At 42.5% G+C, this 115,343-nt stretch carries 109 protein-coding genes and 2 tRNA genes (1 of these 111 running past the window's edge); 33 read left to right on the top strand and 78 right to left on the bottom strand.

The window, feature by feature from the left end:
* The 31 genes from rpsD to DFP82_RS11815 form a co-directional block, all read right to left on the bottom strand.
* Positions 1-540 carry the 5' portion of a 30S ribosomal protein S4 gene (gene rpsD, locus DFP82_RS11965; protein WP_110923954.1) on the bottom strand. The gene continues 102 nt to the left of window position 1, outside the view, so only the first 540 of its 642 coding nucleotides appear in the window; the start codon lies at positions 538-540; its stop codon lies off the left edge, out of view.
* Between the two features lie 48 nt (positions 541-588).
* Entirely contained in the window at positions 589-978 is a 390-nt protein-coding gene (gene rpsK, locus DFP82_RS11960) for a 30S ribosomal protein S11 (protein WP_058368279.1), read from the bottom strand.
* A gap of 20 nt (positions 979-998) precedes the next feature.
* Positions 999-1,355, bottom strand: a complete 357-nt coding sequence (gene rpsM, locus DFP82_RS11955; protein WP_010196723.1) for a 30S ribosomal protein S13 — start codon at positions 1,353-1,355, stop codon at positions 999-1,001.
* Between the two features lie 253 nt (positions 1,356-1,608).
* Positions 1,609-1,725: a 50S ribosomal protein L36 gene (gene rpmJ, locus DFP82_RS11950; RefSeq protein ID WP_010196721.1), complete on the bottom strand. Its 117-nt coding sequence runs from the start codon at positions 1,723-1,725 to the stop codon at positions 1,609-1,611.
* Positions 1,726-1,756: 31 nt separating this feature from the next.
* Positions 1,757-3,088: a preprotein translocase subunit SecY gene (secY, locus tag DFP82_RS11945; protein WP_181416317.1), complete on the bottom strand. Its 1,332-nt coding sequence runs from the start codon at positions 3,086-3,088 to the stop codon at positions 1,757-1,759.
* Between the two features lie 19 nt (positions 3,089-3,107).
* On the bottom strand, positions 3,108-3,548 hold the full coding sequence (rplO, locus tag DFP82_RS11940) for a 50S ribosomal protein L15 (protein ID WP_110923952.1): 441 nt from the start codon (positions 3,546-3,548) through the stop codon (positions 3,108-3,110).
* Positions 3,548-3,727 (bottom strand): 50S ribosomal protein L30, encoded by a 180-nt coding sequence (gene rpmD / locus DFP82_RS11935; RefSeq protein WP_010196714.1) that lies wholly within the window; start codon positions 3,725-3,727, stop codon positions 3,548-3,550. The genes rplO and rpmD overlap by 1 nt, the downstream gene beginning before the upstream one ends.
* Before the next feature lie 20 nt (positions 3,728-3,747).
* Positions 3,748-4,263, bottom strand: a complete 516-nt coding sequence (rpsE, locus tag DFP82_RS11930) for a 30S ribosomal protein S5 (protein ID WP_010196711.1) — start codon at positions 4,261-4,263, stop codon at positions 3,748-3,750.
* A gap of 2 nt (positions 4,264-4,265) precedes the next feature.
* A complete protein-coding gene (gene rplR, locus DFP82_RS11925) occupies positions 4,266-4,616 on the bottom strand; it encodes a 50S ribosomal protein L18 (RefSeq protein ID WP_110923951.1) in 351 nt (116 codons plus the stop codon).
* An 11-nt stretch (positions 4,617-4,627) separates the two neighbouring features.
* Positions 4,628-5,161: a 50S ribosomal protein L6 gene (gene rplF / locus DFP82_RS11920; RefSeq protein WP_110923950.1), complete on the bottom strand. Its 534-nt coding sequence runs from the start codon at positions 5,159-5,161 to the stop codon at positions 4,628-4,630.
* A gap of 174 nt (positions 5,162-5,335) precedes the next feature.
* On the bottom strand, positions 5,336-5,734 hold the full coding sequence (gene rpsH, locus DFP82_RS11915) for a 30S ribosomal protein S8 (RefSeq protein WP_110923949.1): 399 nt from the start codon (positions 5,732-5,734) through the stop codon (positions 5,336-5,338).
* Positions 5,735-5,745: 11 nt separating this feature from the next.
* Entirely contained in the window at positions 5,746-6,051 is a 306-nt protein-coding gene (gene rpsN / locus DFP82_RS11910) for a 30S ribosomal protein S14 (protein ID WP_021813378.1), read from the bottom strand.
* Between the two features lie 12 nt (positions 6,052-6,063).
* On the bottom strand, positions 6,064-6,600 hold the full coding sequence (gene rplE, locus DFP82_RS11905) for a 50S ribosomal protein L5 (RefSeq protein ID WP_110923948.1): 537 nt from the start codon (positions 6,598-6,600) through the stop codon (positions 6,064-6,066).
* Positions 6,601-6,621: 21 nt separating this feature from the next.
* Complete coding sequence (rplX, locus tag DFP82_RS11900; protein WP_110923947.1) at positions 6,622-6,939, bottom strand: 50S ribosomal protein L24; 318 nt, start codon at positions 6,937-6,939, stop codon at positions 6,622-6,624.
* A gap of 8 nt (positions 6,940-6,947) precedes the next feature.
* Positions 6,948-7,316 (bottom strand): 50S ribosomal protein L14, encoded by a 369-nt coding sequence (rplN, locus tag DFP82_RS11895; protein WP_010196702.1) that lies wholly within the window; start codon positions 7,314-7,316, stop codon positions 6,948-6,950.
* Positions 7,317-7,498: 182 nt separating this feature from the next.
* Complete coding sequence (rpsQ, locus tag DFP82_RS11890) at positions 7,499-7,774, bottom strand: 30S ribosomal protein S17 (RefSeq protein ID WP_021813375.1); 276 nt, start codon at positions 7,772-7,774, stop codon at positions 7,499-7,501.
* Positions 7,771-7,968 (bottom strand): 50S ribosomal protein L29, encoded by a 198-nt coding sequence (rpmC, locus tag DFP82_RS11885; protein ID WP_110923946.1) that lies wholly within the window; start codon positions 7,966-7,968, stop codon positions 7,771-7,773. Before rpmC ends, rpsQ begins: the two co-directional genes overlap by 4 nt.
* A complete protein-coding gene (gene rplP, locus DFP82_RS11880) occupies positions 7,968-8,381 on the bottom strand; it encodes a 50S ribosomal protein L16 (RefSeq protein WP_110923945.1) in 414 nt (137 codons plus the stop codon). Before rplP ends, rpmC begins: the two co-directional genes overlap by 1 nt.
* Before the next feature lie 3 nt (positions 8,382-8,384).
* Positions 8,385-9,113: a 30S ribosomal protein S3 gene (gene rpsC, locus DFP82_RS11875; protein WP_110923944.1), complete on the bottom strand. Its 729-nt coding sequence runs from the start codon at positions 9,111-9,113 to the stop codon at positions 8,385-8,387.
* Between the two features lie 3 nt (positions 9,114-9,116).
* Positions 9,117-9,446 carry a 50S ribosomal protein L22 gene (gene rplV, locus DFP82_RS11870; protein ID WP_010196689.1) on the bottom strand — a complete coding sequence of 110 codons (330 nt, stop codon included), beginning with the start codon at positions 9,444-9,446 and terminating at the stop codon, positions 9,117-9,119.
* A gap of 10 nt (positions 9,447-9,456) precedes the next feature.
* Entirely contained in the window at positions 9,457-9,732 is a 276-nt protein-coding gene (rpsS, locus tag DFP82_RS11865; protein WP_021813372.1) for a 30S ribosomal protein S19, read from the bottom strand.
* Between the two features lie 12 nt (positions 9,733-9,744).
* Positions 9,745-10,572 (bottom strand): 50S ribosomal protein L2, encoded by an 828-nt coding sequence (gene rplB, locus DFP82_RS11860; protein ID WP_110923943.1) that lies wholly within the window; start codon positions 10,570-10,572, stop codon positions 9,745-9,747.
* An 11-nt stretch (positions 10,573-10,583) separates the two neighbouring features.
* Positions 10,584-10,934 carry a 50S ribosomal protein L23 gene (gene rplW, locus DFP82_RS11855; protein WP_011279789.1) on the bottom strand — a complete coding sequence of 117 codons (351 nt, stop codon included), beginning with the start codon at positions 10,932-10,934 and terminating at the stop codon, positions 10,584-10,586.
* Complete coding sequence (gene rplD, locus DFP82_RS11850) at positions 10,931-11,533, bottom strand: 50S ribosomal protein L4 (protein ID WP_110923942.1); 603 nt, start codon at positions 11,531-11,533, stop codon at positions 10,931-10,933. The genes rplW and rplD overlap by 4 nt, the downstream gene beginning before the upstream one ends.
* A 14-nt stretch (positions 11,534-11,547) precedes the next feature.
* On the bottom strand, positions 11,548-12,186 hold the full coding sequence (gene rplC / locus DFP82_RS11845; RefSeq protein WP_110923941.1) for a 50S ribosomal protein L3: 639 nt from the start codon (positions 12,184-12,186) through the stop codon (positions 11,548-11,550).
* Between the two features lie 48 nt (positions 12,187-12,234).
* Positions 12,235-12,546: a 30S ribosomal protein S10 gene (rpsJ, locus tag DFP82_RS11840; RefSeq protein WP_010196670.1), complete on the bottom strand. Its 312-nt coding sequence runs from the start codon at positions 12,544-12,546 to the stop codon at positions 12,235-12,237.
* 407 nt (positions 12,547-12,953) lie between these two features.
* Positions 12,954-14,537 carry a ribonuclease G gene (gene rng, locus DFP82_RS11835; RefSeq protein WP_110923940.1) on the bottom strand — a complete coding sequence of 528 codons (1,584 nt, stop codon included), beginning with the start codon at positions 14,535-14,537 and terminating at the stop codon, positions 12,954-12,956.
* 173 nt (positions 14,538-14,710) lie between these two features.
* The gene (locus tag DFP82_RS11830) at positions 14,711-15,397 is read right to left on the bottom strand and encodes a Maf family protein (protein WP_110923939.1); all 687 of its coding nucleotides are present in this window, start codon (positions 15,395-15,397) and stop codon (positions 14,711-14,713) included.
* Positions 15,398-15,563: 166 nt separating this feature from the next.
* The gene (gene mreD / locus DFP82_RS11825) at positions 15,564-16,049 is read right to left on the bottom strand and encodes a rod shape-determining protein MreD (protein WP_110923938.1); all 486 of its coding nucleotides are present in this window, start codon (positions 16,047-16,049) and stop codon (positions 15,564-15,566) included.
* A gap of 140 nt (positions 16,050-16,189) precedes the next feature.
* On the bottom strand, positions 16,190-17,050 hold the full coding sequence (gene mreC, locus DFP82_RS11820) for a rod shape-determining protein MreC (protein ID WP_110923937.1): 861 nt from the start codon (positions 17,048-17,050) through the stop codon (positions 16,190-16,192).
* Between the two features lie 185 nt (positions 17,051-17,235).
* Positions 17,236-18,273, bottom strand: coding sequence for a rod shape-determining protein (locus DFP82_RS11815; RefSeq protein WP_197102436.1), 1,038 nt, complete (start codon positions 18,271-18,273; stop codon positions 17,236-17,238).
* Between the two features lie 605 nt (positions 18,274-18,878).
* Between DFP82_RS11815 and gatC the strand changes: the two genes are divergently transcribed.
* The 7 genes from gatC (at position 18,879) to DFP82_RS11780 (ending at position 24,914) form a co-directional block, all read left to right on the top strand.
* The gene (gene gatC, locus DFP82_RS11810; RefSeq protein WP_110923936.1) at positions 18,879-19,193 is read left to right on the top strand and encodes an Asp-tRNA(Asn)/Glu-tRNA(Gln) amidotransferase subunit GatC; all 315 of its coding nucleotides are present in this window, start codon (positions 18,879-18,881) and stop codon (positions 19,191-19,193) included.
* A gap of 70 nt (positions 19,194-19,263) precedes the next feature.
* Positions 19,264-20,760 (top strand): Asp-tRNA(Asn)/Glu-tRNA(Gln) amidotransferase subunit GatA, encoded by a 1,497-nt coding sequence (gene gatA / locus DFP82_RS11805; protein ID WP_110923935.1) that lies wholly within the window; start codon positions 19,264-19,266, stop codon positions 20,758-20,760.
* The gene (gene gatB / locus DFP82_RS11800) at positions 20,760-22,289 is read left to right on the top strand and encodes an Asp-tRNA(Asn)/Glu-tRNA(Gln) amidotransferase subunit GatB (protein ID WP_110923934.1); all 1,530 of its coding nucleotides are present in this window, start codon (positions 20,760-20,762) and stop codon (positions 22,287-22,289) included. Before gatA ends, gatB begins: the two co-directional genes overlap by 1 nt.
* A 114-nt stretch (positions 22,290-22,403) precedes the next feature.
* Positions 22,404-22,480, top strand: a tRNA-Pro gene (locus DFP82_RS11795).
* Positions 22,481-22,695: 215 nt separating this feature from the next.
* On the top strand, positions 22,696-23,574 hold the full coding sequence (locus DFP82_RS11790) for a hypothetical protein (protein WP_110923933.1): 879 nt from the start codon (positions 22,696-22,698) through the stop codon (positions 23,572-23,574).
* 102 nt (positions 23,575-23,676) lie between these two features.
* Positions 23,677-23,856, top strand: a complete 180-nt coding sequence (locus tag DFP82_RS11785) for a hypothetical protein (protein WP_110923932.1) — start codon at positions 23,677-23,679, stop codon at positions 23,854-23,856.
* 101 nt (positions 23,857-23,957) lie between these two features.
* On the top strand, positions 23,958-24,914 hold the full coding sequence (locus DFP82_RS11780) for a DUF1853 family protein (RefSeq protein WP_110923931.1): 957 nt from the start codon (positions 23,958-23,960) through the stop codon (positions 24,912-24,914).
* Positions 24,915-24,942: 28 nt separating this feature from the next.
* On the opposite strand, the gene DFP82_RS11775 is transcribed toward DFP82_RS11780, so the two are convergent.
* The 7 genes from DFP82_RS11775 to DFP82_RS11745 form a co-directional block, all read right to left on the bottom strand.
* Positions 24,943-25,473, bottom strand: a complete 531-nt coding sequence (locus DFP82_RS11775) for a DUF2726 domain-containing protein (RefSeq protein ID WP_110923930.1) — start codon at positions 25,471-25,473, stop codon at positions 24,943-24,945.
* 275 nt (positions 25,474-25,748) lie between these two features.
* The gene (locus tag DFP82_RS11770; RefSeq protein WP_110923929.1) at positions 25,749-27,014 is read right to left on the bottom strand and encodes a LysM peptidoglycan-binding domain-containing protein; all 1,266 of its coding nucleotides are present in this window, start codon (positions 27,012-27,014) and stop codon (positions 25,749-25,751) included.
* Between the two features lie 265 nt (positions 27,015-27,279).
* Positions 27,280-28,647: a bifunctional folylpolyglutamate synthase/dihydrofolate synthase gene (locus DFP82_RS11765; protein ID WP_110923928.1), complete on the bottom strand. Its 1,368-nt coding sequence runs from the start codon at positions 28,645-28,647 to the stop codon at positions 27,280-27,282.
* A gap of 241 nt (positions 28,648-28,888) precedes the next feature.
* Positions 28,889-29,797, bottom strand: a complete 909-nt coding sequence (gene accD, locus DFP82_RS11760) for an acetyl-CoA carboxylase, carboxyltransferase subunit beta (protein WP_110923994.1) — start codon at positions 29,795-29,797, stop codon at positions 28,889-28,891.
* A 313-nt stretch (positions 29,798-30,110) separates the two neighbouring features.
* Positions 30,111-30,935 carry a tryptophan synthase subunit alpha gene (gene trpA, locus DFP82_RS11755; protein ID WP_110923927.1) on the bottom strand — a complete coding sequence of 275 codons (825 nt, stop codon included), beginning with the start codon at positions 30,933-30,935 and terminating at the stop codon, positions 30,111-30,113.
* A gap of 119 nt (positions 30,936-31,054) precedes the next feature.
* The gene (gene trpB, locus DFP82_RS11750) at positions 31,055-32,329 is read right to left on the bottom strand and encodes a tryptophan synthase subunit beta (protein WP_227681462.1); all 1,275 of its coding nucleotides are present in this window, start codon (positions 32,327-32,329) and stop codon (positions 31,055-31,057) included.
* 86 nt (positions 32,330-32,415) lie between these two features.
* Positions 32,416-33,099 (bottom strand): phosphoribosylanthranilate isomerase, encoded by a 684-nt coding sequence (locus tag DFP82_RS11745; RefSeq protein WP_110923926.1) that lies wholly within the window; start codon positions 33,097-33,099, stop codon positions 32,416-32,418.
* Between the two features lie 201 nt (positions 33,100-33,300).
* On the opposite strand from DFP82_RS11745, the gene DFP82_RS11740 reads away from it, so the two are divergent.
* Entirely contained in the window at positions 33,301-34,935 is a 1,635-nt protein-coding gene (locus tag DFP82_RS11740; protein ID WP_110923925.1) for a cryptochrome/photolyase family protein, read from the top strand.
* Positions 34,936-34,958: 23 nt separating this feature from the next.
* Here the strand turns inward: DFP82_RS11740 and DFP82_RS11735 are convergent, their stop codons facing one another.
* Complete coding sequence (locus DFP82_RS11735; protein WP_110923924.1) at positions 34,959-35,708, bottom strand: DUF4230 domain-containing protein; 750 nt, start codon at positions 35,706-35,708, stop codon at positions 34,959-34,961.
* 558 nt (positions 35,709-36,266) lie between these two features.
* Here DFP82_RS11735 and DFP82_RS11730 point away from each other — a divergent pair.
* Positions 36,267-37,985: a proline--tRNA ligase gene (locus tag DFP82_RS11730; protein ID WP_110923923.1), complete on the top strand. Its 1,719-nt coding sequence runs from the start codon at positions 36,267-36,269 to the stop codon at positions 37,983-37,985.
* An 88-nt stretch (positions 37,986-38,073) separates the two neighbouring features.
* Here the strand turns inward: DFP82_RS11730 and DFP82_RS11725 are convergent, their stop codons facing one another.
* From DFP82_RS11725 to DFP82_RS11690, 8 genes are all read right to left on the bottom strand, one after another.
* Positions 38,074-38,475 (bottom strand): lysozyme inhibitor LprI family protein, encoded by a 402-nt coding sequence (locus tag DFP82_RS11725; RefSeq protein ID WP_110923922.1) that lies wholly within the window; start codon positions 38,473-38,475, stop codon positions 38,074-38,076.
* A gap of 76 nt (positions 38,476-38,551) precedes the next feature.
* Positions 38,552-39,424 carry an NADPH-dependent 7-cyano-7-deazaguanine reductase QueF gene (gene queF, locus DFP82_RS11720; protein WP_110923921.1) on the bottom strand — a complete coding sequence of 291 codons (873 nt, stop codon included), beginning with the start codon at positions 39,422-39,424 and terminating at the stop codon, positions 38,552-38,554.
* 63 nt (positions 39,425-39,487) lie between these two features.
* Positions 39,488-40,327 (bottom strand): hypothetical protein, encoded by an 840-nt coding sequence (locus DFP82_RS11715; protein ID WP_146221342.1) that lies wholly within the window; start codon positions 40,325-40,327, stop codon positions 39,488-39,490.
* 27 nt (positions 40,328-40,354) lie between these two features.
* On the bottom strand, positions 40,355-41,239 hold the full coding sequence (locus DFP82_RS11710; protein ID WP_146221341.1) for a hypothetical protein: 885 nt from the start codon (positions 41,237-41,239) through the stop codon (positions 40,355-40,357).
* Entirely contained in the window at positions 41,239-42,111 is an 873-nt protein-coding gene (locus tag DFP82_RS11705; protein ID WP_146221340.1) for a hypothetical protein, read from the bottom strand. Before DFP82_RS11705 ends, DFP82_RS11710 begins: the two co-directional genes overlap by 1 nt.
* 120 nt (positions 42,112-42,231) lie before the next feature.
* Positions 42,232-43,005: an ABC transporter permease gene (locus tag DFP82_RS11700; RefSeq protein WP_110923992.1), complete on the bottom strand. Its 774-nt coding sequence runs from the start codon at positions 43,003-43,005 to the stop codon at positions 42,232-42,234.
* 29 nt (positions 43,006-43,034) lie between these two features.
* Positions 43,035-43,997, bottom strand: a complete 963-nt coding sequence (locus DFP82_RS11695) for an ABC transporter ATP-binding protein (protein ID WP_110923917.1) — start codon at positions 43,995-43,997, stop codon at positions 43,035-43,037.
* Between the two features lie 232 nt (positions 43,998-44,229).
* On the bottom strand, positions 44,230-44,895 hold the full coding sequence (locus DFP82_RS11690; protein ID WP_110923916.1) for a c-type cytochrome: 666 nt from the start codon (positions 44,893-44,895) through the stop codon (positions 44,230-44,232).
* A 413-nt stretch (positions 44,896-45,308) separates the two neighbouring features.
* Between DFP82_RS11690 and DFP82_RS11685 the strand changes: the two genes are divergently transcribed.
* The 7 genes from DFP82_RS11685 (at position 45,309) to DFP82_RS11650 (ending at position 51,811) form a co-directional block, all read left to right on the top strand.
* A tRNA-Arg gene (locus DFP82_RS11685) sits at positions 45,309-45,385 on the top strand.
* Between the two features lie 157 nt (positions 45,386-45,542).
* A complete protein-coding gene (locus DFP82_RS11680) occupies positions 45,543-47,006 on the top strand; it encodes a tyrosine-type recombinase/integrase (protein WP_110923915.1) in 1,464 nt (487 codons plus the stop codon).
* Between the two features lie 162 nt (positions 47,007-47,168).
* On the top strand, positions 47,169-48,668 hold the full coding sequence (locus DFP82_RS11675; protein WP_146221339.1) for a hypothetical protein: 1,500 nt from the start codon (positions 47,169-47,171) through the stop codon (positions 48,666-48,668).
* A 211-nt stretch (positions 48,669-48,879) separates the two neighbouring features.
* On the top strand, positions 48,880-49,158 hold the full coding sequence (locus tag DFP82_RS11670; RefSeq protein ID WP_110923913.1) for a helix-turn-helix transcriptional regulator: 279 nt from the start codon (positions 48,880-48,882) through the stop codon (positions 49,156-49,158).
* A gap of 2 nt (positions 49,159-49,160) precedes the next feature.
* Positions 49,161-49,469 carry a helix-turn-helix domain-containing protein gene (locus tag DFP82_RS11665; protein ID WP_110923912.1) on the top strand — a complete coding sequence of 103 codons (309 nt, stop codon included), beginning with the start codon at positions 49,161-49,163 and terminating at the stop codon, positions 49,467-49,469.
* A 441-nt stretch (positions 49,470-49,910) separates the two neighbouring features.
* Positions 49,911-50,915, top strand: coding sequence for a hypothetical protein (locus DFP82_RS11655; RefSeq protein ID WP_110923910.1), 1,005 nt, complete (start codon positions 49,911-49,913; stop codon positions 50,913-50,915).
* 2 nt (positions 50,916-50,917) lie between these two features.
* Positions 50,918-51,811 carry an ATP-binding protein gene (locus tag DFP82_RS11650; RefSeq protein WP_110923909.1) on the top strand — a complete coding sequence of 298 codons (894 nt, stop codon included), beginning with the start codon at positions 50,918-50,920 and terminating at the stop codon, positions 51,809-51,811.
* A gap of 276 nt (positions 51,812-52,087) precedes the next feature.
* Here the strand turns inward: DFP82_RS11650 and DFP82_RS11645 are convergent, their stop codons facing one another.
* Both DFP82_RS11645 and DFP82_RS11640 read right to left on the bottom strand, forming a co-directional pair.
* A complete protein-coding gene (locus tag DFP82_RS11645; RefSeq protein WP_181416314.1) occupies positions 52,088-52,687 on the bottom strand; it encodes a hypothetical protein in 600 nt (199 codons plus the stop codon).
* A gap of 26 nt (positions 52,688-52,713) precedes the next feature.
* Positions 52,714-53,703 (bottom strand): ImmA/IrrE family metallo-endopeptidase, encoded by a 990-nt coding sequence (locus DFP82_RS11640; RefSeq protein WP_110923907.1) that lies wholly within the window; start codon positions 53,701-53,703, stop codon positions 52,714-52,716.
* Positions 53,704-54,048: 345 nt separating this feature from the next.
* Between DFP82_RS11640 and DFP82_RS14735 the strand changes: the two genes are divergently transcribed.
* Positions 54,049-54,222, top strand: coding sequence for a YdcA family protein (locus tag DFP82_RS14735; RefSeq protein ID WP_181416313.1), 174 nt, complete (start codon positions 54,049-54,051; stop codon positions 54,220-54,222).
* A gap of 79 nt (positions 54,223-54,301) precedes the next feature.
* Here DFP82_RS14735 and DFP82_RS11635 read toward each other — a convergent pair whose 3' ends face one another.
* The 5 genes from DFP82_RS11635 to DFP82_RS11615 all read right to left on the bottom strand — a co-directional run bounded on the left by DFP82_RS11635 (position 54,302) and on the right by DFP82_RS11615 (position 58,359).
* On the bottom strand, positions 54,302-55,213 hold the full coding sequence (locus tag DFP82_RS11635; protein ID WP_181416312.1) for a response regulator: 912 nt from the start codon (positions 55,211-55,213) through the stop codon (positions 54,302-54,304).
* Between the two features lie 5 nt (positions 55,214-55,218).
* Entirely contained in the window at positions 55,219-56,049 is an 831-nt protein-coding gene (locus tag DFP82_RS11630) for a sensor histidine kinase (RefSeq protein ID WP_110923905.1), read from the bottom strand.
* A 139-nt stretch (positions 56,050-56,188) separates the two neighbouring features.
* The gene (locus DFP82_RS11625; protein ID WP_110923991.1) at positions 56,189-56,560 is read right to left on the bottom strand and encodes a hypothetical protein; all 372 of its coding nucleotides are present in this window, start codon (positions 56,558-56,560) and stop codon (positions 56,189-56,191) included.
* A complete protein-coding gene (locus DFP82_RS11620) occupies positions 56,545-57,399 on the bottom strand; it encodes a thermonuclease family protein (RefSeq protein WP_181416311.1) in 855 nt (284 codons plus the stop codon). The genes DFP82_RS11625 and DFP82_RS11620 overlap by 16 nt, the downstream gene beginning before the upstream one ends.
* 579 nt (positions 57,400-57,978) lie before the next feature.
* Positions 57,979-58,359 (bottom strand): hypothetical protein, encoded by a 381-nt coding sequence (locus DFP82_RS11615; RefSeq protein ID WP_110923903.1) that lies wholly within the window; start codon positions 58,357-58,359, stop codon positions 57,979-57,981.
* 35 nt (positions 58,360-58,394) lie between these two features.
* Here DFP82_RS11615 and DFP82_RS11610 point away from each other — a divergent pair, with 35 nt between their 5' ends.
* A complete protein-coding gene (locus DFP82_RS11610) occupies positions 58,395-59,195 on the top strand; it encodes an SIR2 family NAD-dependent protein deacylase (protein ID WP_110923902.1) in 801 nt (266 codons plus the stop codon).
* A 160-nt stretch (positions 59,196-59,355) separates the two neighbouring features.
* On the opposite strand, the gene DFP82_RS11605 is transcribed toward DFP82_RS11610, so the two are convergent.
* The 4 genes from DFP82_RS11605 to DFP82_RS11590 all read right to left on the bottom strand — a co-directional run bounded on the left by DFP82_RS11605 (position 59,356) and on the right by DFP82_RS11590 (position 63,185).
* Positions 59,356-60,354 carry an adenosine deaminase gene (locus DFP82_RS11605; RefSeq protein WP_110923901.1) on the bottom strand — a complete coding sequence of 333 codons (999 nt, stop codon included), beginning with the start codon at positions 60,352-60,354 and terminating at the stop codon, positions 59,356-59,358.
* A 192-nt stretch (positions 60,355-60,546) separates the two neighbouring features.
* Positions 60,547-61,071 carry a TPM domain-containing protein gene (locus DFP82_RS11600; RefSeq protein WP_110923900.1) on the bottom strand — a complete coding sequence of 175 codons (525 nt, stop codon included), beginning with the start codon at positions 61,069-61,071 and terminating at the stop codon, positions 60,547-60,549.
* A 74-nt stretch (positions 61,072-61,145) separates the two neighbouring features.
* Positions 61,146-62,303, bottom strand: a complete 1,158-nt coding sequence (locus DFP82_RS11595) for a TPM domain-containing protein (protein ID WP_110923899.1) — start codon at positions 62,301-62,303, stop codon at positions 61,146-61,148.
* A gap of 249 nt (positions 62,304-62,552) precedes the next feature.
* On the bottom strand, positions 62,553-63,185 hold the full coding sequence (locus DFP82_RS11590; RefSeq protein ID WP_110923898.1) for a LemA family protein: 633 nt from the start codon (positions 63,183-63,185) through the stop codon (positions 62,553-62,555).
* A 1,094-nt stretch (positions 63,186-64,279) separates the two neighbouring features.
* Here DFP82_RS11590 and DFP82_RS11585 point away from each other — a divergent pair.
* Complete coding sequence (locus tag DFP82_RS11585; RefSeq protein WP_110923897.1) at positions 64,280-65,839, top strand: alanine/glycine:cation symporter family protein; 1,560 nt, start codon at positions 64,280-64,282, stop codon at positions 65,837-65,839.
* A gap of 521 nt (positions 65,840-66,360) precedes the next feature.
* Here the strand turns inward: DFP82_RS11585 and DFP82_RS11580 are convergent.
* The 3 genes from DFP82_RS11580 to DFP82_RS11570 form a co-directional block, all read right to left on the bottom strand.
* Positions 66,361-66,984: a fasciclin domain-containing protein gene (locus tag DFP82_RS11580; protein ID WP_110923896.1), complete on the bottom strand. Its 624-nt coding sequence runs from the start codon at positions 66,982-66,984 to the stop codon at positions 66,361-66,363.
* A gap of 183 nt (positions 66,985-67,167) precedes the next feature.
* Positions 67,168-67,254 (bottom strand): fasciclin domain-containing protein, encoded by an 87-nt coding sequence (locus DFP82_RS14840; RefSeq protein ID WP_342767478.1) that lies wholly within the window; start codon positions 67,252-67,254, stop codon positions 67,168-67,170.
* A 150-nt stretch (positions 67,255-67,404) separates the two neighbouring features.
* Positions 67,405-67,965, bottom strand: a complete 561-nt coding sequence (locus DFP82_RS11570; RefSeq protein WP_110923895.1) for a fasciclin domain-containing protein — start codon at positions 67,963-67,965, stop codon at positions 67,405-67,407.
* 670 nt (positions 67,966-68,635) lie between these two features.
* Here DFP82_RS11570 and metH point away from each other — a divergent pair.
* Entirely contained in the window at positions 68,636-72,430 is a 3,795-nt protein-coding gene (metH, locus tag DFP82_RS11565; RefSeq protein ID WP_110923894.1) for a methionine synthase, read from the top strand.
* 136 nt (positions 72,431-72,566) lie between these two features.
* Here the strand turns inward: metH and DFP82_RS11560 are convergent, their stop codons facing one another.
* The 12 genes from DFP82_RS11560 to DFP82_RS11505 form a co-directional block, all read right to left on the bottom strand.
* The gene (locus DFP82_RS11560) at positions 72,567-74,324 is read right to left on the bottom strand and encodes a UvrD-helicase domain-containing protein (RefSeq protein ID WP_110923893.1); all 1,758 of its coding nucleotides are present in this window, start codon (positions 74,322-74,324) and stop codon (positions 72,567-72,569) included.
* Entirely contained in the window at positions 74,314-76,449 is a 2,136-nt protein-coding gene (locus DFP82_RS11555; protein WP_110923892.1) for an ATP-dependent nuclease, read from the bottom strand. Before DFP82_RS11555 ends, DFP82_RS11560 begins: the two co-directional genes overlap by 11 nt.
* A gap of 103 nt (positions 76,450-76,552) precedes the next feature.
* Positions 76,553-76,699, bottom strand: a complete 147-nt coding sequence (locus DFP82_RS11550) for a DUF2256 domain-containing protein (RefSeq protein WP_110923891.1) — start codon at positions 76,697-76,699, stop codon at positions 76,553-76,555.
* An 18-nt stretch (positions 76,700-76,717) separates the two neighbouring features.
* A complete protein-coding gene (locus tag DFP82_RS11545) occupies positions 76,718-77,920 on the bottom strand; it encodes a M48 family metallopeptidase (RefSeq protein ID WP_110923890.1) in 1,203 nt (400 codons plus the stop codon).
* Between the two features lie 32 nt (positions 77,921-77,952).
* Complete coding sequence (locus tag DFP82_RS11540; protein WP_110923889.1) at positions 77,953-79,137, bottom strand: YjgN family protein; 1,185 nt, start codon at positions 79,135-79,137, stop codon at positions 77,953-77,955.
* Between the two features lie 355 nt (positions 79,138-79,492).
* Positions 79,493-79,645 carry a DUF2256 domain-containing protein gene (locus tag DFP82_RS11535; RefSeq protein ID WP_010196549.1) on the bottom strand — a complete coding sequence of 51 codons (153 nt, stop codon included), beginning with the start codon at positions 79,643-79,645 and terminating at the stop codon, positions 79,493-79,495.
* A gap of 51 nt (positions 79,646-79,696) precedes the next feature.
* Complete coding sequence (locus tag DFP82_RS11530; protein ID WP_083475743.1) at positions 79,697-79,867, bottom strand: DUF2256 domain-containing protein; 171 nt, start codon at positions 79,865-79,867, stop codon at positions 79,697-79,699.
* A 238-nt stretch (positions 79,868-80,105) separates the two neighbouring features.
* Complete coding sequence (locus DFP82_RS11525) at positions 80,106-86,225, bottom strand: DNA repair ATPase (RefSeq protein WP_110923888.1); 6,120 nt, start codon at positions 86,223-86,225, stop codon at positions 80,106-80,108.
* Between the two features lie 390 nt (positions 86,226-86,615).
* Positions 86,616-88,625: a flotillin family protein gene (locus DFP82_RS11520; protein WP_110923887.1), complete on the bottom strand. Its 2,010-nt coding sequence runs from the start codon at positions 88,623-88,625 to the stop codon at positions 86,616-86,618.
* A 447-nt stretch (positions 88,626-89,072) separates the two neighbouring features.
* Positions 89,073-89,723, bottom strand: a complete 651-nt coding sequence (locus DFP82_RS11515) for a DUF1449 domain-containing protein (RefSeq protein ID WP_110923886.1) — start codon at positions 89,721-89,723, stop codon at positions 89,073-89,075.
* Positions 89,724-89,922: 199 nt separating this feature from the next.
* Positions 89,923-90,924 (bottom strand): PD40 domain-containing protein, encoded by a 1,002-nt coding sequence (locus tag DFP82_RS11510; protein ID WP_110923885.1) that lies wholly within the window; start codon positions 90,922-90,924, stop codon positions 89,923-89,925.
* Positions 90,925-91,255: 331 nt separating this feature from the next.
* A complete protein-coding gene (locus tag DFP82_RS11505; RefSeq protein ID WP_110923884.1) occupies positions 91,256-91,741 on the bottom strand; it encodes an META domain-containing protein in 486 nt (161 codons plus the stop codon).
* Positions 91,742-92,180: 439 nt separating this feature from the next.
* Between DFP82_RS11505 and map the strand changes: the two genes are divergently transcribed.
* Positions 92,181-92,972, top strand: coding sequence for a type I methionyl aminopeptidase (gene map, locus DFP82_RS11500; protein ID WP_425450610.1), 792 nt, complete (start codon positions 92,181-92,183; stop codon positions 92,970-92,972).
* A 313-nt stretch (positions 92,973-93,285) separates the two neighbouring features.
* Positions 93,286-96,030: a [protein-PII] uridylyltransferase gene (gene glnD / locus DFP82_RS11495; protein ID WP_110923882.1), complete on the top strand. Its 2,745-nt coding sequence runs from the start codon at positions 93,286-93,288 to the stop codon at positions 96,028-96,030.
* A gap of 197 nt (positions 96,031-96,227) precedes the next feature.
* Here glnD and DFP82_RS11490 read toward each other — a convergent pair whose 3' ends face one another.
* Positions 96,228-96,899 carry a hypothetical protein gene (locus DFP82_RS11490; protein ID WP_110923881.1) on the bottom strand — a complete coding sequence of 224 codons (672 nt, stop codon included), beginning with the start codon at positions 96,897-96,899 and terminating at the stop codon, positions 96,228-96,230.
* A 258-nt stretch (positions 96,900-97,157) separates the two neighbouring features.
* Between DFP82_RS11490 and dapC the strand changes: the two genes are divergently transcribed.
* The 8 genes from dapC (at position 97,158) to DFP82_RS11450 (ending at position 106,357) form a co-directional block, all read left to right on the top strand.
* Entirely contained in the window at positions 97,158-98,390 is a 1,233-nt protein-coding gene (dapC, locus tag DFP82_RS11485; protein ID WP_110923880.1) for a succinyldiaminopimelate transaminase, read from the top strand.
* Positions 98,391-98,719: 329 nt separating this feature from the next.
* Positions 98,720-100,660: a DUF294 nucleotidyltransferase-like domain-containing protein gene (locus DFP82_RS11480; RefSeq protein WP_110923879.1), complete on the top strand. Its 1,941-nt coding sequence runs from the start codon at positions 98,720-98,722 to the stop codon at positions 100,658-100,660.
* Positions 100,661-100,676: 16 nt separating this feature from the next.
* On the top strand, positions 100,677-101,282 hold the full coding sequence (locus DFP82_RS11475; RefSeq protein WP_110923878.1) for a 3'-5' exonuclease: 606 nt from the start codon (positions 100,677-100,679) through the stop codon (positions 101,280-101,282).
* A gap of 108 nt (positions 101,283-101,390) precedes the next feature.
* Positions 101,391-103,400 carry a D-alanyl-D-alanine carboxypeptidase/D-alanyl-D-alanine-endopeptidase gene (locus tag DFP82_RS11470; RefSeq protein WP_110923877.1) on the top strand — a complete coding sequence of 670 codons (2,010 nt, stop codon included), beginning with the start codon at positions 101,391-101,393 and terminating at the stop codon, positions 103,398-103,400.
* A gap of 83 nt (positions 103,401-103,483) precedes the next feature.
* A complete protein-coding gene (locus DFP82_RS11465; protein WP_110923876.1) occupies positions 103,484-103,999 on the top strand; it encodes an ABZJ_00895 family protein in 516 nt (171 codons plus the stop codon).
* A 154-nt stretch (positions 104,000-104,153) separates the two neighbouring features.
* On the top strand, positions 104,154-104,702 hold the full coding sequence (locus DFP82_RS11460; RefSeq protein ID WP_110923875.1) for a DUF421 domain-containing protein: 549 nt from the start codon (positions 104,154-104,156) through the stop codon (positions 104,700-104,702).
* Positions 104,703-104,860: 158 nt separating this feature from the next.
* Entirely contained in the window at positions 104,861-105,349 is a 489-nt protein-coding gene (gene rlmH / locus DFP82_RS11455; protein ID WP_110923874.1) for a 23S rRNA (pseudouridine(1915)-N(3))-methyltransferase RlmH, read from the top strand.
* Between the two features lie 105 nt (positions 105,350-105,454).
* The gene (locus tag DFP82_RS11450; protein WP_110923873.1) at positions 105,455-106,357 is read left to right on the top strand and encodes a DODA-type extradiol aromatic ring-opening family dioxygenase; all 903 of its coding nucleotides are present in this window, start codon (positions 105,455-105,457) and stop codon (positions 106,355-106,357) included.
* A 30-nt stretch (positions 106,358-106,387) separates the two neighbouring features.
* Here the strand turns inward: DFP82_RS11450 and DFP82_RS11445 are convergent, their stop codons facing one another.
* Together DFP82_RS11445 and DFP82_RS11440 are read right to left on the bottom strand one after the other, a co-directional pair.
* A complete protein-coding gene (locus tag DFP82_RS11445; protein WP_110923872.1) occupies positions 106,388-107,881 on the bottom strand; it encodes an amidase in 1,494 nt (497 codons plus the stop codon).
* Between the two features lie 316 nt (positions 107,882-108,197).
* Positions 108,198-111,590 carry a DNA translocase FtsK 4TM domain-containing protein gene (locus DFP82_RS11440; protein WP_110923871.1) on the bottom strand — a complete coding sequence of 1,131 codons (3,393 nt, stop codon included), beginning with the start codon at positions 111,588-111,590 and terminating at the stop codon, positions 108,198-108,200.
* Positions 111,591-112,242: 652 nt separating this feature from the next.
* Between DFP82_RS11440 and trxB the strand changes: the two genes are divergently transcribed.
* The 3 genes from trxB to DFP82_RS11425 are packed head-to-tail and all read left to right on the top strand — an operon-like array spanning position 112,243 to position 114,516.
* The gene (trxB, locus tag DFP82_RS11435) at positions 112,243-113,265 is read left to right on the top strand and encodes a thioredoxin-disulfide reductase (protein ID WP_110923870.1); all 1,023 of its coding nucleotides are present in this window, start codon (positions 112,243-112,245) and stop codon (positions 113,263-113,265) included.
* A complete protein-coding gene (gene aat / locus DFP82_RS11430; protein ID WP_110923869.1) occupies positions 113,266-114,072 on the top strand; it encodes a leucyl/phenylalanyl-tRNA--protein transferase in 807 nt (268 codons plus the stop codon).
* Positions 114,073-114,126: 54 nt separating this feature from the next.
* A complete protein-coding gene (locus tag DFP82_RS11425) occupies positions 114,127-114,516 on the top strand; it encodes a MerR family transcriptional regulator (RefSeq protein WP_110923868.1) in 390 nt (129 codons plus the stop codon).
* 66 nt (positions 114,517-114,582) lie between these two features.
* Here the strand turns inward: DFP82_RS11425 and rimI are convergent, their stop codons facing one another.
* The gene (rimI, locus tag DFP82_RS11420; protein ID WP_110923867.1) at positions 114,583-115,059 is read right to left on the bottom strand and encodes a ribosomal protein S18-alanine N-acetyltransferase; all 477 of its coding nucleotides are present in this window, start codon (positions 115,057-115,059) and stop codon (positions 114,583-114,585) included.
* Positions 115,060-115,217: 158 nt separating this feature from the next.
* On the bottom strand, positions 115,218-115,343 hold a 126-nt coding region (locus DFP82_RS11415; RefSeq protein WP_484277974.1), incomplete at its 5' end, for an EF-Tu C-terminal domain-related protein.

Here is a 115,343-nt window from a genome sequence, read left to right as displayed (position 1 = left end):
AACATCTAGCCATTCTGGAATACCACGTTGTGTCGCTAGTTCAATAGCGTTTTTAATACGTAGTTGTTCGCGAGACTTCTCTTGGATAGCGATGACATCACCATCTTGAAGCTGAATTGATGGAATGTTCACACGAACAAACTCATCACGGCCAGCTTTTTTTACCATAACAGTACGATGACTGACTAGCTGACGTGCTTCTGCGCGAGTTGAGCCAAAGCCCATGCGATATACAACGTTATCTAGACGGCTCTCAAGCATGGCTAGTAGGTTTTCACCTGTAGCACCGCGCTTACGAGCAGATTCTTTATAGTAATTAGCGAATTGACGCTCTAGTACACCATAAATACGCTTAACTTTCTGCTTTTCACGCAGCTGTAGAGCATATTCAGAGGTCTTGTTACGGCTTACGCCATGTTGACCTGGTGGACGACCAGCTTTTTTCGTTTTTACGTCGTATGGTTTAACGCCAGACTTAAGGCCTAAATCCGTACCTTCACGACGTGATAATTTGAGTTTTGGTCCAATATAGCGGGCCATTGTTATGTCTCCTATAAGCTTTCAATATAAAAAGCTTCGTCTTTAATATTAGACGCGGCGCTTTTTCGGCGCACGGCAACCATTGTGTGGGATTGGGGTTACATCAGAGATGCTGTTGACTTTATAACCCAATGCACCTAGTGCTCTTACCGCAGACTCACGACCCGGTCCTGGTCCTTTGACCAAAACGTCGATATTCTTAACACCATATTCTTGGGCCGCTTTACCAGCGACTTCAGCTGCAACCTGAGCTGCAAATGGTGTAGATTTACGTGAACCACGGAAGCCTTGTCCACCTGAAGTGGCCCAAGCCAATGCATTACCCTGACGATCGGTAATCGTAACAATGGTGTTATTAAAAGACGCATGGATATGGGCTACGCCCTCCGATACTGAACGGCGAGTCACCTTTTTGCGACTGCGAGTGTCTTTTGCCATCTTTTAGCTTCCTAAGTTAATTATCTTTTGAGAGGGCGTGTCGGACCCTTACGAGTACGAGCGTTGTTCTTGGTGTTCTGACCTCTAACTGGTAGGTTACGACGATGGCGGATGCCACGGTAACAACCAAGATCAACTAAACGCTTAATATTCATTGAAACTTCACGACGAAGGTCACCTTCAGTCATGTAATTTGCAATTTGTGCACGGATAGCATCTAACTGTGTATCATCTAACTGACTGACTTTAGTAGTAGGGGCAATGCCAACTGCTTCTAAGATTTTCTGAGCAGTGGTACGACCTACACCAAAGATGTAAGTTAGTGAAATAACAGCATGCTTATTATCCGGAATGTTTACGCCGGCAATACGAGCCATTGATTTCTCTCCATTAAAGAAAAATAAGCGTTATCTAACGATAAGGCATTACTTTTCAGATTTGTTGCTGTCAATACTAAAGCCTTTGTAATCTCAATCTCTGCTTTGGTCTGATAACAGACTTATTCTTCGATAGTATTATAAAAGTTTTTGCATAAACTACGGCAAGTGGCGGATGATATCGCATCCGCCGTTATTTTTCAAGTATTAATTTAAATAGTAACAAAAACCTGAGGCTTTGTGATACTAAGTATTAACCCTGACGTTGCTTGTGGCGAGGTTCTGCTGTACAAATAATATGTACACGGCCTTTACGGCGCACAACTTTACAGCTACCACAAATCTTTTTAACTGATGCTTGAACTTTCATAGCATGCTCCTTGAAATATCGTACCGCTCATTTAAGATTGAGTGGGCGATTGAATTAACGTCTGATCATGATATTGATGGGTCATCAAATGCGCTTGAATCTGCGAGATGAAGTCCATTACCACAACCACCATAATCAGTAAAGACGTACCACCGAGTTGAAACGGCACACCAAACGATGACTGGACGACCATTGGCATTAAACAAATAACCGTCATATACATCGCGCCAATAAAGGTCAATCGGTTTAATACATGATCGAGGTAACGCTGAGTTTGTTGTCCTGGGCGAATACCTGGGATATACGCACCACTACGTTTAAGGTTTTCAGCTACTTCACGTGGGCTAAATACTAGCGCCGTATAAAAATAGCAGAAGAAAATAATCATTGCACCAAACAATACTAAATATAGCGGCTGTCCTGGAGACAATACTAACGCCATATTCTGTAATATTTTTTGTGTAAAGGTAGGATCGGTTGATTGACCAACCCACTGCCCTAAACTTGCTGGAAACAACAATAGAGAACTCGCAAAGATAGCGGGAATAACCCCTGCCATGTTTAGCTTCAACGGCAGATGAGACTGCTGCTGAGCATAAATTTTACGACCCTGTTGCTGCTTTTGTGCGTAGTTTACGGGAACACGGCGTTGAGCACGTTCAATATAAACAATGCCAGCAGTAACCGCTATACCTAGTAACACAAAAATAAATAGTACAATCAAGTTCATCTGACCTTGATTGACCTGTTCGATAGATTGCGAAATCATACCTGGCGTACCAGCCACAATGCTTGCAAAAATGAGCATTGAAATACCGTTACCTACACCACGCTCTGTAATCTGCTCACCAAGCCACATCAAGAACATAGCGCCTGCTACTAAAGAAGTAACAGCTGGAATATAAAAAGTAAGACCAGAAGATAAGGTAAGATTTTGACTGATTAAGCCAGCACACATCCCTAATGACTGTACTAGGGCTAAAGCAAGCGTTCCCTGACGGGTATACTTGTTTAGCTTGCGTCGTCCCGCTTCACCTTCTTTTTTGAGGGCTTCAAGCGATGGCAATACCGCAGACATCATCTGGACAATAATCGATGCTGAGATATATGGCATAATACCAAGTGCCATAATAGACATACGCTCTAGTGCACCACCTGAGAACATATTAAACATGCTCAGGATGGTGTTTTCGTTGCGCGAAAACAGATCAGCCAAGTTAACCGGATTGATACCCGGTACTGGAATATGTGACCCTAAACGATAAACAATCAATGCGCCGATTAAGAATAATAAACGCGTCCATAATTCGTCATACTTGCGTATAAATGCAAATGGATTGAGCGGTATACCAGTCGATGACATTGATTGTTTTGACACGTTATTACTCCTCGATGCTACCACCAGCAGCTTCGATTGCTAGCTTAGCGCCTTTAGTCACTTTGATACCTTTAAAAGTATAAGCTTTAGTGACTTCGCCTGATAACATAACACGGGCACGCTTCATATCATGACGGATAAGGTTAGCAGCTTTAAGTGTTTCAATGCTAACAACATCGCCTTCAATTTGGTTTAGTTCAGACAGACGTACTTCAGCTGTCTTCATTGCCATTTTACTGGTAAAACCAAATTTAGGTAGACGACGATATAAAGGCATTTGACCACCTTCAAATCCTGAGCGTACGCTAGAACCTGAACGAGATTTCTGACCTTTTACACCACGACCACCAGTCTTACCAAGACCTGAACCGATACCACGACCACGACGTTGTGCAGTTTTCTTTGCACCAACACCTGGTGATAATTCATTTAATCTAAGACCCATTACGCTTCCTCCACTTTTACCATGTAGTTAACGCGATTTACCATACCACGAGTTGAAGGAGTATCTTCTACTTCAACAGTATGGTTAATACGGCGTAAACCCAATCCTTTCAAGCTCGCTTTGTGGCTCTTTAGGCGATGGGCACCCGATTTAAATTGAGTGACTTTCATTTTTTTCATCGTAACTCACCTAGTCTAAGTTAACCCAAGATTTCGTCTACAGATTTACCACGTTTAGCTGCCATCTTCTCTGGAGTTGACATATCACGTAAACCGTTAAACGTTGCGCGAACAACGTTAGCAGTATTGGTAGAACCATAACATTTAGTCAAAACATCTTTGACACCAGCAACTTCTAACACAGCACGCATTGCGCCACCAGCGATTACGCCGGTACCTTCAGATGCAGGCTGCATATAAACTTTACTAGCACCATGACGTGCTTTGATCGGATGATACAAAGTTGCATCATTTAGCTCAACAGTAATCATATTACGTTTGGCAGCTTCTAGTGCTTTTTGGATAGCAGCTGGCACTTCACGTGCTTTACCGCGACCAAAACCAACACGACCGTTGCCATCACCCACTACAGTTAGTGCAGTGAAAGAGAAAATACGACCACCTTTAACAACTTTTGCAACACGATCAACGGTAACTAAGCGTTCTACTAGACCGTCAGTCTGTTCATTTTTATCATTTTTATCATTTCTAGCCATGATTAAAACTCCAATCCGTTCTCGCGAGCTGCTTCTGCTAAAGCTTTAACTCGACCATGATATTTGAAACCACTACGGTCAAAGGCAACTTTAGTGATACCAGCTGCTTTTGCGCGTTCTGCGATCAATTGGCCTACAGACGTTGCTGCATCAGCATTACCAGTAGCGCCTGAGCGCAAGCTGACGTCTAAGGTAGATGCCTGAGCAATCACTTCACCACCGTTCGGAGAGATAATCTGGGCATACATATGTTTTGGCGTGCGGTTAACCGTTAAGCGATTAACGCCTAAAAAACGGATATGCGCGCGGGTTTTCTTAGCTCGACGCAGACGAGCTGCTTTTTTATCAAACATTTCAACTCACCTTATTTTTTCTTGGCTTCTTTGCGAATCACATGCTCGTCACTATAACGAATACCTTTGCCTTTATAAGGCTCAGGTGGGCGGAAACCACGGATATTAGCCGCTGCTTGACCAAGCTGCTGCTTATTGTTTGATTTCAAAACAATTTCAGTTTGCGTTGGGGTTTCAGCTGACACACCTTCAGGTAACGTATATTCTACCGGATGAGAGTAACCGACGTTCAAAGTTACTTTGTTGCCAGTAACTTGTGCGCGGTAACCAACACCAATTAACTGAAGACGTTTTACAAAGCCTTCATTTACGCCTGTAACATAGTTGTTAAGCAGAGCGCGCATGGTGCCAGTGTGCATCATAGCTTCTTTTGAATCGACTGTAGGTGAGAAAATGATAACATCATCTTCCTGTTTCAGCTCGACCAATGCATGCAGGCGTAAAGACAAATTGCCGTTCTTGCCTTTAACTTCGACCTGCCGATCGTTCAAAGTAACGCTTACGCCATTTGGCAGCGTCACTGGGGCTTTAGCCACACGAGACATAGGAATATTCCTTAAAAAATTAACTTCTTTATATTAGCGAAAAAACTAACAGGCTAAAAAGCGTGTTAGTTTAGCATAGTTGACCGCGTTAGACACCTAACAATGTTAAATAATTCATCATTACCACATTGATAGAAGCCCAACAGCGTCAAATAGACTTTATCATCGTGTAACTTACGCTACAAATGCGACGATTTCACCACCGATACCAGCAGCGCGTGCAGCACGATCACTCATGATACCTTGGCTAGTTGATACGATAGCAACACCCATACCTTGCTTAACAGTAGGGATAGCGTCTTTGCCACGGAACTGGCGTAAACCAGGACGGCTAAAACGTTGAATAGTTTCGATGACAGCACGGCCTTCGAAGTATTTTAGTTCAATAGTAAGGCTTGCTTTGTTGTTTGCTTCTTCAGTAACAACAGCACTAGCCACATAACCTTCGCTAACTAGCAAATCAGCAATTGATTTACGTAATTTAGAGCTCGGCATTGCTACCGATACTTTGTTAGCCATTTGTGCGTTACGAATACGGGTTAGCATATCCCCAACGGTATCTTGCATACTCATATAGTTACCCCTTACCAGCTTGCTTTACGAACACCAGGCACATCGCCTTGCATGACACGCTCACGCAGCATATTGCGTGATAAGCCAAACTTGCGGAAGTAACCGTGAGGACGACCGGTGATAGCACAACGATTGCGCAGACGTACTGGTGATGAGTTACGTGGAAGAGCTTGTAGCTCTAACATCGCTTCCATACGAGTTTCGTCACTTGCAGTCATATCACTGATAGTTTCTTTTAGCTTGATACGCTTATCAGCGTATTTAGCAACCATTTTTTCGCGCTTCAATTCGCGGTTAATCATGCTCTTCTTTGCCATAACGTCTTTACCTTATTTAAATGGGAAGCCGAATGCTTTAAGCAACGCACGACCTTCTTCATCAGATTGAGCTGACGTGGTGATTGTCACATCCATACCGCGGATACGATCAATCTTGTCAAAATCTACTTCTGGGAATACAATTTGTTCTTTGATACCCAATGAGTAGTTACCACGTCCGTCAAAGGCTTTAGGTGAAAAACCGCGGAAATCACGAATACGAGGAATTGCAATGGCAACGAGACGATCTAAAAATTCGTACATTTGCTCACCGCGTAGCGTTACTTTACAGCCAATTGGCCATTCTTCACGAATCTTAAAGCCAGCAACTGATTTACGCGCTTTGGTGACAACAGGTTTTTGACCAGCAATTGCAGTCATATCAGCTACAGCACCTTCAAGCAATTTCTTGTCTTGAGACGCACCGCCTACACCCATGTTAAGTGTGATTTTAGTGATTTTAGGCACTTGCATCACATTTGCCAAACCAAGTTCTTCTTGGATTTGCTGCTTTAATTTATCGTTATATAAAGATTTTAATCTTGCCATTACCATTACACCCTTAGTGTCTTACGCAGTCGCCACTACTTCACCGTTCGAACGATAGACGCGTTGTTTCTGGCCGTCTTCGCTGAACTGATAAGTAATACGATCAGCTTTTTGGGTTTGCGCATTTAATATTGCGACATTTGAAATATGTAGGAAAGCTTCTTGCTTAAGAATGCCGCCTTCAACGCCAGCTGCCTGATTTGGCTTCTGATGTTTGGTGACAATGTTAATGCCTTCTACTTTAATACGATCATTTTTTACAGCTTGTACAGTACCTTGCTTGCCTTTATCTTTACCAGCAATCACGATAACTGTATCGCCTTTACGTAATTTTGACATGGATTACCTCACAATACTTCTGGTGCTAGTGATACAATTTTCATAAACTGATCACCACGTAGTTCACGAGTTACCGGTCCAAAAATACGAGTTGCAATCGGTGCTTTGTTTTGGTTCAACAATACCGCAGCATTGTCGTCAAAACGTAACACAGAACCATCAGGACGACGAACGCCTTTTTTGGTACGTACAACTACAGCATTCATCACGTCGCCTTTTTTAACACGACCACGCGGAATGGCTTCTTTAACCGTTACTTTAATAATGTCGCCAACTGATGCATAACGACGATGAGAACCACCCAGTACTTTAATGCACTGAACTCGTCTTGCACCGCTATTGTCTGCAACTTCCAGCATTGACTCAACCTGAATCATAGCGTTACTCCACACGTATGAGCAATAAAAACCAGTTGCTGCCGCTAGCACAGTATGAGTAGACGGCATTGTAATATAAATAACCGCGACTTACTCTTAATGTGAGTGATATACGCTCGGCGCAATCAGCATCCTTAAAAAGGCGGATATTTTAACAGCTTCTGGCTTTTAATGCAATTTACTTAGATTTTTTCTACTTTTTCAACCACATCAACCAAAGTCCAAGACTTGGTTTTTGAGATTGGACGCGTTTCTTTGATACGGACAAGGTCGCCTTGTTGGCAAACGTTGTTCTCATCGTGTGCTTTGATTTTCGTAGAACGACGAAGCTGTTTGCCATATAGAGGATGACGAACCAGACGCTCAATCAAAACTGTGATGGACTTGTCCATCTTGTCGCTGACAACTCGTCCTGTCAATACGCTAGCATTGGTAGCTGTTTGATTGTTATCGCTCATGAGTCGCCTCGTTGTTTCTCGTTAATCAAAGTCTGAAGCTGTGCAATCGTACGACGATTGCCACGTACTTCATGGGTATTACCCAACTGACCAGTTGCTTTAGCCATACGAATACGGAAAGCATCAAGTTGCTTTTCATCAAGTAACTGGGTCAGTTCTTCTAATGATTTATCACGTAATTCACTGATCTTCATTACATTATCGTCCGCTTAACAATGGTAGTTTTAAAGGGCAATTTTGCTGCAGCAAGTATAAATGCTTCGCGAGCAAGCTCTTCTGAGACCCCTTCGATTTCATATAACACTTTACCAGGTTTGATTTCGCATACCCAATACTCGACTGGACCTTTACCTTTACCCATACGTACTTCTAATGGCTTGTTGGTAATTGGTTTGTCAGGGAATACACGAATCCAAATCTTACCGCCACGCTTAATTTTGCGAGTGATGGTACGACGTGCTGCTTCAATTTGACGGGCAGTCATACGACCACGAGTCAAAGATTTTAGACCAATTTGTCCGAATGCAACGGTGCTTCCACGATGAGCTAGCCCAGTGTTACGACCTTTGTGCATTTTACGAAACTTGGTACGTTTTGGCTGTAACATAGTTTAACCTCTGTCTGAGTTTCGACGATTTCCGTTTCCACGACCACGGCGTTTTGGCGCACGGGCCTGCTCTTCTTTAACGGGATTATATACACTGTTCATACCGTCAAGGATTTCGCCACGGAAAATCCAAACTTTAACACCGATAGTGCCGTAAGTTGTCTCTGCACGTACTGACGAATAGTCAATATCAGCGCGGAGTGTATGCAGTGGCACACGACCTTCACGGTACCATTCAGTACGAGCAATCTCAGCACCGCCAAGACGGCCAGACAACTCAACTTTAATACCTTTAGCACCAGAACGCATGCTGTTCTGTACAGCACGTTTCATCGCACGACGGAACATAACACGACGCTCAAGCTGGCTACTGATACCGTCTGCTACCAAACGTGCATCAAGATCAGGTGACGTGATTTCTTCAATGTTGACCTGAGCAGGTACGCCCATTATTTTGGTCAATTCTTTTTGAAGTCTTTCGATATCTTCGCCTTTTTTACCGATAACAATACCAGGGCGCGCAGTGGCGATGGTAATCTTAGCAGCGCCAGTAGGACGCTCGATCATGATGTTGCTGATCATAGCGTTGTCTAGCTTTTTGCGTAGATATTCACGAACTCTAATGTCGTTGATTAGGTATTCTGAGTATTGTTTAGGGCTAGCATACCAGTTTGCGTTATGCTTTTTTACAACACCAAGACGAATTCCGATTGGATGTACTTTTTGACCCATAACTTATTCCCCTACCTTAATAGTGATGTGACAGGTACGCTTACTGATACGATCAGCGCGGCCTTTGGCACGTGGTAGGATACGTTTTAGCGTAATGCCTTCATCAACGTAGATAGTTGATACTTTAAGAGTATCGATATCTAGACCGTTGTTGTTTTCGGCATTGGCGATGGCTGAGTTAAGACATTTCTTAACAAACACAGCGCCTTTTTTATTACTATACGTTAGGATATCCAAAGCACGCTCGATAGATTTGCCACGAACTTCATCAGCAACGAGTCTAACTTTTTGTGCCGATATGGCGGCACCGCGTAATTTTGCAGTTACTTCCATGATAAGCACCTTATTTCTTAGCTTTTCTGTCAATGCCATGACCACGATACGTACGAGTCGGGGCAAATTCACCTAGTTTATGACCAACCATCTGTTCGCTCACGATAACCGGTACATGAGTACGGCCGTTGTGAACAGATAAAGTTAGGCCAACCATTTGTGGCAAAATCATCGAGCGGCGCGACCAAGTCTTAATTGGCTTGCGTGAGTTGGTGTCTAATGCATTCTCAACTTTAGCAAACAAATGCGCGTCTATGAATGGACCTTTTTTCAATGAACGAGGCATGAAATTCTTCCTTTATTTCTTCTTGGCGCGACGGCGGATGATCATGTTGTCAGTACGCTTATTGCTACGCGTTTTAAGTCCTTTAGACTTCTGACCCCAAGGGCTAGTTGGATGGCGACCTTTGTTACGACCTTCACCACCACCATGTGGGTGATCAACCGGGTTCATAGCGACACCACGAACTGAAGGACGAACACCACGCCAACGTGAAGCACCGGCTTTACCAAGTGATTTCAAGTTGTTTTCAGTGTTAGAAACTTCACCGATAACAGCACGGCAATTCACGTGTACGCGACGAGTTTCGCCAGAACGCAAACGTAGAATAGCATAAATACCGTCACGACCTAATAACTGAACACTAGCACCCGCTGCGCGAGCCATCTGTGCACCTTTACCGATTTTAAGTTCGATATTGTGAATCACAGTACCCAATGGGATGTTTTTCAGTGGTAAACAGTTACCTGGACGGATTGGTGAAGTTTCACCTGACATTACTGTATCACCAACTGCTTGTTTTTTAGCAGCGATGATGTAACGGCGTTCGCCATCAGCGTACTTAAGTAGTGCAATATGCGCAGTACGGTTAGGATCGTATTCAATACGCTCTACCGTGGCTGGGATATTATCTTTAGTACGTTTGAAATCGATAATACGATAATGCTGCTTGTGACCACCGCCAATGTGACGAGTAGTAATGCGGCCATTATTGTTACGACCACCGGTCTTGCTTTTTGATTCTAGAAGCGCTGCAAACGGACGACCTTTATAAAGGTGTGGATGCACTACTTTTTCAACAAAACGACGGCCTGGTGATGTTGGCTTTGCTCTTACGATAGGCATGAGTGTAATCCTTATTCGTTATTCGCTGTTTCACTAGTAGAAGCAGTCGTGTTCGCGACCTCTTCACCAGCATCAGCCATTTGTACATCTTGACCAGCTTTTAAGGTAACATAGGCTTTTTTGTAGTCATTACGACGGCCAATGCTTTTACCAAAACGCTTTGTCTTACCTTTAACATTCAAAGTGTTTACTTTTAATACTTCAACACCTTCAAACATCATCTCAACTGCTTTTTTAACTTCAAGCTTAGTAGCCTTAGAGTCAATTTTAAATACCTGCACACCAAGTGAGTCGCCAAGCATTTGAGATTTCTCTGAGAATACAGGTCCTCTTAGGATCTGATAAAGTCTTGCGTTATTCATGCTAGTGCTTCCTCAAATTGTTTCGCAGCTTCAACTGACATGATTACTTTGTCAAAAGCAATCAAGCTCACTGGGTCAACTTCACTTGTATCAAGTACGTTGACATGTGGAATGTTGCGAGCGGCTAAGTATAAGTTTTCGTCAACTTCTTTAGTGACGATCAATGCACGAGGTGCACCAAGCTCATTTAACTTTGCGATCAGCTCTTTGGTCTTAGGACCAGAAACGCTCAACTCTTCTACCAAAATCAGACGCTCTTGGCGAATCAATTCGGCTAGGATGCACTGCATCGCACCGCGATACATCTTACGGTTTACTTTCTGTGACCAATCTTGTGGTTTGGCCGCAAATGCACGTCCGCCCCCACGCCAGATTGGGCTACGAATAGAACCCGCACGAGCGCGACCAGTACCTTTCTGGCGCCATGGCTTAATACCACCGCCAGAAACTTCGGCACGGGTTTTTTGTGCGCGTGTACCTTGGCGAGCACCAGCTAAATAAGCGGTGACGACTTGATGCACTAGTGCTTCGTTGAATTCACGACCAAATGCCGTATCAGAAAGCTCAACCGCAGCACCTGTAACTGTTTTTAAATCCACGTTAATCCCCTTGCTTAGGCTTTGACTGACGGACGTACGATAACATCGCCACCGGTGGCACCTGGGATAGCACCCTTGATGACAAGTAACCCTTTTTCGGCATCAACCGAAATCACTTCTAGGCCTTGAACGGTAACGCGTTTGTTACCCATCTGACCCGCCATCTTTTTGCCTTTGAATACTTTACCTGGTGACTGGTTCTGACCAGTTGAACCATGTGCACGATGAGATACTGAGTTACCATGAGTCGCATCTTGCATACTAAAGTTGTGACGCTTTACAGGACCCTGAAAACCTTTACCTTTACTGTTTCCTGTAACATCAACCATCTGACCTTGTTCGAACAAGTCAGCAAGAATCTCACCACCAATCTCACGACCTTCAAGATCGCTTTCGTTGGCACGAAATTCCCAAACACCACGACCAGCGGCAACGCCAGCTTTAGCGAAGTGACCTTTTTGAGCTGCTGTTACGCGGCTGTCACGACGAGTACCTGTGGTGACTTGGATGGCTTGATAGCCATCTACATCAGTATTTTTTACTTGAGTAATGCGGTTAGCACTGATCTCAACCACTGTTACAGGGATAGATGCGCCTGCTTCAGTGAAGACACGGGTCATGCCGCATTTTTTACCGACTAAACCGATCGCCATTTTAGACCTCTTTATATCTTATATTAATGGGTTGGGTGTTTATGTGCATTAACCCAAAGCAATTTGAACGTCAACACCCGCCGCTAAATCAAGCTTCATTAGCGCATCCACAGTTTTATCGGTAGGTTGAACGATGTCAACCATACGCTTATGAGTACGGATTTCGTACTGATCACGAGCGTCTTTGTTTACGTGTGGTGAAGTTAGAACGTTGAAGCGCTCAATGCGAGTCGGCAACGGTACAGGACCACAAACTTGCGCACCGGTGCGCTTTGCAGTATCAACAATCTCTTGTGCAGATTGATCAATCAGACGATGATCAAAAGACTTAAGACGGATACGGATTCTCTGGTTAGCCATGCCAGCAAGCTCCTAATATGTGCTTTTGTCATTCTTGCTTTGCAAAGATATGATCAAAAGCCGTTTGGTTAAATATTTACTTAAAGCTGCCTTCTGTTCTTAACCAGAATGAGTTCTTTATTGGAACTTATAGCCTGCTAAAAGCAAAATAGTTTAAAGCCCCACCAACCCTTCCATTATCGGATGTTAGTAGAGGCATAATGAAATAGTGCTAGAAACGATGCTCTAGCTGTCATAGCGCCAGCTGTTTGATTGGCTGCGCATATATAATTCAGTGGTGTATATTATACATAGTATTTCGTTCATTGCAAGGGCTATATCTATAGCGAATCCAGATATTACGCTTTATAAACAAAGCTATCTATTTCTAATAATTACCTTTATCTCTGTCAGTAGTAGCAAGCGTATCAATCCAAAACGATGTCGTACTGCTCTTGAGTGTAAAGATTTTCTACATCAAAAGTGATGACTCTACCTAATAAATACTCTAGATCTGCGACTGTGTCCGACTCTGAAGTTAGTAACAAGTCAATAACGGCTGCATGTGCCACTACGGTGAATTTTTTGGGAGAATTATAAGTACGGGCACAACGCATAATTTCACGGAATATCTCAAAACAGACCGTTTCGGCAGTTTTTACAAACCCACGACCTTGGCAGGTCGAACATGGCTCACAGAGCTGCTGCCCTAGTGACTCACGTGTGCGTTTACGGGTCATCTCTACCAAGCCAAGCTCACTGACTTGCGTAATCTTAGTTTTGGCATAATCTTGCGTAAGCTGTGATTGTAAGCTCTCGAGCACATCATCTTTATGCTGTTGTTCAAGCATATCAATAAAGTCCAAGATGATAATGCCGCCTAGATTTCGTAAACGTAACTGACGGGCAATAGCATGTGTAGCCTCTAGATTGGTTTTATAAACCGTGTCTTCTAAAGAGCGACCACCAACGAAAGACCCTGTATTGACATCTATCGTTGTCATTGCTTCGGTCTGGTCGATAATGAGATAACCACCCGACTTTAGGTCGACACGGCGCTTCAAAGCATCTTTTAAGTCATCTTCGACACGGTGTACATCAAAGAGTGATTGCTCAGCGGTATAGTGTACGATTCGATCATATACAAAAGGAACAAACTCTTTGGCAAAGTATCTGACTTGCTCATAGATTTGCGCATTATCAATGATAACTTTTTCGGTATCAGCATGTACCAAGTCTCGGATCGAGCGCAATGGTAACGCTAGCTCTTGATAAATCAGCTCTGAGCTTTGATGATGATTGATTTCTTGGCGACGGGCACAGATAGTACGCCAAAGCTGCAATAGGTAGTAAATGTCTTCTTCGAGCTTATCAACAGGAACACGTTCAGCAGCAGTGCGAGCAATCAATCCGCCTTTTAGGTTGACCGTCTGCATCAAGCTAGTCAGCTCAGTCTTTAGACGAGTACGTTCCTCTTCACCATCGATGCGCTGAGATATACCGATATGTTCACTTGATGGCAGATAAACCAAGTAGCGTGACGGTAGTGATACATTGGTGGTTAAACGAGCGCCTTTGCTGCCCAATTGATCTTTTGTCACCTGTACTAAGATACGTTGGCTTTCGTGCAAACGATGCTGAATGAGTGTTTTAGAAGTCGGTATGACTTCCGTATTCTGAGTGTTGACTATCGGTAGTGTGACGTCCAAGTCATCAGTAGCACTTTCTATCGCGCCATTGGTTTGATTTTTGGCAGTGTCAGTCGCTTTCTTTACTGCACGAGGCTCACGCTGCATATCGTTGACATGTAAGAATGCTGTGCGCGACTGCCCGATATCAACGAATGCCGCCTGCATTCCAGGTAAGACACGTACAACTGTACCTAGGTAAATATTACCCACCAACCCCAGTTTATGATGACGTTCAATGTAAATCTCGCCCAAGATACCATTGTCTAATACTGCGACACGGGACTCCATTGGACTAATATTAATCAGCAGCTCTTCGGACATAATGTTTTCTCTTATCTCTCAGCTTTCTTGTTAGACGTTCATCGCCTATTATCTTTATAGTGTAACAAATGCGGCTTGCTCTCGCCCATTACTCTCACGTGTCATTATGTGCAGAGAAGTGGTGACTGATTTCTCGCTAATAAACCCTCTCTACATAGATTTATCTTATCTATTTAATCGAGATTCGCATCGGTAAGCGTTTTAATTAATGCCAGCGTTTGCGAAAGCGGTAAACCAACAACATTGGTATAGCTGCCATTGATACGGCTGACCCATGCCGCACCCAAGCCTTGAATACCATAACCACCTGCTTTATCAGCAGGCTCACCACTATCCCAATAGTTACTCATCATCTGTGGTGTCAGCGGGATAAAGCTCACTTCTGTACGTTCAGTGATTTGCTGCTGCTTGATAATCTGGAAAGCTGGGTGGGTCATTGATGCATTATGTTTTGACACATCGTACTCTGATGTTATGGGCAACAGCTGTATGTGAGTTGCTTGAACCGCGGTCCATACTTCATGAACACTATCAGACATTTGCTGCCACATACTATAAGCATGCTCGCGATCGATTGGTTTGACCAAAACCGTTTTACCGTCTGGCAGTACACCAATGGTGTCAGACGTTAAAATGAGAATCTGCTCAGCAAGGTCGCTCGTAGTTGCATTGCTCGTCTCATTTAGCTTTTGTATCGCAGCCTCGGCTTTGGTGATGACCATACGCTCGATATAGTCTTTTGGCGACTCATTATCATATTGCGTTTCATCAATATCCACGCTTAAGATACTAAAATCCAGTTGCGCTCTTTCTAATAGCTCACGACGACGCGGCGAACCAGATGCTAAAACGATATCCATCGCAACTCTCTTTATATAAATTCATGTGTATTGAATACTAAAAAATTTTATTAATAGGCGTGTCAGAATCGGCCTGAACAATCGCTATCGCTCTATGAGTTATGAACGAGCATTATTATTCATAGGTATTATTGTTCATAAGCACTGTTGTTCAGAAAAGTAGTGATTAACGTGCAAACTTACGTAGCGCGAATAGAACCAGAGGCCAGCTCAGGATGCTCATTAATAATGATAGGGTGGCTTGAGCGACAAAAACATTTTGGATGAACATCTGTAGCATCCACAAGTTCAATTGAAAAATGATCAATCCAAAACTGGCTACTAGCCATGAGCTAGCGGTGTTCATTTGTCTGATATATACACTGGTAATTTTGATAAAGAGAGCGACTACTACTGCGGCAAAGGCCTGCTCTCCCAAGTGGGTATCCATCAGTAGATCAGCAATAATACCGATGGTAAATGCCGTAAAGATGCCGACATAGCGCGGTTGAAACAACAACCAAAAAATCAGCACCATAATCATGACCATAGGACGCAGCGTGGCCATACTAGGGCTCAATGGATATACATTAAGTGATGAAGCAACGACAAAGCTTAGAATAATCGTAACAATGAGTACTACCGTTGCATTCTCAGAATCAGGATACGACATGAGTACTTACCTTAGCGGGTGTTAGCGGCGGCTATTAGAGCATAGCTAGGCATTAATGGGATGAACACTGTGATTGAGAATATACCAATAAATAGGCTATTCGGCGACTATCAACGAATTGTTCGCTAAATGATGCTTATCTAGCGCTCATCGAAAACAATATCATTGCTGGTGGCTCGCTTGTCTTGCAGAATAAGAACATACGCATTGTCAATAAAGTTAGCTGCTGGCGTGACTTCTATGCTTCTAAAGTTGTCCGCTTGTCCATCTTTGACATGAGCAACACGGCCGACACGGTAACCCGCTGGAATACGACCACCGAGCCCTGACGAAACCAACTCATCCCCCACACGCACGTCTGAGGTTTTGAATACGTAATCGAGGCTCAATGACGTTGGTATCCCTTTTCCCGTAACGATAGCACGTTGGCCTGTACGCTTAACAGTAACGGCAACAGATTGCTGTTCGTCAGTAATCAATAGCAAACGACTGGTATTAGGATAAACATTAATGATTTGTCCTAATATACCTTTTTCGTCAATGACCGTTTGTCCAACTTGCACACCATCTTGTGCGCCTTTATTAAGCATCACAATTTGTCTGAGCAAATTGGTATCTGTGCCGATAACTTGTGCAAGAGTGAGATCAAACTGCTCAGGCTCGGTGGTCGACAGAATACCTTGCAGGCGCGCGTTTTGTGCCAGAATATAATCTTGCTGCTGGAGCTTGGCTTGCGCATGTATCAATTGAGACTTCAGCTGTATGTTTTCGCGGCGTAGGGCTTCTTTAGATTGCAAGCTTCCACTCACCCAATGCTTGGCGTAGCTCGGTAATAACGATAACTCATAAATAGGCTGCATAGCGGCATGGCTAGTATTACGTATTGGTTTAAACCAGTCTGAGTTTTTGCTATCGAACCACATCAACACTAAGGCTACTATCAATACGATGGCAGTCTTGCGAAGTGCTAATGGCTGGCGCGCAAAAATACTTGGAATCATAAGTCGTCTAACTCAGAGGTTATAAAATAAGCGGTAGCCAGTACGGAATTCTAGCATTGAATAATGTGATTAAAGGTAGCGCAGCGGGCTACCTTTAATTTTATATCTTTATAACCTGTTACTTCATCGTAGCGATAACTAAGCACTGTGTACTATCAAAAATGACAGGACTTAGTTAATACGTTTTAAACAAAAATCATGTTTAAGCTTTTGTTGTTGATAAAGTCAAGAGCAATACCACCACCACGGCTGACACAAGTCAGTGGATCTTCGGCCACAGTCACAGGCAAACCTGTTTCTCTTGAGATCAACTTGTCTAAATCACGTAATAAAGCGCCGCCACCCGTCAACACAATACCGCGCTCTGCGATATCAGATGACAGCTCAGGTGGTGTTTGCTCGAGCGCTGCTTTTACTGCGCTAACGATACCACTCAATGGGTCACTCAGTGCTTTCTGTACTTCTTCTGAATTGACTGTGAACGTTTTTGGCACGCCTTCTGCCATGCTACGACCACGCACTTCTACTTCTAACTGGCCTTCTTCGTTCAGTGCAGAGCCAACTTCTTTTTTGATACGCTCAGCGGTCGTCTCACCAATGACACAACCGTGCGTACGGCGTACATGGGTAATGATTGCTTCATCAAAAATATCGCCACCGATACGGATAGACTCAGCGTAGACGCAGCCAGATAGAGCGATAACAGCAATCTCAGTCGTGCCGCCACCGATATCAACCACCATAGAACCACTGGCTTCGTGAACTGGCATACCAGCACCAATCGCTGCCGCCATCGGCTCCTCTAGCAACAATACTTTGCTAGCGCCTGCTGATGACACTGCCTCGCGAATCGCTTTACGCTCAACTAGGGTAGACTTACAAGGTACACAAACGACCACGTTAGGCTGCGCCATAAAACGCTTGGCTTTTACCTTCATGATAAAATGCTTAAGCATCTTTTGGGTCACTTCAAAGTCAGCAATCACGCCGTCTTTTAGTGGGCGAATCGCCGTGATATTGGAAGGTGTACGACCAAGCATCTGCTTGGCATCGATACCAACAGCAGCAACAGTAGGGTTTTGCGTACGATTACTTCGTAGCGCCACTACCGTAGGCTCGTCAAGTACGACACCTTTATTAGGAATAAAAATGAGGGTGTTCGCAGTACCGAGGTCGATAGCGATATTATTTGATAAAAATCCAAACAGGTTCATGACTAATATATCCAGCGTCTTACGAATGAGGCGAATGAGATTGACTGAGGTGTTACTCGTCAGTGTTGAGCAGGTCGTCATTAGACATTACCTGAAGCGAAAGCTGAACATCGCAACAAGCCAAACCTAAGCAATAATGATGAAATGAAAAAATCGAGCTAAATTATACCTATTTAGCTCAAAAAAAACACAGGTATTTGCATCAATAAGTAAGGAATTTAGTCTTAAACGCTAAAAGTTGTTTCAAAGTTTGAAATAGCAGTCTCTATCGCTCAATCTAATGAAACACCATTTAATTCAATAACTAACAAGGGTTCTACAGGCAGATGAGGTTTTGCTTAATAGCACAAGTGCATACTGTAACGTATTTCAGAACATAATGGGGAAGCAATTGAAAATCTACCGTGAATTATTCAGTCAATTTTGCAAATCACTTGCTCTTGGTTGATATTGTGCATCAATCAAGCGTCATGCTCTGTAAACTTAGGTCAGATGCTTTATAATAACGTAACTCTATATCAGATTTTATCTTAGTACCTGTTCCGTATCTAATCTATTATCTAAATCTAACTAGTACCTAAATCTAACAAAAACTGTCCTTCACTGGAGAAACTATGTCACAGCAACCAACAACGTCTGACAGCAACGTCAGTCGTGAAGAGATCCTAGAAGTTGCCAGCCTTGCGCGTTTAGGTGTCGATGAGACTACGGCCGATAACTATGCCGACGACATCAGTAAAGTACTAAAGCTTATGCATACGCTTGCTAATGTGGATACCACTGATATCAAACCATTATCGAACATCCATGAAGCCTGCCAAGAGCTGCGTGTCGATGTTGCCAAACATGATATCAACCGCGAACGCAATCAATCGGTCGCGCCAGCCGTTGAAGACGGTTTGTATTTGGTACCACAAGTGATTGAGTAAGCAGTCTGTTATCTCTCTTCCTTTATTCCATTCGATTTTATGTTATTAACATTTTGACGGACGACACCTTATGTCTGAACTTCATTTATTAAGTACCCAGCAGCTTATTACGGGCTTACAAGACAAACAATTTAGTAGCCTTGAACTGACAGAACACTACATCAAACGTATCGATGCGCTAGACAGTAAGATTAACAGCTTTATCACTCATACCTCTGAGACGGCACGCGCGCAAGCAAAAGCGGCAGATGAGATGCGTGCACAGGGCGATCAACGCCCATTACTCGGCGTCCCTATGGCACACAAAGACATCTTTTGTACCCAAGGCGTACTGACGACTTGTGGCTCAAAGATGCTGCACAACTTCATCTCACCTTATAATGCTACTATCGTCTCTAACATCGACAAAGCAGGCATGATTAGCTTAGGCAAGCTCAATATGGATGAGTTTGCGATGGGCTCAGACAATAGCAGCTCATACTACGGCACGGTACAGAATCCTTGGAATCTAGAGCGCGTCCCTGGTGGTTCATCAGGTGGTAGTGCTGCCGCCGTTGCCGCTGGTTTTGTTCCAGTCGCAACTGGTAGTGATACGGGTGGCTCTATTCGTCAGCCTGCCTCATTCTGTGGCCTAACGGGTATCAAGCCTACTTATGGCCGTGTATCACGCTTCGGCATGATTGCCTACGCTTCAAGTCTGGATCAAGCTGGTAGCATGGGACGCAGCGCTAAAGATTGCGCTTACCTGCTACAGCCAATGATTGGTCACGATCCACGCGATGCGACTTCTATCAAATATGACATGCCTGACTATGTACAAGACATCAACGATGCAGAAGCCGCTGCTGGTGACAAACCATTTGCTGGCTTGCGTATTGGTGTGGCCAAAGAATACTTCGGTGCAGGGCTTGATAGCGAAGTTGAACAAGCAGCACGTGCGGCGCTGAAGAAGTACGAAGAGCTGGGCGCAACGATTGTAGAAGTGAACATCACTGATCCTGAAATCACGCTTGCCACTTATTATATGCTAGCCCCTGCCGAGGCATCATCGAACCTATCACGATTCGATGGCGTACGTTTCGGCTATCGCTGTGAAAACCCAACGGATCTGATCGATCTATACACGCGCTCACGCTCTGAAGGCTTTGGCCCTGAAGTACAGCGTCGTATCCTGACCGGCACTTATGCGCTATCTGCTGGTTACTTTGATGCTTACTATACTAAGGCACAGAAAATCCGCCGCTTAATCGTCAAAGACTTCGATGAAGCATTTGCGAGCTGTGATGTGATTGCCAGTCCAACCGCACCAACTGCTGCTTACAAGCTCAGTGACAATCTCGACCCTGCGACCATGTACTTAGGTGACATTTATACCATCGCGGTCAACTTAGCAGGTCTGCCTGCGCTTAGCCAACCAGCTGGTCTGACCTCAGACGGTCTACCAATTGGATTGCAATTAATCGGTAAGCATTGGCAAGAGAGTCAATTACTCACGACAGCGCATCTGTTCCAGCAGCATACGGATCATCATCTACAGCACTCTGCCATCGCAAAGGAGACGGTATAATGAATACAACAACTACTACTGATAACAATGCCGTCCGCGAGCACGCCGTGCGTAAAGAGCTGTTCGTTGATGGTTATGAAGTGGTCATCGGCATCGAAATTCACTGCCAGCTCAATACTGAAAGTAAAATATTCTCAAGTGCACCGACTGACTTCGGTCACGAGCCAAACAGCCAAGCCAGCATCGTAGACTTGGGTCTGCCTGGCGTATTGCCAGTGCTAAATGCTGGCGTGGTCGATCGCGCGCTAAAATTCGGTATCGGCGTCAATGCTGAACTGGGCTTGTTCAATACGTTTGATCGTAAAAACTACTTTTACCCTGACTTGCCGAAAGGCTATCAAATCACCCAGATGGCCAATCCTATCGTTGGCGAAGGTTACATCGATGTCGTGGTCAATGAAGGTGAGAAGAACGAATATCCTAAACGTATGGGTATCACCCGCGCGCATTTAGAAGAAGATGCTGGTAAATCTGTCCATGATGCCGTCGATGGTATGACTGGCGTCGATCTCAACCGTGCTGGTACACCGCTGATTGAAATCGTCTCTGAACCTGATATGCGCTCCGCTCATGAAGCACTTGCCTACATCAAAGCGATTCATCAGTTGGTCACTTGGCTAGGTATCTCTGACGCTATCATGGCAGAAGGGTCGTTCCGCTGTGATTGCAACGTCTCTGTGCGCAGACCAGGTGATGAGCTTGGTACGCGTACTGAGCTGAAAAACTTAAACTCGTTCCGCTTTATCGAACGTGCCATCAATCGTGAAATCGAGCGTCAAATCGATATCATCGAAGAAGGTGGCAAAGTTGTCCAAGCAACGATGCTATATGATCCAGAGCGCGATGAAACTCGCACCATGCGTACCAAAGAAGACGCCAACGACTATCGCTATTTCCCTGATCCTGACCTGCTACCTGTCCGTATCGAGCAGCATACGGTTGATGCGATTAAAGCCGCCATGCCTGAGCTACCTGTAGCCCGTCGTGCACGTTTTGAAGAAGCGCTTGGTCTGTCAGAATATGATGCTCGTATCTTGACTGGTAGTCGTCAAATTGCCGATTACTTCGAAGACGTGGTCGCTGAAGTGGGGCAATCAGATGCCAAAATGGCTGGCAACTGGGTCATGGGTGATTTGCTCGGCGCGCTGAATAAAGACGACAAAGACATCGTCGACTCCCCTATCAGCGCCAAGCAATTGGCGGGTATGCTAAAACGTATCAAAGACGACACGCTATCTGGCAAATTGGCTAAGAAAGTCTTTAGTGCTCTATACGAGCGTGAAGGCGGCGATGCTGATGATGCAGCCGATAAGATCATCGAAGAAAAAGGTCTCAAGCAAGAAACTGATACGGGCGCTATCAAAGCCATCGTTGAAGAAGTCATTGGGAAAAACCAAGCAATGGTCGATGAGTATCGTGGCGGCAAAGAAAAAGCCTTTAACGGTCTGGTCGGTCAAGTCATGAAAGCCAGTCGCGGTAGTGCCAATCCGCAGCAAGTGAACCAAATCTTAAAAGAGTTATTGGGTTAAGGTAAGCTACTGGTTGGTTCAGCTGACTGTAATAGGCAAAATAATGTGATAGATTTTGGCTACTAGAAATAGCCCTTGCAATATGCATAATTTTGCGTAAAATAGTCAGTCACTCGGGGCGTAGCGCAGTCTGGTAGCGCACTACACTGGGGGTGTAGTGGTCGCAGGTTCAAATCCTGCCGTTCCGACCAAACATAGTAGTAAAGAGAAAAGCCAATCATTGTTTTCAATGGTTGGCTTTTTTTTGTGCTAAATTTGGCTAGTAATTGTATGATGTTTTGATTGAGCAAATAATAATAAAAATCTTGCAAGGCATGATGAATAATCTAAAGCTAGTCATCCATATAGTTTTAGGCTGGCTTGTCTTATATCTACTTTGATTTAATGGTGTATAGAGGTGTGAATTGTGAAAGGTTATGTGTCCATAGATGAAATGATTAAAATAGCTGAATCGAAAATTAAAGGTTCTATATTTGAGATTTTAGGAACTGAAAAGTTTTTGCAACGAGCTTTAGACAGTGCAGAAATTGAGCCAGTTTTTCATTTTTCAGGTTATGGCGTTTTGCAGGCATTCGTTGAAAATAAATTTTATCGTGAAAATGAAAACATTCAAAATATGTGGCGTTTTGATGGTTACTTTCGTGACAGACACTCTAATATGTTTCATTTCCCGAAGATTTCTAAAGAAAGGTTAAAATCTTCTTTTAGAAACTTAGAGAACGATAGGTTTATACTACGTTCTAGTGGTGGATATATTATTGATTTGAATTACTTCGAATATGTAGGTAGCCACACGAAAGAAGCTCTTAACGATATTGATGTTAAAGGCGAGGTCACTATATTAAATAAAGGAGCTGCTCTTTTTAATGAAAAACCAGTTTATAAAGGGCATTTTGGTCATGAAGATTTGATAGATACAATTATTATTAAAAGAGATGATGTCTATATTGATATTAGGGAATTAAGCAAAGTTTTAAACCTAGAGCCTTCTGCTTATGATTTGACCCTTAATACGCCAAAGGCTATTGAAGGAATAGATAGGGGTCACAAAGTAACTCAACTAAATACACCGATTGATGACGAGCCAACACACCATAAAAGTGTAGGTTCTATGCAAGCTTTAGTGACTACGCTTATTAAAATGGCTGAATATGATAAAGAACACCTAGCCGATCCTTATGGAGAACTTAATAAGCTTATTCAAGCTAAAGCTGAGGGACTAGGGCTGTCAGTTAAAAAAGATTTTATTGCAAAATGGTTAAAGAAAGCTGATGAGGTTCTATAGAACTTTGACATTTTCTATATAGAACTATCGAATTACTTTATTCCATAAAATACCTTCATACCAGCCGTATCAATCAAGTTACGGTAAATATGGAGCTAAACTATGACTCAGCAAGATCATACCTCACCTAATCTAGAACAACAGCCACCGCATAGCGTACCTAGCAACTTCTCAAAGTGGATACTGCCAATACTAAAAACGGTACTTAGCATTCTATTGCCTTACTTACTATCACCGCCTGATATCAGCATTCATATCCATCACATTAATATCATGTTTTAAAGCTAAAGGACTGAGCACTACCCTAGCCGATACTCGTGTCCTATAGACTTTTATAGAGCGAGCCGTTAGGGTAAATATACACCTTTACACTGGTTCACCTTATGTCAGAGCCTATCGCTCAGCCCACCTCTACCCGCCTCATAGATGATGCCCCTTGGGAGCGTTACCGCCGACCTTATGTGCGTGATTTAGCTTATGCCCTTGCTTGTCCTAACGTCTTAACACAGTGGATAGACTTTGCACCGCATGAAAACACACATGCTATTGCAGTGCATAGCGCTCACTTTTGGCAGTCGCAATTCAAGGCGTATGAGCAGCGGTTAACAGAGCTGGATACCACTAATGACTATCAAGCGCTGACTCGTTATTTACTCAAGCGCCCAAGTCCCAATCGATTGGGTTTTCATTTTGAAGGGTTGCTGTCATTTTGGTTAGAGGATGGATTTGCGCGCAAGCTGCATCCGTACGAGACGCTCGCTAATAACGTACAGTTATTTAACGGCAAGCAAACGACAGGTGAAATAGATTTAATTTTATATAATCATCAAGACAAGCTGGTTGAGCATTGGGAGCTGGCCATCAAGTTTTTTATGGGGTCAGCGCCTTTTGAACCTGTGAACTGGGTTGGCATTAATGCCAATGACAATTTGCAGCGCAAAATGACGCATATGCAGACCAAGCAGTTTCGGGCGGTGTGGGTAGAGACGGAAAATCATGGGCAAGTTAAAATTGATAAACGTTATGGCATTATAAAAGGGCGGTTTTTTCTGCCAATAGATACCAATAACTTTAGCTACCCTGCTTGGCTAGCACCGAGCTTTCCGATGCATGAATGGTGCGATAAGAATGACATAGCCAATCTCGCTACCATCGATACAACACAATTACGAGCCGCGCATTATATCGAATGGTTTACCAAGCGCAGCTTTTATGATGCATATCAAACGCAAACGGTTTGGTCAGATAATGAGCCGCCTGCGACAGGATTATATTTTGTGGGTGATAGACCCATCGTGATTTATCCCAGACAACCAAACCAAATGGATGAAGCGTCTTAGCTAACCTAGATACTTAAAACGGAAAAGCTTAATAACTTTCAATCACCTGCATCAGCTCATATCTAAGCATGTCAGCACTGGGCATACGCTCCGCATGAAAGCGCACCATCGCAATACCTGCACTGGCAAGCGCTTTGTCTTTCTTGTCATCCGCTTTTTGACGAGCTTTACTACTATGTGTCCAGTCATCCAGCTCGATAGCCACCAGCGTGGTCTGAGCATCAACATCCACGATCACATAGTCAACGCTCTGTCGGCAGATACGATTGAACCAGAAGCTACGTTCTGATGTCTCACTACTATTGGCTTCAATGATTCGTGATAGCTGAACTTGGACAAATATGTGATATTCAGGTAAAGCACCTTTTAACTTATTAAAAAATATTACCTCAGTATCCGTCATGATCGGCATCGGTGCAAACGGCCAAATAGCCAACTCATCGCCACGTACAGGCTTTGGATCAGGCTCGACGACTACACGTTTTTCTAACAGCTTTGGTACGGTAATTAGCCCTAAAAATCCAACGGCTAAGATTAAAAATATAACACCAAACGACATGGTTTTACCTTATACATGATTAAAGCGGTCAGATAGTTATGGCGATATTGTAGAAGAGTCGACACATAACTGACCGCGGCAAGGCAGCCCTTATAGACTGACAGGTTATAAGAAGAGAGATAGAGAAAAACGGTGCTTATCGTAACCAAGCTGACCTAAATCAGCAAACGATAAAACAAAAAACACGACAATAGATGTCGTGTTTTCGTGATGATAATATGTTTAATTCAATATACTAGGGCGTGTCCTAGAATACAGGCTTAGTAAACCAGCTATCACCAGTATAAGACCCAAGCACCCGTTGTATTCACTTTAGGATCACTATTAATCTTATCCTTTAGCGCCAAGGCTGCGATTTTACCACGCTCAGGGCCGACGACAACTCGGACACCGCGACTGGTACGGCTGGTTTTAACCTGATAGCCTGCTGCTTGGAATTTTTTGACCAAATCATCCGCTCTATTCTGATCATTCGCCAAAGCCACTTGTACCCCAAAGCTACCCTTCGCATCTGTCTCTTTGACTTCTTTACGAGCTTCGCTGAGTTTCTGCTGTGCTTCACGCTTGGCTTCTGCTGTTTTCTTAGCTAAGGCAGCTTCCTTTTGACGCTTGGCTTCAGCAGCGGCAGCTTCACGTTCTAATCGTTGCACTTGAGCACGTGATGGAATCGTTATATTTTGACCTAATTGTAATGATGCTGACGGAGAAATATCATTAGCTTGTGCCAATACTTCTACCGGCATGTTGTATTGTCTTGCTAGCTTAATTAGGCCATCACCTCTTTTTACTTCATAATCAGAAGGTGATTTTGGTGGCTCTTTTTTAGCGGCTTCAGTAGCCTCTTTCTTTTTCTGCTCTGCTAAAGCTTTGGCTCTAGCTTCGGATTCAGCTTTCTTTTGAGCATCCGCTTGTTTTTTAGCTTCAGCCTGCTTTTTGGCCTCTGCTTGTTTCTTTACTTTCGCTTGCTCGTTTGCTTCAGCTGCTTTTTTACTATCCGCTAATGTTTTAGCAGCGGCTTCTGCTTTAATCGTAGCTTGGCGCTTTGCTTCTTGTTGCGCTTGAGCAGCTTTTTGCTGTTCAGCGTCACTAGACTTCTTATCAGCAGCAGCCGATTCACTATCCGTACGAGGTTGGACGGTTAGGTCTTTAGCGATATCTTTTGCCGCTTCTATATTTTCAGTCTCGTCGACGGCTGGTGCACTATTGGCCACATATTGCTGGCTTTCAGCACGTGCTTTCGCCAATGCTTCTGCTTCGGCGGCTTCTTGTTCGGTCAAAAATTGCTGTGCTCGCTTTTCTTGCTCTGCGACACGGGCAGCACGCTCTTTTTGTTTCTGTGCCAAGATGCGTTTTTCTGTCTCGATATCAGTCGTTAACGGCTGCGCAGCTGCTTGCTCAGTACTTGGCGTATCTACCATCGCTGAGGTTGGCGCAGGCTGTTCATTGCTGCTATCGCCAATCTGTTGCACCATAGCGTATAGCATCACGCTACCGCCTAAAATCATCCCAATGCCCAATAAGGCTTGTCTCGAAAAATTCATCCGTTTACGTCTCTTAGTTGGTAATAAGGTTGATTGAGCGGCGCAGCTGTCGTCTCAAAGTTATATCGTAGAGAGCTATATCATAGAGAGCTTTGATGACTAGCGATTGCCGCAGGTTACATGTATCAATTTTCAGAAGTTATGTCGATCTTTTAATGTCAGTGCTCTTAGTTTCAATGCTCTGAAGCATTTTGATTATAAAGCATATTTTCTATACTGTCTGCCATCACGCTACCGTTAAGATTAACATTAAATAGCGGCTGGTTTAACTTAAATTATCAGCATCCAGTGCAGATAGCGCCTCTCCTATTGTATGGAAAGAGCCGCATACTACGATTAAGTCTTGCGGTTGACTCACCGCTCTGACTGCATAAGTCGCGGATTGCAAACGCTCAAATTCATGTACTTGAGCATCATCGACATGATTTACTAGTATACCCTGCAAATGCTCAGTACTGGCTGCCCGTGGATAGTCGATTTCAGCGATAAACCACTCGCTAATTGGTAATCCTGTCTCGGTCAAACGCTGTACGACTTTTTCAATGTCTTTATCAGCTAACATGGAAAACAGCATTTTAATGGTGGCAGGCGCGCTATCAGCATGTTCAGCGGTATTTTGGTCTGCGACATGCTGCTCCCAAAGCGGTAGTAATTGCGCTAATAAAAACTCAACACCTTGCTCGTTATGCGCCACATCAAATAACCAATAACGATTATCTATCTCGCGATAATCAAAGCGACCTGCTAACTTGACCGTTTGCAACGCTGCCTCGATAGCATCGGTATCGATATTCAACGGACTTGCGAGTACTGCTGATAGTGCATTTGCCGTATTGGTCAACGACAATGCTGGGCGCGGCAGTTGCATAGTGACAGCAGCATTACTGTATTGCCACGTCCCTGCATCAATGTCGCGGTGGCTAAAGTCTTGCCCTACTTGATAACAGTTTGTCTGATGCTTATCAATCGCTTGCTGAACGCTATCCGGCATCTCAATAGCACCATAGATTAGGCTGATATCATCACGCAATATACCTGCTTTTTCTGCGCCGATATCTTCCACATTGTCACCTAACCAGTCGACATGATCGATTGCAATATTGGTAATCACGGCCATATCAGGGTCAATAATATTGACCACATCTAGACGACCACCTAGCCCAACCTCTAACACCCACACATCACAATCTGCTTCAGCAAATATTAACAATGCCGCCAATGTCGTCATCTCAAAAAATGATAGGGTCAACTCACATTGTAGGCGTGCCGCTTCTACTTTGCTAAAGGCAGCAATCAAGACTTGGTCACTGACCATCTCGCCATTGATGCGCACGCGCTCATTAAAGACACTCAAATGCGGTGATTGATATAAGGCTGTTTTATAACCTGCTGCTTGACACATTTGTGCGATGACAGCGGTCGTCGAACCTTTACCATTGGTACCTGCCACCGTAAACACGTAAGTATCATCTTTAGCTGACTGCACTACGCCTAAGGCTTCAGCGACTGGTAACACGCGCGACAACCCCATGTCTATCGCCGACACGTGTATCTGTTGCATGTAATCAAGCCATTCGGTCAAACTGGCATTCTCATTAGGGCTATTCGGGTTAGAAAGTGAAGTGTCAGACATAGATGAAACCTATATTGAAATATTCGAATAGAAAATTGGTGATTAGAAAGCTATCAGTTAGAAAGTCATCGATTAGAAGATAAGCCCTAGTATATAACTACCTGACCAAAACCAAAAATAGCATTTACCGTTGTATGACGATAAATGCTATTAGGGAGTTCTGCATATTTATAGATAGTAGCACTATACTAGGCAGTTATACCAACCACCTGCTTATTTGGAAGGAAGCATCTACAATGTATCAAGCATCAACATTAGGCATGCGGCTTAACTTTGCCAACAAGCGATAGATCGTTTCAATCATCTGATGACGATGTACCACTTCATCCACTACGCCATGCTCTAACAGAAACTCTGCACGCTGGAACGGTTCTTCCAATGTCTCACGTACCGTTTGCTCAATCACGCGCTTGCCTGCAAAGCCAATCATCGCCTTTGGTTCGGCTAAATGAATGTCACCAAGCATAGCAAGTGAAGCAGTCACGCCACCATAGACAGGATTGGTCAAGACAACAATATACGGAATACCTGCAATTCTCAAACGCTCAATCGCAGCAGCCGTGCGTGCCATTTGCATCAATGACAGTAGGCCTTCTTGCATACGTGCACCACCAGAAGCAGCGAAACACACTAAAGGTACTTTATCTTCTAGCGCTTTTTCGGCAGCTTGCACGAAACGATCACCAACGACTGACCCCATAGAGCCACCCATAAAGCGGAAATCAAATGCACAAGTGACCACATCGAGATTTCGCAGCTTGCCATACAGCACAATTAGTGCCTCAGACTCACCTGTTTTTTCTTGTGCTTCAGCCATACGTGCAGGATAAGGCTTACTATCCACAAAACGCAGCGGATCTTTTGCAACGAATTCTTGTCCAAGTTCACCGTTGACCTGATCAAGCAACCAGTTTAGACGCTCACGAGCACTCATCGGTAAGTGATGATCGCAATGCGGGCACACATAACTGTTGAAAATCAGCGATGTATTGGTAATCATCGAATGACAGTTACTGCATTTGGTTGATGGTTCAGTCTCTACCGCACTCAATGGTGCGGTCAATTGCTGCTTAACGCCTGGTATCGGGCGATTAAACCAAGATTGCCCAGCAATGTTATTGTTAGGCTCAGCATTATTAGAAGTAGTCATATCAGGTTTTGTTATCGTATCAGTCATATTATTCGCCATTATCAAAGGCTTATCGACAAGCTGGCTCATTCACTTGTCCCTAAGAGTAAATTTAAAAGTCACATACAGTCATAACATGAGCAGTTATAAGGCACGCCTACGCGAAACTGTAACAATTTATGTGTGATGTTAGTTTACACACGTAAACTAACTTTAGCAAAGTCATTTGACAGTGTCTTTATAAACATTGTTATTTATAAAGACTACTGTTTATAAATAACGCTATTAGCACTATAACGAAAACTTAAATGACGATAATTTAATGTTGCTTAACTCAGGCACTCAAACTATCAAGCGCACCACGTAACTCGTCCATTTTTACCATGATTCGTTGCTGAGCAGCTGCAACAGCATCGGCATCATTAGCATCTATATCAGCAAAGTTCTGTACCAGCGCACTGCCAACAATGACACCATCTGCATGAGTACCAATCGCCTTGGCAGAGGCACCATCACGGATACCAAAACCGACGCATACCGGCAAATCCGTCTCTGCTTTGATGGCTTTGACTTGAGTCGCGACAGCATCAGTATCGAGCGTGGCTGAACCTGTCACACCTTTTAATGACACATAATAGATATAACCGCCACAATGCGTCAATACTTGCTCACGGCGCTCAGGCAAAGTCGTTGGCGATAATAAGAAAATCTCATTCATTGAATGATCAGTCAGATGCTGAGTGAAGCTGCCCGCCTCTGCTGGTGGCAAATCAACCATCAAGATACCGTCAACACCTGACTGCTCACATAGTGCGACGAAGTTATCATAACCAATGATTTCAACTGGATTGAGATAACCCATCAGGATAATTGGCGTCTGCGTGTCTGTTTGACGAAACTCTTCGACCATTTTTAGTGCATCACGAGTGCTCGTACCTGCTGCTAATGCACGCTCACCTGCCAATGCGACGGTTGGGCCATCTGCCATTGGATCAGAGAATGGTAAGCCAACTTCGATCATATCTGCGCCATGCTTCACTAAATCGTGCAACAGACCTACAGTGGTCGCTGGATTGGGATCGCCTGCCATTACATAAGGAATGAGGGCTTTTTTATTTTGTGATTTTAGCGTTTCAAAAGTGCTTTCAATTCTGGTCATAGTGGTCTCTTAATTGTTATCAACCGACTCATTTAACCCCTCACTAAGTAACTTCTATTGAGTAAGGGGCACTGAGCCATTTTTCTTATAAGATGTAGATTAATAGCATATAAAAGCTACTACAACTCAATCCCTTCTGCCTTCATCACTGAATGCAAATCTTTATCACCTCGACCTGACATATTAACGATGATCGTTTGATCAGGCGTCATTGTCTTAGCCAGTTTTAGTGCATAAGCAACGGCATGAGCAGATTCAAGCGCAGGAATGATGCCTTCTTTGCGCGTGACTTCATGGAAGCCTTCCAACGACTCTTTGTCAGTACAGCCCACATATTCAACACGCTTCATGTCTTTTAGGAAGCTATGCTCAGGGCCAACACCAGGATAATCCAGTCCGGCTGAGATAGAGTGAGTTTCTTGAATCTGACCTTCGTCATCTGCCATTAGGTAAGTGCGGTTGCCGTGTAGCACGCCGATACGACCAGCCGCTAGTGGCGCTGAGTGGCGACCGGTTTCGATGCCATCACCGGTTGCTTCGACGCCGTACATTTTGACCTCAGTATCATTTAGGAAGTCAAAGAACAGACCAATCGCGTTTGAACCCCCACCAACACAAGCAACCAATGCATCTGGTAATTTGCCTGTTTTTTCTAGATGCTGGATGCGGGCTTCTTTACCAATGATTGCTTGGAAATCACGCACCAGTAGCGGATAAGGATGCGGGCCTGCAACTGTACCGATGATGTAGTACGTGCTATCGACGTTGGTGACCCAGTCGCGCATGGCTTCGTTCATCGCGTCTTTGAGCGTGCGTGAGCCAGAAGTCACCGGCACAACTGTCGCACCAAGCAAGCGCATACGATAGACGTTCATTTTTTGGCGCTCGACATCGTCCGCACCCATGTAAACGATACATTCAAGACCCAAACGGGCTGCTATCGTCGCCGTTGCCACGCCATGCTGTCCTGCACCAGTCTCAGCGATGATACGTTTCTTGCCACACATTTTGGCAAGCAGTGCTTGTCCGATGGTGTTATTAACTTTGTGTGCGCCAGTATGATTTAAATCTTCACGTTTAAAATAAATCTGCGCACCACCAATCTCATCACTCAAGCGCTTGGCATGATAAAGCGGCGTTGGGCGACCAACATAGTTGACCAAATCATTGTGATACTCTTCCCAGAATGCAGGATCGACTTTTACTTTGGTGTATAGCGCCTCTAGCTCTTCTAGAGCGGCCATCAACGTTTCAGAGACAAAGCGACCGCCGTGTACGCCAAAATGTCCACGGGCATCAGGGTATTGATTGAAATCCTGTACGTCCGTTGGATTGGTAAAGGTATTGATAGCTTGTGCGGTAGCAGATAAATTATTGTTATCGACATGACTCATGGTAATTCCTACTGTAATAAGTGGTATTTTTTAGGATAAATCAGGGAGAAATAGTTTAAGCAGCGAGCTGTTGAGCTGATATTAAGCTAGCTACTTGTGTTCGAAGGTTCGCTAGGCGTCGCGTTTTGCCATCGGTCGCGTTTTACCGCTTTCATAAAGGCGCGCATTTTTGCAGGATCTTTTTTACCTTTATCTATCTCAATACCGCCGCTGACATCGACTGCATAAATGGGCAGCTCTAAAGTCGCAGCGACATTATCAGCAGTCAAACCACCCGCTAAAATAATCGGTAGTGAGCTGTCTTGCGGTACGAGACTCCAATCAAAGCGTGCACCCGTACCACCATATTTATGCTGATGGTAGGCATCTAATAAGATACTGCTCGCTCCTGCTTTGGCAAACTCATCAACCTGAGCGCGTACGCTAACAGCACTATCCGTATCGGCATTGACACGCAACGCTTTAATCCAGCGTTTATTGACTGTGCTCGCCAGCTGTTGGCACTGCTCAGCACTCTCATCGCCGTGGAATTGTATAATATCAAAAGACACATTGTCTGCCAGCTCGACCAACTCATCCTGTTGCATATTGACCACCAACGCCACCACGCTCACAAAAGCAGGTATAGCAGTACTTAATATCTGGGCTTGCGCTAGCGTCACGGCACGCGGACTGGGCGGATAAAACACCAAGCCGACCGCATCAACACCTAACTGTGTCGCAGTCTGTATATCACTAAGCTGAGTAAAACCGCAGAACTTGACGTGCATTTCGTGACCTTGCATTTCATGATATTAAATATGACACCGATTATAACGGCATCAGATAGGTTCAAGCTAAAGGTAAATCGTTATATGTGATGATGTTTTGTTAATCAAACAGCAAAGCCATTGCATCCAAAAACTTATCCTAGCATACTTTTATTCCCAGTTTTGTTTATGATTGCGATTGATTAATACAGGAATACTTGAATGTCTAAGACTGCATCGGCAACGGCCAATCCAACTGACTGCAACGACAGTGATAGTGGTAAGGCAACTAGTGCAAATCCGCCACATTACTTGATGTGGTTTCGTCGTGACCTACGAGTTCATGATAATACCGCCTTGGCTGCGATTTGTGAACGGGCAAACGAAGATAATGCACGAGTCAGTGCCATATTCTTTCTCACACCTAAGCAATGGCAAGCGCATGATACGTCGCTTGTACAAGTCGATCACATCGCCCGTACCTTGCCTATCCTCGCAAAAGCCTTGCAAGAACAATTAAATATCAACTTAATCGTACAGGTCTGTCCAAGTTTCTCTGACTGTAATGAGGCGTTATTAGATATCTGCAGTGCCAATCATATCAGCGCTATCATGGCCAACCATGAATACGAAGGTAATGAGATCGATCGTGATGAACAATTAACTGAGCAGCTGGGGAAAAGCGATATTGAGTTTGTACGCTGGCATGATCAATGTATCTTACCACCGCAAACCATCACAACTAATGATGGCGACAGCATGTATCAAGTGTTTACGCCGTTCTACAAAAAATGGCGACATACATTGGAGGTGAGTGAGATACAAATGCATGAAGCACCCGCTGTTAGTGACAATAATAACGTGACTTTAGAGCCGACAGAAAACGCGGCAAAGACGGTGGCAGAGATAGAAAGTCTCAGCACAAGAGCCCTTGAGGATTATCAAGAGCAATTACAAAGTGATGATAGCTACCAACATCTAGACATGAGTGCCCAACTCGAACATGCTCGTGACGCCTATCCTGCTGGTGAAACAGCGGCTTGCCAGCGTTTAGAAGACTTTATCACTGAGGATATCAACAACTATGATGTGAGTCGTGATGTGCCTAGCTTGCATGCGACCAGTCAGCTATCCGCTTACCTCACTATTGGCGCAATCAGCCCCAGACTGTGCTACCTACAGGCAAATAAAGCTCAAGAAAAATTGCATGGTAACGACAGCGACAACAACGATATCAATCGCTGGATAAGTGAGCTGGCATGGCGCGATTTTTATCGTCATGTCTTGGACTATAAGCCAGAGCTGATTCGCCATCAAGCGTATAAGCATGAGACCGATACTAAGATTAATTGGTCATACAACACTGATGACTTTAATAAATGGTGCAAAGGCATGACAGGTGTACCGTTGGTTGATGCCGCGATGCGCTGTCTAAATGCAACAGGGTTTATGCACAATCGCCTGCGAATGGTGACGGCGATGTTTTTGACCAAAGACCTATTAATTGACTGGCGCTGGGGCGAGCGATACTTTATGCAGCAACTGATAGATGGTGACTTTGCGTCTAACAATGGCGGCTGGCAATGGAGCGCTTCTACGGGCACTGACTCAGCACCCTACTTCCGAATTATGAATCCCTTTAGCCAAGCCAAGACCCATGACACAAAGGGCGAGTTTATTAAGACTTGGCTACCTGAGCTAAAAGACATCCCTGCTACTATCCTGCACTCAGAAGAGAAAATGCGTAAAGCACTCAGTAAAAAAGGAGACTTTGCCGATACGGGCTACCCTGTGCCAATGGTTGAGCATAAAGCAGCACGCCTATTAACAATCGCTGAGTTTAAGAAAGAAGGCTAATTTGAGGGAGAATAAACAGTAGATTAGCCATTAGTCACCGATGGAAACTGACATGCACCTGCACCTTGTGTGGTCACCGTAACGACCGCACCTGTCAGCGCAAACAGTTGCTGCAACTGCGTCTGCGCATTTTGTAGAGCCATCGTCATTACATCACCGCGGCAGGCGCGCTCTAGGACTTCTTTTTTGGCCATGCTTTGCGCTTGGTCAAATATTTTTGGGTCGACTTGCATCATACCAAAAGCACCAGTCTGCCAATCATAAATCTCAATATCATCTAAATACACTGAGAATATCTCTGATGGTGGTAAGGTGATATTGATTTGTGGCATGGTCGATGCCGTCGTGTTAGCTTCCGATGTTTGGTCATCATTTACATCAGAAGCAATAGGCTGAACCACTCGTACCATCTCAGGTGTCAAGGCGCTCAGATCAACCCCTGCCTCGACACGTCCATGCGCGATGAACAGTCCTTTTTGCTCGTCTTGCCACAGCTTTTGCCAACTACCACCACGCTGGCTGGTGATAACGGTATCGACACTAAACGACACCGTTTCTAAACGATTTAGGTTTTGGATTTGAGTAACCACGCCTTCACGAGTGATGGTTTCTATCGGTGCTTCCTTGGTACTGTTTTGAACACTATAAATCGCAAAAACGATAGCTATTAAACCGATAAGCAACACAATCCACGACATCGTTGCGATGGGTTTTTTGCCTTGTGGATTGGTCTTATTAGCATTAACAGAAGATCGATTATCAGGACTATTCATCTAAGTATCCTCAAATTTTTGTCGTATGAAGCACATGGCAGATTGGTATATAAAATATAAATGCTATGTACGCGGAGTAACTTCAAGTAATAGCTACCAATACCCTACATAATTACTGATGCGTTGCTAGTCAAAAAATTCGTCAAGACTTGCTAAAAATAGGCTCAAAACTGGTAAATAATCGAGTTATAACAACCTCATCGCTACCTTTATGCAATGTTCGGTCTTAAAAAACAGAAAGTCATTGCGTCTTGGGCAAACTTTACCTAACATAGTCAGATTGTATGAATAAAATGTCAGTATCAAAGTATTTATCAGGCTTTTAGCCTGAATATTTTGTATTTCAGCATACTGATGCATCAATCAAGATTTCCCCTCTTCTATATTATTAGAGCGGTTTTACTAAGATGCTCTTTATGAGCATTTTTATTCGCTGAATGTTAGTCAATTGCTAAGTTATAAAGGTAAGCTTGCGGCGGCCATGAAACGATTAGCCATACGCTCAACATCCTACTATTTCTTCTTATTTTTTATCGTTGATAAGGTTACGCTTTATTTATGAAAGCCAGTCAATTTTTATTTGCCACACTAAAAGAAACCCCAAGTGATGCCGACATCGCCTCAAGCCAATTGATGGTGCGTGCGGGTCTTATCCGAAAGATTGCTTCTGGGTTATATATTTGGCTGCCCATGGGGCTACGCATCTTGCAAAAAGTCGAGCGCATTGTTCGTGAAGAGATGCAGAATGTCGGTGCACAAGAAGTGCTCATGCCCATGACTCAGCCTGCTGAACTTTGGCAAACGACCGGACGTTTTGACGATTATGGTCCTGAGCTATTACGCTTCAAAGACCGTCATGATCGTGATTTTGTGCTTGGTCCAACGCATGAAGAAGTCATTACCAATCTTGCCCAAGGTGAGCTACGTAGTTATAAACAACTACCGATTACTTTCTTCCAAATTCAAAACAAATTCCGTGACGAGATTCGTCCACGCTTTGGTGTGATGCGCGCGCGCGAATTTACGATGAAAGATGCTTATTCATTCCACGTTGACCAAGCCTCATTGGCCAAAACGTATCATGATATGTATGACGCTTATACACGTATCTTTACCCGTTTGGGTTTAGATTTCCGTGCAGTACAAGCGGATACAGGTTCTATCGGTGGTTTTGCTTCTCATGAGTTCCATGTATTGGCAGACAGTGGTGAAGACGATATCGCGTTCTCAGATTCTTCTGATTATGCGGCTAACGTTGAGCTGGCTGAATCGGTAAGCACTGCTGAGCGTCAACCGCCAAAAATGGAGCGCGAGGACGTCTTAACAGAAGATATGACTAGCTGTAAAATGGTAGCTGAACATCTAGATATGCCGTTAGAGAATACGGTCAAAACGTTAATCGTCCACGGTCATACCGAAGATGATGAGCCACAACTGATTGCTGTCGTGTTGCGCGGTGACCATCAGCTCAATACTATCAAAGCTGAAAAAATTGAAGAGGCCAATGTGCCACTGACATTAGCTTCTGATGAAGAGCTAAAAGCAGCTGGTTTGCACAAAGGTTACATCGGTGTTGACCTAGACATGCCTGTCTTTGTTGATCGTTCAGCTGCAACTTTGTCAGACTTTGTCTGCGGTGCCAATGAAGTCAATAAACACACGATCGGTATGAACTGGGCACGTGATACACGTATCACTCGCATCGTCGATGTTCGCAACGTGCAAGAAGGCGATCCATCTCCTGATGGTAAGGGCACGCTGAAAATCAAACGTGGCATCGAAGTCGGTCACATTTTCCAATTGGGTGATAAATACTCGCAAGCCATGAATTGCCGCGTTTCTGGTGAAGATGGCAAACCAGTCACGCTAATGATGGGTTGCTATGGTATTGGTGTAAGCCGTATCATCGCTGCTGCTATCGAGCAGAACAACGATGAAAACGGTATCATGTGGCCAACCACGCCAACAGTCAATGATTCAATCGCTCCTTTTGAAGTCGCTATCATACCGATGAAGTCAAAAGAAGAGACCGTTATGCAGACGGCAACAGCTCTGTATGAAGAACTAAAAGCGCAAGGCGTTAACGTGCTATTGGACGATCGTAATGAACGTCCAGGCGTTAAGTTTGCTGATCTAGAATTGATTGGTATTCCACATCGTATCGTGGTTTCAGATCGTAACTTGGCTGAAGGCAAGTACGAATACGTCAATCGCCGTGAAGCAGAAAAGCAAATGCTAAGCCGTGAAGAAGTCATGGCGAAAGTAAGCGGTAAATAGTTTTAGTATTAAAAACTGTGCCATAAAAAGCGCCTATTTCATTCAATGAGATAGGCGCTTTTTTCGCGTGTGATTTAGCTGAAAAAAACTACTTAATATTATATCTTTTAGCAATGACCTTGCTACGTTTCTGTGTCTCGTTAGCGGTGCAAACATCAGAATTAATCATGGCATATACCACGGTGTTATTCATGGGGCCATCATGCTCAAAGTCACACTGCTTGCTGCGAGCTTTTAGCCAAGTAATCTGTTCTTTATCAAGCTGCTGCTTTTGAGTAGGTGACAAGGTACGATACGCAGTCATGTATATTTTGTTAAGCCTATTTTTTTCAACTTGGACCGCATCTTTACCACAGTCATAAGCCACTTCCATATAGGCATTTTCACAAGTGTACTCACTTTCGGCGGATGCCGCTTGTGCTGATAACATCGTAGACAGAGATAGCACGGCTACGCCCACTACCGTTACAACATGAGTTCTCACTTTCATACTGGTATCCTTACCTTAGATGAATAAAGTTAATTGATTATAGGACGTAACTGCAACTCATAACATCGATATTTACTTACTGTCGAATTAAACGGCTTGGCTGTGGTAGGAGAGTTATATCGCTCACACGGCAAGGGTTGATATCAATACCACCACGGCGCGTGTACCATGCGCGAACCATCAAGGCGCTTGGTTTATAATATCGACTCAGATCAGCAAATATCTGCTCGACACATTGCTCATGAAAGCCATTATGCTGACGGAAACTTAAAATATAACGCAGTACATTAGCCGTATTAACGGGCTTATCCGTCGTAATCGATACGGCCAACGTTCCCCAGTCTGGCTGATTGGTCACTGGACAGTTACTACGCAGCAAATTAGAATAAAAAGTATAAGGCTGAGTGCTGTCACTTATCATGCTCTCTGCTTCATGATCATTCAGCAACGACGCATCAGGATGCTCACACAGCGCTACTTTTTCACTGCTGTTTGCCAAGGCCTCATCAATACAAACGCCTTCAGGCTGTGCAATTAATAATCCCGACTGCTTATTGCCTTGCTCATCATCTAAGCCAAATAGCTCAACAATGACATCTGCTTGTATACAAGCGGATAAGTCTTTGGCAATCAGCGTCTGCACCTCTGCCCAACTGGCAAATTCGGTAAAATTAATACTGTTTAAATACAGCTTAAGTGATTTTGACTCAACGATAAACGGTGAGCTAGCAGGAATCGCAAAGCGCGCGATGGCCACTTGCGAAATACCTTGCGTATTCAACCAAGACATCTCAAATGCCTGCCACCAATCAACACCAACCGTTAATTTATCATCTTGCCAGCCAATCACATCACGTCCCATACTTCGCGCGATAGGATATAGCGTCTCTGGGCTATACTCAGTTGGATAGTCCGTGGTTTGCTCACCTAAAATACCGTGGATACTCATAAGTTACTTACCTTTCATGCCTAAATACAATGAAATAAAAACCATTCATTTTACAGCAATGGGTTATTTTATGGGAATCATTTGCCAGTCTGAGGCAGGCTCTGTCCTCACGTAATTAAATCGTACTCGATAAGCAATAATGTCATGTTCATTCATATTAAAATAAAAATCTACTAATAAGCTATCATCGGTAACCCATTCAAGCTTTACACTATGAGGCCGTAGATTATCCTCACGACTGTTATAAAACTTGAAATGTTGCCTAAATTTATCATAATCTATATTGCTTTGATCATATTGATAGTTACCGTGTTTGTCTTTTTTCCAAATGAGAACATCTTCTTCTCCTGGAAACTCAACCTTAACAGTGGCTGCATAAGTCATATCTGGTGAAAGTGTCAAATGCGACCCTTCAAACTCTTGTATAACACCCGTGTTTAGATCAACCAATACGGTGTTATTAGTTTCATAGACTTGTCCAGATAGATAAAGCCAGTTTTTATCCTCATCGTAGCGATTTATCAGATAAACATATCTAAGGCCGTCCCCGTCCTCATCTTGTACAGGCTTATCGGTCAATATGATAGGCGCTTCATGATTGGGTATCGTAATAGTGGTTTGGTTTAGCTGACGAGAAACATATTTTGATAACTGTAGTTTTTCGATTAGATTTTGATTATAAATCATCGCACTCTGATCCAAGCAATCTCGATATTTCAGCTCATTTTTACTATTACAAGTCTCACCCAAGTTAGGATAAATAGGGACTTCTATGACCTCCCAAACATAATCATCCATTGTTGCTTTGGGTAGGTTTGCTTGCGCTGACACTGATAGCACTAAAAATAATGTACTCACCATGCAGACACGGATTAATTCAACGACTGTTTGAGCTATTTGCATATGAAAGTCAGACCTTTTTATCATTGCTTAATCATTAATATTGCTATTCGGTAAAACTCTCTGCCAGCTCCCTTCTTTATCATCGGTCGCATAAATATAACGCGCTCTAAACGCTACGGTATCTGTTGGATTTATCCTATAAAAGAAATCAACATTAATTTTATTGTCAGCTGTCCAATTGATATCTCGTGCTTCGTATACCTCATGCTTTTTACTGTCATCATACTGTTGCTCATACAGTTCATTGCTACTAAATACCGTTGTATAACGTCCATCATTACTATCTTTTTGACGCTCCCAAATAATGATGTCTTGAGTCGTACCTTGTCTACCATTAAACCCCACAACATGAGTCCTATCGTCTGAAAACTGAAGGTCAGTAGCGTAGACCTCCTGCCAATGTCCTGTATTTAAATCGATGATAATCGTTGACTGTGTCTCATACATCGTACGTAGTAACTGCAACAGATGATGTGATTTATCATAATCCTGCAATTGATAATGAGCCCTATACTCTTCTTCAAACGGTTCAAGATAATCCTTAAATACCAATGACTGCTTATGGTTAGGTGTATTAATATAAATAGTATCTTTTTCTCGAATAACACGGTCACTCAAGCCCCACTTTCGGCTTTGTAAGTTATCACTATGCTCTAACGAGTTAAAAATACAGTTTTTATAATCTGTAAACGTTCGATAGTCAGTGTAATCGTATCGACAACTGCCTTCCTGCTGCCAGTCTATTGCCACAGGTGCTGGGACTTTTATCCAAAAATCATCGTTAGTCGATGGCATTAACTCTGAAGGCGGCGCTGAAGAAGCTGCTTGAGCATTTAAGGGCGCTATTATAGTTAAGACAAATAGCCCTGCGATAATCAACGTTATCCTTACATTAAAAGAGAGATAAATCACTAGACACCACCTTTGCGCATTTGCCACGCACCTGTTTTGTCATCCCGTACAAAGGTATAGCGTACTCGAAAAGCCGCTGAATCTGCTTCATTTAATTTATAGAAAGAATCCACATAAAACTTGTCACCACTAAACTCAGTATCATTTACCCAAGTAAAGGTTTCGCTATCATAAACCTGCTGCGCTTTATCTGCTTGATAAAACTCTTTATGACTGTCGTAGTTTTTTGAATCTTCACTACTGCTATAGACTTGTTTATAGTAGCCCTCATAGTAACCACTATTTTGTCGCTCCAAAATATTGATATGTTCTGTCGCTCCCATCTCACTTTCAAAACCGACTATGTATCTCATATCAGGAGAGACACTTAGCTTTCTGAGACTAAAATCTTGCCAAAATCCAGTAGCCAAATTAACTACCGTCAAGTTCTCTCCTTCATAAAAGCTTTGATGTATTGTTAGCAATTTCCGTGATTTATCGTAGTCTTGTAGAGAATAATAAGGATTAAAATCCTCCTCATAAGGACTGGAATAGTCAACAAATACTAGTGGGTTTTTACGATTAGCGACTTTAATATAAATTGCATTTCGCTCTCTCACTACTTTATCGCTGATACCCCATTGCTTACTAAACGCATTATCTGCATCTTCCCTCAAATTATACAGGCAGTTTTGTAAAGCATCATAAGTTTCATAGTTGTAGTCATTATGGCAATTATACATATACGATGCAGGGTCTAAAGGCGTCTTCATAACGACCCAATCATAATCATCCATTGTCGCAAATGGGGCGGCGATGGCAATGCTTGTAATTGTACTTAATAACGTGGCTGTGAAAGCCTTACTCATACTTCTTACAGAAATTTTAAGCATAAAAAAAGAGCCCAACAATATTAGGCTCTTATGATAAGGTTATCAGTCTATTGATTACAAGCTAACTATGACAAATGACGACTCATAAAACTAATGGCTATCATATTATAAACGCAAAATTTACAAGCGTACACGTGAGCCATTACTAAGTAAGCGATAGGCGATAGTATAGAATATTGCACAGAATACGAAAATAGCAGCCATCGAGTACCAGACATTCACATCAGAGTAGCCAAGGATACCGTAACGGAATGAATTGACCATATATACGATAGGGTTCAATAATGAAATATTTTGCCAAAATGGTGACAAATTTTCCATCGAATAAAATACACCACCAAGATAGGTAAGCGGTGTCAATACAAAGCTTGGAATGATAGAAATATCATCAAATGAGCGAGCAAACACGGCATTGATAAAGCCGCCAAGCGAAAACAAGATAGAGGTGCCCAGTACCGTAAATATGGTCACGAACACATGCTCAATACCGAGGTCAGTAAAGAAGAGCGCAACGATTGAGACAATAACGCCAATGGCTAATCCACGAAAGATACCACCACTGATATACCCCATCAAGATCGCATGTTTGGATACTGGAGAAACTAGCAACTCTTCGATACTAGAGGTGAACTTAGCACTAAAGAAGCTCGAAACAACGTTTGAATAACTGTTGGTAATAATCGACATCATAATAAGGCCAGGCACGATGAACTGCATATACGGCACCCCGCCCATCTCACCCACACGCGAGCCAATCATTTTACCGAAGATGACAAAATAGAGACTCATGGTAATAACTGGTGGCAGCAATGTCTGTGGCCAAATACGCAAAATTCGGCGAACTTCTTTTAATAAGATAGTGCGAAAAGCAATCCACTTTTTGCTCCATGACATGGTTTTATTAGGATCTATCATTTCTTGACTCACAATCCCGCCTCCTTCATGCTGTCTGCACTTTGAATATTTTTGTCTACCAAACGCATAAATAGCTCTTCTAATCGATTGGCTTTGTTACGCATGCTTCCCACAGTGATTCCTTGCTCTGACAACTGGGCAAAGACGTTATTCATCGACTCACCTTCCGTCAAGGTCACTTCAAGTGTTTGATCATCCGGCTGGGTTATCCCTGTCACACCTGTCAAAACCAATTGATGAGTAAGCGGTGTTTCCAAATCAAAGACAAACGTCTCAACGGACAGCTGCGCCAACAAATCTTTCATTTCTGTATTAATACGAATCTCGCCATGATCTAAGATAGCAATGCGCTTGCACAGTTGCTCGGCTTCTTCTAAATAGTGAGTGGTCAGAATAATCGTGGTCTTTTCTTCGATATTAATCTGCTGCATGAACTCCCACATAGAGCGACGTAGCTCAATATCGACCCCAGCCGTTGGCTCATCCAAAATCAATAGTTTTGGCTTATGAATCAATGCGCGTGCAATCATCAAACGGCGTTTCATACCACCTGATAGCTCACGCGATTTACTATCACGCTTATCCCATAGACCAAGCGCTGTTAGTAGTCGTTTCGCTCGTGGCTTAGCTTCTTTGGCAGGAATACCGAAGTAACCTGCTTGTGTAATCAAAATATCTTCGACTTTTTCGAACATATTAAAATTAAACTCTTGTGGTACGATACCAAGATACTGCTTTGCGACAGAAGGGTTTTCCAACAAGTCAGTACCGAAAATATGCACGCTGCCTGTGGTCGGCTTAAACAGCGAACTAATGATACCAATCATGGTTGATTTACCTGCACCATTGGGACCCAATAATGCAAAGAATCCACCCTGTGGCACAGTTAAATCGACTCCTTTTAGAGCCGAAAACCCATTATCATAAGTTTTGGACAAGTTTTTTATCGTAAGTGCTGGTACTTCTGACATGAAGACCTCTTTGTTTGTTATAAATGTATGTAAAAATATTTTGAGACGACAAATAGCTAGAAGATATGCTGTAAAGTCATAAAATGAGGCTGCTGCTGACGAATTTCAACTACAATGCAGCTGAAGTCTTATATTGATAATATTGATGATGAAAAAAGCGCCTATCCCATTGAATGAGATAGGCGCTTTATAGATATCTATCGTAAAAGCTTGGCAAAACACTTGAGACAGATTAGCTTGCTGCTTCAACCATATAATCTACGGCATTTTGAACTTCTTCATCAGGGATATCCGCACCACCTTTGGCAGGCATTGCATTGAAACCATTGATAGCATGGGTATATAGCGTATCTGTACCTTTTGCTATGCGTGGTCCCCAAGCGCCGGCATCAGCAAAGACAGGAGAGCCTAGCAAGCCCGCTGCATGACAAGTATGACATACTGCATTGTATACCGCTTTACCATCGCGAGGTCCATCACCAGGAGCTGGGCCAGCAACACGTGCCGTTACATCACACACTTCATCATCTTCGAAGCAGACGGTAGCAACAGGATGAATACGAGCAATCAGGTTAGGATATAGTGCAATCAGTTTTTGCACTTGTGGTGTGTCTTGTGGAATCGGTTCTTCAACAGCAGCAGGTGCTGCAGCGGCTGTTTCTTCAGCAGCTTCACCATCTACAGGTGCGGCTTCATCAGCAGGAGCTGCACCATCTGTTGTATCTGCAGCAGCTTGGGCATCATCGCCTGACTGCTCAGGCGCATTTTCTACGACTTCCTGTGTGTCTGCTACAGCAGAGACAGTTGCAGGAGTTTCTACAACACTTTCAGCTTGGCTCACCGCGATACTAGCGATTCCTAGAATGGCAGCTGCCGATAACATAACTACTTTTCTCATTCGTCACGTTCTCTTATTACGTATACAAAGGCCTGCACAGCTCAGACATTCTGTCTATCCTCCTTTGATAACCTTTGGTCATCAATAGCAAACAGCCATCCCGCGTGCCAGCACACTTGTAATCGGTGATTATAAATATGAATTCTCCATGACATTATAAGGGAAAAGACAGGTAAATTGCCATGCCTGTTTAATGACTATCTTGTTTTTTCTTAAAAAACATCAATCGCTACCGTCATTTATTGGCTTTATGGTTTTTATTTGTTAGACTAAGCGGTCTTTATTTTTCGACACTTATTCGATACTTAGAAATACGACTGATTATTCATACCATTGATTGATATGTTGTGTTGGTTAGCGCAGTATTCATCTATTAAGTATCCGTGAATAAAGTCGTTGGTTCAGTATATTATGCGCTCGTAGCTCAGTTGGATAGAGTATCGGTCTCCGAAGCCGAGGGTCGTGGGTTCGATTCCCGCCGAGCGCACCAATCATCGTATTTGCACATAACCTCCCATTACCTCCTAAGCCTTTAGCCCTATACTTTAAAAGCTTTATGTCTTTCAAGATTACTTGCCATTACCTAGCAGCACCTATAGAATGTTGTTAAATCTGTTGTTAAAAATTTAACATCTTGTGGTGATGTCATGATCAAAAGAAAAGACTATCAACTAACCGATGCTGGCGTGAAAGCAATCGCTAAACAACCGGTGCCCGATAAAATTACCCGTCATAGTGATGGCAATAGCCTATATCTGATACAGCACCCTAACAGCTCATTGTTTTGGCAAATGTCATACCGCTATCAATCAGACAAAGATATTAAGCCCAAACAAAAAACCTATCAAATCGGTATATACAAATCATCGAAGCAACTCATTGACGCATCATTCAAGCCGCAAATATCGCTAAAACAAGCTCGGATGGCACGTGATAAGGCTAAAACATTGCTTGCTGATGGTATTGATCCCACCGAGCAGAAGAACCACTTAAAAAACAGCTATGAACAAAGAGATTTGTTTAAAATCATAGCAAAAATCTATCTAGACGAAAAGTCAGAAACCACATCAAAGAATGTACAAAAGCTGCAAGGATTTTTGGATAACCATATTCTAAAACGCTTGGGCTCATACCCTATTGGTGCCATCACCGCGCAAGACGTGATTAAAACCGGACTAGATATTCAAGCAGAGTTCGAGAAGCAAGGAAAATACACGTCAGAGACTGCTCATAAGTGCATGGGGCTCATTAGCTCAATTTTTGAGCATGCCATCAATACTCTAGGCTATGACATCATTAACCTCGCCAGCGGACGTAATAAAGCGTTGAGACCGCACAAAGCCAAGCGCATGAAAGCCGTTGAGCAGCACCAATTCCCCGAACTCCTACGTAACATCGATAACTATATAGAAAAATACCCGAACGGGCACCAGCAAACATTGGCTGGCTTGCAACTAATGACACTATGTTTTGTGAGAACGAAAGAGCTGAGGTTCTTTGAATGGTCAGAAATTGATTATCATAAAAGCGTCTGGCGTGTACCGGCCCACAAGATGAAGATGCGACAAGAACATATCATCCCCCTGTCACCACAAGCAGTAGCTATCATTGAGCGTATGCGACCACTGACGGAACGAACAGGTTATGTCTTCTACAACTTTGAGAGCAGCAAACCATACAGCGAGGTCTGGTTCAACCAAGCATTAAAACGAATGGGCTATACAGGTGATCCCTACCCTAAGATGACTGGCCACGGTTTTAGGCAGCTTGCCAGCACAGGATTATATGAATTGCAGTTCCCTGAGAACATCATTGAAATCCAGCTTGCCCACCTTGAGCAATCAAGCGTTAAAAAGCGTTATGACTTGTCAGCTCATCTACTCGAACGGCAAGTAATGATGAACCAATGGGCCGACTATTTAGATGACTTACGTGCTGGCAAGGCGATTAACTTTGATTTGTTGACGCCTGATGAAGTAGCAGAAGAAATACAGATTAGAAATAAGCAAGCGACTGATATAGCTGTGCATGATAAGGAAGCTCTGATAGAGAGCTTGAAAGCTCAAGGAATATCAAAAGAAGCTTTAATAAAGCTTGCAGAGCAGCTTTAACAAATAATATCAGTATTGGACTGGCAAACTAAATTTGATAGCTTCAATCGCTATCGATACCAATTGCAAGGCTAGGGCTGATCCCCCGAACGATGGCTATTCACACCCTTAAGCTATCACCGCCTTGCTCCTATTATGATCAAGGGTGTAAGGGTGTGTACTGTGAGTTTAATAAAAAGGCTTATAGAGCCTATGAAGGATTATATTAGTTTTAGAGACTTTATCTTTCATCTCTCGAGTGTTAATGATGAGTCGCTGTATGAAGTGGTCACATACTTACTTCATTATGACTTAGGGGCCGTAGATTTTTATAATATTGATACAGATCATAAAATTATAAGGTTTAAGCCTGGTGAGTTTGATACTGTTACAGAGTTTTTAAAGGAAATTCAAAAGGCACTTTCTTTTAGTAGTGAGAAATGGGTGTGGAGTAATCCAACGAGTCTAAAAGAATTAAGGGATCAAGATAGAAGAGCACTGACAGACACTGTTTCAAAAGCAATGCACTGCTTTTTTAAAAAGGCTGATGTTTCAGGTTTTGAGCCTTTAAATGGATTGCTACATTTTGAGGATGTTGATGTTAAGCATACAGTACAAGTTGAGAATATCGAAGATTTGATTGATAGCGAATTTGAAAAGCAACATAGGGAATATGTTGCTGTAAATGATTTTGTAAATGATTTGTATAAAGGCATTGGCTCAGGAAAGCCTTTAAAGTTCACTCTCAAGTCCCTACTTGAAAACACCCCATTAAGGGAGGTTAAGCTATATAGGTTCCAAAACCTAAATTATTCATTAGTTTCCCCAACTGATAACTCAAAATATAAAAATACTGACGACTTGCTACGACATTTTTACAATGTTCTTGATGACGAACAAACAGGCACAGTCACATCAGATCGTGAACCATTCAAAGATTTTTACTTCAACCATTCAGAAATTCAAGATCTGGTAAACTCAGACCTGAATGTTGAAACGAAACAGCTGAATCAGATCGATAAGCAATTACCTACTCCTCCCCCAATGCCTTTAGAGGACAAAAATGTGATCAATGATTTAGGTGAGAACCAAAGGCTGTTAATAACTTATGCGTTCTTCACTTTAGAAGACATGACTTGCTTGATCATTGACGAGAACCCTGCTTACATCAATAACGACGCTAATTATCTAAGGCATCATCGTATGGTCTGTAATGCCATTGATGCAGGCTCCTTAGTCCCTAATGACACCGACCGAATTTCAGCCGAACAAGTCAAAACATGGCTAGCTAACCATAACTTTATTTACAAAGGCTTCAACGATAATCTATCGAATGATCGGGACAAAGTGGGAATAGCAGTAGTAGGACACGTCTTTAAAACTTATGACCAGCTTGTTGAGGAGCTGGTGACTGCTAATAATACAATCAAAGACCTTAAAAACAAACTAGCACAAGTTGATGCTACTAAATACTCATACATTACTCCAGCCATGGAAATAATGGATGCAGTTATCAACGAGTTTTGGGTCAATTACGATCCTGAACAGCAAGCACCCAAACAGCTTATTATCACTGATTGGATAACACAAAACTTTGATATATCACCCGCCTTAGCACTAAATATTGATAAAGTTTGCCGTCATAGCGATGCAAGACGTGGAGGACAATACAAAAGATCATAAAAATTTCATTCGATTGCTATAATATCATTAAACCCTTATATATCAACTATTTAATTAATATCCTTATAGCAATAATATTGCCCTTATAGCAATATTATTGCTATGACATCATATCAAAAGAGCTTGCCTGATAGCCAATGCCATCCCGTAACATTCACCTCATAGCAGGGCATTACCGCCCATTACTTTAAATGCTAAGAGGTGAACTATCATGACGTTAAACGATCAATATTTAAGAATGGCAGATCTTGCCAATCAACCAGCGCGAGCCGCTAAGACTCACACCACAAAGTCAGGGCAAAAACGCAACGTAACCACCAAGCCTGCCACACGTGGTATTACTGGCTTCTCCACTAAACACATCTATCATCTGATCAAAAATCGCCAATTCCCGGCTCCGATAAAAATTGGACACGCCAGCGTTTGGCGCTTATCTGAAATAAATAAATGGTTGGATAGTCATAGCCAAGCTAACAATAGTGAGGCATAACTATGATTACTCTACAACACACACCTATAAAATCTCAAAGCGACAAAGTCAAAGAACATATGCTGGCAGGTAATACTATTGATACTTGGCAAGCATATAAACTTTATAAGATTACCTGCTTAGCACAACGTATCTATGACCTGAAAAAAGCTGGATTATCTATTCCAAGTAAGATAATTACTCGAAACGGTAAGACATTTAGCATTTACTGGATAGAGGTTGAAAATGATTCTTCGCCTGCTACTGATCACAATAATACTATCGAAGGAGTTAGTAATCCTGATAGAGAGGTAGCTATCAATGATAAATAATATCAAAACTAACCTAAAAACTCTTTACGATGAGAATTTGAGCCTAAATAGCACGAATTCGAGTGTAAATAGCCAAAATTCGAGTCTAAATGACCAGAATTTGAGTCTTATTAGACATCTTATGATTAAGGTCGCTAAGTTAGAAAAAACTATTAAATTTCGTCTGCTATTACACATTGAAAAAAAAGGCTGTAACAGGGGCGATTACCCATTTTTGAGTGTTTTTTTGATGTCTAAGTATATTGTAAAACAAGTTTTTATAACAGATAACAACAAGCGCTATCACAGTCTTAGTACTAATTGTTCAACGGCAAAGCCAAGCTGTCATTCCTTGTCTATTTTTATGTCCAAAATTTGTCTTACTAACTATCAGCGATTTAGTAATGACATAAATACGAATATTTCTGCACTGCAGACAAGTCATAAATAATGGAGGACTGAATGATGGGCATCGGCAAATATAAAAACGAAGATCAAGATTTATTTCAATCCAATTGGTATAAATGTCCTAATGGCATCATTGACTATTTAGCAGGGTTAGAAGTAAAACCTGGTGTCTTAGTAATAGTTTTGACAGTAATTAGGTACACAGAAGGTATGGGTGGCAAGAAGTCAGCGGCAATTCCCAATGAAACTTTTATGCGTGTTTTGGGCACAAATAGAGATAAAACAGCTTATAAATACGTTGAACTAGCTGTTGAATCGGGTTTAGTGCTGGTAATAAAAAAGACAGGCTGCGTTAATCATTACTCAATTAATCGAGAGTCCCACCTATGGCAGAAAGTGCAAGTAGTGTCGGAAAGCGTAACTAATGGCGATAAGCGCCATATGGGTAGTGGCGATAAGCGCCTTAAGGTGGGGGCGGAAAGTGCTACACTTATAAAGACAACTAAAGAAAACTATAAAGACAATATAAAAGAAAGTGGTGAAAAGGCTCTGTTCGAACGTAATATGAACGCATGCGAAACACATGGCGTTCGACATACTAACCAACAACCATCAATCAATATTCATACTCAAAAATGGCGTGATGGAAAGTTTGAAGAATTCTATGCAGCTTACCCAAACAAGAAGAGATTAGGGCAAGCAAAGAAGAATTGGAATAACGTCTTCACAGGCAAACTTGACCACAAAAAACCTAGCGACCCAGTTGAGCTTTTCAAAAAAATTATGAGTGCTGTCAAAGCGCAGACACCAGAAATTCTTTTATCAGAACCGCAGTTTAGAAAACATCCTGGCACATGGTTAAACGCGCAAGCTTGGCTTGATGAATTGACTCCAAAGCAACTACAGTCACCAACGAGCACAACACGTACCACACCTGATCCTCTTGCAGTCAACGCGAAATGGAACGTACCCACGCAGATGACAGAAGAAGAGAAACGCCAATGGTTTGCAGGTGATGTTGCTAGTGATATACCTAGCATCTTCATGGAGGCTAAGTAATCATGAATACAGCATACGAAAATTCCTCACTCAGAAACCCTAAGCCCGAGTTGCTTGATAAAACGCACACGGCAGGTCGCAATAACTCGCTAGACGGCCTTATCAGAAGCATGCCATCACTCAATACGGTATCAGTAGAAACAGACTGCCAAATACATGGCAAGCAAAGCTGGTTAGTCACAAAAATAGTTGATAACGCTCATAATATTGAGTGCCAAAAATGTAAGTGGGAGCGTGACGCTTATCAGAACAAGGTGCAAAATATGCAAGCTGATCTACTAGCCAGCTTAGAGATACCCAGCGAGCATATCAATGCTGATTTTAGTCAATGGTCAGTTGGTGGTGATGATCAAATACGTGCACGCATTGCTAACATCGTGAATTTTTCAAAGGAGTATGCAGCGAGCTATCGTAAAGGACACGCCAACATCTTACTAACAGGTAACACTGGTACCGGTAAAACGAAGCTGGCATGTCTGATTGCTAATGAGATTGTGCGTCAGTGTTACTATGCTCAAATGACAGTTGCATTTAAGCGCTCAGGTCAGATTCAGCAGGAGATAAAAGCGACTTGGGATAAAGGTAGCAGTGACAATGATACGGCTTATATCGAGCGTCTGAGTCGCTCTACTGTCCTAATAATTGATGAAGTGGGCGAGGCTGACACAAGTTTTAGCGACAAAGCGGCTGACAAGGACCGCGAACGTTTATCGGCTATCATCGATAGACGTTATCAGCTACGTTTACCAACTATCATCACCACCAACATGACAGCAGACGAGTTTTATCACCAAATGGGCGATAGAGCATCAGACCGTTTACGTCAGAATCTGGTGGATATCTCTTGTGTGTGGCCAAGCTACCGTATATTAACCGGAAAGGTAAGATCGCTATAGACATCAAACTGTGTATGGAGAGATGACTTGGCTAAAAATACGAAATAAAAAGCACTCATGTTGGTCGCATGAGTGCTTAAGCTGACAAGTAACAGGGCAATGTTATTATGCATAACAATAGTTAGAAGTATTAAAAACTCTCATAGAGAGCCTTATTTTAGCTTGAAAACTAACTCTGCTTTATATCTGAGTTTACATAAGACCTAAATAGCTTAATTTCCTACAATAGGATAAATCCTTTAAATTTAATTTTACTTTTAACAAACTTAATAGCAATCAAGCTACAGACATTTGTAAAAGGGTTACTGGAGCTAGAAGAGAGGATAATTCTCTACAATATGACTTTAAGCAATCAGTCGCATTATCGATATTACGTTCATGACCGAATGCAAGTCTTAATACGCCGTCATCAACACAACGATTTATTACCATTTGATTGACATCTTCAAAACCTAGATTTTCAATTAACAGCATAAACGCTGTTTCTAAGCAATAGACGCGACCTTGCAAACTTTTGAAAATTTTATCAATTGGTTCGCAAGACTGATGCTCAATCAGAGATTGTAAACAACGCTTGTCACCTGTAGCAAAAAGTAAATCTGGATTTTCATGAGCAGCTACCATTAATAAACTTTCACCCCCATCCATATTTTTAAAACCTTGGATTTCGCCTAGCAAATCAGAGTTAACTGACGTTATTCTTCCTACATTTTGGACAAACTGAGTGACAGTGTTCACGGCATCTTCGTTTTTAAGCTTCTTTTTAGCTTGTTTAGGCAATGCGTAGCTAGCATTATTAGCAATCAAAATATCCTTAGATTCTGCTTCTAGTATTTCAAAGAACTGGTGTAATAGATTACATCCAGCTAATTTCAAAATTATGTCATTATCCGAAAGTACTATCATTCCACACCAATGATTCTTCGTATAACTTCATCATCATTGATGCTATCAAGATCAATGTTATCAATAAAAAACTGTTGAGCAAAATCTTGATCTGTTTGTGTTATTTCTAGTTTCTTAACTAATATTTGAAGCACTTGTTTTGCAAATGCGAAACTATTATTACTATACCCATAATTTAAAATAATATGTAAAGGATCAATACTATCTTCTTTAGCTTTTTTAAGTATTGATTCTGCTAATACCTTCGGTGAAATCTTTCCAGCAGTATATTTTTTATTCGCTTTACCCGTCAGAAGCTCCAAGGCAAACGCATTTGCTTGAATTTCAAGATCATCTTCTTCGTCTTTAACGATTTTTTTATCTATCATCATTCCATTTTCTTTAACATGTCCAAGAATGATATGTCCAAGTTCATGAGCCAAATGAAAGACTAAAACACCGTAGTCATCATTTTTAGTTAGTACTATGACAGGGCGATCGTTTTGCAATAAAGCTAATCCGTCCATTTTTGGACTAGGAATTTTTTTAATAAAAATGACTGGAATACCAATATTCCAACAGTATTGTACTAATACTTTAAAGTCTATCCACTGGTTTCCATCAGATAATAATTTTTCACGAATACTTTCAGCAGATAAAGATGATAGATCAACCAAGGGTTTTTCAAAAGTATTTAAAGTAATTTTTGCTGCCAACATAGCGACAGCAACAGCTGGCTTTAATTTATCTTGATCAAGATTTACACTATGTTTGAATTTATGATTTGGCAACCGGTATTGAGGATTTGAATCTCCTGAAATACTAAGATTTAATGTTTTGAAGTCAATATGAAAGGTATTGGCAATCAACCATAGTGATTCTTGAAAACCTACTTCAGTAGTCGCAATAGAGTCCTCCCACCAATCTGGTAGGTAAGTTTTGACCATACCTTTTTTTAGCCCTATTTTTGAGAGCTTTTGATACACAGGCTTCATTGAATAAGTCATAACATACCTCCTTCTGAGGTTTAAATAGCATTACTATTATAGTATATATCATAATCGATTGCTCAAGCGTTTTCCCTTTAACTCCAAAGCTGATATGAACTTTAGGTAACATTCCTATACAACATTAAATTAAATAAGTTAGAAATCATGGGAAAAATGCGCTGCTCAAAATTTAGCAATAGCTGGCAAGTTAGTGAGGCAAAAAAGCCTTACTCATAGCGGTTCGTGTAGTCACAAGCTAATCAAGTTTCATGAGTATGAACATAAGTAATATAATCATTGCTGGTAGTGATGCGCAGTGCTATATTCTGAACTTACGTCATCTTACTATTAAGGTAGTAACTTATGAAAACTTGGTCAGCACTTCTTATTTCTGTGTTTATGATTGCGCCAGTAGTAGAGGCGAATGCTCAGAACTATCCTTGCTCTAAAAGTATGGGCGGTGTCTCGCATTGCAAAGATGGTAAATTTGTTTGCAAGAATGGCAAGATTAGTCAATCTAAGAAAGTGTGTAGTTAGGCTATTGTAGATTTATTTATAGGCAGTCAAAAACCGCCTTCACAGGCGGTTAGTAAGCATAGATTATCATTTGAAAGCACTAGTTATCTTTTACTTGTTCATCTATAAAGGATTTGAAAGTTTCTAATCTATCGATTGACTTAATAAGTCTTTCGAAGTGTAAATTAGTGAGAAATATAGTCTTTTTATTTTTACTCGACTCTCTTACGGCTTCAATATATGCAGTTTTTGTAAAGTTCCCTGTAGTAGCGATAATACCAAGTTCAGATAAGCTAGCTGTATTTTCAAGCTTATTTTTGAATATGATAAACATATTTTTATCAACATTGGTCAAGGGCATATTCTTACACTCAACAAGAAAGTATTTGCCGAACTTATCAAAAAAATTATCTTCTAAATCATTTCGAATGATTAGATCAACTTCGTTTCTAGATTTATCGATGTTGCGTCTACTAATCTTATCGAAACCCATATTGTTGAATAAGAATGCTACAAATTGTTCAAACTTTACACCTTTTTGATATGTATCTTCAGTGTTTTTACACTCTGCATAACTTTCAAGCAATGCATTTTTGATACTGTCAGCAGAATCAAAATATAGCGTATGGTAACTTTCTACTGCACTCCTTACTTCCTCGCCAAATACTTCAAACGGCCCTTTGTCTATCGTATCAATTATTTTTCCTGAGAGTATCATGTCTTTAAATGATGCGTAGAATTCACCTGTAAATGCAGAAGTAATTAGAATTTTAGCAAAAGGATTAGTATCACATATTTTTTCAGCTATTGAGATACCGTCAATTTCATAATTATCCATCCTCAAATCGAGTATTGCTAGTGAATAATATGCATTATTTACTTTATCAAGAATATCTTCTTCTTCATATGCAGTAAGAATATGATAGTCGGATGTAAGGTGGGTAGATAAGTACCTGCTAAGGTTCTCAACTTGGACTTTCTCATCGTCTATAATCAATATTGTTTTTTTCACTATTTTTATTCCTCCGCTATAGGCAGGGTTATAATAAAACACTTGTTAAGCTTTGAGCTAGGCCTATCACGATATATTATATTACCATGAAGGGTATCGCATAAGTGTGTAGCATGGTAAAGGCCTATACCAGTACCCCCAGTTTTAGAAAAACCGTAATCAAACAAGAAATTCTTATCAGTCTCTTCAATTTTTCTTCCGTTATCACTAACTTCTATAATAAGTTTTTTAGAATCAACATACGCTTTTAACTCAATAATGTTCTCTGAATTGCCCTGTACTTCGAATGCTTTAATAGAATTTACTATCAAATTGTTTAACAGTTGAAACATTATTGTAAAAGGTATATTGAACGTAACATCTACATTATTATTAACTTCAAACGTGATACCTGTTTCAGCAAAATTTGTTCTATTAATGGTTCTGATAGCGACTACTAAGTCTTCAAACTCACACTTGCTACCCTCGTCGTGAACAGCCAACTTAGCAAAGTCATCCAAGGTATTACGTATAAACTGAATATTCAACCTAATAGATTCTAATTGTTCATTAGTTATCTCATCTGCATTGCAGGTGCTAACTATACCGTCTATTGAGTGAGTGTAATTCTTTAAGTCATGCCTTGCGAAGTTACTCAATAGCGATAGATGATTGGCGTGACTTTTGGATAAAGCATCAAGATTTTTTCTAAAGTGCTCTAAATCTTTCTTTTGTTGCTCAAGACCTTCATTCTGCTGCTCAATTTGGTCTTTTAAGACACTGTACCTTGTTTCAGGGGATTGAAAAAGAAGTTTTGGCTTATTTCGTACTTTCTTCTTACTCTTACTCTTTGGCATTTTTTATCTCAATAATTTCTAAGTTAAATATTAATAACTTGGTTTTTACAAAATTGTGAACTACCTGATGAGATCACAAATGCAAGCAAGATCTACCTAATCTTTTTACCTACATCACACCTAATTCTAATCCAGTGCTCTATAGCATACGCACCTTCAATCCAATTTCTCTAGCCTCACTCAATTCAGCACCCCTCTTAATACTGTAAGGCACGTTTGGGGTCATGCCAGCTTGCTTTAGAGACTCTGCAGCAGCCTTATTAAGCGGACTACCAATAGATGACTCGTCAATATAGTCTGCAGGTTCGAAATACACTTCAGTGCCAAAATTTGGATAATAGATATGGGAAATTTTACCTGATGTCGTGAACAGGTAAGGCACATCATGATCAGCGGACCAAAACACTTCATGCACCGCAACATCTCCAGAAACAAACTTATCCTTTTCATCTTGGGCAGGAGTGCATGCAGCTATCGATAAAACAGCAATGCTAACTAACCACCTGGGCATATCGATTCGCATGGTACACCGTCCTTATCACCATCTATCTGTATATTGCCGCAGGCAAGCTGCTGTTGAGCCTCTACACAAGTTGTTATCTGACTACAGGTTTTCTTAATGAAGTTGCTACAGATGGCACCAGTAGGTGGCAATGGAATAATGGTACCAGAACCATCAGAATTACCTGCACTAGGTTTACTGTAGCATTTGCTAGCACCTTTTGATGTCAAGCGTTCATTGTTAAAGTTAAGGTCAGAGCTATTTTTGCCGCTTCGATAGTCTGATGGTTTTATAGGATATCTATTTGCCCACAAGCCTCTACCGTTTGATCGCGCCACAATCTCGGCGTTGGCATATGCAATGCGGTCGTAAGGTGTCTGACTGCTTTGATATTCCTTATAGTGCCAAGCTGCACCTTCTTGCAACTGATTGAGGTTACAGTCCACATTGTTAGCAATGACCTTACCAAGCAGGCGATCATACCTGTCTCTTTCAGTCCACTCGATAGTAACAATTGCCTTGCTCACACACTGCGATAAGGCTGTAGTGCTTTCTATTCCGTACTCTTGTGCCGACTCTGGTGCATCAATACCTAGTAGGCGTACACGCTCGCTTTGTCCTGATACTTGAGTAACCTCCACCGTATCACCGTCGATAACACGTGTCCCAGTGGTATTCAGTACATTAGGTTCATAGCATTTGGCGGTATTGTCACTGTTAGAGCCATTGTTGCCATTGACGACGCTAGTAGAGCCTGTAGTGGCGTCTCTCATGGCATCAATATCATCATAGCCACCGCCGCATCCAATAAGAGCCAGAACTAAACCAACAATCGCTAAGTGCTTCATGACCATTCACCAGGATAATATTTACCCAACTGTAAACGATTGGTAAATTTCCGGCAACTGTTTAGAATTGATATTTAAGGTTTTTGTGCATACTAGAGAATCATACAACGAAAAACTTGCCCAAAGTTGAATTTTAAGTAAAACAAATTACTTGCCAGCAATTACTCAATATTTTCGGATGCTTAAACCAACTGAAATTATAACCACCTTCTAATATCACACGCTCATCATCAAGATGAACAGTAATCACAAGACACAATGTCACTTGAATGCATGTTAAAATCCATTTATGATTTAATTCCATCCGCCATTGGCAGTTTGGATAAAATAGAAATAGCGGTAGTTAAAAGTTGTTAAATCTGTTGTTAAAATTATTTATCGAGAAACGATAGAGCTTATCCGAAAAGGCTTACCACGATATGATTGACTCCCGCCGAGCGCACCAATCATTATGTTCCAGCCTTGCTCCACCCTTCTTTAGTATTACCCCAAACTGCCCATACTTATCAAAAACACACATCAATATGTTTGCGGCTTTTCTGTGCCTATATGCTTCTCGATCTCTCACCTATAGTAAAATCACTCTGCGTCTTGCAAGTTAGCAGTCAGCTGAGCGCGGCTGGGTACACGGTGATAGTTAATCACAGGAACATCTCCCAAACGACGTTGACCAACATCTATTTTTTTATCAATGGTAATCATCGCAATTTTTTTGTCTTGCTTGCTAAGCAATAAATGATTCGCCTTACGGTTTACTCGATAATCAGGAAAATACTGCTTCAATAATACTGAGGTTTTTTGTAGGCTATCATTAACAGGTTTATTCGCCTTTGCACTCATTTTGTGGCTGTGTTTGTGGCTATGTTTTTCGCCCGCTTTAGCACCACGCGCCTTTGCCAACATCCATAAGACTGCGATAACGGCAAACAGTATGACAAGCCACCAAATTCCATCTATCATAAGAAAAGACATCCATCATTAGCAAGGGTTGGCTCATGTTAGCAGAATTATCACCAGCGTTAATAGCAGAAGTAGAACTTGCCACCAAGTTATTGAAATCGAAACAGCGTATTTGCGTTTTGACAGGGGCTGGCATTTCTGCAGAAAGCGGTATCCCAACGTTTCGAGACAAACAAACAGGTCTATGGGAAAACTATGGCGTAGAAGATTTGGCCACGCCAGATGCGTTCATCCGCGATCCAAAGCTGGTATGGTCATGGTATCAATGGCGTCGGCAAGTGGTCGCTGACAAAAAGCCAAATCCTGCACACGATGCCTTGGCACAATGGCAGTATCATGCCCAGTCCTCCAATCAGCAGGTGACACTCATCACCCAAAACGTCGATGACTTGCACGAGCAAGCTAGTAGTACCGTTACCCATTTACATGGCAATCTGTGGTGCAATCGTTGTAGCCAATGCGAGAGGCCCTACCCAAACCAAGCAAGGAACTCATATAGCGGCGAAAATGCGCTTAGTTTTGATGAAACGCTGATGACCTGTGAGCATTGCGATGGATATATCAGACCAGACATTGTGTGGTTTGGTGAAGCGTTACCTGTAGATGAATGGCAAGCAGCTGAAAATGCTGCGACTAACTGCGAGGTATTTATTAGTATTGGCACATCAAGTCTTGTCTACCCCGCTGCTGGACTGTCGCAGCTAGCCAAACAAAATGGCGCTAAAGTTATCGAGATAAACCCAGACCCGACACCGAATACACTCGTTGATATAACCTTAGCAGAAAAAGCGGGAATCATTCTGCCACTATTAATACAAGAGATTACTTCACTATAGCCGTAATGATATGACAGATACTGATGTCCGATATAAGGTGCAACTCAGTATTATCTCTCTTGATTGTTTCGTTGACGGCGCTCCAATATCATAATAAAAAAGGCTTAACGATTTATATAAACCGTTAAGCCTTGGATATTAAAACCTAATCATATTGGATTTACTGTAGTGCTAGATCTACTTTCGCTAGATATGTGGCTTTTAATTCATCATCTATAAACGACGATCTAAATGAATTCTTTACTAAAGTAACGATATCGTCTTCTGTTAACGGCAGGTTTTCACAGATATTTATAAAATTCTGATTGATATAGCCTTTGAAATACGCTGGATCATCAGAATTGACACTGATATTTAGACCATAATCTAGCAGCTCTTTTATATTGTGTTCTTTATAATTCCCAAAAACCTTGAGTTCGATATTAGAGTTCGGGCAAACGGTCAGTGGCATTTGCTCATCTTTAAGCCTTTGCATGAGCTCTGGGCTTTTTATAGACTGCACGCCATGATCTATTCTATTAATGTTCAATAAATCCAATGCTTCGTAGATATAAGAAAAATCAGCCTCTTCACCAGCGTGTGCGACCAATTTAAAGCCCGCTTCTTCTGCCGTTTTAAAGACATCTTTGAACTTTGAAGGAGGGTTGCCCAATTCTGAAGAATCAAGACCAACACCGATAATGTCATCTTTGAAAGCCATTGCTTCTTCTAGCGTTTTAAAAGCTTCTTCTTGTGATAAATGTCTTAAAAAACACATGATAATGCAAGAAGTGATGCCGTATTTTTCCTTGGCATCCGCGAGTGCTTCTTTGATGCCCGTAATTACCGCTTCAAAAGGCACGCCTCTTTCGGTATGGGTTTGTGGATCAAAGAATATCTCTGTGTGAATGACATTGTCTTCAACACACTTAAGAATGTATTCCCACGTTAAATCATAGAAATCATCTTTGGTGATAAGGACGTTTGCACCTGCATAATAGATATCCAAAAATGTTTGCAGATTAGTGAAGTTATAGGCGTTACGCACGTCTTCTATGTCTTTATACGGAATCTCTATCTGGTTTTTTTTTGCCAATCTAAACATCAGCTCAGGCTCTAATGAGCCTTCGATATGTAAGTGCAGTTCAGCTTTCGGTAGTTTCTGTATTAAATCAATCATAGTGTTCCAGTAGTGACTTTTCATATTAGGGTGTTATCGAGAAAGGTTTTTATAAATGCGATATTTGTATATATGGTTAAGTTATATCTCAATCTCTCTCTTTCTAGAAACGCTATTATATTTCAATTGAGGCTGAAACCATAGAGAAGCGATAAAATCTAAAACAACGGCTATCAGATACGATGATGAACATCACTTTAAAAACACCACCGTATCAGACAACTCGTTACCCGCTGGATCATGCTCAAGATGATAATACTGGCGCATTACCTGCCCCACTTCATCCAATAATTCAGCCAGACTTTCTTCTGTTTTTTGATTGGCAATACCTGACACTGCTTTGTCGCACATCGCGCGCCAGACAGTTGGACTGACGTGAGCACTAATACCACGATCCGCAACGATCTCTAGCTGATGCTCGCAAACATTGACATAGATTAAAACACCTGTATTTTCTTCAGTATCCCAGACGCGATACTCACTAAACAAATCAATCGCACGTGCGCGGCAGCCAACATGATAAGCGTCTTGAATAGGCAGATGGTTTTCGACAATCAAAAATACCTCACCGCGATGCCCACGCTCTGCTTGTGTTACCTTTTCTGTAAGACGAGCTTTGGCCTCTTCTGTTAGCCACTTACTATGCAAGAGAGGGACAAACAAAACTTGACGCCACCAGCGGGCAAAACTGGGATTTGAAGTGTTGTTTTCTGCCATTATATTATTTCCTCAAGTACGTCATTGCTAATGGGGTGTTAGTATCTGTTCTTATCAAGAGTTCTAGCCAGCGTCTACCATGATCCGCCAGCACCGCCGCCGCCAAATCCACCACCGCCGCCGCCAAAGCCGCCGCCACCGAAACCACCACCGCCAAAGCCGCCGCTACTACCACCGCCCATGCCAGGCAGGAATATCATGCCACCGCGTTTACGACCACCACCAGAGCCACCTTTACCGCCACCGCCACCACGTGAAATCAAAAATAGCCATAAAAATATTGCCATAATCACAGTCATGAAAAAGCCACCACCCAATGCGAGTGAGCCAGCAAAGAAACCGCCCGTCGTTAAGATAGAGCCAAACACACGACCAAAGATATTAGTAATAAAACTACCGAATATCATCGCCATGATAAATAAGAAAATAGGCGACGGCACTTCGTCAGATCCCTGCTGTGTACTACGTTCGGCTGCTTGCGCATCAGCACGAGCCAAGACCTCAGGATCGGCAGTCAGGCGCGCCTTTAACGCCCCAACACCTGCCAGTATCCCAGCACCATAGTTATTTTGCTTAAACAACGGCGTGATATCTTCACGAATAATCCGGCTGACCGCAGCGTCTGGTAATACACCTTCTAGTCCGTAACCCGTCAAAATATACATGTCACGGTCATTAACAGCGACCACCATCAGTAAGCCATCATCGATATCTTCATTACCTAGCTGCCATTTTTCAGCCACTTCTAATGCATAATCAAATATTGGCACACCATTCGTGGTAGGCACGATCACCACTGCGGCTTGGGCAAAACCTTGCTGATAAATACTTCTAAGCTGTGCTTCTAACCGCTGTTTTTCTTGCGGGTTTAAGATATTGGCTTGGTCAACCACGGGCGAGTTCAGTATCAGCTTATCAGCATCGACACTCTCTGCACTTGACTGTATTGGTGCTTGAGCGGTTGGCTGCGAGCTTGATGCCGCTTCATCATTAGCCACATTAGGATTAATCGCCTCGTTGCCAAGGACGGCATCATTGATAGCGTCATTACCCAACACGGCATCGTTGATGGCTTCATTGGACTCACCTGCCTTGGCAAGTGCCACCAAATCTTCGACACTACGATCTTGCAAGCTCGACGTACTATTGGTCGCGGCAACTGTATCGTTAGGCGCACTACTGACGCTGAGTGTGAGCAGTAATACTGATAAGATTGCTTTTGAATGATTCATCTAATCTATACCACCTCAAATGACATCTGTACTATAGTCAATTCTATATAAATTGGATATGGCGTCAGGCGCGCTCAGTCTATCATCTGTAGTACTGTTACTCGCCTGTTCTATATCCAAACTACCTTTAACTAACTATAAATTGATAGGTATTCATACTTATCAATACCTTTAAAATAAATCTGGCTGACTACTCTAAACGAATAGAGACGCTAATACGGCTCTATCGATAGCTTTATTCAATGTGCTTTATTGAGCACTCGCTGCATCGTCATCACCAAAATCAACAGTCGGTGCCGTTGAGATAGCTTCTTCATTCGCCACGCTAAAGTTTGACTTGGTATCCATACCAAATACTTTGGCAGTGATATTGGTTGGGAACTGGCGCACCGTCGTATTATACGATTGTACTTCTTGAATATAACGGTTACGCGCGACCGTAATACGGTTTTCAGTGCCTTCTAGCTGAGCTTGCAAATCTTGGAACAGCGCATCTGATTTGAGCTCAGGATATCGCTCAGACACGGCCATTAGACGTGATAGCGCACCAGTCATTTGTTCTTGCGCAGCAGCATAACGCTCCATCGCTTCTGGATCATTGAGCACTTCTGCCGTTACCGTGATACCACCAGCACGCGAGCGAGCTTCTGCCACCTGAGTGAATACTTCTTGCTCTTGCTCAGCATACTGCTGTACCACTTTGACTAGGTTTGGCACCAAATCAGCACGGCGCTGGTATTGGTTGACCACTTCTGACCACGATGCTGTCACTTGCTCATCTTGCGCCTGCAGGTTGTTATAGCCACAGCCACTTAGACCAACGGTAGAAGTCGCTAATACGGCTGCCAACATAATGGGTTTTACAATTGATTGACGCTTCATCGTTGTTTCTCCTAATAATGGTAAATAACAAAATACTTAGTAACACGTTTTTTTAATAATTTTTGAGTACTTATTCATAATTTTTGGATACTGATTTTTAATGCTTACACAGCTCTATATTGCTTATATAACCTTACAAAGACTGATAAGGGCATTGCTAGCGTAGTCGTTATCATACCCCTACTTATACACCTCTATCTATAAAGTGTCATATCGTCATTTGCAAAGTATGCTAACAATGATGATGCCATCACGGTACTTTTACAATTCATGATTACCAAAACACAACCGCCATATGTTTTCGCTCGTTTGCTTCTCTTACTGATTATCGAACGATAGCACCTAGCAAGCATCCCTCAAACACCACCAAAAATCTAACATTTCTACGAGCTTACCCTTTGCTTTCCTGTGGGTTTTATAGCCCGTCACAGAGGCTATTTATTTACAATTCATCAGTATATCGGTGTACCGAAATTTGAGATTTACAGAATGACGAAACATATGATGTTTTATGCTTATTTATGACTGTATTCAACTCATCAAATATACATATATATAGTTATATAAAAAGAAAATTCTAGTAATTGGTACAAAAATATGGCAAATTGCAGTTACGTAGCCGTACGGTTTGAATACATTTGGTAGTGGACTTATAGTATGATTAGTATTAGCGAATTTCTGATTTCTATTTAAATATCAGTTAACTACTAGCTAAGTAGTTATAGTAAGTGGTTATAGATAGTTACTCGCTAAACTTAATCAGCCATGCCAATAGTGTAGTCAATCGGAACGGCTCATAGCAAATTGAATACTGTCACTACGATAAGTATTTAATTATATAACTGCCTGTTTTATCCGTTGATACTAATATTGTCAATAGCAAGCACTATATAAACGGTCAATATTGCTATTAATATACGCGGATAAACACAGAAAACTACAGTCCATTCTTAGTGGCCAAGCACGTATGAGACTCAAGTAATATGCATGAGTCGATGTAGCTAATTTAACTGCTTAACTTAAATAAGTAAGTTAACCAGTTAGCTTACTCCTAGCATACAGAGCCACTTTGAGACAGTACTAGGAATATAAATATGGAAGGTTTAGTTAACTTAGTAAACGGAATTATCTGGAGCCCTGCGCTGATCTATCTGTGCTTAGGTGCGGGTCTGTTTTATTCCATCTTAACGCGTTTTGTACAAGTCCGCCTATTCGGTGAAATGATTAGATTGCTGTTTAAGGGCAAACCTGATAATGACGGTATCTCATCATTTCAGGCATTAGCTGTTTCTCTAGCCGGTCGTGTAGGTATGGGTAACATCGCTGGTGTTGCTGCTGCCATTGGTTTTGGTGGTCCAGGTGCCGTATTCTGGATGTGGGTTGTGGCCTTCTTAGGCGCTTCAACCGCTTATGTTGAATCTACCTTGGGTCAGATTTATAAAGAGCGCGATGTTGTCACGGGTGAATACCGCGGTGGCCCTGCTTACTACTTCGAGCGTGCGCTTGGGCAAAAGTGGTATGGTATTTTATTCGCCATTGCTTCTATCGTTTCTTGTGGTATCTTCTTACCTGGTGTACAGGCGAACGGTGTTATCAATGCTGTGGCTCAGGTCGCCGGTGAAGGTTCAGTCATGAACTTCATGGGTATCGAAACTGGCACAACTCGTATTATCGCCCTTGGTATTATCTTAGTGGTATTAGGATTTATCATTTTTGGTGGTATCAAACGTATTGCGACCTTTACTGAATACGCTGTACCATTTATGGCAGTAGGTTATATTATCTTAGCCCTACTTATCATGTTCTCTAACTTCAGCATGATCCCTCACATATTTGGTTCAATCATTGGTGATGCATTTACTGCTCAAGCAGGCTTTGGTGCTGCTATCGGTTGGGGTGTGAAGCGCGGTATTTACTCAAACGAAGCTGGCCAAGGTACAGGTCCTCACGCTGCCGCAGCTGCTGCGGTTGATCATCCTGCACAGCAGGGTTTGGTACAAGCATTCTCAGTTTATGTTGATACCTTACTTGTTTGTTCTGCGACTGCCTTCATGATTTTGTCTACAGGCATGTACAATATCCAAGGTACACTACCTGAAGGTCAGTTCTTAGTCCAAAACGTAGCGGCAAATATCGAGATTAACTCTCCTTCATTCACCCAAATGGCGATGGAATCAGTCTACGGTACTTTTGGTAATACTTTCATTGCCATCGCTGTATTCTTCTTTGCCTTTACGACTATCTTGGCGTACTACTACATCGCTGAAGTCAACATCTCGTACCTTACCCGCTCTATGGGCAAAGGCGCTAGTAAAGCGGGTCAGTTCGTTGTTAAGCTTATCATCATGTTTATGGTTGCTTATGGCGCACTAAACAGCTCTGGATATATCTGGGGACTTGGCGACGTTGGTGTTGGCCTGATGGCTTGGTTGAACATCGTTGGTATCATCGTGATCTTCTTTGTCGCACGCCCTGCTATCGATATCTTACGAGATTACGAAGCACAGCTCAAAGCTGGTGGCGGCACTACTGCCAAACGATTCGTGTTTGATCCTAAGAAATTTGGTATCAAGAATGCGACTTATTGGGAAGAGCGTCATGCAGAAGAGCAACAAAGATTGGCTGCAAATCCACTCAACAAAGAAGCTAAGTAATACCTTTACTGAAACTCTTTAAAGTAGTGGTTCTTTAAGCCTCTAAAAAAAGCCCAAGACAAGTGTCTTGGGCTTTTTTATTTGTGTAGTCTCAATGAATAAATATAAAACAAGCACTGCTAAAATATAGATACAACAGAGTTAATCATAAGACGCGTACCTATTCTCTTATGTACTTATACAGATGTGGTGTGCCTCTGTATTTGCCTCTATCTCTACGCACTCATGAGACATCCACTCCACTACTCTAGCCGCAAGTCTTAATGCGTAAAGACTATTGTCAAAATAGTGATATCAAAAAGTACTAACGTTGGTCTCGCTGAAAAATTCAATATCTATGCCCTTGTCATCAGTCTATCTAGACTCACGGTTGCATTGACTCAGCTGTTAGTTTCACGCGATAGACTTATAGCATTGCTATTATCAATATTCTACAGATAACCTTTAGGCACAAAAAAGCCCAGCTAAAAGCTAGGCCTTTTCGATATCATTGATAAAGTATAAACAAATAGATTAAAAACTTACTCAGGCATTAATACTGCATCGATAGTGTGTACTACACCATTCGTTGCCATGATATCTGTACCAGTGATATTAGCAGTGTTACCAGTAGCATCAGTGATTACATTGTCTTCGCTGATAGAAATAGTTGCACCGTTTGCTGTTTTGATATCAGTACCATAAGGGATATCAGCAGCCAATACTTCTGACGCTAGCACATGGTATGGAAGTACTTTTTTGAGCAAATCAGTGTTGGCCAGTAGCTCTTCTTTAGTTACGCCTAGCTTCTCTAATACAGGAGCAAACGCATCATCAGTTGGTGCAAATACTGTATGCTTGGTTTCTTCCATTAGCATAGTATCAAGGCCAGCTGCTTGTAATGCCGCAGTTAGAATCGTTAAGTTTTCGTTACCAGCTGCGATTTCAGCGATGGTTTGTGTAGCCATCGTATCTTCCATGCCATCAGTTTCAGCCATAGGATCGGTTTCACCCATTGCATCAGTTTCAGCCATTGGCTCTGCTACAACTTCTTCAGTAGTCGCTTCTGGTTCAACTGGATCAGTAGTGGCTTCTTTGTCAGCACAAGCAGCGAGTGACATGGCAGCGGTAACAACAGCGATAGATAATAGGTTCTTCTTCAACATAGGTATTTCCTTATCAATGAATGTTCAATTAAGTTATTTGATGAACAAATAAGTTCTCTCAGTTAATGAATATAACAGTTAACAACTTATTTATTGCAAGCGATACCAATTGGTTGGAGTCGATCACATCAAATCTGCTATACCAATAACTACGATTCTAACTGATTAATTTTGAATTAATGCTTACTTAGGTAGCAACACTGTATCAATCACGTGTACGACACCATTATTAACTTGTATATCGGTCACCGTGATATTAGAGATACGGATGCCTTTAATAAAACGAATGCTTTTAATAAAATGGACGCTTGTAATAAAACAGCCATCTTATGACAGATAAAAGCTGGTATTCATACCAGCTTCAGCATATATAGGTATACGGTTATCACATCTTGACTAAAGCTATTTTATAGTCGTACTTTATTTAGGTAATAGTACTTTGTCGATTACGTGTACAACACCATTGGTAGCAGCAATATCCGTTTTTAGGATGTTAGCTGTACGGCCGTTTTCGTCTTGCAGCTGACCTTTCGCTGTCACCATTAGCGTGTCTTTGCTAAGCATGGCAATGTTGCCTGGCTTCACATCTGCTGCATATACTGGCGCTGCACCATTAATTACATGGTAGCCCAAGATTTTGGTTAGCAATGGCTTGTTGGCAAACAGTTGCGCTTTGGTCATGCCTGTTTCTTGCAATACTTGAGCAAACGCTTCATTGGTTGGTGCAAATATCGTAAAGTTGGCGTTAGGATTAGATAGTGGCTCTGCAATACCAGCCGCTTGTACGGCTTCAACTAGCAATGAGAAGTCAGCATTGCTCTGTGCGACTTGTACCACGTTCATGTCTGACATTGCTTGGCTGCTAGTAGGCGTTTGCGTTGCTGCATCTGTGCTATCACTTGGCGTCATGTTGTTACATGCGCTTAAGCCCGCAACTGAAAGGGCTAATGTACCGATTGCAGCAATTTTAGTAAGTTTCATAATTCTATCCTTGACGATTAAATAGTAGTAATTGAATGTTTTTAGACGATGGTAGTCTTATCTCATTAACTAACTTGTATTCCATAGGCGATCATTACATCGATATAAATATTCATATCTGATAAAAGCGATGAACACTCGTTAGTAAGTATTGCTTACGAAATACCAGTTCTTCTGAAATCAAACTAACATCTCAAAAAAGTTTATCAAGATACCTTTACGCTGTTTTTGTAGCGGCGCTGTAAACTCTGTCTGACTTTTAAGAGTAATGTCTGACTTTTGAGAGTAATGTCTAACTTTAATTTACAAAAGCAAAGCTTTATGTAATCGATAAGCGAATAGATATTCATTTGTGCCTACCTGTTTTATGCAATAGACTCTAATATTCGTATCGAACAAACAGACAAAACAGTCCATCCTCTATAAAATATTTACAGCGTTAACCTCTCTTGGAGTATCACCTATACCTCTACACTCGGTTGCCTCGTATCTCTTTTAAACTGAATCAACTATATGTGGATGATATTGCCAAAGAGGAATAAGTACTATCCCTCGTGCTGTGTAATTTTCATGCTAAAATAATGCGACTTTTTCGACGCCTTTTATATATATTTACACCCTATTTGTTATCCCCTCCTTTTATAATATTGACGATATAAGCAGCGCTCCTATGACCCAAACAATGACTTCAAACACTGATGCCACCTCGCACTCATCACAATCTGCTGATGACTTTATACTGACGCCACCTGCCGTGTTTCCACACAAAGAGCAACAACTAACAGCACGTGCCCGTATCACTGAGCAAATGGCCTCAAGAATTTTGATGTTAGACGGGGCGATGGGTACGCAGATTCAAACCTATAAATTAGAAGAAGCAGATTATCGTGGTGAGCGTTTTGCGGATATAGACCAAGATGTGCGCGGCAATAATGACTTGCTCGTACTCTCGCAACCACAAATGATTATAGACATTCATAACGATCATTTGACTGCTGGCGCGGATATCATCGAGACCAATAGCTTCAACGGTACGCGTCTATCCATGGCCGACTACGATATGCAGTATTTGGTACCTGAGCTAAATAAGACGGCAGCTCAACTTGCCCGCAGTGCAGCAGATGCGTTCACTGCCAAGACACCTGACAAGCCACGTTTCGTCGCTGGTGTAGTAGGCCCTACCTCACGCACGTGCTCGCTATCACCGGATGTCAATGATCCAGCCTTTCGTAACATTACCTTTGATGAATTGGTATTAAACTACCGTGAAGCGACCTTATGCCTGATCGAAGGCGGTGTCGACCTTATCCTAATCGAGACAATCTTTGATACGCTCAATGCGAAAGCGGCGATATTTGCCATTACCGGCGTGTTTGAAGATATCGGTTTTGAATTACCGATTATGATTTCGGGTACGATTACTGATGCGTCAGGTCGTACCTTATCAGGGCAAACGGCTGAGGCATTTTATAACTCAATTCGTCATGCCAAACCATTATCGGTTGGCTTCAACTGTGCGCTTGGTGCCGATGCGCTGCGTCCACACATTCAAACGCTATCTAATATCGCCAATACTTATGTGTCAGCGCATCCAAATGCGGGTCTGCCCAATGAGTTTGGTGAATATGATGAAACGGCGGATGAAACCACTGCGCTGCTAGAAGGCTTTGCAAAAGCAGGCATCTTAAACATCGTGGGCGGCTGTTGTGGTACGACACCAGAACACATTCGCCAAATCGCTAACATGGTGAAAAACTATGCACCGCGCGTGATTCCTGAAATCGCCCCTGCCTGCCGCTTGTCTGGACTTGAGCCATTTACCATCACAACAGACAGTTTGTTCGTCAACGTGGGTGAACGTACCAACGTGACAGGCTCTAAAAAGTTCTTACGCTTGATCAAAACGGAAGCTTATACCGAAGCACTCGATGTCGCCCGCGATCAGGTAGAAGGTGGCGCACAAATCGTCGATATCAACATGGATGAGGGCATGCTCGACTCCAAGCAGGCGATGATTCATTTCATCAACTTGGTGTCAGGCGAGCCAGATATCAGCCGCGTACCGCTCATGATTGACTCCTCTAAATGGGACATCATCGAAGAAGGTCTTAAACGCACGCAAGGCAAATCTGTCGTCAACTCTATCTCGCTAAAAGAAGGTCATGCTGAATTCGTCGAGCGTGCCAAACTGTGTATGCGCTATGGTGCTGCCGTTATCGTCATGGCATTTGATGAGGATGGTCAAGCTGATACTTACGAGCGTAAAATCCAAATCTGTCAGCGCAGCTATGATGTGTTGGTCAATGAAGTTGGTTTCCCTTCTGAAGATATTATCTTTGACCCGAACATCTTTGCCGTTGCCACTGGTATCACTGAGCATAATAACTATGGTGCAGACTTTATTAACGCCACTAAGTGGATTACGGATAACTTACCCAATGCCATGGTATCGGGCGGTGTGTCTAACGTGTCGTTTAGTTTCCGTGGTAATCCGATTCGTGAAGCCATTAACTCCGTCTTCCTGTTTCATGCGATCACAAATGGCCTAACCATGGGTATCGTCAACCCAGCCATGCTTGAGTTATACGATGATATTCCAAAGGAAGCGCGTGACGCTATCGAAGATGTCATGCTCAACCGCAATCAAGGCGAAACAGGTCAAGACGCGACTGAACGCCTAATGACAGCTGCCGAAAACTATCAAGACGGTGGCAAGAAAAAAGAAAGCACGGTCGACATGAGCTGGCGCGAAGGCACCGTCGAAGCGCGTATTGCCCATGCGCTGGTCAAAGGTATTACCACCTTTATCGAAGCCGATACCAAAGAAGCGTGGGAGAAATATCCCAAACCGCTAGAAGTCATCGAAGGCCCACTCATGGACGGTATGAATATCGTCGGTGATTTATTCGGTGCTGGTAAAATGTTCCTACCGCAAGTCGTTAAATCAGCGCGCGTGATGAAGCAGTCTGTCGCTTGGTTGAACCCATATATTGAAGCCGAAAAAGTCGAAGGCGAAACCAAAGGTAAAATCCTGATGGCGACCGTCAAAGGCGATGTGCATGATATCGGTAAAAACATCGTAGGCGTGGTGCTGGGCTGTAATGGTTATGACATTGTCGATTTGGGCGTGATGGTACCTTGTGAAAAAATCCTCGATACTGCTATTGCAGAAAAAGTCGATATCATCGGTCTATCTGGCTTGATTACCCCAAGTCTCGATGAAATGGTCTATGTCGCCAAGCAAATGCAAGAGCGCGGCATGACGCTACCACTCATGATCGGTGGTGCCACCACCTCTAAAGCGCATACCGCCGTCAAGGTTGAGCCGCAATATCAAAATGATGGCGTCATCTACGTCACTGATGCCTCACGCTCAGTCGGTGTGGTCACCAAGCTGCTATCAAAAGAGCATCGTCAAGCGCTGATTGATGAGACACGTGAAGAGTACGTCAAAGTACGTGAGCGTCTGGCCAAGCGTCAGCCAAAAGCGGCCAAGATCTCTTATGCGAACTCTGTCAAGATTGGCTTTCAGTACGATTGGGAAAACTATGTGCCACCAGTGCCTAATCAGTTAGGCCAAGTGATATTGGATGATTACCCTATCACCAATCTACTGCCATATATCGATTGGACGCCGTTCTTTATCTCTTGGGGACTGGTCGGTAAGTATCCGAAAATACTGCAAGACGATGTGGTCGGCGAAGCGGCACGTGACTTATTTGATAATGCCAATGAGCTGATGCAAAAGATGATCGATGAGAAATCACTCGTGGCCAAAGGGGTGTTTAAGCTTATGCCTGCCCGCCGTACTGGTGCGGATACCGTGACTGTGTATGACAATGCGCCTATTGATGGCGGCAAACCGACCTATCAGTTTGAGCACTTACGTCAGCAAAGCGACAAAGCCAGTGGCAAGCCAAACTTTAGCTTGGCTGACTTTATCTCGCCATCGGATACCCATACCGATCACTTGGGCGGCTTTACCGTCTCTATCGTCGGTACAGAGACACTGGCTGAGCAATATAAAGCAGCAGGTGATGACTATAATGCCATCATGGTACAGGCACTGTCTGACCGTTTAGCAGAAGCTTTTGCCGAGCATCTGCATGAGCTAATTCGTAAAGAGTACTGGGGCTATCAACCGACTGAGTCACTCACCAATGATGAGATGATTAAAGAAAAATACGTCGGTATCCGCCCTGCGCCTGGCTACCCTGCCTGTCCTGAGCATACGGAAAAAGGCAAATTGTTTGATTGGCTCGGTACGGTAGATGCGATTGGCACGACTTTGACCGAAAGCTATGCGATGTGGCCTGCGTCATCAGTGAGCGGATTCTATTACTCTCATCCGGATAGTGAGTACTTCAACGTCGGTAAAATCAGCCGTGATCAGTTAGAGAGTTATGCTGAGCGTAAAGGCTGGGATATGAAAACGGCTGAGAAGTGGTTGAATCCGAATTTATAAGGTTGGTGATAAGCGGGATTAGTTATTGTAGCTGATCCTGCTATCTATCCCTGTCTTAGCTTACAAAAGACGCGGTCGCTAAAAGTAAGTGTCCGAAACCCTGTGTCGTACCAACTATAGCCTCTACTATCGAAAGTTATTTATCATACGTATATCTTTTGTTACTCAAAACAGGTGTAGCTACGCCATTAGAATCTCTTATCATTCGTCCTGTCTCACTAATGAGATGAAGGTTTTTTTTAGCCCTTGAAGAAATTACATACATCATTTTATTAGAAGCATGATGAGGGCTGGCTTCATTTGAGTGTGGAATATATCCATTTAACAGACCAAAGGCTATAACGGTTTCAAATTCTTCACCCTTAATACCCATACAAGTGTTTATGACAATTCCACCTCTTTCTTTATAAAGTTTTTTAAAAGAATCGATATCACTTGGGACATTGTAACTTCTATCATTTAGCCTTAATTTAATATTTTTGAAATAAACTTTCCAACTCTCTCCCAAGCTAGGATATTTTTTTGAATCTAAATTTAGTTTGTTTGCAAATTGGAAAAAGCAGTCCTCTAAATAACTAACTACTTCGGTTTTATCCGATGTTATTGAATTTGTTAAACGAAGAATGTTACGTTCAATGTAGTAAGGTTCGGGAAACTCCGTACCAGTATGCTCGTGAAACTTATCAATCAACTCTTTTGCCCATTTATAGCGCAGCGAGTAGATAGTAGGGCTAGATTCTGTGAGAAATAAATGAGACAGTGTATACCAAAAATTATCACGATTTTTGGACATAGGTGCAAGTCCAGAAGCATCAAAGTTTACATCAGGTAGTAGGGGTTTTAGTTTTCCAGTTATAGAAGTGATGAGCCACCACTGAGGAAATAACACACATATCTCGTTTTCAGCAATACCATTATTAATATTTTCTTGAATTAACCTAACTAGCTCATTGACTAACTCATCTTGATTGACTGTATTGTTATATGAGATAACTCCTTGTTCATTGGCATTAGCACCTTGAGCAATTATAGGAATAGGATTACTCTGAAAGCTATTGTAGTAATCAATAATTCTCTGAGTTGAGCGAAAGTTACCTGTTAGGGACATCTCAATGATTTTTTGTCCATTCAGCTCAGATTCAATTTCTGTCTTATTTTTAGCAACGCCACCCAAAGAGTGATATATCGCTTGGTCAATATCACCTGCTAGAAATAATGAAGTGTTGCCGTTATTAGCATTGATAATATTACAAATAATTGCGTATGATAAATCTTGAGTATCTTGGTATTCATCAACACATATTAGGTGAAACAAATTTGACAGTACTCTTCCGATTTTTGGATATGTAACTAATAACTGGTATGAGTAATACAATAACAAATCAAAATCTATTAGTTTCTGTTCTTTCAAATCTTGGTGATAGTAATTTAATATTGCCTTCTTTCTATTATCAGACTCAACAAAAGAACCATTCCTATCAAGCCGAGTGTTGTCAATATATAAATTTACTCGATACTTTTCCTTTAAATCATTTATTAATGAAATTTTATAAGCTTCGTCAGCTATTGTATAACCATTTTGAAGTTCAAGAAGGTAACAAGAGTATGGTTTCAAAATCCACTCTAGGCAAAAAGAGTGCAATGTTCCAGACCAAATCCTAGAACTATCTATGGACATCCTATTAAGTCGATTAAATATCTCATCAGATGCTCGAATAGTGAAAGTAACAGCAACGACTTTTTTCTTACTATTATCATCCAACCGACTAGACTCATATGCTAACTTATGAATAATAGTACGTGTCTTACCGCTACCTGGGCAAGCAGATAGTAATACATGACCATCTTGTTGGACAGCAAGTTTCTGTTCGCGTGTCAGGTTATTAAGAATCATAATGATTTAAAAGCTTAGTTAATGGGTCTTCTTGAAAGCAGTCTCTAAACTTTATCAGTAGATCTTCATCACTTTCAATTGAGTTAAAACTTGAATGTATTTTAATTAATTCTATATCTTCTTCTAACAATTCAGCAGTAAAATGAACATTCTCTAATCTATATCTCACCGCTTTAACTTTCGATGCTGAATTTATATGTGGAGAAGACCATGCAATTGCACTAAGAATATAGTCTGGCACTCCTGTATTAACGTTGACTTCTTCTGCTACTAATAATGCAAACCATCCTTTCTTTTTAGTTGTTGCTAATTTGAGAACCTCTCGTCCGGAAACTTCAACATCTTCAGAATCTAAATTACTTTTGGATTCTTTTATTTTACTCTTAGTTTTATAAACCTCATGAACTATATTTTTGAATTCATATGCATTACTTTCTAATAACATATCCACTTCAAATGTATTCTTTGCAAAAAAAGGTTTAATACACATATTTTTCTCACAAAAAATATCAAGATTATCTTTTCTTTCTACTCCACTCTTTTGTGAGTTCCTAGCTTTTTTTTGTTCTGGGTTATCATCATCTTTATTAATAGGTAAGCTAATAAAAGATTCATCGAAATCCGTAATAATACTACATCTACGATTAACTCTATCTTGATGGAATATTCTTGCGATATTCTTAAACCCCGTACTGCCAATATTAATAAGGCTGACACCAATTTCATCTAAAGACAAACCAAAAACTCTTTTAAATATCACTGGTATTAAAATTTGTTCTGCATCCCCCTCAACTAGTAGAACACCTTTTGCAAACAACAAATCACTTCTAACAGCATCTAGGTATCGTTCAATTCTAACAATCTCATTATCATCTAAATCATATGAAGGGTTGAATACAACTGACTTCTTATCTTCACGGCTTAGTATGTTAACGCTACTAATTTTACTGACCGATGATATTTGAGTCGAATGAGTAGAGACAAATATTTGCGTATTATGTTGATGCAGGTTATCGAATAGTGTCTTTTGTATATGAGTGTGAATATGAGCTTCAGGTTCTTCAATTAATAAAACATTAGCTACTTTGTCTGTTTTTATTTTTTCATACTCTAGGAGTTTCAGAGACAGAAAGATCAAGTTTGCACCGCCTAAACTTAATTCTGATATTTTTCCTCTATCTTCGTCATCTGAATCACCTACCCACAGTCTTAAGGACTGAAATAATTTATCCATTTTATTAGGCAACTCAGCTCTGATTTCGATATTAGGTGCATAAGTTGTACCTACAGCCTGTTTTAAACTATCGTCAATTCCTTTTTGTATATCAATTACCTCATTAAGACTAGCAATACTACTATTAAGTTCGTTAATACTATCAACTAAATCATTTTGAGTTTCGATTTCAATCGATTTACCTTTATCTTTTAACAATCTAACAAGAGGATTATTGGAGTATGATCGCAAGTCACTAGCGACATCTCGCAGTGCCTTAATAAAGGTACACGATATCTCATTGTATAGGTTAATTTCCCTAGGTAAATAGTCACCGTACTTTTGTTTTTGCTGTTCATTTGGATTTGGGAATATAATATTCTCAAAATCACCAACATAACTTTTGTAAATATCGTCTTTACTAAAGTTTAGATATCCTCTGCAAAGATAAACAGTCTCGTAATCAGTAATATTAATTTGGCTTAGAATGTTTTCCAGTCCACTTTTGTCTTTATCTTCTTTTTGGGAATATTCATAAAGCTCTTGTCTAATATGAGACTTCGGACGAAAGCATAATATATAGCTCCCTTTAGGTTTCTCTTCCTCAGTATCTAATTGGCCACAAGCATGTATGCTTAGAGCTTGTGATTCCTCACTTAAGTCTAACTCGCTAAAATGTGTAGTCAAAATTATCCAATGACCCTGCCAATTGCCTAAATTTCGATTGAAATCTCGTTCGCCAAATCCCATATAACGAGGTAGAGTATCATCAAGCATAAGCCGAAGAGCATAAAAAAAATTAGTTTTACCTGAACCATTTTCACCAATAATAGTATTAACACCTTCCTTAAAATTGAAATCTGCGGATTCAAAGTTTCGAAAGTTTCTTATGATGAATTTAGAAATATGCACTATTTTTCCTTAATTACGTTTTATGTATATTATTGAACTAAAAGCTCTGTAGGATGCGTTCAGCGCCTGCTACGCCATAAATAAATATTATTTAAATCTTAGCTCAACTTTTATTATCCTTCCCCCGCCGACACCGCTCAGAACAATAGATCACCTGCTCCCAATCTTTCTCCCACTTTTTACGCCACGTAAACGGGCGCTGGCAGACGGGGCAGGTTTTTTGCGGTAGATTTACCTTTTTATGTGCCATGACTTACTTTTACATTCTTCACTTACAAACCTTTAACCCTTGCTCAAAGCACTTGCTATATTTTTCTGCCATTTTAATCCGCAATTGGGTATTAGGATGACTCGATAGGAAGTCGGACAACTTATCTTCTTCAACCTCTTCAACTTTTTCATTATCGATTTCATCTTCATCGTCACCTTCATGCTGATGCGTAGTATCATCAACGTCTTTTGTGTCAGTTACTGTCGTCGAATAGTCTTCCATCCGGCTCAGGATATCCACAAAAGCTTGCGGATTAACACCAATCTCAAGCATCTTGTTAAAAGCAAACTCATCTGCTTCAGTTTCGTACTGACGTGAATAATGGCTTGATACCAATGCAGTTCCTAGCCCTGTGGCAACTTCACTGATGCCATCTGGGTTGCCTAATACAAGTATGACAATCATAGTCGTTAATGAGTTTTGAGTGAGCATCTCTAAGCCATGACGCTCTACAACATGGCCCATCTCGTGCAATAGCACAGCATCTATCTCATCATCATTTTTACTTAAATCTATAAATTTATCTGTCAGAACAATATCACCCGATGGCAATGCAAAAGCATTTGGCAAACTCAATCCATTGATATTCATATCCCTAAAATGGATCTGATAATGAATTCTATCGTCACCAGCAAAGCGTTTAAGGCGTGTCTCAAACCGTGATTGAATATCCTGCTGTTCAGCGTCACTTATTTTAGTGGGCTGTAAAAAATAACCATCTGCAAACTTTAATGACTGTTTACCAATAAAATCGCCTGTTGCTTGTGGCAAGGCATGTGCGACCGTTTGACTCGTCCAAGGAATGCCCCATTTAATAAAACTAAATACAAAAACAATCGTTAAGACCAGCATCGTTAATACGCTAGTCATTTTTGTTTCATGGCGATGTAAGCGTAAACTCCATTTTGAACCTGTACTACTACCTTGACTGCTATTGATGAAGTTATCAATAGCATCATTATCGTGAGTCGTAAATAGTGATCCATCAGCGAGTGTAAGTTTACGCTCAGTACTTCCTAGTCGATCACTGATCGCAACTTGCGACCACTGACCATCAATATTCTGGCTACTATCCAAGCTATCACTGGTCTCAACAGATACAATATTTACCTCATATCTCGTCTCAGCGAGCGTGAGTTGCGCGGTATATTGAACCGAGCTGTCTTTGGGATACCATTTGCCTGATATTAAATTTACCATTAAGTTTCTCACTGTATCCACTAGAGTCTGGCTTAGATTGCAATATCTATATCGATATCTAAAACATCGCCAATCTCTTCACCGATAGCAGACTGCTCTTTCTCTTTTTGGGTCAAATAACTATTGATATCTATATCTGAGGCTTCTATCCAAGAGTTATCAGCGATATAACGAGCCACACGGACTTTTGCCCAAGGTAATGCTAAGCCAGCAGTAAATAGAACCAAGAGCATATTTGTCACTAAGATATAAAAATAGCGTTTAGCACCAACGGTTGACCTAAAAGTAATGGCTTTATCTAACGTGGTATTTTCGAATATATACTGGCGTTGACGGCTAAATGAATAGGCAGTAGCGAACAAGAACGTAGCAATAAAGCCAAAATATACGACCAAAAAACCAACAACAAATAATGGACTTGCCTCTGCGCTTTCAATGTCATTGGAAATACTGCCAAGATTAAATCCACCTGACATAGTAGCTGCGAATACTAAGCCTGAGAGTATTGAGAGGATAATCAAACAGCCAATAATGATGAGTATTTTCTTAAGTTGAATTTTTATAAATTTTGAAGTATTGATGTTGATGAAAAAATCACCTTGACCAAATTTTGTCTGACCAATCTGATATTCAGCTGCTTTTTTAGTAAAGAGTCCTATGACAAAAATACCTATCGCTATCGCTGCGATTAGACCTACTAAAAATAGCATGAAGGCAAAGATTACGTTAAAACCTTCATCTAGTTTTGACATTGGAAATAGGCTAACAAAGACAGGCAATGCAATTGCTAAATAACCCAATATGGGTATAAGCATATAAATAATATAGGCGGGTTTTAGATTACCCTTGAAACTGAAACGCACGTTGCTAAAGCTGGTCATGCGCATGTTAAACTTTAGGCTGCGCATGATAATCCAAGGGATAAAAGCAAATAAAACAACGGGTAAAATGAGGCCAATAGTAGGCAGGATAGAGCCTACAACCTGTAAAGCAAATAATATAAACACACCGATTAAATAGCCCAGAAATAATTGCTTTCCTGTTGCATGGTAATCGAAGTATCGATTTGCATATTCAGTGTTCGCATAAAAATATCGACGCGTACGTACTTTTGCCCATGGGTAATAAATCCCTATGGTGACAATGCACAATAAAACGTTAACAATCCATATTTTGAAATACTCTGTTCCGTCACCTTTAAATTGTATTTGTTTCATCCTATCCTTAGAGCCTTATAAAATTTCGGTTAATGTTTATTTTAAATGAGTTAAATTAAATGCATTTTTGCAATTTTAATAAAAAACGGAAAATTTAAAAAAATCATTATAGATTATAAGCTTGGTGACTTCGAGGATTTTATAAAACTTTGTTGATTAAAACATTCGATGCGAGGTTGCTTTTAAAGAAAGGATAATGAAATAAATTTAATTCACTATGTTAAATTTATAAAATAAGATTGATTATGCTAGGCTGTGTCTTCAACTCACTCGATAATCATCTGAATAGACTAAGACGTTTTGATCAAAAACTGGCAGGTCTTTCTTGTCTTTTGTCTGGCTTTAGGACGTTGAATCAATTGACTTTGTCTTTATCTTTACCCCGCCGACACCGCTCAGAACAATAAATTACCTGCTCCCAATCCTTTTCCCACTTCTTACGCCACGTAAACGGGCGCTGGCAGACGGGGCAGATTTTTTGCGGTAGGTTTACCTTTTTATGTGCCATCATCTGCCCCTTTGTGCCGTATATCTAATATCTATGGTTAATTGTTACTGCCTATTTATCTTCTTTTTGATGATCCAGCCCTTCATACTTTTTAACGCGTCGGCATTGGTCAGAGCAATAGACCATGCTGTCCCAATTTTTATCCAACTTTTTAGTCCAACTAAATTCACGCTCGCAGACAGGGCAAAGTTTTTTGCGGACGTTCTTCTTTTTGTGCGCCATAATTTTCTCATTGGTTTGATATAGTCGATTCACTACCTTCGGATACGGTGTCAGTCTTGCTTAACCTACTGTTTGTAGCACTCTTACTCGCCGTCATTGTATCCGAAGCAGCTGTTGCCGACTATATTACCACTGTCTCTTAATCATAAGCCCTATTTATAGTGCTATTCATAAGTGCTAATCATCAGCATTGCTCATAAGCGTTAATAATCAATCATTAGTTGTTAATCGTCAGCTACTAATCATAGTCGTCAAAAATTTTATTAAGTCTATTTAGACTATTGACGATTAACTTGCCTGATTGATCGGTACTGCTATCAATCGCTAGCTTCTCATCCATACGCATCGTCAGTGGCTCTAGCGCTTGCTTGAGGGCAGTTGCCATCAATGCGGTCTGCTGATGAATATCAAGGATATCACTATCTGCCGCTTGATTCTCATCACTCTTAGCTAGGCTCTCAGTTAAACTATTAGACAAGCTATCCGCCATTTTTTGTGCCAGTTGTTCAACGGCATTGACCAGCTGCACCATCAGTGCTTTTTGTACGTCTTGGTTTTGCTTGAGATACTCGCCTTCCGCCTTTCCAGCATTGTGATCGTGCTTATATATTTGTACCAACTGACTCACACTTTTCTCAAAGCCATTATCGATACTGTCGCTGACGACTTTGGCATTGTTGATCACGCTATCGGCAAGGATTTTCTGTGCTTCTAATTGAGCGTTTATCTGGGCATCGAGTTGCGCTTGTTGTCCTGCTTCTCGTAAGCGAGCGATTTGCTCTGGATCATTTTTGGTTAAGTATGTCTCAAACTGGCTACTGATGGCATTGAAACCACTGGCCAAATCGACCAACTGGGCGACGATACGTGCGCCAGTATCACCATCTTCACCGCCCATGGCTTTGTTACGTAGGAAGTCGGCTTTGATTTGCGCCCAACGCTCTGTTTCTGCTTCGGTCAAGACACCACGCATCTCACCAAGCTTGAGCAAGTTGCTCTCTGCGCCTTGGGTCAATAGCTGCGACTCGCCCAGATAGTGATCATCTATCAGCTGGTTCAGCTCTTCTTCATTCATGACCGCCGACAGTTTTTCGGTCATCTTATTCATGTTACGATAACTGCCCTGTAGCTTAAATATCGGCTCAACACGATACTTATCATCTTGCGAGGCGGAGGCAATATAGGCTTGGTTGACGTCCAGAATGACTTCTTGCACCCTAAACATATGGCGCAAGATCGCGACAATCTCATTAATCTCTGAAGTGCTATACGGATACGTCAAATCACCGCTTTGAGCTTGGGCGAGATTCGCATTATCCGCTTTCGCCATTTTAATGAGACGATGGACATCCGCTAAGTCACGGTTGGCCAGTGGCGCGAGAACGGTGTTAGAAGTGAGCGAGTTTTCGATATAACTGAGCGCAAATACTTCCTCCATACCGCTCATGATATCGCCTAAGTTGTAGATGTCGGCACGGTTGGCGAGCATGTCTGGCACTTTAAAGGCCTCGCCGCTCTCGGTATATGGGTTACCCGCCATAACCACGCAGAACTTTTTGCCACGCATGTCATAGGTTTTGGTCTTACCTTGCCAGACGCCATCGATACGGCGTGTACCATCGCCGAGTGAGATAAACTTCTGCAAAAATTCCGCATGGGTATGCTGAATATCATCGAGATAGAGCATGACGTTGTTGCCCATCTCAAAGGCTAAGTTGATTTTATTCAACTCTTCTCGGGCGGTGGCATTGGGCGCTTTTTCGGGATCTAAAGACGTCACATCATGACCGAGTGACGGACAATTAATCTTCATAAAGATAAGGCCGAGACGGTTTGCCACATACTCCATCAAGGTGGTTTTACCATACCCTGGTGGCGATATCATCATGAGAATACCCATCAAATCGGTACGCTTATCTTCACCGACCGTGCCCATCTGTTTGGCAAGATTGTCACCAATGAGTGGCAGATAGCTCTCATTAATCAGACGGTTACGCACAAAGGAGGATAATGGACGCGGCATAAACTCGTCCAGTCGCAACGTCTCTTTTGAATCATGCAAAATCTCTGAGCGCATGGCCAAATAACGTCTATAGGCAGGAATGACTTGGGTATCATGATGATGCAGACGATTTAAGAAATCATCAACAGCAAAGGTCAATGTCTGCTGATGAATACGCGCATGCTCACCCAGCAGATTATTAATTTGTATCTCAAGCGATACCTTACCCGTGCTACGCTCAAAGCTTTGTACTTGGTTGAGCGGGTTATTGATACTGGTCAATGATGTCGTCGATGAAACTGGCGACGAGGTGATTGAGGAAAATGATAAAGCAGATGGCGTGGTACTTGCGCTTGTACTGCCTGACCTTTTAACACCCATCCGTTTATCAAAGCTCGCGCCTGAATCAATCAATCGCTGCACCAAAGCTTCACGTTGAGCATCGTTCAATTGAGTGAGTAAAACGGCTATCGCCTCCGGCACATAATGACGGCCACTTTCTAACTGCTGCTTGCGTAGCGCGTTTTGTTCTTCAATCTCGGACAGCTGCTCTTCACTGAGTGCTTCGCCTGTTTCATTGGTACCATCAGGTGCGACATTAGCCGATTCATTTCCACCATAAGTTTTCTCAAGTAATGCATGGAACCAGGTTGCCAATAGCTCATAGGCTGATTTGGGCTGGAATCCAAGCTTGCTAATAGAAGACTGTAGTTGATCAAAACTGGCCGTCGCTTGCATACTACCTGAGGCACTATTTAGCGTTTGGCTTAGCTGCTCACATAACTGCTGCGCTTGTTGACTGGTTTGCCAGTTTATTGTGCTGTTTGCGCCTGCATTGGTTTCAGCCGACTGCCCCATCACGCTCACTAAATACTCGCAAGCAAGCTGGACATAGCTTGGTTTGAAGATGTTTACGCCGTTATCAACGCTAGCACTGCTGTCATGATAAGCAGCAACAAAATCACGCATCACTTGGCTCATATCTTCGACCAATAGAGATTTGGCCGTATCACTGCCCAAGGCACGGCGCAGTTGCTCGGCGGTCGCAGCTCTATCCGTCCAGTTGCTCGCGCGCGTCAGCACGGATTCATTTAACCAAGCGTCATAACCAAATTGGCGTAAGCTGTCTAAGCCCAGCGCTTGGACAATATTGAGCTGCCAATAGAATAATTGCGCCAACGCACGTACTTGTGGGGTATAAATCAGCAACCCTGCCTCGCGCAAGGTCGGCAGTATTTGCATCAGTAATAGCGTGGCATCATGGTCGTGAATGCCTTTGTCATAGCCGAGCTGATAACGAGGGGTCGCGTAAGCTTTGACCAGTTTGGACAATGGGCTGTCATTATCAATATCGCCATTAATATCGAGGGTAATAACCGTCGCACCATATGCTTGATATAGACGCGCTTCGGTCAAACCCTCTTTGCTACTCTTAGCACTCTCGATAATGCTATAGGCCAAATACTCCGCGCGGTAAACGGCATCGGACTCAGAGGCGATATTCATGTCCCAATACGGGCGCAAGGCATTCAGCTCAGTGTTATTAAGCACTTCATAATAGTCTGTGCCCGTTAGATGCAAATTCAGCACACGCTTACCATCTGACTGTTGACGGCTCAATAAGGTCAAATCAAGTGGCTGAGTATTGACCGAAAAACGGTGCTTGCCCAGTTTGATAATCTGACCACCATCTTCAAACAAGTCCGACTTGTCTTTTAGACTCTTATAACTCTCGATTTGAATGGCTTTTAGGCGGGCATCGATGTCATCAGCTTTTACACTAAAGCCCATCGCTTGTAGCTCTTTTGCGATGTTGCGGACTTTTTGTACCAGACCATCAGCCGCAAAATACGTATTTAGCGCCTCTTCCTCTGTAAAGCCTGTGACGCCAGTGCTTTGCGTGCGTTTTTTAATACTCTCAAGCATTCGTAGCGCACCATCACCTAAGTTTTGCGCTTTACGGTTGCGAGCATCGAGCAATTGCTGCTTATGGTTTTCAAAGGTCTCGTAAATCTCTTCACGTTTGCTGATTATATCGGCTAAAAACTGATCGCCGCTATTGGTCTCTGGGTCAGCGAATTGGCTCTCTAACTCTTCTAGCTGCACTAATAATTTTGCCATTTGCTCATCTGATTTCTCAGGGGTATTGGCAATGGATAATGCGTTGGCAATAGATTGCCCGAATAGCTTAAACTGCGCACCAAATTGTGCAACGGCCTCCGCTGAGCCTAGATTTTTTCGTTTATGATTGAGCTTGGCTTTGCTCTGGTTTAGGCTCGCATAGATAGTCGATATATCATCGATAATTTGCGTACGCACCGTAGCATCAGCCACATCCAACGTGCCTAGCAACTCGGTTAATAAATCTAACCCTTGCGCTGTCTCGTCGATTTTTTCTAGTACAGGTTTTAGTTCAGCATTGGTTTCTGCGGTGTTTAAGCGCTCACTGACATCGACCAATATACCTTGGTAACTTGACAGCGCCTCTTCCCCACTTAAGAACAGCACGGTTTTTTCAGCCAGCTCGCTTTCGGCTTCTTCTAGCTGCGTCTGTAATGCCTGTAGTTTGTCAGCATCTAGATAACGCAAATCTTTTAAGCTGACCAAACGGCCTTTTTGGCGTCTTAACGCTGACAGTTGATCGACATAATCACTGGCAGACTCAAAACTAGTGACGCGTATCTGCCGCAAAATCTCACTTTGCTGCGTATCGGCATCGGCTAACGCGGTTTGGGTTTGCTTTTGGATACTTTGTACTTTAGCGAATTCATCAATGACCAGCTCAGCCGTGGCCGTCACTTCTTTAATACTACTGGCGACTTCGCTCAGCTCAGGCTCAGACAACCAATAATAGCTGTCAAAGAGTCGGCTAGTATTATTGGTAAGCTCTTCATAGAGCTTCTGTGACACGCTTTGATTGTCAATGAGGCGGGTAATGCTATAAAGGTCTGAGATACCGCGCACCAATTCTTTATTACCAATCTTGCCATAAAAACTCGTGCTCTCTGGCAGTTCGCTCACATACTCGTGTGAGGCATAAGGCGTATGCCATATTTGCATCGGGTGAATACGAGACGGCTCGCTTTGGTCACTAAACAGCACCAAGCGACCATTCTCAGCCAAGGCCATACCGTTACAATAGATAGGGTTTGCCAGTTGCTTTTTAATCAAGTTATAAGGAAACAGCCCCGTGACGCCCAAGTCTCTGTCGTAAAATAAAAATAGAACATCTTCCCCATTCGGCGACACAATTTTACGCTTAAACCGTAAGTCAGTAGCGCCAACATTATTGGCCTCAAACAGCTTATACTCACCTGTCTGTAGATAGTAACCACCCGGAAACATGATGCCGTGGTCTTCTGGGAGCTGAACACATGACTGTCCAATCGCATCCAATCGCAGTACTGCTTCGGTCAAGGTGTTATAAACAAAATAACGGTAGTCCTCTTCGCGATAGGGCAATATTTTGAGCAGTATTAAACTGCCTACTTTGGCGTAAGCAATCTCAGCATCCGTCAGCGACTGAGTACGGTCATTGACCGGTTCGCTATAAATACCCTGACCGGACTGCGTATTGTCCTCAATCTTAATGGTCAAATCGCCACCGACCGTTTCCACAAATATCGTGTCTAAGATATTCATATGGGGATATTTGCCATTCACCATTTGATCGCGTGTGGTCTCAATCCAGTCAAAATCATAAGCAGGCGGCAGCTCAATGTCACGCTCGCCTCGATTGTCCACATAAGCGACTTGCGCCGACTCTGGTGTGCCTTGGCTAAAATCTAACGCAAAACGGAACACTCGAATATCGGTGATACGCTCGCCAATCTGAAACGCCAACAGCAATTTGCTGTCTTTCACCGTTATTTGAATCAGGCGCGTTTGTTTGTAATAGCGATACAGCTCATTGAAATCTTGGACAAAGGCATCTTGAGCCAAAAAAGTGCCTTTTAGGTCTACCTCTTCAAGCTGATACTCTTCTTCATTACCAACTGGCTCATTCAGACGATATAACGACAATACGTCTTTAATATTGCTCGCACGTTTGAGCCCCATAAAAACGTTGTAGCCAAACAGCAGATAATCGCCGACCTGCACCATGTCTTGTGCCACGCAGTTGTACTCGGTACGAATACGAGTACGGGCAATGACTTGCATCTGGGTACTGCCAAACTCTTCGAGACGCGCATTATTGAGCGTTGCCGTCTGCTGCTCTAAACGGCCGCCTTGTTCCGTCAGACGTTTTTTGATGAGCTCATAAGCATTGCCTGAAGCAACTGCCTGATCGGTTTGGTTGGCTTGATTAGCGTTATCGTTGCTGTCTGAATTTGTTGAGTTTTGCGTGTCCGCCATCGTTGCTCGTCCGTTTCTGTTTTTACGTAATATAGTCAATCCTTTATAAAAGAGCTACAGCGTTAACCTCGCTTGAAGTATCACATATACATCTGCACTCGGTTGCCTTGTATCTCTTTTAAACTGAATCCACTATAAGAGAATTTTGGGCAATAAAGAATCATTGAAAGTAAAGAAGCACTTGGCTAATCTAAAAAAACGAGTGGTCACTGCTATTTTTTTAGATTAGCCAACTCATTATTAATATTAAGTTGGCTATCGCTCTATTAAGATATGTAGAGCAAATTGACTAAAATTATCTGCCGCCTAAGCGACAGATAATTCATTGATATTAATGTTGCTTACTAATGCTGGATATATAAATATCAGTCAATTCGACCTGATATAGCATTAAACCGCTTTATCATCATTTTGCTGGTTTGATTTCATGGCTTGACTGGCCATCACACCGTTGATAATACCGCTCAATGTATCTGACTTACCCGCTAGGCCATCGATGGCTTTACCGATAGACAGTGACTTCGCAAAGTTATCAAAGAAATGCGCTTCGCCGCCAACAATATCGATTTTGGCTTTCTGTAACGCAACTGCCAATACTTCAGCATTTTCTTTCGCAATCTCTTTACCAGCGTCAATAGAAGCAAGCGCTTCTTGCAATGCCGTCTCAAGGCTCATGCGGAACTCTTCGTGCTCACGTGCCTCTTTGCTCATGCTACCCATGGCATTGAATTTCTCGACCAGACCATCTGCTTCGGCTTGGAAATGTGCGCGAGTAACTTCGGCTTTTGCCAATCCAACTTCGCGTTCTGCTTTGGCATTTGACTCACCGCGAGCAGCGATGACTTGAGCATCTGCCATGCCTTTTTCACGCTCAGCTCTGGCAGTAGATTCACCGCGAGCGGCGATAACCTCAGCATCTGCCATGCCTTTTTCACGATCTGATTGCGCTTCAGCTTGTCCAGTCGCTTTGATAACATTGGCTTTCGCAATGCCTTCTTTTTCTAAAGAAGCGGCTTTGACTTCTTGGATAGCCGCTTCAGCGAAGCCATGTGCTGACTCTTCTGCTTTGGTACCTTCGGCCATCTTAATTTTGGCTTCTGAATCTTTGGCAGATGCTTCAAGATTAGCAGCAGCCAATGTGGTGATTTCGACGGCTTTATGCTTGGCAGATAGCTCTTCGGCTTCGGCTTTTTTCACCTGACGTACTTTGATTTCTTCCGCATCGGCTTCTGCTGCTAGGACACGTGTCTGCTTAGAACGCTCAGCCTCGCTAATTTCGCGAACTTCTTTGATACGCTCTTCTTCTTGCGCAACGGTTTTGTCCACTGCGATACGTTCACGAATGACGTTGGCGATTTCTTTTTTCTCAAGCTCAATCGCACGTTCAGCTTCGATACGTTGCAAGTCTACTTCACGCTCACGAGAGACAATTTCTAAATCACGAGCACGCGTCACTTTTTCTTCTTCGATGACGACTGCACGCAGACGATTTTGACCTGCTACTTCGATTTCACGCTGCTGATTCTCACGTTGAATCGCTAAATCCTGCTCAACCGAGATAACGGCCGTTTCTGATTTTTTACGCTCTTCTTCTTCAATCTTGCGAGTTTCAGCCGTTTCGCGTGCAATTACTGACGAGATTTCACGTTGCTGTTTGGCTTCGGCATCGGCTTGCTGACGCTCAAGCTCTAGCATCGCCTCTCTAGTTTCGACATTCTTTTTCTTAACGGCCAGCTCTTCGTCACGCTCAAGCTCGTTGGTGATGACGTTCTGAAAGGCTGTTAATTGAGTAATCTTTTTGATACCTTCAGCATCTAAGATATTACTTGAATCTAATGACGCTTTTGGCGTTTGCTCTAAATAATCAATCGCCACATCTTCTAAGACATAGCCATTCAGATCGTTGCCGATTTCTTGAACGATACTGTCACGAAACTCGCTGCGGTTTTCAAACAGTTTGACGAAATCAATCTGCTTACCAACCGTTTTTAAGGCTTCAGAGAACTTAGCATTAAACAGCTCGTTGACAGCGACTTTATCTGACGCACGCTCTACCCCAACCGATTTGGCGACTTTTAGCACATCCTCTTCGGTTTCATTAACGCGTAAATAAAATGCCACGGTGATATCAGCACGCATGTTGTCTGCGCAAATCAAACCTTCTTTACCGCGTCTGTCCACTTCTAACGTGATAAGCGAGATTCTCATCAACTCTTTTTTGTTGATGACTGGCCAAACAAAACCACCATCAAAACGTACGGCAATTTTACTCACACCGTTGATAATGAGTGCTTTGCCTTGCTCGACCTTAAAGTAAAAGGCCTTGAGCATCAGTAGTGCGACCATCATAAAAACAAACGCCAGCACTACAACCACGCCGACGATAATGAGTGTGTCCATATCCATTCCTTTAATTAAAACATTCCATAATCAATTCTATATAAATCAGATACGCTATCAGGTTTGTTAAATTTACTGTTTATAACACCTTTTATAGCACGTGTGCTTTGTAGCCCTGTCACGCACCATTCTTATATCTGCATTATTCTGAACTGACTATAACCAAATTTAAAACCGTTTAAATCATTGCTAAAAATATTATTCATAAACCAGAGATTCTTCTAAAACCTCTGGCTAAATCCCTGTTCATTCTGTGCTAATAGCGATAATGATGTGCTGAAAATAACGATGGCGAATAATCGTGACTAGATTACTTACTAGTGGCTAAATTATTTATATAGTCGATTCAATCTAAAAGTAGTACAAGGCAACCGAGTGTAGATGTATATCAAATACTTCAAGCGAGGTTAACGCAGTAACACTTTTATAGTGGAGTGACTATAGTGGTTATTTATCTTTTACAGGGGCTACACGATAAGTATTGGCAGCCTCTAAATATTCCACCAACATCACTCGATCGCCTTGTTTCAGCGAGCCATCATTGATGTCTGAGCGAATTTTGAGTATCAATCCTGCACCACCATCATTCAACTCCACTTCGCCGTGTTTGTCCGTGACACTAAGGGTACGTACAACCGCGATTTTGCCGATATTGCTAGCAGCATTGCGTCTAGGTATTTTGGCTATTTTGTTGCGGATGGGAGAGATGATGATACCTGTCAGCCACATGGAGATGACCAATACAAAGATTAGCGCACCGGTGCCGAATAGGTAATACAAAAGACCAGAGTCAAAATTTTGATGTAAAAAACTGGTATAGAAGTAACTTAATAACCAACCAATTAAGCTGATTAGGCTAAGAATAACGATAAGTGGCACGCCATATAGACCGAACTTGAGCAGCAGCCCCGACACAAAACCTGATGAGGTCAAATTGCTACCCTCGCCACTTGCATCGCCAATATCTACTGTATCCATATCTGCCATACCAAGTAGAGAAACCATCCAATACAAGGTCACAAACATCACCAATCCTGTAAAGACTATCGTCGGGTACAAGCTGATTTTGGTGATGAATATCAAAAACAACTCTTGCATTACGTACTTTCTCCTTTTGCTCACCCAATCCAGTATCTCTATATACAGCATGTTTATATATAGTATTTTGATACGCAGAATCCGGATGAGCCATTTATAAAATTTATGTGACGTTCATAAAAACTTAAGCTATAGAATCAACTTATGTTTCTTTATTAATTATATAGACATCTCACTCTATAATACATAGATTTCGCCATTAGCGCCCCCAAATCGGTGAACGCACCATCCCGCCAGCGTCACTATTAATACTGTAGCTTGTGTTGCCAGATAACGAGCGGATGACGAGGCTGCCTATATTTCTAGTACCTTGGCTGCTCACTTGCGAGCTGCGCATTGGATAAACTGCATACTGTCCAGATGGTGATAACCGTGCAGGCTCATCGAGTCCTGTTTCTGCGAGATCGATGGTTTGACGGGTAGCCAATGTCATAACCGCAGCCTTGCGACCGTTGAGATACGCTAACTGCTGACCGTCTGCACTGAGTTGAGGACTCGCGACATAGCCACTAGTCGGCATAGGTATCGCATTGCCAGTGGCAAAGTCATAGCGATAGATGCTTGGGCGTCCAGCACGGACTTTATCACTGGTATAGACAAAGCTTTTGCCATCAGACGCATAGCTTGGCTGTACCTCAGTGCTTGATAATGTAGTCAACTGTTTGGTATTGCCATCGTTCAGACGCATCTCATAAATATCTGCGTTGCCGCCGACGGTTGAGCTATAGAGGAGTTTTTGACCATCAGGTGAGAATGACGCTGACATGTTACTGCCTTCAGCATTAACGATCAGACTTTGGGTGTTATTTTTTCGGTCATAAATATAAATCTTTGGGTTTTGACGTGGTGCTTGTTTACTATAAGCAAGCCGTTGACCATCCGCAGACCATGCAGGCGCATAGATATAGCCATTTATCTGATCAATCAACTGACGATCACTACCATCAGGACGGATGCTATATAGTGTCGATATTTTTGCGGCACCTGTACCCTGCTCATCCACATAGGCTATGCGCCCTTGACGGTCCATCACAGGCATACGCGCAGTTAGTGGATTACTATCGACGGTACTGGTAGAAATATTGGCTGATTTGCTAGGCAACGTCTGACAGCCAGCTAAAGCGCTGAGAGCTGCTATAGCGACCGTGCTGCTTATTATACGCATGCTGATCGTTGGTTTTAACACGGAGGTTTTTAGCATAAAGTAAAGTCCAATAGGTACGCTATGAAAGGTACGTCGCAAAGTGTTGGTTAGACGCAGTGTGAGCTAGATGCAGTGTTGGTCAAATACAACTTGTTACACTAGTGTAACGTAAATTGGACTTTAGTTTTGAACAAAAAAACCCCACTATAAAGTGAGGCTTAATCAAAATACTACTTTGCTTTGAAACCTTATATTGCAACACAGCTTGCAGAGAGTATTCGCTTTAAGCACATAGACTGTAGTCAACTTAACTTATAAGCCAAATTATTTAGAGACTCAATTTCTTAGAGACTAAGTTACTTAAAGATTGGATTAGTTATAAACAGCTTTATTTAGCAACGGCTTTGAAATGTGCGATTTGACTGTCATTCTTGATGGTCAAGATAGGAACATTATTGGCATTTTTATTGAGGCTATACTTACCTTCTACCGTTGCCAAAGCCGCTGTATCGAAGCTTGCTTGCGGTTCTGGGCAGGCCATCATAGTACTAATGCCATTTTTGATTTGTACATCGCCATTAACAACACTATAGCCCGCACTCATACTGTTGCAGGTGTTCATAAATGCCACGTAATCACTGCCGTTATTATTCATAAAATTTAGCGTTAACGGTTTGGCAGGATCAAAGAACAGCTGACTAACTTTGTCGCCGTTGGTGAGCTTAGCATCGACCAACTGCCAGTTATAGGCTTGTAAAGCAGCAGAAGTTACGGGTTGAGAGACAGGTGCCGTAATATTTGTGGTTTGGCAACCAGCAGCAAGCGTACCTATAGCCAGCGTTGCGGCCATCATCATTTTAGTTGTGTTCTTCATATAAACTCCTATATCGATTCAATTCAAAATTTTAAGTACGAGTATCTAGGGCATGTCATCAATGATTTTTATTATTAATAATTATCAATCTGCATAGCGCATTCTATTGTGCATAATTAATGCCTGATTGTCATCATAGCTTCAGTATAGTCATTCCACTATAGAAATATTATTGCGTCAACCTCGTTTGAAGTATTTGATATACATCTACACTCGCTTGTGAACCATGCTGATAGCACCTGATACGTAGGTAGCTATTAGATAATCCGAACACAATACTCATCAGTACAAAAATCTTGAATTTTTTGAGAACAGGACTATTAATAGCAGTGTACGGATAATATAGCGCCAGACTTGCTCGCCACTCTCTCAAAACAGTCGCGCCTGCATTTATGCTATAATCCACCACATTAATTCCATAACTATAAGTACGATTATGATGACTAAAAAATCCTTGATCCAATCTCCAGAAGCCATAGAAAAAATGCGTGTCGCCGGTAAACTGGCCAGCGATTTGCTGGTTATTCTGGACGAACACGTCAAAGTGGGTGTCAGCACCGAAGCCTTGAACCGCCTTGCTCATGACTATATTGTTAATGTACAAGATGCTATCCCTGCGCCACTCAACTATAATGGCTTCCCGAAGTCAATCTGCACCTCGGTCAACCATGTGGTTTGTCACGGTATCCCGAGCGAAAATAAACTGCTAAAAGATGGCGATATCATCAACATTGATGTGACCGTCATCAAAGATGGTTATTACGGCGATACGTCAAAAATGTGGATTGTCGGCAACGGCTCTATTATGGCCAAGCGCATCTGTAAAGTGGCACAAGATGCCCTCTATGCAGGTATGAGTGTTGTCAAAAATGGCGCGCGTTTGGGCGATGTGGGTGCTGCGATTCAAGAAGTAGTCGAGCCTGAGCGTTTCAGTATCGTACGTGAGTTCTGTGGACACGGCATCAGTAATGAATTCCATCACGAGCCACAAGTCATGCATTATGGCAAAAAAGGCACAGGCTTTGAGCTAAAAACAGGCATGACGTTCACTATCGAGCCAATGATTAATGAAGGCAAATGGCAGACCAAAATCCTGCCAGATGAATGGACGGCGATTACCAAAGACCGTAAGCTGTCTGCCCAATGGGAGCATACGATGGTCGTGACAGATAATGGTTGTGAGGTGTTTACCACCCGCCCTGAAGAAGATTTAAGCTTTTTGACTCAGTAATATAATAAAAGATCGCCTAGGCGGTCTTTTTTTTGGACTATAATCAGGGTGAATTGAGTATTATGCTTATTGATCTTTTATCTTTATACTTTTCATACCCATACAGTTTTAGTACATCCTGATTTTTGTAGTACGCTACATATAGTCGGTTCAGTATAACTTGATACAAGAAAGCCGAGTGAAAGTACTACAGCTAGTAAACTAAGCAAGACTGACGCCGTATCGAATTTATAGTGGATTGACTATAGCACCATAGTTGTCATAGGCTTTCATCTTAACGAGCTATCTCTAAACTCTTAATTGGATAACACTCATGTTTAATTGTGATATCACCTCTATTGACCTAACGCCATTACCGTTGCTGTCAGCTGACATAGCGACGAATGCACCACTATCAGATACCGATAACGCCGAAAAACCACTACTGGGTATTCCTAAGTGGTTGACTCAAATCAATGAAGACATCAGTCGCGCACTCGAGCGTGGTGTTAATATTCGTCAGTTGGTGACCGTTCGTGCCTGTGCGATAGATGAGTTACTGATTGCTTTGTTTAAGTGGTTTGAGCTGGATAAGACCGACTTGGCATTCTTCGCCACTGGTGGTTACGGTCGCGGTGAGCTGTCGCTCTATTCAGATATCGATATTTTATTATTATCTCCTGATGAGATTGATGCTGAGACCAGTGGAAAAATTGATCGCTTGGTCGCATTGTTGTGGGATATCGGACTGGAGCCTGCGCTTTCGGTACGTACCGTCAATGATGCGCTCGAAGCTGCGCTTGATCACACGATTGCTAGCGCACAGCTCGAAGCTCGGCTATTGATTGGCAATGAAGCACTGCAAGAGATGCCCGTTAAAATTGTCAATGAACAGTGGTCACCGCGTAGTTTCTTTGAGGTAAAAATCGAAGAAGCCAAAGCGCGCCATCTACAGCACAATGCTACCGAGTATAACCTCGAGCCAAATATCAAGACCGCTCCTGGCGGCTTGCGCGATATTCATATTATCGGTTGGGTGACTAAGCGTTACTTCCGAGTGGGCAAGCTATATGACTTGGTACAGCAGAACTTTTTGACTGAAAAAGAATTTGATGAACTGAGTTTTGCAGAAGGTTATTTATGGCAAATACGTCATTACCTGCATGTATTGACAGGTCGTAACGAAAACAAGCTACTGTTTGATTATCAGCGTGAGATTGCCCAATTAATGGGCTATGAGACTCAACCAGACGACGAGCCTAATGCCGCTGTTGAACGATTTATGCGAGATTATTATCGCTGTGCCATGCAGATATCGACTCTGTCTGAAATGCTCACCAATCATTACTACGAAACAATTATAGAACCAAAACTGTCAGACGATGAGCGACCTAAGAAGCATCCGATCAATGCGCGCTTTAATCAAGTTGGCGATCAAATCTCTATGGCGCATCATCGGGTATTTGCCCAGCATCCAGAAGCTATCCTAGAGATGTTTTTACTGATGGGTCAACATAATATCAAAAACGTCCGTACGCATACCCTGCGCGCATTAAAAATCGCCGCACGTGGTATCGATCAGGTTTATCGTGATAATCCTGTTCACCAAGCCCTATTCTTAGCCAATTTAAAAGAACAGAATTATCTGTTTCACCGTCTACGTACCATGAACCGCTATGGCGTATTAGGGAATTATATCCCTGCTTTTGCCCAAGTGACTGGTCTTATGCAATATGATTTATTCCATCGTTATACCGTTGATGCACACACGTTGTTTTTAATTCGAATCTTGCACCGTTTCACGGATTCGCGTTTTTATGAAGATTTTCCACTGGTCAGCTCTATCTTTCAGCGTATTGAACGCAAAGAGATATTAGTACTGGCAGCGATGTTCCATGATATTGCCAAAGGTCGCGGCGGCAATCATAGTGAACTAGGCCAAACCGAATCGATTGAGTTCTGCTTAGCACATGGCATGAGTTTGGCGGATGCCAACTTGGTCGGCTGGCTGACCCGTTATCATCTATTGATGTCGATGACCGCTCAGAAAAAAGATATCTCAGACCCTGAGGTTGTCACGCTGTTCTCAGATCTCGTTGGTAATGTCACCCATCTCAACCATCTATATGTGCTCACCGTGGCAGATATGAACGCCACCAATCCACAGTTGTGGAATAGCTGGCGCGCCACACTCATGAAACAGCTATACTCACAAACTCGTCGTATTTTGCGCGCTGATATTGATGCCCCAACCAACCGCCAAGATATGATTAGTGCGACACGCACGCAGGCCTTAAATATGCTGGCCAATGTGAACAATCAGCACATGAATCGCGAAGAAGTACTGAGACTATGGGATGACTTGGGCGACGAGTACTTCTTACGAGAAATCGCTGAGGATATTTTGTGGCATACCGAAGCTATCTTGAATCACCCACCTATTGGTCTTGCGTCTAACGCTGACAGCCCGCCATTGGTTGTACTGCGTGAGCATAGAGAGCTAGCACTGGATGCCGTGCAAGTTTTTGTTTATACCCAAGATCAGATGAATCTATTTGCCGTCACTATGGCAGTGTTCGATCAAATGAATCTAGATGTCTTAGATGCACGCATTATTACTGCCACGCGTGACTTTGCTTTGGATTCTTATGTACTGCTTGACCCTACTGGCACCTTATTAATTGATGAAGAGAGTCAGCAAGAGCTCAAGCAGCGGTTGATCAGCGCATTTAAAGACCCAACAGTGCTAAAGATTACAAACAAGCGCATTCCGCGTCAGCTCAGAAACTTTGAAGTGACTACGGTTATCAAATTTGAGTTTAATGAGGCCTCAGATCAGCACATAATGAGCTTAGAAACGCTCGATCAGCCAGGGCTACTCGCTCGAGTTGGGCAAGTATTCTTGCAAGAGAAGATTGAGGTTCATGCAGCTCGTATTACCACTTTGGGTGAGCGTGCAGAAGATATGTTTTATATCAGTGATCAGAACGATGAGCCACTCTCTGCTGACAGACTTGAAACTTTGAAGTCAGCATTGATTGCCAGTCTTAGTGTACAGAAAGACTGCCCGCTTTATTAAATCAAATGTGATGCAGTAGGCGCGTCAAAAAAGCACTATAGAAAAGCACTATAGAAAAGCACTATAGAAAAGCACTATAGAAAAGCACTATAGAAAAGCAGAAAGCATGCCATTGATAACGCTATCGATGGCATGCTTTTTTATATCTAATTGCTTTTATATCCGACTACATTGATATCTAATAACGAAGCAGTTTTTTATAAAGTGCTTTTGTATATCATCTCGCTAGCGTGCTCATTGAGCTCATCATCAGCGAGATCTGGTGGCAAAATCTCTGCTTCGATATGCTTTTGCGTCAGTATTAAACGCCCAGCATCGACCTCTCTTTTTAGCAAACAATGCAAGCTTGCTAAATGGAAGCTTTTGTCAAAATATTCATACATCTCTCTTAGGGAAAGAGGGGCATGGGCATGCACATCTGGATAGAGACTGTCCTCTGCCAGAATGATCATTTCATTCATGGCTTCTTCACGTAGCAACTCATCTTTGTCAATTTTGCGTTGTAAAGTATTCGCCATTTGACCTTTGGCTGCCAACATGACCACAAATATGATTGTCTGTAAGGTAAACAGAGCAACATATTGCCATAAGGGCAGCATGATATCCAGCAATTTGCTAAGTAACATCAGCAGCATTGCCACGATGACATAGCTGACCAATTGCCATAAGAACCACATCATCAAGCTGTTTTCACCATACCAAAACATTTTTCTTTCTTTACGGTTAATCAGTTGCTGACGCGATTGCCACCAACTGTGCTCGCGTTGCTTGAGTCGCTCGTACAATTTGGTACGCGGCAGGCTACCATTAGAATTTTCATCATTGATATCTTTAGCGTCAAGACTATCGGGTTTTGCAACACTAGGCATATCAAATTATCCTTACCATGATCTATCATTAAGACTGATAGAGATTTTTGTATTGTTATAAGTTATCAATTGATAAGATTTTCTGAGCATTTTTCAGTACATTACTTCTGTGTCTGTTTCATCATTTACGGTCAAATAGCTTGGCAGTCTGAGCATGAAAAGAAGAAAAAGACAAAAAACAAGAGAAGTGCTACACTGCTTAAATGTAAATTTTCTTTATAACTTTATTATTAATTGTCTATTATAGTTACCCTACCTATGAATCACAACTTAACGTATCTGCATCCTTACCCTTTCGCAAAAATGGCTACCCTACTGGCGGATAGCACCCCAGCCCATAACTACAGTGAAATCAAACTGGGTATTGGTGAACCAAAGCATGAGCCACCCGCTTTTGTACTGGACGTACTACGCGAAAATTTGGACAAAATAAGCCGTTATCCAACGACCAATGGCCTGTTTGAACTACGCCAAACCATTGCACATTGGTTAGAAAAGCGGTTTTTCTTAAATCATGTCGATGCTAATACACAAGTATTGCCAGTGATGGGAACACGCGAGGCTATTTTTAGTTTGGTACAAGCGGTTGTCGATCACAAAGTCATCGATACTGACAATCATTCACTGTCTGTATCTGGTCAACCTCCTACCGTGGTCATGCCCAACCCGTTTTATCAAATATATGAGGGTGCGGCCATATTGGCACAGGCAACGCCTTACTTTATACCTTGCACACTAGATAATGACTTTAAAGGTGATTATCGCGTAGTACCAAAAGAAGTTTGGGCACGCACGCAGCTTTTGTTTGTCTGTAGTCCAAACAACCCAACAGGCTCAGTCATGACGATGGACGATTGGGAATACCTCATTCGCCTATCTGATCAGTACGGTTTTATCATTGCTAGTGACGAATGCTATAGCGAGCTGTATTTTGATACAGCTCCGATTGGACTGTTGCAAGCCTGCGCGACACTCGGTCGTCATAAATTTAAAAACTGTATCGTCTTTCATTCTTTATCCAAACGCTCAAACCTGCCTGGTTTACGCTCAGGATTTGTGGCGGGTGATGCCAATATATTGCAGGCGTATCTGCAATATCGCACCTATCAAGGCTGTGCCATGCCGATACCGCACCAGCTCGCCTCTATCGCTGCTTGGCAAGATGAAAAGCATGTGGCGCACAATCGCGCACTCTATCAGGAAAAATTTGCCTTATGGATGTCGGAGCTTGGTGACCTATTAGAGTTGCGGATGCCTGAGGCTGGATTTTACTTTTGGATAAAAGCGCCTAAGCAATTCAATGGTGATGATGAGCTGTTTGTCAAAGCACTGTATGAGCAAGCCAATATTCATGTTTTAGCAGGTCGCTATCTATCACGTGAAGTGAATGGTAAAAACCCTGGTCAAGGTTATGTACGTATTGCTTTGGTCGCTAGTGTCGAAGAAAGCCGTGAAGCGATAAGCCGTATTCGAAAATTACTTGGTGCGTAAGGTGCACAATTCATAGAATGTATAAGCAGTCGCTTTACGCGCATTAATCTTCAAGAACAACACCAACCTCTAATAACCACAATATAAATGTGGTTATTAGAGGTTTTTTGCTGCAATAGTGCTATAGTAAAGTATCTTTTACCTAGGGCGTGTCCTCACTCTGAACCATAAACTTTAAATGGACTAAAAAGGGTTAAATCTTTGCCAAACTGCGTCAAGTAGCTTGCTAATATCTCGACATTATCTGCACTACTTTCCTCGTTTAGCTGCCATTTTTATCACCATTTTCAAAATGAAGACACGCCCAATATGCCATCAAGGATGATGCCATGGCCCATCTTGATTTTACCCAGCCTCCCTTTGATGTATTAAGTATGGCTGAACGTCAAAGCATTAGAAAAAACACTCAAATCCGCTATCTTGCCAAAAGCGAAAGCCTGCTGGCAGAAGAGCTGCAATGTCTGTATGTGGTCATCAAAGGACAAATTGAGCAGTCACTTGACGGTGAGTTCGTTGGCTCCTATCTAGGTAGCAATCATTCTGACCATCTCAATAATAACGACTGGTTCGATAGTCGTCGTTTGCCCGAGTCATCGGCAAACGGCAATCCTAATACCGAAGCATTACAAACTTATCAATTTACAGCGACCGAAGACACTTTACTGCTACAAATTGCTGGTAGCGCAGTCGGCAAAATCAGCGCACAAAATCATCTAGTACGCCAAATGCTATCTGACAAACTCCCTGAACGGTTAAAAGCGTTACAGCAGCGACGCAATCACAAAGTAACCAATCCTAATGCCTATAACGATCAGCAAGAAGTTCAGCAAATCATGCTGCAACCAGTGATAGATGTCAGTTTATTGCCCGTACATATTGTGGATGCCAGTAACAGCTTGTATGACGCCGCCTGCATCATGACCCAAGTAGGGCTGAAGCACGTACTGGTGCGACCATCAAATCCTTCAGACAATACTGAAGATAAGCATCATGGCACAGGGCATATGTTAGGAATTTTGACCGATACCGATATTTGCCGCGCGGTGAGTGAGCAGCAGAACCCTGCCACGACTACCTGCCAGCGTTATGCTAACTTTAACCTACGTACCATCAACGCTACTGATGAAATTGGCGATGCCCTATTGACCATGACTCGCTATCGTATCCATAGACTGCCAGTGATTGATCATAATGGTGACGTGGCAGGAGTACTTGGACAGAGCGATATGCTCGCTCATATTGGTCATCATTCACAACTCATTAGTATTCAAATCGAACAGGCAAAGGATCTCTCAAGCCTAAATACTGCTGTCGAACTTATCGGTCGTTATATTCGTGTGCAACATCAAAATGGCGTCAAAATCGGTAACATCAGTCGCATGGTACAGACGCTCAACGCACAGGTATTTACCAAGCTCTGGCAACTCATAGTACCTGATGAAGTCATGGCAAACACCTGCCTCATCGTCATGGGGTCAGAGGGTCGCGGTGAGCAAATCATGCGTACTGACCAAGATAATGCACTCATCATGCGTGATGGTTACACTCATGATGATTTGGCACAGTTTGCTGATACCTTTAATAGTCATTTGGCTACCCTAGGTTATCCCTTGTGCGACGGCAATATCATGATGACCAACCCCATGTGGCGACAGCCGCTAAAAGCATTTAATGCGCAAATCAGTTGGTGGTTTAAAAACACCGATCCGATGCATGGTATTTATTTGTCTGCTATCCTCGATGGTGAATATGTCTGTGGTGACGAGTCATTATTGACTCAGGTACGTCAACATCTAAAAGTAGCCCACCGACAGTCAGACCCTATGTTTGTACGCCAGTTCGCACGCGCCGCCCTACAGTTCGGTGATGTGAATCAGTGGTGGCAAAAATTCGTTCCACTACTAGGTGGTAAGGCAGATTCGCATGATATCGATCTAAAAAAAGCCGGTATCTTTCCACTGGTTCATGGTATTCGCACTTTAGCATTAGAGAATGACATCTTAGAAGTCCCTAGTACCAAGAATCGCCTAAAGGCGTTGGTAAAAAACCAAGCATTAACCCAAGAGCGTGCAGACAACTTGTTAGAGGCTTTGGAGTTCTTTATGGCGCAACGTCTATCAGTTGCTCTGTCTACCGATGACAGACACGCACGCCAAGTAAATCCAACGACGCTGACGGCACTTGAGCGTGACTTGCTAAAAGAGTGTCTGTCCGTGGTCAAAAGCTTTAAGACACAGCTACGTCAGCACTATCAATTAGAAATAGCATAAACAAATGAGCACGCATATGAGTTGGCTAAAGCAGTTGTCTTGCACTTGGCAAAAGACACAATTACAGCGTCCAGAGTTGGCCTCGATGTTTACCCAACCGATGGCTGAGCAGTGGGTGGCGATTGACTGTGAGATGACAGGACTCAATCCCAAAAAGCATCATGTACTGTCTGTCGCAGCGATTCATATCAATGGCAATACCATCGACACAGGCAATGGCATGCATTTGGTCTGTAGACCACCGGTGATGCCTGACCGAGATACCATTGTCATTCACGGCTTGCGTACCGCTGATGTCGAGCATGGTATGAGCTATGATGAAATGCTGGCGCTATTACTACCGTTCATAGATAACCGACCCATCATTGGGTTTTGTACTCAACTAGATACGGGATTTTTGAATCCTTTGGTCAAGCGCTATATGGGTACCACGCTGCCCAATGAAATCATCGATGTGCGGCATTTATACAGTCGTCGCATGAGTGGTCACACCCAAGGCCTCTCTGGCCAATCGCAGCATTTGACCAATATATTAGCGCATTATAATATTCCTGATCTGGGCGCTCACGATGCTTATAACGATGCCATTATGACGGCGATGGCCTTTTTGCACGTGCGTTAATATCATTTATAGACAACAAAATCGAGCTTTTAACAAGTCTCTCCATCTACGCGAAAACAGCAACTCATGTTAGTATAGTCGGTTTTTACCACCGACTAAAAGATGCTCATGCGACCTACTTCCAAACGCTCTCGTTCTCCTGCCCTTGTTGCCAAACTTTCACCGATTTTTCACCATCTACGACCGTTTAATCAGGTGAGTAAACGCTTGGCTGTATTAGCATTAATCGCAACACCATTATATGCACAGGCAGCATTGCCAGCAGCTATTCAAGCGGCATTATCACGAGCTGATTTAACGGAAGCTGATATCAGTATCATCATTACGCCAGTCGGTGATAAAAATGCCAGTCACCTGCCTGCTCCTATTCAGGTCATTGACAGCCAGTCGGATAACTCTTCTGAAAGTACCTCGCAACCAACGCTAACGACTAATGCGACTTCTAACACCAATAACAGTGTCCAGAAAACAACGCCGAGTGATGCTCGCGATGAAAAAAACCATTTAGTGCAACCAAGCACATTGATTACGATTGAACAGCGCACGATTAAAAAGCGTGAGCAAGCATTGCATGCTTATACGGATGACCCTTACACTTACCAAAGTTTAGAAAGTATCCCAACCGTACTGGATGACTCATCAAAAACAACAGTCATTGACGATCATAATAATCATGAAAGTGGCAATACTGATAGCAACACGGGCACACCTTCTATAAAGATGTCATTTTCACCCCTACTGAGTCATCAACCCGATGTCGCTCGTACGCCTGCCAGCACTATGAAACTCGTTCCCAGTTTTATCGCTTTAGATACCTTAGGGACTGGCTTTGTCTGGCATACACGTGTCTACCATACTGGCCTTATCATCGGTGACCGTCTACACGGCGACTTGGTTATCCAAGGCAGTGGCGACCCCAAAATGACCCATGAGCGTTTGGCGCAACTGCTCTATAAAGTACAGTCAGCTGGCATTCATCACATCGATGGAGATATCATCATCGACAGCGCTGTCTTTAAAAATATCACTAAAGATCCTGCCGCCTTTGATAACTCGCCACTGCGTCCTTATAACGCCAGTCCCGATGGTTTTTTAGTTAACTTCAGTACCATTGGTATCAAAAGCTACCCGTTAGACAATGGTCAAGCTAGCCTGATTTATACGCCGCAATTAGCAAACTATCAATTACCCACTACCATAAATACCCGCTCAGCGAGCTGTGGACAAGCAAGCTATAGCCTCTCGCCGCAGTGGAAAGCCAAACAACTGATGTTAAATGCCGACTTGCCAAGCAGCTGTGGTGAGCATGTTTTTTATGTTGCGTATCCTGATGCCAAAGACTTTGCTGCACGTATCATCGCCGAAAAATGGCAGGCGCTAGGCAATACACTCAGTGGTGATGTCATCACACAAGAAGTGCCTTATGCTGGGACAAAGTCTCTAAAGTCGACACATGGTCTCACAGCATTGTCTATGTCACCGCTCCCCATTGTCAGCTACCCATCACTGAATCTCACTCAGCAAATTTATGATATTAACCACTTTTCCAATAATGTGATGGCTGAACAAGTGGCTCTATCAATAGGGGCTTATGGCAATGCCAAGGGCGTTAAAACTCATGACGAAACACATGTAAAGAACCATAGAAATGAAAGCAGCCTATACCAATTTGGCAAACCTACTACTACCGACTATCCAGCGGCATTGCAAAGTATCAATCAATGGTGGCAAACCAATCTAAGCACGCCACCGCCTCATCTAACCAACGGCTCAGGACTCTGCCGCGAATGCACCATCAGCGCGGCCAATTTAAGCGAACTATTAACATATGCTTATGATAGTCCAAGCTTCGATGCTTACGTCAATTCACTAGGTGTGGCAGGTGTCAGTGGCACCATCACCGCGCATGGTGAACGTTTGCCAGAGTCTGCAGCCATTGGCCGCGCATGGATAAAAACAGGTACTCTAAATAATGTGACCTCGATGGCAGGTTATGTCAAAGGATTGTCAGGGCAAGATTATGTCGTCGTGGGACTTATTAATAGTGAGCAGTCTCTGAATGCTTATACTGCCAGACCAGTATTGGATGCGATGCTCGATTGGACCGCTGAGCATTGATTACTTTTATCAAAAATACTTTTTAATGAATAATTGATAATATATCAATTACATTACGCTTTTACCTTTATAAAGGTCAGATTATGCCACGTAAGATAACCAATCTTAGCAAACCTAGCCCTCAGTCGAATCGTGATGGGCTAACGAAAAATAATGGATTGGCTCAACCCAAACTGGCGCAGTATATTGGTTTTTTTGCAGTTGGTTATACACTTGCCAGCGCAGTGTTTATGATGATTCAAACCCAGCTTACCTTGAACTCACAACTGGTCACGGTGCTATCTATCATTATTGGCGCTTACATCGCAGTCAGTAAATTCGTCAAGCATCAGCAGCGAGCATTGGATAGAAGTGAGATTAATCGCATCATGTTGAGCGGGGTTGCTGTTATCTGGCTAGTAACTGCACTTTACTTCGTAGCCATATGGTTTTGGTTATTTGATACAGTGAGCCGTGAAGTCTTAGTCGATATGGCGATGCAAAAACCTTTACCACTGCTCTCAGCACTCGTCATGATATTGGTACTGACGTTGGTCAGTGCTCGAATCAGTCTTTGGGTGCTCAATAGCCTACTTGACCCCAAACGCAAAACTCGATAGGCAATTAGCAAGCGCAGAAAAACTATAAGTAGCGAAAAACTGGCTTGGTTATTGAGCTGTATCGCCTATAAAATATTGCGTTAACGTTAATGGGTAAAATTTTGGACAATGACCTACTTTGGACAATAACCTACTTTGAATAGGAGCACGCATCATGGAAATGTTCTTTTTTGACAATATAGACAAACTTGGACGTATCGTCTTAACGACCGTTATGATTTACGTATTCATCGTATTGATTACCAAAATCTCTGGCAAGCGCTCGACGTCACAGCTCAACAACTTTGATTGGGTCGTCACCGTGATGATCGGCTCATTAGGTGCCAGTACTATTTTGCTAAAAGACATTCCTTTTGTCGAAGGGGCTTCATCGATTTTAGTGCTTTATGTGTTGCAGTTTTTAGTCACCAAATATGCGTCTATTTCAACGCCCTTTAGCAGTTTTATTTTGTCTGAGCCGCGTATCGTCTTTTATCAAGGACAGTTTTTGCCAGATGCAATGCGAGATGAAAGGCTGACCCGTCAAGAAATCGAATGTGCGATGCGCTCTGAAGGTATGAACAGTTTTGATGATATTGAAGCCATTGTCTTTGAGTCTGATGCCCAGCTTACTATTATTCCAAAGCCCAACACGACTGATGCGAGTAAGGATAACCCAAACACAGAAGCGACTGTCTCCGATACTATTGCACCGCTAATGTAAAATATATAGTCGGTGAACTACTAAACCACTACGGCGTTACCCTCCTTAGATGTACTACTTGTACAATCTGCAGTCGGCTACCTTGTACCCACTTTAGAGTTCTTTGACTATAGAGCATCATATTTTTCGTTTTATCAATTATTGAAATGGTAACTACTATGAAGGTAAGAATTTTGACCGTCGGTAATAAAATGCCCAAATGGGTACAGACGGGTTTTGATGAATATTTTAAACGTATCCAACCCATGCTCAGCACAGAAATTGTTGAGCTGGCTGCTGCAAAACGCGCAAAAAACCCTTCAGATGCCAATTTGGCACAGTACCGTGAGCAAGAAGGTCAGGCGATATTGTCCGCTCATAACACGTCAGGTCGTGAGCAATTATGGGTACTGGATGTCAAAGGTAAGATAATTTCGACAGAAGGACTGGCTGATAAATTGGCTGATGGTATGCAGCAAGGCGATGATATTGCTCTAGTCATCGGCGGTGCAGATGGTGTCTCGCCAGAAGTGTTAGCCAAAGCCGATGTGAAGCTATCACTATCAGCGCTGACATTACCACACCCGTTGGTACGTGTTGTGCTAATGGAACAGTTGTATCGGGCGATGAGTATCAATAATAACCACCCTTATCACCGTGGAAACTAGATAGATTAGACGTATAAAAAATGACCACGACGTTTTAATCAAACCACTCAAAACATCAATCGTAGAACGGATTGAAAAACTGGTGCATGCCCTAATACATAGAACATGAAATATCCAAAAACTGCGACACCTGACGCCTCTCGTCCAAGCCATCAACACGATGACTCCCATCCCAATTCGCCAACGCCTATCACTGCGGCGGGCGTTTGGGCAGACGCACCTGTGGTAGCGGCCAATGCTACTAAGTTTGCAAAGCTACCAGCAGTGTTTATCTCGCATGGAGCGCCCACGCTTGCTATTGAGCAATCATCTACGACCAGCGCGCTAGCACGTATCGGGCAAAATTTACCAAAGCCACGTGCTATCCTTATTATGTCCGCGCATTGGCAGTCATCCAAGCTTGAAATCAGCAGCAATCCACAACCGAAGACGTGGCATGATTTTTCAGGGTTTTCGCCTGAGTTGTACGAGCTACAATATCCAGCAGCTGGTCATCCTGTGCTTGCGGAATCACTCGCACAGCAGCTCACCGCACGCGGTATTACTTGTAGCGTCAACCCTGTACGTGCGTCTGACCATGGCGTGTGGGCACCTCTCAGACATCTGTACCCAGAGGCAGACATACCTATCGTACAAATATCTTTACCTCGGCACTATGACAGTGTCGCTTGTTATCAATTGGGTGCACAGCTAGCACGACTGCGCCATGAGCAAATACTTATTATTGGCTCAGGTAACATTACACATAACCTGAGCGCCATGCGCTGGCAATCTGACAGTATCGATCAAGCCGCCAAAGACTTTAAGCTATGGCTACTACAGCAGCTTAAGATAGACATACCCACTGCTCTAGACTGGCAGCAATACCCTAATTATAAAAACATTCATCCGAGTGATGAGCACTTGCTACCGCTGTTCTTTGCACTAGGTACTGGTCAGCGCGTCTCAGTCGTCCATCAAAGCATGGCACATCATAGTTTGGGTATGGATATTTATCGCTTTGATTAACATGTACTAGGCCGTGTCCTCATCATAGCGCTACTGTTCAAAAGCAGCTTTCGTAAATAATCCAGCACGCTCAAACTCACCTGCCACACTAAACAGCGTGGCTTCATCGTTCATACGCCCAATCAACTGCATACCAATCGGCAAGCCTTTTTTGCTCATGCCGAGTGGTAACGACATTGCTGGTAGACCTGTGACATTGCCTAATAACGTAAAGGCCATTTTTCCTAGTATCGGTTGGCTCAGTTTTTCAATCATGCCAGAGCGAAAAGCATACTTACCCATATCAAAGCCTTTATTGAGAAACTCTGCACTACGCATCAGCATTTCATCCGTGCGGCTGGGTGGCAATATCCCATGCTTGACCGCAGGTGTGGGTACGGTTGGGCACAAAATCATATCGTAGGTTTCAAGCAATAAGCCAGTCTGATATTGGCTATGATGCCAGCCATGTTTGGCATGAGCCAAATCAACTGCTGATAGTGAGCAACCTAGCAATGCCATATTATAAGTTTGCGGCTCTAGATTCTGAATATGTTCGATACCAAAATCACGCTCGAGATTGTCAATGGTAAATGCGGTATGAGCACAAACCACCACCATAAAATCATGCCAAAACTGTTCAATATCAATATTAGGTTCAGCAGGTACTACTCGGTGCCCCATGGCTTCTAGTTGCTTGGCAGTTTGCTCGAGGACCGCCAGTACTTCTTTGTCCACTACAGTATTGGCAATCAACGGCTTCTGATGCAACGCAATGGTTAATTGTCTCGGCGCGCGCATGGCTGCTTGTAAAAAAGTACCCTGTGGTGGCGCGATGACATACGGAGCACCGATTTCTACACCGCTTGTCGCATCGAGCATAGCAGCGCTATCACGCACGCTACGTGTAATCACATGGTCAGCGACTGCTCCCTCCCAACCCTCTCCAAATGACGGGCCCATTGGGTTACGACCACGGCTAGGCTTGAGTCCAAACGCGCCGCACCACGCAGCGGGAAAACGTATCGAGCCACCGCCATCACCTGCGCCTGCCATCGGTACGATACCACTCGCAACTGCTGCTGCACTGCCGCCAGATGAGCCACCAGAGCTATAGCACTTCTTAAATGGATTATGAGTCGCGCCATGAGCTTTGGGTTCAGTCGTGATAATCAAACCAAACTCAGGAGTGTTCGTTTTACCAAAGGTATTGACGCCAGTGGCTTTCATCCGTTTGACGATTTCGCTATCTTTTTCTGAGATGATATTGACACTACGACTGCCCATCGTGATGGGTTCATCAGCGAAGCTAAACGATAAATCTTTTAATAGATACGGCACGCCATTGAATACGCCAGAAGGCAATCCTGCCTGCGCCGCACGATACGCACGTTCATCAAAACGGTGGATAATGGCATTCAATTTAGGATTTAATTTGTTTGCCTGACTGACTGCTGCATCTAACAATTCTTTGGCGCTGACCTCACCGGCATTGACCAATGCCGCTAATGCGAGACCATCGTACTGGGTATACTCTTTGAACATAACCGACCTTCCTTGGAGAGTAATTGAATAGAGAATTCTTAAAATTAACAAATATTTATCGATAAATAACTGTCAGTTTAGTATAAAAAACCACTACTTATGATTGATAAATGGACTCATTAGTCACTTAGGTACTGAACTGGCTATTACTCATTCATGAATTTAACCTTAGATAATTACAGTGTATTTAATGACAATATTTTAGTATTATATTCCTAAGCACTTAATATCTCACTAAAAAACATACCTGTGCTTATCCCACAAAAAAGGCGAGCCACTTTCGTGACTCGCCTTTTCATATTATTAATACTAAATGCTACATCAGTAACTCACGCTTACCGCTTTTACCCATCGAGCTGACCAGTCCAGCTTCTTCCATCGAGTCGACAATACGTGCTGCACGGTTATAGCCAATACTAAATTTACGTTGGATACTAGAAGCCGAGACTTTACGCGTTTCCATAATAAAGGCAACCGCGTCATTGTATAAGTCATCATCTTCACCAGAGGCGTTGCTTGAACTACCACCACCTCCTGGACTAGATAATTCAAAATTCCCTGCCATGTTATCAATATAGTCGGGCGCACCGCGCTCACGCCAAGCATCACACACACGGTTGACCTCTTCATCGCTGACATACGCACCATGCACACGATCAGGCTCAATTTGCCCAGGCCCTAAGAACAACATATCACCATTGCCTAGCATATCCTCAGCACCACCACTATCCAAAATAGTCCGCGAATCGACTTTTGAGTTCACGCGCAATGCTGCACGTACTGGGATGTTGGCTTTAATCAGACCTGTAATGACATCCACCGATGGACGCTGAGTGGCTAACATCAAATGAATACCGGCTGCCCGCGATTTTTGTGCCAAACGCGTGATGAGCTCTTCGGCTTGTTTACCAACCTGCATAATCATATCGGCAAACTCATCCGCGACGATGACAATCATTGGCAAGGTTTTAAGCTTCGGCGCTTGGCTGATACTCACGCTATCATTCGGTCGCCATAAGGGATCAAGCATAGGATTGCCTGAGGCCTCGGCAGCGCGCACTTTTTTATTGAATTCATCAAGCTTGCGAACTTTCAGTAAGCTCATTAGTTGATAGCGGCGTTCCATCTCTGCCACACACCATGACAAGGCACTGGCAGCTTCCGTCATATCAGTCACAACAGGCGTTAACAGATGCGGAATATCATTATAGTTGGCAAGCTCAAGCTGCTTGGGATCAATCAAGATAAGGCGCAGCTCATTGGGCGTATATTTGAGTAACATCGACAGTAGCATTGAGTTAACCAAAACCGATTTACCAGAACCTGTCGTACCAGCGACCAGCATATGCGGCGCACGCGCAAGGTCAGTAATGATAGGTTTACCGCCAATATCTTTGCCCATTGCCATGCTGATTTGCGCTTTTGGGTCTTTAAATTTTTCAGTATTTAGCAGCTCTATCAAACGTACCATTTCACGTTTTGGGTTGGGTACTTCAATACCAATATAAGGCTTACCCGGTATTACTTCAACCACACGCAGAGATGCCATAGACAGCGAGCGTGCTAAATCACGCGAAATGCCCGTTACCTTGCTAGCCTTTACACCTGCCGCCAGCTCGACCTCAAAACGTGTCACGACTGGCCCCGGAATCGCATTGACAACTGATGCTTTTACATTGAATTCTTGTAGCTTGATTTCTAATAATTCTGATAGCTCAACCAGCTTTTCTTCGGTATAACTCGGTTGGCGATTTGGGTCTGGATTGTCTAAAATCGACATCTCAGGAATAGGCGACAAACTACTACGATAAGCCGCCGTTTGCATTGAGCGTGACTTAGTACTGAACGCTGCATCATCGCTAATATGGGGCATAACAGGAGCAGCATCATCAGCGCTCGTATCATCTGGCACCATATCAGCAATATGGTTGCTAGAATCTCCTTCAGGTATATCAAAACTCACATTGGATTTAGAAGCAACAACTGGCTCAGCGACAACAGTTGGTGGTAATGTTGGATTGGCAGGCGGTGTATTGGTCGGCGTCATATCGGCCATTTTTGATATTGGCTCGATAGCTTCTGCAGCAAGTAACGCAGCTGATTTTGCAATCGCAGCCGACGACGCAGCATTGTTCAATGTTTTAGTTTCATTACTGGCTGGTTTATCGACAGATGGACTCGTATCACTAGCAGCTGAAGCAACAACTATATTCGAAGGCTTATTATCAGAAAGCTTGCTATTCGAAGGCTGCTTATTAATAGCATCACCACTGGACAAATCTGGCACAGGCTCTACGACTGCTTCTCGTACTGGCTGCTCCGCGACACTATCAGACTTAAGCCTTTCTATAGACGCTGCAGTAGTAGGTACTGAAATATCTGCATGCTCTGCTAGCCAAGCATCTGCCAATGTATCAATACTCTCTACTGGTACATCAAGCCCAGAATCTGCCGTATTTTGAAGAGCCGTCTCACCGTATACGATATCCTCAAGTGGCGACTGAACGTCAGCTATTTTTGCGGTTGATACAGTCGGAGCAGATGGCACAGCTGATTCTAGCGACTCAGTATTGGTATGACTAAATTCAGTATCATTAGGTACTGGTACAGTAGCATCTGAACCATAACCGTTATTAGTATTGGTGTTATAAGCTAATTGCTCACTGGCCAATAAATCATCAACGGTATTTGCATCATTCCAAGCAAAGCTCGGTTCTACTTTGCGGACAGGTGTCATTACAGAGCTTGACGTCGGCGATGTATTAGCATGATTGATCGTATTATCAGTTGTACCGCTAGGTGTCGCTGTTGCCGCCTGTAGCTGTTGGCTATTTTCATTATTAGACATGGCACTTGAATTAGACATAGCCGCTTGCGTTGCTGCTGCCATCGACGCTTTTACGCTATCAGCAAGCCCTGACGTTGATAAAAAGTCTGATAAGACATTGCTGAAACGACCACTATTCTCTACTGCTTTTACACTATCTTCAGAGTGTAGTTCAAGCGGTAACTGCTGCTGTTCTGAGATTTCTTTAGCTGTTTTATTCGTTGCTATATTTTCATCATTTTGCCCTGAGATAATACCTTCTTGAGCAGAGATATCATTCTGCGCCATGCCTTTGTGTTTGACCCCTGAACCAAGCCATGACAATGCTGTCACTTTCTGATAAATCACAAGCCAATGAATATTAAAGGCAAAAGTCGCCGTGATAATAACGAAAACCGTTAAGAAGAGTACACTCCCCCACTGCGATAAAAGCTGAGCCAATCGAGACTGTAGCTCCAACCCTATAATACCGCCAGCAACTCCTTCTAGCCTTGTCGCTGTTGGATCCGTTACGTGCTGAACCAACGCAACCAATTGTGCAAATAAAGCACTGGCACTCAATAATAAAAACACATAAGCAATCAAACGCATCAGCCAAAATGTTGGCTTGTTGTCCCACCAGATAAGGATAGACTCATAAACCAAAAATGCTAGCAGCCACCATGCACCAAAACCAAAGAAGCTATAGAGCAAGTCCGATAACCAAGCACCCGATGCACCACCCACATTATTAATCGTGGTCATGTCACTACTGATATGCGACCAGCTAGGGTCGTTACCTGTATACGTCATCAAGATGACAAAGAGATAAACGGCCAGTATTAACCCAAGGAGGGTAAATATTCCCTTTTTTAAATACTCAATAAGCGGTGCTGATATCACGTAAGATCTGCCTTGTTATTAATACTAAATGGTCGTCAACGCATGACTAAGCTTAATCATGCTGACATAAAGTGCTGACATAGAGATACTGATATAGAAGTGCGGATATAAATATCTCTGGCAAAGCATTTAGAACGCATTGTCTGTCATAAAGATGCGTCATGACAGCCTTCTTTCTGCGCTCCAATACACTTGGCATAACTTCTTATAATAACAAATACATAGGTACAGTGGCGACAGTCTTCTAAAGAAAGAGTGCAAGAAAGTTAGCTAATATGCGATTTAGATAAAAAACCCTACTTTTAGCAATATAGCTCACAGAATAAGGCTAACAATCTTATATAGACCTTATAAAATAGTCGTCATTTATGCCAACAATACTTCAAGGTTTATATGCTTTAATTCTAATGATATCCATGTTGATTTTAGCAAACTTGCACTTTGCCCGCCGTGCCCTTATGTTATTATCACACAGCAATGAGAAAAACCATATTAGTCATCATTTTGAAAAAATTTACTATATTAGACTTCTTGCATAAGTCATCGCTAGCCCTCGTGACTCCGTCAGTGAAAATCAATGAACTGGTACTTTTGCAAAAGATCTATTAATCACTCCTATTTTTAACTTTTTATATTTAGCAAGGAATTACCCATGGCAACTGAAAATACAGCGCCACGTCACGAAAAACTCATCATCCTAGGCTCAGGCCCTGCTGGTTATTCTGCTGCCGTTTATGCAGCACGCGCCAACCTAAAGCCTGTCATGGTCACCGGTATGGAAGTGGGCGGACAGCTAACCACCACCACCGAAGTCGATAACTGGCCAGGCGATGCTCATGACTTAACAGGCCCTGCATTGATGGAACGCATGAAAGCCCACGCAGAACGCTTCGGTACCGAACTGGTCTATGACCATATCAACGAAGTAAATTTGAATGAGCGCCCTTTTCAATTAACGGGTAATAATGGTAGCTACACTTGTGATGCCCTAATCATCTCAACAGGTGCATCTGCTCAGTATCTAGGGCTAGAGTCAGAAACCAAATTCAGAGGCCTTGGCGTTTCAGCTTGTGCTACTTGTGATGGTTTCTTCTATAAGAACCAAAAAGTCGCTGTCATCGGTGGTGGTAACACTGCTGTCGAAGAAGCTCTATATCTATCAAACATTGCTTCTGAAGTAACCTTAGTCCATCGCCGTGATAGCTTGCGCTCTGAGAAAATCCTACAAGACAAACTGTTTGAAAAAACCAAAAACGGTAACGTCAAAATCGAGTGGAATCACAGTGTTGAAGAAGTGGTTGGTGATGATATGGGCGTCAATGGCGTTGTTATCAAATCAACCATAGATGGCAGCACTAAGCAACTAGATGTCTTTGGCATGTTTGTGGCAATCGGTCATAAGCCTAATACGGACTTGTTCAAAGGTCAGCTAGATATGAAAGATGGCTACCTTACTGTCCAAAGCGGCTTAGTAGGTAATGCCACGCAAACCAGTATCGAAGGGGTGTTTGCAGCAGGCGATGTCGCCGATCATGTCTATCGTCAAGCCATCACATCTGCTGGCACTGGCTGTATGGCGGCACTTGATGCTGAAAAATACTTGGATGCATTGGGAGAGACCGTTGCTCGTGATCATACTTACGATTCAACACTAACCGCAGATAAAGAAGCCTAAATGGGCAACTTTACTCAACAGAACGATCAACACATCACGCCTGAGACTTTAAAAAGTCTTGGGCGTTATGACTTTCCTGATCCTATTTCTATTGACCCTGATGGCATTGGCATCGTCGCTATGGGTGGCGATTTGGCACCAGAAACTCTCATCTCTGCTTATGCACAAGGACTGTTCCCTTGGTTTAATGAAGATGAACCGATCGCTTGGTGGTGCCCTGAACCACGATGTGCAATAGTGCCAACAGACTATCAGCCAAGCAAGTCACTACGCAAACAAGCGAATCGTGCCCGTTGGCAACTGACCCTTAATCAAGCGTTTGATGACGTCATACATGCCTGTAGCTTGCCACGCAGCGATGGCCTTAATGACAATCAGCCTGAAGGAGAACATACTTGGATTCATGATGAAATGATTGAAGCCTACACCAAGTTACATGCGCAAGGATTTGCACATAGTGTAGAAGTTTGGGATGATAAAGGGCAGTTGGTTGGTGGACTTTATGGATTAAAAATAGGCAATATCTATTTTGGTGAATCGATGTTTCACTGTGCTTCCAATGCATCAAAGTTGGCTTTTTGGGGTCTGATGCGTTTATGTGAACAAAGCCATGTAGCGTTGGTCGACTGTCAATTACCGAACGATCATCTTATGAGTCTAGGCGCAACCACCTTGCCACGCGCGGATTTCCTCACTCAGTTAGATACATTGATAGCTGGCGATGCCATCACATGGCAAAATAACTCCCACAAACCGTTGCCAGTATCGCAACTTGATAACGAAGAACCTTGGCAGCTCAATTTATAACGAGCATTGTGATGGCTATTAATAAGCATCTACTTACAGACCTATGAGACCACTATGGCATTTGATGAATCGTTTTTGTTAATTGGGGCGCTAGCAAAAAAAGCCAATACTACTAAGGATACCGTGCGCCATTATGACCAATTGGGTCTGCTAAAGTCACGTAAGCGTCAAGCAGGATCGCGATTGTATACTGAGTTTCATCCAGAATGTGTCGAACGTATCGAGCTAATCAAGAGTGCACAAACGGTAGGCTTCACTCTCAACGAAATGAAAGATAGCTTCAATGATTTTTATGCTGGGAAAATTAGCCTCGATGAACAGTTAAGTTTTAATCAAAAAAAGCTGGATCAAGTTCAAAAACAGCAAGCCAATACTAGCATCATGATTGAGCTCTTGAGCGAACGAATTAAAGAGCTTAAATCTATGCAAGCAAACAGCGAATAAATTTATCGTATAAAAGCTGATGAACAAACATCTTAAAACAATAAAGCCAATTCAACTCATATGTCACTACTGATAAACATGCTGCATAATTAAAGCATCGACTGATGGCTGATGTGGCTGTTGATAATAGCCTTTACGTTTGTGAATAACGACAAACGCTTGTCTTTCGTATAACGCTATCGCAGGAGCGTTATCTGCACGCACTTCTAATAATAAATTTTCCACCTGAATCTCTTTCAGATGTGTATTTAATTCTGCAAAAATTAACGACGCAATACCTTGGCGTTGATAATCAGGACGTGTGCCAATACGTAGGATTTCTGCTTGCTCAAACACCACTTGATATAAGCAGTAACCAACCACTTCGTCAGTCTCAGTACTCATAACGACCATTAAATCTATACTATCTTGTTCGAGTAAATCGTTCAGAGTCTGTCCAGTCCATGGTTCTTGTAACTGGACAATAGCCTCAATAGTCGCCACGGCTTGGACAATCGCTGCACCTTCTTCTGCTTCAGAATTTAGTGTCTTTATATTAAACATCTGCACTCTTCTGTCTCTTTTCTTAAAATACACTTTATATTATCGTCAATTATAGGTATATCCCCATAACTTTTCTTTAGTTATAAACATCCATAAAAAAAGCCGTTCTCAATAAAGAGAACGGCTTTTGACTAACTAGTTAAATACTAGGATCAGTATTAAACGTTTACGTTAGCAACAACACCAGCACCTACAGTACGGCCGCCTTCACGAATAGCGAAGCGAAGACCTTTGTCCATAGCGATTGGGTGGATAAGCTCTACGCCCATCTCAACGTTATCACC

This window comes from Psychrobacter fozii (assembly GCF_003217155.1).
Classification (GTDB): Bacteria; Pseudomonadota; Gammaproteobacteria; order Pseudomonadales; family Moraxellaceae; genus Psychrobacter; species Psychrobacter fozii.
This window is presented reverse-complemented; position numbering and strand designations above follow the sequence as displayed.

Bases quoted from the DNA above. Each gene is read 5' to 3' on its own strand.
- rpsK (WP_058368279.1), bottom strand. From the start codon at position 978: ATGGCAAAAGACACTCGCAGTCGCAAAAAGGTGACTCGCCGTTCAGTA.
- rpsM (WP_010196723.1), bottom strand. From the start codon at position 1,355: ATGGCTCGTATTGCCGGCGTAAACATTCCGGATAATAAGCATGCTGTT.
- rpmJ (WP_010196721.1), bottom strand. From the start codon at position 1,725: ATGAAAGTTCAAGCATCAGTTAAAAAGATTTGTGGTAGCTGTAAAGTT.
- secY (WP_181416317.1), bottom strand. From the start codon at position 3,088: ATGTCATCGACTGGTATACCGCTCAATCCATTTGCATTTATACGCAAG.
- rplO (WP_110923952.1), bottom strand. From the start codon at position 3,548: ATGGGTCTTAGATTAAATGAATTATCACCAGGTGTTGGTGCAAAGAAA.
- rpmD (WP_010196714.1), bottom strand. From the start codon at position 3,727: ATGAAAAAAATGAAAGTCACTCAATTTAAATCGGGTGCCCATCGCCTA.
- rpsE (WP_010196711.1), bottom strand. From the start codon at position 4,263: ATGGCTAGAAATGATAAAAATGATAAAAATGAACAGACTGACGGTCTA.
- rplR (WP_110923951.1), bottom strand. From the start codon at position 4,616: ATGTTTGATAAAAAAGCAGCTCGTCTGCGTCGAGCTAAGAAAACCCGC.
- rplF (WP_110923950.1), bottom strand. From the start codon at position 5,161: ATGTCTCGTGTGGCTAAAGCCCCAGTGACGCTGCCAAATGGCGTAAGC.
- rpsH (WP_110923949.1), bottom strand. From the start codon at position 5,734: ATGAGTATGCAAGATACCGTTGGGGATATGCTAACCCGTATTCGTAAC.
- rpsN (WP_021813378.1), bottom strand. From the start codon at position 6,051: ATGGCAAAGAAGAGCATGATTAACCGCGAATTGAAGCGCGAAAAAATG.
- rplE (WP_110923948.1), bottom strand. From the start codon at position 6,600: ATGGCAAGATTAAAATCTTTATATAACGATAAATTAAAGCAGCAAATC.
- rplX (WP_110923947.1), bottom strand. From the start codon at position 6,939: ATGTCAAAATTACGTAAAGGCGATACAGTTATCGTGATTGCTGGTAAA.
- rplN (WP_010196702.1), bottom strand. From the start codon at position 7,316: ATGATTCAGGTTGAGTCAATGCTGGAAGTTGCAGACAATAGCGGTGCA.
- rpsQ (WP_021813375.1), bottom strand. From the start codon at position 7,774: ATGAGCGATAACAATCAAACAGCTACCAATGCTAGCGTATTGACAGGA.
- rpmC (WP_110923946.1), bottom strand. From the start codon at position 7,968: ATGAAGATCAGTGAATTACGTGATAAATCATTAGAAGAACTGACCCAG.
- rplP (WP_110923945.1), bottom strand. From the start codon at position 8,381: ATGTTACAGCCAAAACGTACCAAGTTTCGTAAAATGCACAAAGGTCGT.
- rpsC (WP_110923944.1), bottom strand. From the start codon at position 9,113: ATGGGTCAAAAAGTACATCCAATCGGAATTCGTCTTGGTGTTGTAAAA.
- rplV (WP_010196689.1), bottom strand. From the start codon at position 9,446: ATGGAAGTAACTGCAAAATTACGCGGTGCCGCCATATCGGCACAAAAA.
- rpsS (WP_021813372.1), bottom strand. From the start codon at position 9,732: ATGCCTCGTTCATTGAAAAAAGGTCCATTCATAGACGCGCATTTGTTT.
- rplB (WP_110923943.1), bottom strand. From the start codon at position 10,572: ATGCCTATCGTAAGAGCAAAGCCAACATCACCAGGCCGTCGTTTTGTT.
- rplW (WP_011279789.1), bottom strand. From the start codon at position 10,934: ATGAATAACGCAAGACTTTATCAGATCCTAAGAGGACCTGTATTCTCA.
- rplC (WP_110923941.1), bottom strand. From the start codon at position 12,186: ATGGCGATCGGTTTAGTCGGTAAAAAATGCGGCATGACCCGTGTCTTC.
- rpsJ (WP_010196670.1), bottom strand. From the start codon at position 12,546: ATGGCTAACCAGAGAATCCGTATCCGTCTTAAGTCTTTTGATCATCGT.
- rng (WP_110923940.1), bottom strand. From the start codon at position 14,537: ATGTCCGAAGAGCTGCTGATTAATATTAGTCCAATGGAGTCCCGTGTC.
- DFP82_RS11830 (WP_110923939.1), bottom strand. From the start codon at position 15,397: ATGGATATCGTTTTAGCATCTGGTTCGCCGCGTCGTCGTGAGCTATTA.
- mreD (WP_110923938.1), bottom strand. From the start codon at position 16,049: ATGTCGTATCCTGATTCTGAGAATGCAACGGTAGTACTCATTGTTACG.
- mreC (WP_110923937.1), bottom strand. From the start codon at position 17,050: ATGATTCCAAGTATTTTTGCGCGCCAGCCATTAGCACTTCGCAAGACT.
- gatC (WP_110923936.1), top strand. From the start codon at position 18,879: ATGTCACAGCAACCAACAACGTCTGACAGCAACGTCAGTCGTGAAGAG.
- gatA (WP_110923935.1), top strand. From the start codon at position 19,264: ATGTCTGAACTTCATTTATTAAGTACCCAGCAGCTTATTACGGGCTTA.
- gatB (WP_110923934.1), top strand. From the start codon at position 20,760: ATGAATACAACAACTACTACTGATAACAATGCCGTCCGCGAGCACGCC.
- DFP82_RS11785 (WP_110923932.1), top strand. From the start codon at position 23,677: ATGACTCAGCAAGATCATACCTCACCTAATCTAGAACAACAGCCACCG.
- DFP82_RS11780 (WP_110923931.1), top strand. From the start codon at position 23,958: ATGTCAGAGCCTATCGCTCAGCCCACCTCTACCCGCCTCATAGATGAT.
- DFP82_RS11775 (WP_110923930.1), bottom strand. From the start codon at position 25,473: ATGTCGTTTGGTGTTATATTTTTAATCTTAGCCGTTGGATTTTTAGGG.
- DFP82_RS11770 (WP_110923929.1), bottom strand. From the start codon at position 27,014: ATGAATTTTTCGAGACAAGCCTTATTGGGCATTGGGATGATTTTAGGC.
- DFP82_RS11765 (WP_110923928.1), bottom strand. From the start codon at position 28,647: ATGTCTGACACTTCACTTTCTAACCCGAATAGCCCTAATGAGAATGCC.
- accD (WP_110923994.1), bottom strand. From the start codon at position 29,797: ATGACTACTTCTAATAATGCTGAGCCTAACAATAACATTGCTGGGCAA.
- trpA (WP_110923927.1), bottom strand. From the start codon at position 30,935: ATGACCAGAATTGAAAGCACTTTTGAAACGCTAAAATCACAAAATAAA.
- trpB (WP_227681462.1), bottom strand. From the start codon at position 32,329: ATGAGTCATGTCGATAACAATAATTTATCTGCTACCGCACAAGCTATC.
- DFP82_RS11745 (WP_110923926.1), bottom strand. From the start codon at position 33,099: ATGCACGTCAAGTTCTGCGGTTTTACTCAGCTTAGTGATATACAGACT.
- DFP82_RS11740 (WP_110923925.1), top strand. From the start codon at position 33,301: ATGTCTAAGACTGCATCGGCAACGGCCAATCCAACTGACTGCAACGAC.
- DFP82_RS11735 (WP_110923924.1), bottom strand. From the start codon at position 35,708: ATGAATAGTCCTGATAATCGATCTTCTGTTAATGCTAATAAGACCAAT.
- DFP82_RS11730 (WP_110923923.1), top strand. From the start codon at position 36,267: ATGAAAGCCAGTCAATTTTTATTTGCCACACTAAAAGAAACCCCAAGT.
- DFP82_RS11725 (WP_110923922.1), bottom strand. From the start codon at position 38,475: ATGAAAGTGAGAACTCATGTTGTAACGGTAGTGGGCGTAGCCGTGCTA.
- queF (WP_110923921.1), bottom strand. From the start codon at position 39,424: ATGAGTATCCACGGTATTTTAGGTGAGCAAACCACGGACTATCCAACT.
- DFP82_RS11715 (WP_146221342.1), bottom strand. From the start codon at position 40,327: ATGCAAATAGCTCAAACAGTCGTTGAATTAATCCGTGTCTGCATGGTG.
- DFP82_RS11705 (WP_146221340.1), bottom strand. From the start codon at position 42,111: ATGCTTAAAATTTCTGTAAGAAGTATGAGTAAGGCTTTCACAGCCACG.
- DFP82_RS11700 (WP_110923992.1), bottom strand. From the start codon at position 43,005: ATGTCATGGAGCAAAAAGTGGATTGCTTTTCGCACTATCTTATTAAAA.
- DFP82_RS11695 (WP_110923917.1), bottom strand. From the start codon at position 43,997: ATGTCAGAAGTACCAGCACTTACGATAAAAAACTTGTCCAAAACTTAT.
- DFP82_RS11690 (WP_110923916.1), bottom strand. From the start codon at position 44,895: ATGAGAAAAGTAGTTATGTTATCGGCAGCTGCCATTCTAGGAATCGCT.
- DFP82_RS11680 (WP_110923915.1), top strand. From the start codon at position 45,543: ATGATCAAAAGAAAAGACTATCAACTAACCGATGCTGGCGTGAAAGCA.
- DFP82_RS11670 (WP_110923913.1), top strand. From the start codon at position 48,880: ATGACGTTAAACGATCAATATTTAAGAATGGCAGATCTTGCCAATCAA.
- DFP82_RS11665 (WP_110923912.1), top strand. From the start codon at position 49,161: ATGATTACTCTACAACACACACCTATAAAATCTCAAAGCGACAAAGTC.
- DFP82_RS11655 (WP_110923910.1), top strand. From the start codon at position 49,911: ATGATGGGCATCGGCAAATATAAAAACGAAGATCAAGATTTATTTCAA.
- DFP82_RS11650 (WP_110923909.1), top strand. From the start codon at position 50,918: ATGAATACAGCATACGAAAATTCCTCACTCAGAAACCCTAAGCCCGAG.
- DFP82_RS11640 (WP_110923907.1), bottom strand. From the start codon at position 53,703: ATGACTTATTCAATGAAGCCTGTGTATCAAAAGCTCTCAAAAATAGGG.
- DFP82_RS14735 (WP_181416313.1), top strand. From the start codon at position 54,049: ATGAAAACTTGGTCAGCACTTCTTATTTCTGTGTTTATGATTGCGCCA.
- DFP82_RS11630 (WP_110923905.1), bottom strand. From the start codon at position 56,049: ATGCCAAAGAGTAAGAGTAAGAAGAAAGTACGAAATAAGCCAAAACTT.
- DFP82_RS11625 (WP_110923991.1), bottom strand. From the start codon at position 56,560: ATGCCCAGGTGGTTAGTTAGCATTGCTGTTTTATCGATAGCTGCATGC.
- DFP82_RS11620 (WP_181416311.1), bottom strand. From the start codon at position 57,399: ATGAAGCACTTAGCGATTGTTGGTTTAGTTCTGGCTCTTATTGGATGC.
- DFP82_RS11615 (WP_110923903.1), bottom strand. From the start codon at position 58,359: ATGATAGATGGAATTTGGTGGCTTGTCATACTGTTTGCCGTTATCGCA.
- DFP82_RS11610 (WP_110923902.1), top strand. From the start codon at position 58,395: ATGTTAGCAGAATTATCACCAGCGTTAATAGCAGAAGTAGAACTTGCC.
- DFP82_RS11605 (WP_110923901.1), bottom strand. From the start codon at position 60,354: ATGATTGATTTAATACAGAAACTACCGAAAGCTGAACTGCACTTACAT.
- DFP82_RS11600 (WP_110923900.1), bottom strand. From the start codon at position 61,071: ATGGCAGAAAACAACACTTCAAATCCCAGTTTTGCCCGCTGGTGGCGT.
- DFP82_RS11595 (WP_110923899.1), bottom strand. From the start codon at position 62,303: ATGAATCATTCAAAAGCAATCTTATCAGTATTACTGCTCACACTCAGC.
- DFP82_RS11590 (WP_110923898.1), bottom strand. From the start codon at position 63,185: ATGAAGCGTCAATCAATTGTAAAACCCATTATGTTGGCAGCCGTATTA.
- DFP82_RS11585 (WP_110923897.1), top strand. From the start codon at position 64,280: ATGGAAGGTTTAGTTAACTTAGTAAACGGAATTATCTGGAGCCCTGCG.
- DFP82_RS11580 (WP_110923896.1), bottom strand. From the start codon at position 66,984: ATGTTGAAGAAGAACCTATTATCTATCGCTGTTGTTACCGCTGCCATG.
- DFP82_RS11570 (WP_110923895.1), bottom strand. From the start codon at position 67,965: ATGAAACTTACTAAAATTGCTGCAATCGGTACATTAGCCCTTTCAGTT.
- metH (WP_110923894.1), top strand. From the start codon at position 68,636: ATGACCCAAACAATGACTTCAAACACTGATGCCACCTCGCACTCATCA.
- DFP82_RS11560 (WP_110923893.1), bottom strand. From the start codon at position 74,324: ATGATTCTTAATAACCTGACACGCGAACAGAAACTTGCTGTCCAACAA.
- DFP82_RS11550 (WP_110923891.1), bottom strand. From the start codon at position 76,699: ATGGCACATAAAAAGGTAAATCTACCGCAAAAAACCTGCCCCGTCTGC.
- DFP82_RS11545 (WP_110923890.1), bottom strand. From the start codon at position 77,920: ATGGTAAATTTAATATCAGGCAAATGGTATCCCAAAGACAGCTCGGTT.
- DFP82_RS11540 (WP_110923889.1), bottom strand. From the start codon at position 79,137: ATGAAACAAATACAATTTAAAGGTGACGGAACAGAGTATTTCAAAATA.
- DFP82_RS11535 (WP_010196549.1), bottom strand. From the start codon at position 79,645: ATGGCACATAAAAAGGTAAACCTACCGCAAAAAATCTGCCCCGTCTGC.
- DFP82_RS11530 (WP_083475743.1), bottom strand. From the start codon at position 79,867: ATGGCGCACAAAAAGAAGAACGTCCGCAAAAAACTTTGCCCTGTCTGC.
- DFP82_RS11525 (WP_110923888.1), bottom strand. From the start codon at position 86,225: ATGGCGGACACGCAAAACTCAACAAATTCAGACAGCAACGATAACGCT.
- DFP82_RS11520 (WP_110923887.1), bottom strand. From the start codon at position 88,625: ATGGACACACTCATTATCGTCGGCGTGGTTGTAGTGCTGGCGTTTGTT.
- DFP82_RS11515 (WP_110923886.1), bottom strand. From the start codon at position 89,723: ATGCAAGAGTTGTTTTTGATATTCATCACCAAAATCAGCTTGTACCCG.
- DFP82_RS11510 (WP_110923885.1), bottom strand. From the start codon at position 90,924: ATGCTAAAAACCTCCGTGTTAAAACCAACGATCAGCATGCGTATAATA.
- DFP82_RS11505 (WP_110923884.1), bottom strand. From the start codon at position 91,741: ATGAAGAACACAACTAAAATGATGATGGCCGCAACGCTGGCTATAGGT.
- map (WP_425450610.1), top strand. From the start codon at position 92,181: ATGACTAAAAAATCCTTGATCCAATCTCCAGAAGCCATAGAAAAAATG.
- glnD (WP_110923882.1), top strand. From the start codon at position 93,286: ATGTTTAATTGTGATATCACCTCTATTGACCTAACGCCATTACCGTTG.
- DFP82_RS11490 (WP_110923881.1), bottom strand. From the start codon at position 96,899: ATGCCTAGTGTTGCAAAACCCGATAGTCTTGACGCTAAAGATATCAAT.
- dapC (WP_110923880.1), top strand. From the start codon at position 97,158: ATGAATCACAACTTAACGTATCTGCATCCTTACCCTTTCGCAAAAATG.
- DFP82_RS11480 (WP_110923879.1), top strand. From the start codon at position 98,720: ATGGCCCATCTTGATTTTACCCAGCCTCCCTTTGATGTATTAAGTATG.
- DFP82_RS11475 (WP_110923878.1), top strand. From the start codon at position 100,677: ATGAGTTGGCTAAAGCAGTTGTCTTGCACTTGGCAAAAGACACAATTA.
- DFP82_RS11470 (WP_110923877.1), top strand. From the start codon at position 101,391: ATGCGACCTACTTCCAAACGCTCTCGTTCTCCTGCCCTTGTTGCCAAA.
- DFP82_RS11465 (WP_110923876.1), top strand. From the start codon at position 103,484: ATGCCACGTAAGATAACCAATCTTAGCAAACCTAGCCCTCAGTCGAAT.
- DFP82_RS11460 (WP_110923875.1), top strand. From the start codon at position 104,154: ATGGAAATGTTCTTTTTTGACAATATAGACAAACTTGGACGTATCGTC.
- rlmH (WP_110923874.1), top strand. From the start codon at position 104,861: ATGAAGGTAAGAATTTTGACCGTCGGTAATAAAATGCCCAAATGGGTA.
- DFP82_RS11450 (WP_110923873.1), top strand. From the start codon at position 105,455: ATGAAATATCCAAAAACTGCGACACCTGACGCCTCTCGTCCAAGCCAT.
- DFP82_RS11445 (WP_110923872.1), bottom strand. From the start codon at position 107,881: ATGTTCAAAGAGTATACCCAGTACGATGGTCTCGCATTAGCGGCATTG.
- trxB (WP_110923870.1), top strand. From the start codon at position 112,243: ATGGCAACTGAAAATACAGCGCCACGTCACGAAAAACTCATCATCCTA.
- aat (WP_110923869.1), top strand. From the start codon at position 113,266: ATGGGCAACTTTACTCAACAGAACGATCAACACATCACGCCTGAGACT.
- DFP82_RS11425 (WP_110923868.1), top strand. From the start codon at position 114,127: ATGGCATTTGATGAATCGTTTTTGTTAATTGGGGCGCTAGCAAAAAAA.
- rimI (WP_110923867.1), bottom strand. From the start codon at position 115,059: ATGTTTAATATAAAGACACTAAATTCTGAAGCAGAAGAAGGTGCAGCG.